119 protein-coding genes and 3 pseudogenes (2 of these 122 cut by a window edge) are annotated in these 115,343 nt (G+C 30.0%); 50 read left to right on the forward strand and 72 right to left on the reverse strand.

The window, feature by feature from the left end:
* Positions 1-83, reverse strand: the 5' end (the start) of a protein-coding gene (locus CLCT_RS06215; RefSeq protein ID WP_149062604.1) for an MFS transporter. 1,219 nt of this gene lie to the left of the window's left edge; the window shows 83 of its 1,302 coding nt (coding positions 1-83); it begins with the start codon at positions 81-83; the stop codon falls past the left edge of the window.
* A 76-nt stretch (positions 84-159) separates the two neighbouring features.
* On the opposite strand from CLCT_RS06215, the gene CLCT_RS06220 reads away from it, so the two are divergent.
* A complete protein-coding gene (locus CLCT_RS06220; RefSeq protein ID WP_039668761.1) occupies positions 160-777 on the forward strand; it encodes a non-canonical purine NTP pyrophosphatase in 618 nt (205 codons plus the stop codon).
* 24 nt (positions 778-801) lie between these two features.
* On the opposite strand, the gene CLCT_RS06225 is transcribed toward CLCT_RS06220, so the two are convergent.
* The 3 genes from CLCT_RS06225 to CLCT_RS06235 are packed head-to-tail and all read right to left on the reverse strand — an operon-like array spanning position 802 to position 4,532.
* Positions 802-3,267, reverse strand: coding sequence for an efflux RND transporter permease subunit (locus tag CLCT_RS06225; RefSeq protein WP_149062605.1), 2,466 nt, complete (start codon positions 3,265-3,267; stop codon positions 802-804).
* Positions 3,267-3,836 carry a Tgt2/MlaC family protein gene (locus CLCT_RS06230; protein WP_149062606.1) on the reverse strand — a complete coding sequence of 190 codons (570 nt, stop codon included), beginning with the start codon at positions 3,834-3,836 and terminating at the stop codon, positions 3,267-3,269. Before CLCT_RS06230 ends, CLCT_RS06225 begins: the two co-directional genes overlap by 1 nt.
* A 9-nt stretch (positions 3,837-3,845) precedes the next feature.
* Positions 3,846-4,532 carry an MlaA family lipoprotein gene (locus CLCT_RS06235; RefSeq protein ID WP_052239471.1) on the reverse strand — a complete coding sequence of 229 codons (687 nt, stop codon included), beginning with the start codon at positions 4,530-4,532 and terminating at the stop codon, positions 3,846-3,848.
* 220 nt (positions 4,533-4,752) lie between these two features.
* Between CLCT_RS06235 and modA the strand changes: the two genes are divergently transcribed.
* The 4 genes from modA to CLCT_RS06255 all read left to right on the forward strand — a co-directional run bounded on the left by modA (position 4,753) and on the right by CLCT_RS06255 (position 7,239).
* Positions 4,753-5,499 (forward strand): molybdate ABC transporter substrate-binding protein, encoded by a 747-nt coding sequence (modA, locus tag CLCT_RS06240; protein ID WP_149062607.1) that lies wholly within the window; start codon positions 4,753-4,755, stop codon positions 5,497-5,499.
* The gene (locus CLCT_RS06245; protein WP_149062608.1) at positions 5,496-5,885 is read left to right on the forward strand and encodes a hypothetical protein; all 390 of its coding nucleotides are present in this window, start codon (positions 5,496-5,498) and stop codon (positions 5,883-5,885) included. Before modA ends, CLCT_RS06245 begins: the two co-directional genes overlap by 4 nt.
* Positions 5,879-6,733: a sulfate/molybdate ABC transporter ATP-binding protein gene (locus tag CLCT_RS06250; RefSeq protein ID WP_149062609.1), complete on the forward strand. Its 855-nt coding sequence runs from the start codon at positions 5,879-5,881 to the stop codon at positions 6,731-6,733. The genes CLCT_RS06245 and CLCT_RS06250 overlap by 7 nt, the downstream gene beginning before the upstream one ends.
* 191 nt (positions 6,734-6,924) lie before the next feature.
* Positions 6,925-7,239, forward strand: coding sequence for a DMT family transporter (locus CLCT_RS06255; RefSeq protein WP_149062610.1), 315 nt, complete (start codon positions 6,925-6,927; stop codon positions 7,237-7,239).
* 10 nt (positions 7,240-7,249) lie between these two features.
* Here CLCT_RS06255 and CLCT_RS06260 read toward each other — a convergent pair whose 3' ends face one another.
* A complete protein-coding gene (locus CLCT_RS06260; protein WP_149062611.1) occupies positions 7,250-8,902 on the reverse strand; it encodes a 4Fe-4S dicluster domain-containing protein in 1,653 nt (550 codons plus the stop codon).
* An 88-nt stretch (positions 8,903-8,990) separates the two neighbouring features.
* On the opposite strand from CLCT_RS06260, the gene selA reads away from it, so the two are divergent.
* Genes selA through CLCT_RS06280 form a run of 4 tightly spaced genes read left to right on the forward strand, consistent with a single transcriptional unit; the run spans position 8,991 to position 13,399 of the window.
* The gene (selA, locus tag CLCT_RS06265; protein WP_149062612.1) at positions 8,991-10,322 is read left to right on the forward strand and encodes an L-seryl-tRNA(Sec) selenium transferase; all 1,332 of its coding nucleotides are present in this window, start codon (positions 8,991-8,993) and stop codon (positions 10,320-10,322) included.
* The gene (selB, locus tag CLCT_RS06270; RefSeq protein ID WP_149062613.1) at positions 10,315-12,120 is read left to right on the forward strand and encodes a selenocysteine-specific translation elongation factor; all 1,806 of its coding nucleotides are present in this window, start codon (positions 10,315-10,317) and stop codon (positions 12,118-12,120) included. Before selA ends, selB begins: the two co-directional genes overlap by 8 nt.
* Before the next feature lie 51 nt (positions 12,121-12,171).
* Positions 12,172-12,885, forward strand: coding sequence for a bifunctional thiol oxidoreductase (locus CLCT_RS06275; RefSeq protein WP_149062614.1), 714 nt, complete (start codon positions 12,172-12,174; stop codon positions 12,883-12,885).
* Positions 12,872-13,399: a hypothetical protein gene (locus CLCT_RS06280; protein ID WP_039668772.1), complete on the forward strand. Its 528-nt coding sequence runs from the start codon at positions 12,872-12,874 to the stop codon at positions 13,397-13,399. Before CLCT_RS06275 ends, CLCT_RS06280 begins: the two co-directional genes overlap by 14 nt.
* 22 nt (positions 13,400-13,421) lie before the next feature.
* Here CLCT_RS06280 and gdhA read toward each other — a convergent pair whose 3' ends face one another.
* The 4 genes from gdhA to gltX form a co-directional block, all read right to left on the reverse strand.
* Complete coding sequence (gene gdhA / locus CLCT_RS06285; RefSeq protein ID WP_149062615.1) at positions 13,422-14,789, reverse strand: NADP-specific glutamate dehydrogenase; 1,368 nt, start codon at positions 14,787-14,789, stop codon at positions 13,422-13,424.
* Positions 14,790-14,801: 12 nt separating this feature from the next.
* A complete protein-coding gene (locus CLCT_RS06290; protein WP_133319772.1) occupies positions 14,802-15,467 on the reverse strand; it encodes an MqnA/MqnD/SBP family protein in 666 nt (221 codons plus the stop codon).
* 249 nt (positions 15,468-15,716) lie between these two features.
* Positions 15,717-16,952: a malate oxidoreductase gene (locus CLCT_RS06295; protein WP_039668775.1), complete on the reverse strand. Its 1,236-nt coding sequence runs from the start codon at positions 16,950-16,952 to the stop codon at positions 15,717-15,719.
* A complete protein-coding gene (gene gltX / locus CLCT_RS06300) occupies positions 16,952-18,343 on the reverse strand; it encodes a glutamate--tRNA ligase (RefSeq protein ID WP_149062616.1) in 1,392 nt (463 codons plus the stop codon). The genes CLCT_RS06295 and gltX overlap by 1 nt, the downstream gene beginning before the upstream one ends.
* A 64-nt stretch (positions 18,344-18,407) precedes the next feature.
* Between gltX and CLCT_RS06305 the strand changes: the two genes are divergently transcribed.
* Complete coding sequence (locus CLCT_RS06305) at positions 18,408-19,235, forward strand: peptidylprolyl isomerase (protein WP_039668777.1); 828 nt, start codon at positions 18,408-18,410, stop codon at positions 19,233-19,235.
* 19 nt (positions 19,236-19,254) lie between these two features.
* On the opposite strand, the gene CLCT_RS06310 is transcribed toward CLCT_RS06305, so the two are convergent.
* The gene (locus CLCT_RS06310) at positions 19,255-20,586 is read right to left on the reverse strand and encodes an acetyl-CoA carboxylase biotin carboxylase subunit (protein WP_039668778.1); all 1,332 of its coding nucleotides are present in this window, start codon (positions 20,584-20,586) and stop codon (positions 19,255-19,257) included.
* A 1-nt stretch (position 20,587) separates the two neighbouring features.
* Entirely contained in the window at positions 20,588-21,037 is a 450-nt protein-coding gene (accB, locus tag CLCT_RS06315; protein WP_039668779.1) for an acetyl-CoA carboxylase biotin carboxyl carrier protein, read from the reverse strand.
* Between the two features lie 131 nt (positions 21,038-21,168).
* Between accB and dcd the strand changes: the two genes are divergently transcribed.
* From dcd to pseH, 19 genes and pseudogenes are all read left to right on the forward strand, one after another.
* The gene (dcd, locus tag CLCT_RS06320; protein ID WP_039668780.1) at positions 21,169-21,729 is read left to right on the forward strand and encodes a dCTP deaminase; all 561 of its coding nucleotides are present in this window, start codon (positions 21,169-21,171) and stop codon (positions 21,727-21,729) included.
* A 50-nt stretch (positions 21,730-21,779) separates the two neighbouring features.
* Positions 21,780-22,784 carry a UDP-N-acetylglucosamine 4,6-dehydratase (inverting) gene (gene pseB / locus CLCT_RS06325; RefSeq protein WP_149062617.1) on the forward strand — a complete coding sequence of 335 codons (1,005 nt, stop codon included), beginning with the start codon at positions 21,780-21,782 and terminating at the stop codon, positions 22,782-22,784.
* A 2-nt stretch (positions 22,785-22,786) separates the two neighbouring features.
* A complete protein-coding gene (gene pseC, locus CLCT_RS06330; protein WP_149062618.1) occupies positions 22,787-23,917 on the forward strand; it encodes a UDP-4-amino-4,6-dideoxy-N-acetyl-beta-L-altrosamine transaminase in 1,131 nt (376 codons plus the stop codon).
* Positions 23,918-23,921: 4 nt separating this feature from the next.
* Positions 23,922-25,214 carry a DUF4910 domain-containing protein gene (locus CLCT_RS06335; protein WP_149062785.1) on the forward strand — a complete coding sequence of 431 codons (1,293 nt, stop codon included), beginning with the start codon at positions 23,922-23,924 and terminating at the stop codon, positions 25,212-25,214.
* Between the two features lie 254 nt (positions 25,215-25,468).
* Positions 25,469-26,401, forward strand: coding sequence for an FkbM family methyltransferase (locus CLCT_RS06340; RefSeq protein WP_149062619.1), 933 nt, complete (start codon positions 25,469-25,471; stop codon positions 26,399-26,401).
* Positions 26,382-27,875 carry an amino acid adenylation domain-containing protein gene (locus tag CLCT_RS06345; protein ID WP_149062620.1) on the forward strand — a complete coding sequence of 498 codons (1,494 nt, stop codon included), beginning with the start codon at positions 26,382-26,384 and terminating at the stop codon, positions 27,873-27,875. Before CLCT_RS06340 ends, CLCT_RS06345 begins: the two co-directional genes overlap by 20 nt.
* Positions 27,862-28,596 (forward strand): GNAT family N-acetyltransferase, encoded by a 735-nt coding sequence (locus CLCT_RS06350; protein ID WP_149062621.1) that lies wholly within the window; start codon positions 27,862-27,864, stop codon positions 28,594-28,596. The genes CLCT_RS06345 and CLCT_RS06350 overlap by 14 nt, the downstream gene beginning before the upstream one ends.
* The gene (locus tag CLCT_RS06355) at positions 28,596-29,354 is read left to right on the forward strand and encodes a formyltransferase family protein (protein ID WP_149062622.1); all 759 of its coding nucleotides are present in this window, start codon (positions 28,596-28,598) and stop codon (positions 29,352-29,354) included. The genes CLCT_RS06350 and CLCT_RS06355 overlap by 1 nt, the downstream gene beginning before the upstream one ends.
* Complete coding sequence (locus CLCT_RS06360; protein WP_149062623.1) at positions 29,329-29,553, forward strand: acyl carrier protein; 225 nt, start codon at positions 29,329-29,331, stop codon at positions 29,551-29,553. Before CLCT_RS06355 ends, CLCT_RS06360 begins: the two co-directional genes overlap by 26 nt.
* Positions 29,553-30,341 (forward strand): AAC(3) family N-acetyltransferase, encoded by a 789-nt coding sequence (locus tag CLCT_RS06365; RefSeq protein WP_149062624.1) that lies wholly within the window; start codon positions 29,553-29,555, stop codon positions 30,339-30,341. Before CLCT_RS06360 ends, CLCT_RS06365 begins: the two co-directional genes overlap by 1 nt.
* 2 nt (positions 30,342-30,343) lie before the next feature.
* The gene (locus CLCT_RS06370) at positions 30,344-31,429 is read left to right on the forward strand and encodes a 3-oxoacyl-[acyl-carrier-protein] synthase III C-terminal domain-containing protein (protein WP_149062625.1); all 1,086 of its coding nucleotides are present in this window, start codon (positions 30,344-30,346) and stop codon (positions 31,427-31,429) included.
* Positions 31,426-31,662, forward strand: a complete 237-nt coding sequence (locus tag CLCT_RS06375; RefSeq protein WP_149062626.1) for an acyl carrier protein — start codon at positions 31,426-31,428, stop codon at positions 31,660-31,662. Before CLCT_RS06370 ends, CLCT_RS06375 begins: the two co-directional genes overlap by 4 nt.
* Entirely contained in the window at positions 31,659-32,417 is a 759-nt protein-coding gene (locus CLCT_RS06380; protein WP_249040750.1) for an SDR family NAD(P)-dependent oxidoreductase, read from the forward strand. The genes CLCT_RS06375 and CLCT_RS06380 overlap by 4 nt, the downstream gene beginning before the upstream one ends.
* Before the next feature lie 4 nt (positions 32,418-32,421).
* Positions 32,422-33,123, forward strand: coding sequence for a pseudaminic acid cytidylyltransferase (pseF, locus tag CLCT_RS06385; protein ID WP_149062627.1), 702 nt, complete (start codon positions 32,422-32,424; stop codon positions 33,121-33,123).
* Positions 33,114-33,794, forward strand: coding sequence for a class I SAM-dependent methyltransferase (locus CLCT_RS06390; protein ID WP_249040751.1), 681 nt, complete (start codon positions 33,114-33,116; stop codon positions 33,792-33,794). The genes pseF and CLCT_RS06390 overlap by 10 nt, the downstream gene beginning before the upstream one ends.
* A 2-nt stretch (positions 33,795-33,796) precedes the next feature.
* Entirely contained in the window at positions 33,797-34,471 is a 675-nt protein-coding gene (locus tag CLCT_RS06395; protein WP_149062628.1) for a class I SAM-dependent methyltransferase, read from the forward strand.
* Positions 34,468-35,193, forward strand: a complete 726-nt coding sequence (locus CLCT_RS06400) for a WbqC family protein (RefSeq protein WP_170230441.1) — start codon at positions 34,468-34,470, stop codon at positions 35,191-35,193. The genes CLCT_RS06395 and CLCT_RS06400 overlap by 4 nt, the downstream gene beginning before the upstream one ends.
* Positions 35,177-36,000: pseudogene (pseG, locus tag CLCT_RS06405) on the forward strand (UDP-2,4-diacetamido-2,4,6-trideoxy-beta-L-altropyranose hydrolase). The gene CLCT_RS06400 and the pseudogene pseG overlap by 17 nt, the downstream one beginning before the upstream one ends.
* Positions 35,997-36,461: a UDP-4-amino-4,6-dideoxy-N-acetyl-beta-L-altrosamine N-acetyltransferase gene (pseH, locus tag CLCT_RS06410; RefSeq protein WP_149062629.1), complete on the forward strand. Its 465-nt coding sequence runs from the start codon at positions 35,997-35,999 to the stop codon at positions 36,459-36,461. Before pseG ends, pseH begins: the two are co-directional and overlap by 4 nt.
* Here the strand turns inward: pseH and CLCT_RS06415 are convergent.
* The 3 genes and pseudogenes from CLCT_RS06415 to pseA all read right to left on the reverse strand — a co-directional run bounded on the left by CLCT_RS06415 (position 36,429) and on the right by pseA (position 38,911).
* Entirely contained in the window at positions 36,429-37,166 is a 738-nt protein-coding gene (locus CLCT_RS06415) for a HisA/HisF-related TIM barrel protein (RefSeq protein ID WP_149062630.1), read from the reverse strand. The genes pseH and CLCT_RS06415 overlap by 33 nt on opposite strands.
* 1 nt (position 37,167) lies before the next feature.
* Positions 37,168-37,779: an imidazole glycerol phosphate synthase subunit HisH gene (gene hisH / locus CLCT_RS06420; RefSeq protein WP_149062631.1), complete on the reverse strand. Its 612-nt coding sequence runs from the start codon at positions 37,777-37,779 to the stop codon at positions 37,168-37,170.
* Positions 37,776-38,911, reverse strand: a pseudogene (gene pseA, locus CLCT_RS06425) (pseudaminic acid biosynthesis protein PseA). The gene hisH and the pseudogene pseA overlap by 4 nt, the downstream one beginning before the upstream one ends.
* 108 nt (positions 38,912-39,019) lie before the next feature.
* Between pseA and CLCT_RS06430 the strand changes: the two are divergent.
* Complete coding sequence (locus CLCT_RS06430; RefSeq protein WP_149062632.1) at positions 39,020-39,799, forward strand: sulfite exporter TauE/SafE family protein; 780 nt, start codon at positions 39,020-39,022, stop codon at positions 39,797-39,799.
* Here the strand turns inward: CLCT_RS06430 and flhB are convergent.
* The 6 genes and pseudogenes from flhB to CLCT_RS06455 all read right to left on the reverse strand — a co-directional run bounded on the left by flhB (position 39,791) and on the right by CLCT_RS06455 (position 46,385).
* The gene (flhB, locus tag CLCT_RS06435) at positions 39,791-40,867 is read right to left on the reverse strand and encodes a flagellar biosynthesis protein FlhB (RefSeq protein WP_149062633.1); all 1,077 of its coding nucleotides are present in this window, start codon (positions 40,865-40,867) and stop codon (positions 39,791-39,793) included. The genes CLCT_RS06430 and flhB overlap by 9 nt on opposite strands.
* Positions 40,868-40,951: 84 nt before the next feature.
* Entirely contained in the window at positions 40,952-43,069 is a 2,118-nt protein-coding gene (locus tag CLCT_RS06440) for a methyl-accepting chemotaxis protein (protein WP_149062634.1), read from the reverse strand.
* Positions 43,070-43,427: 358 nt separating this feature from the next.
* The gene (locus CLCT_RS06445; RefSeq protein ID WP_410689607.1) at positions 43,428-44,783 is read right to left on the reverse strand and encodes a methyl-accepting chemotaxis protein; all 1,356 of its coding nucleotides are present in this window, start codon (positions 44,781-44,783) and stop codon (positions 43,428-43,430) included.
* Between the two features lie 105 nt (positions 44,784-44,888).
* Positions 44,889-45,353: pseudogene (locus CLCT_RS07865) on the reverse strand (PDC sensor domain-containing protein); the annotation flags it as partial.
* On the reverse strand, positions 45,350-45,610 hold the full coding sequence (locus tag CLCT_RS06450) for a hypothetical protein (RefSeq protein ID WP_149062636.1): 261 nt from the start codon (positions 45,608-45,610) through the stop codon (positions 45,350-45,352). The gene CLCT_RS06450 and the pseudogene CLCT_RS07865, both read right to left, overlap by 4 nt.
* A 178-nt stretch (positions 45,611-45,788) precedes the next feature.
* Positions 45,789-46,385 (reverse strand): peroxiredoxin, encoded by a 597-nt coding sequence (locus CLCT_RS06455; protein ID WP_012662030.1) that lies wholly within the window; start codon positions 46,383-46,385, stop codon positions 45,789-45,791.
* Positions 46,386-46,571: 186 nt separating this feature from the next.
* On the opposite strand from CLCT_RS06455, the gene CLCT_RS06460 reads away from it, so the two are divergent.
* From CLCT_RS06460 to CLCT_RS06485, 6 genes are all read left to right on the forward strand, one after another.
* Positions 46,572-46,856: a ferredoxin, 4Fe-4S gene (locus CLCT_RS06460; RefSeq protein ID WP_039668808.1), complete on the forward strand. Its 285-nt coding sequence runs from the start codon at positions 46,572-46,574 to the stop codon at positions 46,854-46,856.
* A 140-nt stretch (positions 46,857-46,996) separates the two neighbouring features.
* Positions 46,997-47,410, forward strand: coding sequence for a nucleoside-diphosphate kinase (gene ndk / locus CLCT_RS06465; RefSeq protein WP_039668809.1), 414 nt, complete (start codon positions 46,997-46,999; stop codon positions 47,408-47,410).
* On the forward strand, positions 47,410-47,763 hold the full coding sequence (locus tag CLCT_RS06470) for a DUF177 domain-containing protein (RefSeq protein ID WP_039668810.1): 354 nt from the start codon (positions 47,410-47,412) through the stop codon (positions 47,761-47,763). The genes ndk and CLCT_RS06470 overlap by 1 nt, the downstream gene beginning before the upstream one ends.
* 14 nt (positions 47,764-47,777) lie before the next feature.
* Positions 47,778-47,924 carry a 50S ribosomal protein L32 gene (rpmF, locus tag CLCT_RS06475; protein WP_012662034.1) on the forward strand — a complete coding sequence of 49 codons (147 nt, stop codon included), beginning with the start codon at positions 47,778-47,780 and terminating at the stop codon, positions 47,922-47,924.
* Positions 47,925-47,929: 5 nt separating this feature from the next.
* Positions 47,930-48,919 carry a phosphate acyltransferase PlsX gene (gene plsX / locus CLCT_RS06480; protein WP_149062637.1) on the forward strand — a complete coding sequence of 330 codons (990 nt, stop codon included), beginning with the start codon at positions 47,930-47,932 and terminating at the stop codon, positions 48,917-48,919.
* Positions 48,906-49,889 carry a beta-ketoacyl-ACP synthase III gene (locus CLCT_RS06485; protein WP_149062638.1) on the forward strand — a complete coding sequence of 328 codons (984 nt, stop codon included), beginning with the start codon at positions 48,906-48,908 and terminating at the stop codon, positions 49,887-49,889. Before plsX ends, CLCT_RS06485 begins: the two co-directional genes overlap by 14 nt.
* Positions 49,890-49,906: 17 nt before the next feature.
* On the opposite strand, the gene motB is transcribed toward CLCT_RS06485, so the two are convergent.
* The 3 genes from motB to polA are packed head-to-tail and all read right to left on the reverse strand — an operon-like array spanning position 49,907 to position 54,077.
* Positions 49,907-50,641 (reverse strand): flagellar motor protein MotB, encoded by a 735-nt coding sequence (motB, locus tag CLCT_RS06490; protein ID WP_149062639.1) that lies wholly within the window; start codon positions 50,639-50,641, stop codon positions 49,907-49,909.
* A 10-nt stretch (positions 50,642-50,651) separates the two neighbouring features.
* Positions 50,652-51,425, reverse strand: coding sequence for a flagellar motor stator protein MotA (gene motA, locus CLCT_RS06495; RefSeq protein WP_039619177.1), 774 nt, complete (start codon positions 51,423-51,425; stop codon positions 50,652-50,654).
* 12 nt (positions 51,426-51,437) lie between these two features.
* Positions 51,438-54,077, reverse strand: a complete 2,640-nt coding sequence (polA, locus tag CLCT_RS06500; protein WP_149062640.1) for a DNA polymerase I — start codon at positions 54,075-54,077, stop codon at positions 51,438-51,440.
* Between the two features lie 130 nt (positions 54,078-54,207).
* On the opposite strand from polA, the gene CLCT_RS06505 reads away from it, so the two are divergent.
* Both CLCT_RS06505 and CLCT_RS06510 read left to right on the forward strand, forming a co-directional pair.
* Positions 54,208-55,563 carry an MFS transporter gene (locus CLCT_RS06505; RefSeq protein WP_149062789.1) on the forward strand — a complete coding sequence of 452 codons (1,356 nt, stop codon included), beginning with the start codon at positions 54,208-54,210 and terminating at the stop codon, positions 55,561-55,563.
* The gene (locus CLCT_RS06510) at positions 55,563-56,567 is read left to right on the forward strand and encodes a nucleoside hydrolase (protein ID WP_170230449.1); all 1,005 of its coding nucleotides are present in this window, start codon (positions 55,563-55,565) and stop codon (positions 56,565-56,567) included. Before CLCT_RS06505 ends, CLCT_RS06510 begins: the two co-directional genes overlap by 1 nt.
* Here the strand turns inward: CLCT_RS06510 and CLCT_RS06515 are convergent.
* Positions 56,523-56,966, reverse strand: coding sequence for a YqaA family protein (locus CLCT_RS06515; RefSeq protein WP_039668816.1), 444 nt, complete (start codon positions 56,964-56,966; stop codon positions 56,523-56,525). The two genes, CLCT_RS06510 and CLCT_RS06515, sit on opposite strands and share 45 nt — an antisense overlap.
* A gap of 275 nt (positions 56,967-57,241) precedes the next feature.
* Here CLCT_RS06515 and trpB point away from each other — a divergent pair, with 275 nt between their 5' ends.
* A complete protein-coding gene (gene trpB, locus CLCT_RS06520) occupies positions 57,242-58,417 on the forward strand; it encodes a tryptophan synthase subunit beta (protein WP_149062642.1) in 1,176 nt (391 codons plus the stop codon).
* An 18-nt stretch (positions 58,418-58,435) separates the two neighbouring features.
* Here the strand turns inward: trpB and uvrA are convergent, their stop codons facing one another.
* Entirely contained in the window at positions 58,436-61,261 is a 2,826-nt protein-coding gene (gene uvrA, locus CLCT_RS06525) for an excinuclease ABC subunit UvrA (protein WP_149062643.1), read from the reverse strand.
* 209 nt (positions 61,262-61,470) lie between these two features.
* On the opposite strand from uvrA, the gene CLCT_RS06530 reads away from it, so the two are divergent.
* Together CLCT_RS06530 and kcuS are read left to right on the forward strand one after the other, a co-directional pair.
* The gene (locus tag CLCT_RS06530) at positions 61,471-63,576 is read left to right on the forward strand and encodes a carbon starvation CstA family protein (RefSeq protein WP_149062644.1); all 2,106 of its coding nucleotides are present in this window, start codon (positions 61,471-61,473) and stop codon (positions 63,574-63,576) included.
* A complete protein-coding gene (kcuS, locus tag CLCT_RS06535) occupies positions 63,573-63,764 on the forward strand; it encodes a KCU-star family selenoprotein (RefSeq protein ID WP_012662047.1) in 192 nt (63 codons plus the stop codon). Before CLCT_RS06530 ends, kcuS begins: the two co-directional genes overlap by 4 nt.
* 63 nt (positions 63,765-63,827) lie before the next feature.
* Here kcuS and serC read toward each other — a convergent pair whose 3' ends face one another.
* From serC to CLCT_RS06680, 29 genes are all read right to left on the reverse strand, one after another.
* Positions 63,828-64,904: a phosphoserine transaminase gene (serC, locus tag CLCT_RS06540; protein ID WP_149062645.1), complete on the reverse strand. Its 1,077-nt coding sequence runs from the start codon at positions 64,902-64,904 to the stop codon at positions 63,828-63,830.
* Positions 64,905-64,916: 12 nt separating this feature from the next.
* Positions 64,917-66,080: an exodeoxyribonuclease VII large subunit gene (gene xseA, locus CLCT_RS06545; RefSeq protein WP_149062646.1), complete on the reverse strand. Its 1,164-nt coding sequence runs from the start codon at positions 66,078-66,080 to the stop codon at positions 64,917-64,919.
* On the reverse strand, positions 66,077-66,778 hold the full coding sequence (ubiE, locus tag CLCT_RS06550) for a bifunctional demethylmenaquinone methyltransferase/2-methoxy-6-polyprenyl-1,4-benzoquinol methylase UbiE (protein WP_149062647.1): 702 nt from the start codon (positions 66,776-66,778) through the stop codon (positions 66,077-66,079). Before ubiE ends, xseA begins: the two co-directional genes overlap by 4 nt.
* A gap of 7 nt (positions 66,779-66,785) precedes the next feature.
* Complete coding sequence (locus CLCT_RS06555) at positions 66,786-67,991, reverse strand: CYTH domain-containing protein (RefSeq protein ID WP_149062648.1); 1,206 nt, start codon at positions 67,989-67,991, stop codon at positions 66,786-66,788.
* A complete protein-coding gene (perR, locus tag CLCT_RS06560) occupies positions 67,969-68,379 on the reverse strand; it encodes a peroxide-responsive transcriptional repressor PerR (protein ID WP_039668824.1) in 411 nt (136 codons plus the stop codon). Before perR ends, CLCT_RS06555 begins: the two co-directional genes overlap by 23 nt.
* Before the next feature lie 83 nt (positions 68,380-68,462).
* Positions 68,463-70,292 carry a 1-deoxy-D-xylulose-5-phosphate synthase gene (gene dxs / locus CLCT_RS06565; protein WP_149062649.1) on the reverse strand — a complete coding sequence of 610 codons (1,830 nt, stop codon included), beginning with the start codon at positions 70,290-70,292 and terminating at the stop codon, positions 68,463-68,465.
* Positions 70,289-71,107, reverse strand: coding sequence for a flagellar assembly protein FliH (gene fliH, locus CLCT_RS06570; protein ID WP_149062650.1), 819 nt, complete (start codon positions 71,105-71,107; stop codon positions 70,289-70,291). The genes dxs and fliH overlap by 4 nt, the downstream gene beginning before the upstream one ends.
* Positions 71,108-71,111: 4 nt before the next feature.
* The gene (gene fliG, locus CLCT_RS06575) at positions 71,112-72,140 is read right to left on the reverse strand and encodes a flagellar motor switch protein FliG (RefSeq protein WP_012662055.1); all 1,029 of its coding nucleotides are present in this window, start codon (positions 72,138-72,140) and stop codon (positions 71,112-71,114) included.
* Entirely contained in the window at positions 72,140-73,825 is a 1,686-nt protein-coding gene (gene fliF, locus CLCT_RS06580) for a flagellar basal-body MS-ring/collar protein FliF (protein WP_039668827.1), read from the reverse strand. The genes fliG and fliF overlap by 1 nt, the downstream gene beginning before the upstream one ends.
* A 14-nt stretch (positions 73,826-73,839) precedes the next feature.
* Entirely contained in the window at positions 73,840-74,931 is a 1,092-nt protein-coding gene (gene hisC / locus CLCT_RS06585; RefSeq protein WP_149062651.1) for a histidinol-phosphate transaminase, read from the reverse strand.
* The gene (locus tag CLCT_RS06590) at positions 74,921-75,994 is read right to left on the reverse strand and encodes a chorismate mutase / prephenate dehydratase (protein WP_039668829.1); all 1,074 of its coding nucleotides are present in this window, start codon (positions 75,992-75,994) and stop codon (positions 74,921-74,923) included. Before CLCT_RS06590 ends, hisC begins: the two co-directional genes overlap by 11 nt.
* The gene (locus CLCT_RS06595) at positions 75,991-76,752 is read right to left on the reverse strand and encodes an HAD-IIA family hydrolase (protein ID WP_149062652.1); all 762 of its coding nucleotides are present in this window, start codon (positions 76,750-76,752) and stop codon (positions 75,991-75,993) included. Before CLCT_RS06595 ends, CLCT_RS06590 begins: the two co-directional genes overlap by 4 nt.
* A gap of 1 nt (position 76,753) precedes the next feature.
* Complete coding sequence (lysA, locus tag CLCT_RS06600) at positions 76,754-77,959, reverse strand: diaminopimelate decarboxylase (protein ID WP_149062653.1); 1,206 nt, start codon at positions 77,957-77,959, stop codon at positions 76,754-76,756.
* Positions 77,960-77,976: 17 nt separating this feature from the next.
* Entirely contained in the window at positions 77,977-79,038 is a 1,062-nt protein-coding gene (locus CLCT_RS06605) for an LptF/LptG family permease (RefSeq protein ID WP_149062654.1), read from the reverse strand.
* Between the two features lie 3 nt (positions 79,039-79,041).
* Positions 79,042-79,581: an aminoacyl-tRNA hydrolase gene (gene pth, locus CLCT_RS06610; protein ID WP_039668833.1), complete on the reverse strand. Its 540-nt coding sequence runs from the start codon at positions 79,579-79,581 to the stop codon at positions 79,042-79,044.
* A 1-nt stretch (position 79,582) separates the two neighbouring features.
* The gene (locus CLCT_RS06615; RefSeq protein ID WP_149062655.1) at positions 79,583-80,119 is read right to left on the reverse strand and encodes a 50S ribosomal protein L25/general stress protein Ctc; all 537 of its coding nucleotides are present in this window, start codon (positions 80,117-80,119) and stop codon (positions 79,583-79,585) included.
* Between the two features lie 46 nt (positions 80,120-80,165).
* Positions 80,166-81,137, reverse strand: coding sequence for a transaldolase (locus CLCT_RS06620; protein WP_149062656.1), 972 nt, complete (start codon positions 81,135-81,137; stop codon positions 80,166-80,168).
* Entirely contained in the window at positions 81,134-81,760 is a 627-nt protein-coding gene (gene serB, locus CLCT_RS06625; RefSeq protein ID WP_039668836.1) for a phosphoserine phosphatase SerB, read from the reverse strand. The genes CLCT_RS06620 and serB overlap by 4 nt, the downstream gene beginning before the upstream one ends.
* Complete coding sequence (locus CLCT_RS06630) at positions 81,760-82,278, reverse strand: chemotaxis protein CheW (RefSeq protein ID WP_039668837.1); 519 nt, start codon at positions 82,276-82,278, stop codon at positions 81,760-81,762. The genes serB and CLCT_RS06630 overlap by 1 nt, the downstream gene beginning before the upstream one ends.
* A 4-nt stretch (positions 82,279-82,282) precedes the next feature.
* On the reverse strand, positions 82,283-84,589 hold the full coding sequence (locus CLCT_RS06635; RefSeq protein ID WP_149062657.1) for a hybrid sensor histidine kinase/response regulator: 2,307 nt from the start codon (positions 84,587-84,589) through the stop codon (positions 82,283-82,285).
* Positions 84,590-84,591: 2 nt separating this feature from the next.
* On the reverse strand, positions 84,592-85,545 hold the full coding sequence (locus tag CLCT_RS06640; RefSeq protein ID WP_039668839.1) for a chemotaxis protein: 954 nt from the start codon (positions 85,543-85,545) through the stop codon (positions 84,592-84,594).
* The gene (locus tag CLCT_RS06645) at positions 85,545-86,273 is read right to left on the reverse strand and encodes a UDP-2,3-diacylglucosamine diphosphatase (RefSeq protein WP_149062658.1); all 729 of its coding nucleotides are present in this window, start codon (positions 86,271-86,273) and stop codon (positions 85,545-85,547) included. Before CLCT_RS06645 ends, CLCT_RS06640 begins: the two co-directional genes overlap by 1 nt.
* Positions 86,274-86,276: 3 nt before the next feature.
* Positions 86,277-86,762, reverse strand: a complete 486-nt coding sequence (greA, locus tag CLCT_RS06650; RefSeq protein WP_039619215.1) for a transcription elongation factor GreA — start codon at positions 86,760-86,762, stop codon at positions 86,277-86,279.
* 9 nt (positions 86,763-86,771) lie between these two features.
* Positions 86,772-87,869, reverse strand: a complete 1,098-nt coding sequence (gene lpxB, locus CLCT_RS06655; protein WP_149062659.1) for a lipid-A-disaccharide synthase — start codon at positions 87,867-87,869, stop codon at positions 86,772-86,774.
* A gap of 8 nt (positions 87,870-87,877) precedes the next feature.
* The gene (locus tag CLCT_RS06660) at positions 87,878-88,447 is read right to left on the reverse strand and encodes a hypothetical protein (protein WP_149062660.1); all 570 of its coding nucleotides are present in this window, start codon (positions 88,445-88,447) and stop codon (positions 87,878-87,880) included.
* 1 nt (position 88,448) lies between these two features.
* Positions 88,449-89,834, reverse strand: coding sequence for an AAA family ATPase (locus tag CLCT_RS06665; protein WP_149062661.1), 1,386 nt, complete (start codon positions 89,832-89,834; stop codon positions 88,449-88,451).
* 125 nt (positions 89,835-89,959) lie between these two features.
* Positions 89,960-90,532 carry an RICIN domain-containing protein gene (locus CLCT_RS06670; protein WP_149062790.1) on the reverse strand — a complete coding sequence of 191 codons (573 nt, stop codon included), beginning with the start codon at positions 90,530-90,532 and terminating at the stop codon, positions 89,960-89,962.
* Between the two features lie 9 nt (positions 90,533-90,541).
* A complete protein-coding gene (locus tag CLCT_RS06675) occupies positions 90,542-91,345 on the reverse strand; it encodes a cytolethal distending toxin subunit B family protein (protein WP_149062662.1) in 804 nt (267 codons plus the stop codon).
* Positions 91,346-91,356: 11 nt separating this feature from the next.
* Positions 91,357-92,157 carry an RICIN domain-containing protein gene (locus tag CLCT_RS06680; RefSeq protein WP_149062663.1) on the reverse strand — a complete coding sequence of 267 codons (801 nt, stop codon included), beginning with the start codon at positions 92,155-92,157 and terminating at the stop codon, positions 91,357-91,359.
* Between the two features lie 135 nt (positions 92,158-92,292).
* On the opposite strand from CLCT_RS06680, the gene surE reads away from it, so the two are divergent.
* From surE to blaOXA, 4 genes are read left to right on the forward strand one after another with little or no spacing between them, the layout of a single operon-like run.
* Entirely contained in the window at positions 92,293-93,066 is a 774-nt protein-coding gene (surE, locus tag CLCT_RS06685) for a 5'/3'-nucleotidase SurE (protein WP_149062664.1), read from the forward strand.
* The gene (locus tag CLCT_RS06690; RefSeq protein ID WP_149062665.1) at positions 93,059-93,712 is read left to right on the forward strand and encodes a ThiF family adenylyltransferase; all 654 of its coding nucleotides are present in this window, start codon (positions 93,059-93,061) and stop codon (positions 93,710-93,712) included. Before surE ends, CLCT_RS06690 begins: the two co-directional genes overlap by 8 nt.
* Positions 93,696-94,145, forward strand: a complete 450-nt coding sequence (locus tag CLCT_RS06695; RefSeq protein WP_149062666.1) for a GNAT family N-acetyltransferase — start codon at positions 93,696-93,698, stop codon at positions 94,143-94,145. Before CLCT_RS06690 ends, CLCT_RS06695 begins: the two co-directional genes overlap by 17 nt.
* A complete protein-coding gene (blaOXA, locus tag CLCT_RS06700) occupies positions 94,142-94,909 on the forward strand; it encodes an OXA-493 family class D beta-lactamase (RefSeq protein WP_149062667.1) in 768 nt (255 codons plus the stop codon). Before CLCT_RS06695 ends, blaOXA begins: the two co-directional genes overlap by 4 nt.
* Here blaOXA and CLCT_RS06705 read toward each other — a convergent pair.
* From CLCT_RS06705 to CLCT_RS06720, 4 genes are read right to left on the reverse strand one after another with little or no spacing between them, the layout of a single operon-like run.
* Positions 94,883-95,581 carry a methyltransferase domain-containing protein gene (locus CLCT_RS06705; RefSeq protein ID WP_149062668.1) on the reverse strand — a complete coding sequence of 233 codons (699 nt, stop codon included), beginning with the start codon at positions 95,579-95,581 and terminating at the stop codon, positions 94,883-94,885. The genes blaOXA and CLCT_RS06705 overlap by 27 nt on opposite strands.
* The gene (locus CLCT_RS06710; protein WP_149062669.1) at positions 95,566-96,192 is read right to left on the reverse strand and encodes a pimeloyl-ACP methyl esterase BioG family protein; all 627 of its coding nucleotides are present in this window, start codon (positions 96,190-96,192) and stop codon (positions 95,566-95,568) included. Before CLCT_RS06710 ends, CLCT_RS06705 begins: the two co-directional genes overlap by 16 nt.
* Entirely contained in the window at positions 96,189-97,313 is a 1,125-nt protein-coding gene (locus CLCT_RS06715) for an aminotransferase class I/II-fold pyridoxal phosphate-dependent enzyme (protein WP_149062670.1), read from the reverse strand. Before CLCT_RS06715 ends, CLCT_RS06710 begins: the two co-directional genes overlap by 4 nt.
* On the reverse strand, positions 97,313-98,041 hold the full coding sequence (locus tag CLCT_RS06720) for a tetratricopeptide repeat protein (RefSeq protein ID WP_149062671.1): 729 nt from the start codon (positions 98,039-98,041) through the stop codon (positions 97,313-97,315). The genes CLCT_RS06715 and CLCT_RS06720 overlap by 1 nt, the downstream gene beginning before the upstream one ends.
* Positions 98,042-98,174: 133 nt before the next feature.
* Here CLCT_RS06720 and CLCT_RS06725 point away from each other — a divergent pair, with 133 nt between their 5' ends.
* Positions 98,175-99,443, forward strand: a complete 1,269-nt coding sequence (locus tag CLCT_RS06725) for an adenosylmethionine--8-amino-7-oxononanoate transaminase (protein WP_149062672.1) — start codon at positions 98,175-98,177, stop codon at positions 99,441-99,443.
* Here CLCT_RS06725 and bioD read toward each other — a convergent pair.
* The 3 genes from bioD to CLCT_RS06740 are packed head-to-tail and all read right to left on the reverse strand — an operon-like array spanning position 99,417 to position 100,658.
* Complete coding sequence (gene bioD, locus CLCT_RS06730; RefSeq protein ID WP_149062673.1) at positions 99,417-99,989, reverse strand: dethiobiotin synthase; 573 nt, start codon at positions 99,987-99,989, stop codon at positions 99,417-99,419. The two genes, CLCT_RS06725 and bioD, sit on opposite strands and share 27 nt — an antisense overlap.
* 7 nt (positions 99,990-99,996) lie before the next feature.
* Positions 99,997-100,311 carry a DMT family transporter gene (locus CLCT_RS06735; RefSeq protein ID WP_039619256.1) on the reverse strand — a complete coding sequence of 105 codons (315 nt, stop codon included), beginning with the start codon at positions 100,309-100,311 and terminating at the stop codon, positions 99,997-99,999.
* Positions 100,311-100,658 carry a DMT family transporter gene (locus tag CLCT_RS06740; RefSeq protein WP_039668853.1) on the reverse strand — a complete coding sequence of 116 codons (348 nt, stop codon included), beginning with the start codon at positions 100,656-100,658 and terminating at the stop codon, positions 100,311-100,313. Before CLCT_RS06740 ends, CLCT_RS06735 begins: the two co-directional genes overlap by 1 nt.
* A gap of 174 nt (positions 100,659-100,832) precedes the next feature.
* Between CLCT_RS06740 and CLCT_RS06745 the strand changes: the two genes are divergently transcribed.
* Positions 100,833-101,867 carry an isoaspartyl peptidase/L-asparaginase family protein gene (locus tag CLCT_RS06745; RefSeq protein ID WP_149062674.1) on the forward strand — a complete coding sequence of 345 codons (1,035 nt, stop codon included), beginning with the start codon at positions 100,833-100,835 and terminating at the stop codon, positions 101,865-101,867.
* Here CLCT_RS06745 and CLCT_RS06750 read toward each other — a convergent pair whose 3' ends face one another.
* The 11 genes from CLCT_RS06750 to CLCT_RS06800 all read right to left on the reverse strand — a co-directional run bounded on the left by CLCT_RS06750 (position 101,868) and on the right by CLCT_RS06800 (position 112,729).
* On the reverse strand, positions 101,868-102,290 hold the full coding sequence (locus CLCT_RS06750) for a Sua5 YciO YrdC YwlC family protein (protein WP_039668855.1): 423 nt from the start codon (positions 102,288-102,290) through the stop codon (positions 101,868-101,870).
* Entirely contained in the window at positions 102,287-105,550 is a 3,264-nt protein-coding gene (carB, locus tag CLCT_RS06755; protein ID WP_149062675.1) for a carbamoyl-phosphate synthase large subunit, read from the reverse strand. The genes CLCT_RS06750 and carB overlap by 4 nt, the downstream gene beginning before the upstream one ends.
* A gap of 96 nt (positions 105,551-105,646) precedes the next feature.
* Positions 105,647-106,618, reverse strand: coding sequence for a catalase (locus tag CLCT_RS06760; protein ID WP_149062676.1), 972 nt, complete (start codon positions 106,616-106,618; stop codon positions 105,647-105,649).
* Between the two features lie 84 nt (positions 106,619-106,702).
* Entirely contained in the window at positions 106,703-107,446 is a 744-nt protein-coding gene (gene mreC, locus CLCT_RS06765; protein WP_149062677.1) for a rod shape-determining protein MreC, read from the reverse strand.
* Positions 107,436-108,473 carry a rod shape-determining protein gene (locus CLCT_RS06770; protein ID WP_039668859.1) on the reverse strand — a complete coding sequence of 346 codons (1,038 nt, stop codon included), beginning with the start codon at positions 108,471-108,473 and terminating at the stop codon, positions 107,436-107,438. The genes mreC and CLCT_RS06770 overlap by 11 nt, the downstream gene beginning before the upstream one ends.
* A gap of 2 nt (positions 108,474-108,475) precedes the next feature.
* Positions 108,476-109,705, reverse strand: a complete 1,230-nt coding sequence (clpX, locus tag CLCT_RS06775) for an ATP-dependent Clp protease ATP-binding subunit ClpX (RefSeq protein WP_039668860.1) — start codon at positions 109,703-109,705, stop codon at positions 108,476-108,478.
* Positions 109,698-110,489, reverse strand: a complete 792-nt coding sequence (lpxA, locus tag CLCT_RS06780; RefSeq protein ID WP_039669086.1) for an acyl-ACP--UDP-N-acetylglucosamine O-acyltransferase — start codon at positions 110,487-110,489, stop codon at positions 109,698-109,700. Before lpxA ends, clpX begins: the two co-directional genes overlap by 8 nt.
* The gene (gene fabZ / locus CLCT_RS06785) at positions 110,489-110,929 is read right to left on the reverse strand and encodes a 3-hydroxyacyl-ACP dehydratase FabZ (protein WP_039619275.1); all 441 of its coding nucleotides are present in this window, start codon (positions 110,927-110,929) and stop codon (positions 110,489-110,491) included. Before fabZ ends, lpxA begins: the two co-directional genes overlap by 1 nt.
* A gap of 68 nt (positions 110,930-110,997) precedes the next feature.
* On the reverse strand, positions 110,998-112,071 hold the full coding sequence (locus CLCT_RS06790) for an epoxyqueuosine reductase QueH (RefSeq protein WP_149062678.1): 1,074 nt from the start codon (positions 112,069-112,071) through the stop codon (positions 110,998-111,000).
* Complete coding sequence (gene bcp, locus CLCT_RS06795; RefSeq protein ID WP_039668862.1) at positions 112,065-112,526, reverse strand: thioredoxin-dependent thiol peroxidase; 462 nt, start codon at positions 112,524-112,526, stop codon at positions 112,065-112,067. Before bcp ends, CLCT_RS06790 begins: the two co-directional genes overlap by 7 nt.
* Entirely contained in the window at positions 112,523-112,729 is a 207-nt protein-coding gene (locus CLCT_RS06800) for a tautomerase family protein (RefSeq protein WP_039668863.1), read from the reverse strand. Before CLCT_RS06800 ends, bcp begins: the two co-directional genes overlap by 4 nt.
* A 98-nt stretch (positions 112,730-112,827) precedes the next feature.
* Here CLCT_RS06800 and ilvE point away from each other — a divergent pair, with 98 nt between their 5' ends.
* The 3 genes in view from ilvE to CLCT_RS06815 are tightly spaced (at most 17 nt apart) and all read left to right on the forward strand, a layout consistent with a single transcriptional unit that may run on beyond the window.
* Positions 112,828-113,742, forward strand: a complete 915-nt coding sequence (gene ilvE / locus CLCT_RS06805) for a branched-chain-amino-acid transaminase (RefSeq protein WP_149062679.1) — start codon at positions 112,828-112,830, stop codon at positions 113,740-113,742.
* Positions 113,743-113,754: 12 nt separating this feature from the next.
* Positions 113,755-114,825: a prohibitin family protein gene (locus CLCT_RS06810; RefSeq protein ID WP_039668865.1), complete on the forward strand. Its 1,071-nt coding sequence runs from the start codon at positions 113,755-113,757 to the stop codon at positions 114,823-114,825.
* Between the two features lie 17 nt (positions 114,826-114,842).
* Positions 114,843-115,343: the 5' portion of a DUF2393 family protein gene (locus CLCT_RS06815; RefSeq protein WP_149062680.1), read on the forward strand. 36 nt of this gene lie beyond the right edge of the window; 501 of the gene's 537 nt are visible here — the first part of the coding sequence; it begins with the start codon at positions 114,843-114,845; the stop codon falls past the right edge of the window.

Raw genomic sequence — 115,343 nt, forward strand, 5'->3', positions numbered from 1 at the left:
AAACTTAAAACCGGCAAAACTATAAACAATCCAAAAAATCTAGTTCCCACAATAAAAGACAAAGGTAAAACAGTTTTTAACATCTTTTCTCCTTATAAAGGATAATTTTACTATGATTTTGATAAACTTTTTTTAAAGTCAAAACAAAAAGAGTATTTTATGAAGAAAAAATTAAAAATCATTCTAGCAACTTCTAACGCACACAAAATAGAAGAAATCAAAAAATTTTTAACTTCTTATGAAATTTATGCCTTAAATGAAATCATCGATCCTTTTGAAATCATCGAAGATGGCACAAGTTTTAAAGAAAATGCTTTAATAAAATCTAAAGCCATTTTTAATGCTTTAGACAAAAAACAAAATGAATTTATCACCTTAAGTGATGATAGCGGTATAAGTGTAGAGGCTTTAGACAATGCACCAGGGATTTTTTCTGCAAGATACTCTCAAGAAGGCACTGATGAAGCCAATAGAAACAAACTCATCCAAGCCTTACATGAAAAAAATCTACATCAAAGCAAAGCTTTTTATACTGCAGCCATAGCTATAAGTTCAAAATATGGACATTTTAGCACGCATGGATATATGCATGGCCTTGCTATTGATACTCCAAAGGGTAATAATGGCTTTGGATATGATCCTTTATTTATCCCAAAAGGTTTTGATAAAACCTTAGGTGAATTAGATGAGCAAGTAAAATTAAAAATTTCACACCGCTCACAAGCACTAATGTTTGCTACTTATATCTTAAGAACATTAGAAAAAATGGAGTATTAATGAAACAATTTATAAAATATATGCTTATTGCTTTTGGGCTTTATGTGATTTGGATGTTGCTTTATTATAATTTTGCTTAAGATAATGATAACTTAAAATAAAACTTGGTAATAAAAAAAGCGAACCAAATAAAAGCAAACTCATAGCCAAAACCGTAAGTAAACCAAAATAAATCGTCGGGATAAAATTACTACTAATCATTACTAAAAAACCTAGAATAATCGTAACGCTAGTATAATAAATCGCACTTCCTATACCCATATGCGAAGCTTTTATAGCCTCTTCTAAGCTTTTATGCTTTAATTCTTCTTTAAAACGATGGATATAATGAATCATATCATCAACCCCTATTCCTATACAAATAGCAGCTATGGTAATACTCATAATATCAAGTGGTATATTTAAAATACCCATTAAACCAAATACTAAAGCCAAAGGTATGAGATTAGCCAAAATCGCCACAAAAGCATAAACAAAACTTCTAAAAATTACCACAAATAAAGCAAAAATCACAAGCACCACAAAAGCCAAAGTGTCAAATTGTGATGAAAAAAGACTTTGAAGCATATTATTATATAAAGGCATAATACCACTGATTTTAACCTCTACATTATTATTTTGCAAAAGTTCTTTTAAATCTTTTTCAAGCTGTTTTAAAAAAGCATCGCGTCTTAAATTTGGATCACTATCTAACATACGCACGCTAAATCGCAGCTCGTTATTTTCTACACTTACAAAAGGGATTAAAACTTGCTTTTTAAAATTCTCATCTAAATTTTCATATAAAAACGCTAGAGCAAAATCATCTAAAGCCTTATCATCATTAATACTTTTTCCAAGCTCTAGCAAACTTTGCAAGCTAAGTACAGAACCTACATATTTTTGCTTGCTTAAAAACTCATGAACCTTAGCAGCTATTCTTGTTTTTTCACTGCTAAAAAAATATCTATCATCTTTGGCTAAATCATCAAATTCTTGCTCAAACTCATCTAAACTTTCATTTTGTTTTGAATCTTGCTTAAACTTGACAATCACATCTAAAGGCATAGTTCCACCTAACTCTTTATCTATAATCAATAAACCTTGTTTAATCCTAGAACTATCTTTAAAATAACTCACAAAGCTATTTTCTACTTTGATTTGTAAAATTCCATACAAAGCAAAAGCCACACAAAATAAACTTATGCCATAGATAACTTTTCTATGTTTTAAACTTGCATTTGCACAAAAACTTAAAAATTTCAACGAATTTTGATTAAGCTCTTTAAAATTTAGACGTGGGATTAATACCAAAATGCTTGCAAAATAAATATAAGCTAAAATCAAACTCACACTGATACCAAGACTCATCATAATACCAAGTTTGATAATAGGCTCAATATCTGAAAAAATAAAACTCAAAAACCCAACAACTGTGGTTAAAATAGCATAAAAACTAGGACTTGCTTTATCAAGTAAGGTTGAGAGTAAAAGCTTATAAACACTAGCTTTTGGGTGTTTATGTAAATTTTCTATAAAATGTACGATCAAATGTATCACAACAGAAACGGTGATAATAAGCACTAAAGCTACATAGTTTGAAGACACTACAGTAATATCAAAGCCCAAAAGTGCGAAAATCCCGCTTGAAGTAAAAAGCGAAACCACGCAAATTCCCAAAGCCAAAAACACCAAGTGCAAAGAGCCAAAAAACCACCAAAGCGCTATAAATAAAAACCCTATTAAGCTAAGACCATAAATTTTTAAATCACTTTTTACATAATTAATCATATCATTGGCGATCATTTCTACACCACCAAGGTGCAAAAAGTCTCCATTTTGACTATACTTAGATACTATTTTAGTAATTTCTTCTAATCTTTTTGCACTAAATTCTCTTGAGTTTTCTTGGTGTTTTTTAATCAAGACCCTGAAATACTCTTTTTCATTTTCATTGTGTGCATTATCCCTTGAATTAATCAAGTCATTATAAACAAGATCAGGCGCTAGATAAATCAAAATTCCCGTTGTTGTTCCATCTTTTGAGATGATATTGTTTTTATAAAAGGGTTGGTTTAAAATTTCTTTTTTAGCCAGATTAATATCCACATCTTGACTAAAAATATTAGGTATATTTTGGATAAGCTCTTTTAACTCTTTACCTTTAGAACTTGCAAGTAAAGGCGCATTGGCGATAGAAAATACCTTTTGCACACCATTGATTTTTTCTAAATCAAGAGTTAAGTTTTTTATAGTTTCTAAATTTTCTTTAGCAAAAATATCTTTATATTTAGGAGCAAAAGCAAGCATTAAAAAATTATCATTACCATAACGTGCTGAAACTTCTCTATATAATTTCAAACCCTCATCATGCTCTAAAAGCAAGCTTTCAGCACTTGCATCAACACTTAAATTTTTAACAAAAAAACTAAAAAATACACAAAAGATTAAAGTAATCCCCAAAGTTAGCTTTGGGAAATTAAGAAAGATTTTTAAAATTTTACTTAGCATTATTTAGAAAAATCAACGCTAGAAAGCTTTTCAAGTAAGGTTTTAAAATCACCATTTTGCAAGACATCTTTAAATTGTGAGCGATAAGTTTGTATGATACTTATACCAAAAATATCCACATCATAAATTTGCCAGTCATTATTTTTATCATAAAATTTAAAAATTACAAAATTTTCTTTGCCATCTACTATCATAGAAGTTTTCAAAAAAGCTCTTTTATTTTTTTCTTCTAAATTAATCACTTTTAATTTTTGAGAATCATACAAAGCAAGCTTATCTGTGAAACTTTTTTTAAGATTTTTTTCAAAGGCTTTGTTAAATTCATTTTTTTCATTTTCACTTAATTTTTCATATCTTGTAGAAAGACTAAGTTTAGCCATAAGTTCATAATCAAAAACACCATTAAATAAAGCAAAGATTTCTTGCGCTGCTTTGGTTTTATCGTTTTTATTTTGATCTAAAATTTTTAAGCTCTCATCAATTTTTTCTTGCATAATTTTAGAAATATCTTGCAAATTTAAAGCAAGTGCAAAGACTACACTAAAAAGCAAAGCTATGATTTTTTTCATTTATTCTCCTTATTTGATGAGTTCTTGGCGTCTTTGTTCATACGCATCACGTATAAAAGTATAATAATCTACACTATTTTGGTAAATATCATCTATTTTTTCATACTCAAAACTTAATTCATTTAATTTTAATGCAGCATTTACACCTACTCCAACCCAAAAATTCTCAATATACCCCTCAGGCACCATAAACCAATTCACAGGTAAAGCTAAAGCATCTCTTACATTATAAGGGCCTAAAAGTGGAAGTACTAAGTGTGGTCCACTGCCTACTCCCCATTTACCCAAAGTCGTCCCAAAATCAGCCTCATAACTTTTTAAAGGAGTTTTACTTGCACTATCTAACAAACCAAATCCAAAAAGCACATTCACACAAAATCTTCCAAATTCCTCACCAGCTTTTCTAAATTCTAAACTTAAAAGGTGATTGATAAATCTAAAAGGCGATCTTGTAGTATCAAAAGCATTTTTTACTCCTGTTCTTATAAAACTTGGAGTAACACTTTTATAAGAAAGTGCAACTGGTCTTAAAAAATAAGTATAAAGATCATAATTAAATTTACTCATAGCTTTATTATAGGTATAAAAGCTATCTTTGATTTCCTTTTTTTGATATTCTTGCTCAAAATCTTCAAAGTCATTGGCTAAAATCAAAGTATTAAAAAATAAACACAAGCTTAGTATGTATTTTAACAAGCTTTTTCCTTTTAAAATTTTATAAATTGAAATCGTAAATTATACAAAAATTAAAATAAATTTTTACATTAAAATGCTTTTAAAATATTCTTTAAAAAGATTAAAAATTTTTATTTACTTATAAAATAAGTCTTAGAAAATATGCAAAAAATACAAATTTATTTTTGCTTTTAAAAATAAGCTATAATTTTTTCAAAATTTGCTATTAAAAGGATTAAAAATGAAAAAAATTTTCACCCTACTTTTTTTGTGTATTTTTGGCTATGGCGCTGATGTAAATATCGCTGCAGCTGCAAATGTAGCTTATGCTTTTAAAGCCTTGCAAAAAGAATTTCAAAAAGAAAACCCTGATATTAGTATCAATGTAAGCTTAGGCGCTAGTGGAAATTTAGTTTCGCAAATCAAAAATGGAGCGCCATTTGATATATTTATGGCTGCAAATATGAAATTTGCACAAAGCTTATATGATGATAATTTTGCTAGTACAAAACCTATTATTTATGCTCAAGGGGCTTTAGCTTTACTCAGTGTTAGAATGGATTTAAGCAAAGGATTAGACATACTTAAAGAAGAAAAAGTAAAAATCATCACCATAGCTAATCCCAAAGCTGCTCCTTATGGTCAAGCTAGTATAGAAACTTTACAAAATGCTAAAATTTATGAGCAAACAAAAACTAAAATCATCGAAGCAAAATCCATAGGAGAAGCACTTACTCAAACACTAAAAGCAGCCGATGTGGGTTTTGTAGCAGCAAGTGCTTTATATGAAGATACACTAAAATCTTATAAACTCCAAGAAGGAAAAAATTATATTTTAATCGATCCAAAGCTTTATGAACCAATCAATCAAGGCATTATCATTACTTCTTATGGTAAAGATAATGCCAAAGCTAAGAAATTTTATGATTTTATTTTAAGCAAAAAGGCTAAGGAAATTTTCAAAGCTTATGGCTATAATGTCCCATGATTAAAGCCAAAATAAATACTATAAAAAATCATGAAAATATAAACTGGGTAGAATTTCTTATAAAAAAACATAAATTATATATGCTTGCTTTAGAACTTGATGAAAAAGCAAGCATTAATCAAGAAGTTTTACTTGCTTTTAAAAGTAGCGAATGTCTGCTTAGTAAAAAAAATTTAGAAAACTCATTTTTAAATACCTTTTATGCAAAAATCATTGATATTTTTCAAGGACAAATCATCACTATCGTAAGATTAGAAAATGAAATTTGCACTTTTGAAGCTCAAATTAGTACCCATGAGTTTTTAGAGCAAGACTATCAAAAAAATGATTTTGTATTTGCTTATGTACATCCTAGCGCTTTATTTATCAAAGAGTATTTATGCTAAAACTTGACTTTGAAAAAATCTTTAAAAATAAAGAAAAAGAATTTAAACTTAAGGTTAAATTTGAAGTTAAAGACGGGGATTTTTGTGCTATTTTTGGAAAAAGTGGTAGTGGTAAAACTACGCTTTTGAGAATTTTAGCAGGTTTTGAAAAAGCGCAAGGAATTTGCATTTTTAATGATATGATATTTTTTGATGATAAAAACTTTCTAAGCCCACAAAAAAGAAAACTTGGTTTTGTTTTTCAAGATTATGCTTTATTTGAAAATATGAATGTAGAGCAAAACTTACTTTTTGCCAAAAAAGATCTAAAATTTGCCAATGAGCTTTTAGAACTTTTAGATTTAAGCAAACACAAAAAAAGTCATATTTTAGAACTAAGTGGAGGACAAAAACAACGCGTAGCTTTAGCAAGAGCCATTATGCAAAAACCCAAACTTTTACTTTTAGATGAGCCATTTAGCGCCCTAGATAATGAGATAAAACTACACTTGCATGATTATCTTTTAAATATACACAAAACTTATAAAATCACTACTATTTTAATCAGCCATGATGTAAGTGAAGTTTATAAACTAGCTAATAAAGTCATCATTTTAGAAAATGGAACCATCATCAAAAAAGGCTCGCCTAATGAAGTTTTTTTAAAAACACAAGGCTCACAAAAATTTGCTATAAAAGCACGCATTTTAAAACTACAAAAGCAAGATAGCATATTTATAGCCATACTTGCCATAGGTAATCAAATCAGCCAAGTAGCACTAAGCCCTTTAGAAGCTAAAGATTTTAAAGAAAATGATGAAGTGCTTTTGAGCCAAAAAGCTTTTGCGCTAAATTTAACTAAGATATAAAAAACAATGCTAAAATAAGATAAATTATTGCAAGGTTATAGATGACTTATGGATTTTTTATCTTAAAATTTTATACTAGCTTATGGACAAAATGGAAGATAAGATTATCTTGTGGTTATTTTATAGCCCCTACTGCACCTCCTTTTATCCTTGTTGTAGTTTCATTTTTAAATTAATTAAAAGGATATAAAATGCATTGGTTAGTATTAGCAATTAGTATAGTTTTTGAAGTAATTGCAACAAGCTCGATGAAGTATGCAAGCATAAGTAAAAATAATCTTTATTTAATCGTTTTTGCGGTGTTTTTTTCATTTTCTTTAGTAGGTTTATTTTATGCTTTGAAAAAAATTGATTTAAGCATAGCTTATGCAACTTGGGCAGGTTGCGGCTTGGCACTTGTTAGCGTGGTTGGGTTTTTAATCTTTAAAGAAGCAATAACCATTAATAAAATCATTTTTATTATTTTAATCATCACTGGAGTGGTGGGATTAAAACTTAGTGCTTAAGCCTTTTGGCTTAAAGCACATTCATACTTTGTATCATTACTTTTGCTTTACATTCAGCACAGCAATATAGTGTTTTTATCTTAGCTTCATCACCCATAAATCTTGGTTTCATAATGCTAGCGATCTTCTCAATAGCTTTTTTAGTAGCAAATTCTTTCCCACACTCTACACATGCAAAAAGTTCATCTTGAGCTAAAACCATAAAAGAAAAATACTCTTTTTCTAAATCTATCCCACTTCTTTGAAGCATTAAAGTATCTTTTTCAGCACAACTTGCCTCACAATATCCACAGGTAGTACATAAGCTTGCATTAAATTTCAAAGAATTATCCTTAGCATCAGCTACTAAAGCTCCTACATTACAAGCTCCCACGCAAGAAAGACATAAGGTACAGGTATCTGTATTGATAGTGATTTTTCCATAGCGTATCCATTCTTTGCTTGGGATATTGCCTAAATTTTCTTCTTTTATAAGCTCTCTTAATCTTATAGCAAAATCTTCTCTTTTTAAAAGCGCAGGATTGTAAGATATAAATTTAAGATTTTCTATAAAATGTGCTTGATTTATAGCCTTTAAAAGTTCTTTTTCATCTTTAGCTAGAAAAATTGCGTTTTGTTTAAATTTTCTTTGAAAAATTTCATTCATCAAAGCTATTACTTCTAAAGCACCTTGCGATAAACTATCGCTATAAAAAATCACACTCGCACCACTTGTTTGAAGCATAGCTAAAAAATGTGCTTGATCAAGATAGTTTTCGCCTTTAATCATAAAAGGCATTACATCTTCTTTTAAAGTGATATTTAAATTTTCTATAGACATTTTCTCTGGGATTATTAAAATGATTTTATCTTCATAAAATTTTAAAATTTCATAAAAGCTATTACGTGGCATAGGTGCATAATCAAGCGCCCCACTAGGACAAATCCCCACACAATCACCACAGCTTAAACAATCCACATGAGAAAATTCTAATTTTCTTTGCTCATCATCTTTTAAAATAGCCACACTAGGACAAATTTCAGCACATTTTCCACAATGAATACTTCTTCTTTCATGATATTGACAAATACTATCATCGTAACTAATATAATTTCTAAATTTATATTTTGGAGAATTAGAATTTAAAAGTTTTATAAGTTCTTCTTGACTCAAAGTAGTTAAATCATAGCAACCACTTTGTTGATCAAAACTTTCTTTTTTTACATCATATAAGAAAAAATCACAATCAATTTCTACTTGCTTATTGTCTTTTAAAGCTATCACACAAAGCTCGCCCACGCAACCTAAAACGCCCAAACATTGTTCATTGTTTAGTTTTAAAACCTTGTATTCTTGTTTTTTTAAGCTTTCTATAAGCTCATTTTGATCCTCATTGCTTACAATAATTACATTTTTACCCACTTCTTTAGTGTATTCTAAATCAAGTCCTAAATCATAAACTTTAGATCTAATCTTATATAAAGACTCAATAGTTTTAGCTTTTTTTAGCACATCATCTTGTGAGTTTTTAAGATAAAAATTAATCTCAGGTGCATAAACTTCAGGGTTTAAAAGCTTTGAATTTCCTATAAAAACTTCTTCCTCATAGGCTTTTTGAACTATACTAATATCATCACTTAGGGGAATTAAATCTTCATTTTCTAAAAATACAAAATCTTTCATAGCACTCTCTTTTAAATTTTTAATCTTAATTATATAAATTTCATTATAAAAAAGTTATAATTTTACTAATTTATTCTTAAGGTTTAAGATGAACAAATTTAGAAATTTTCCACCCATAAACACACTTATAAACGATAAAAACTTGGCTAATTATCCTTTATATTTAAGATCTCATTTTGCAAAAATAGTTGTTTCAAATTGTAAAAAAGAACTGAGTAAAGATGAAAATTTAAATTTTAGCTTGCAAGATTTGCTAAGTAAAATTGCTCAAAGCATTGATGAGTTTTTAAATATGCAAAGTCAAAGTTTGATCAATGCTACTGGAGTTATCATACATACTAATCTTGGTCGTAGCATTATTGATGAGAGTATTTTTGAAAGAACTAAAGAAATCATCTGCTCTTATTCAAATTTAGAGTTTAACATGCAAAGTGGCAAAAGAGGCTCAAGATATGACGCACTTAATGCGAATTTAAAAATATTATTTGATTGTGAGGATTGTTTGGTTGTTAATAACAACGCCTCAGCTGTATTTTTGATTTTAAACACCTTAGCAAAAAATGAAGAAGTTATTACTTCAAGAAGTGAGCTAGTTGAGATTGGGGGAAATTTTAGAATTCCTGAAGTTATGCTAGCAGCTGCTGTTAGGCTAAAAGAAATAGGCACAACTAATAAAACTCATCTATATGATTATGAAAAAGCTATCAATGAAAATACTAAGATGATTTTAAAAACCCATCGTTCTAATTTTGCTTTTAAAGGATTTTTTGAAGAAGTAAGCTTAAGTGAAATTCATACTTTGGCAAAAAAGAAAAAACTCATATCTTATTATGATTTAGGTGCTGGCTGGTGTGAAAAAATTAATAAACAGCTTAGTAAAAACGAGCCAAGTGTGAAAGAGCTTTTAAAACATTGTGATATTTTAAGTTTTAGTGGTGATAAGCTTTTTGGTTCTACTCAAGCAGGCATTATACTTGGAAAGAAAAAATACATTCAACAACTAAAGAAAAATCAACTTCTAAGAATGCTAAGGGTTGATAAAATCACTCTAGCTTTTTTAAATGAAACTACCAAAGCATACTTAGAAAAAGAATATGAAAAAATCCCCACACTAAAACTTTTAAATGATGATTTAAAAATCATAGAAAAAAAGGCTCTTTTTGTCAAAGAAAAAATTCCTACAAAATGTGAGTTAAAAGCTTCTAAAAGTTTAGTAGGTGGTGGCTCTATGCCTGATAAAAGCTTAAATACTTTTGTGTTAAGTTTTGACGAGAAAGCTTTGCTTTTACAAGAAAAATTTAGAAAAAAAGGTGTGATTGGCCGTGTTGAAAATGGGCATTTTACACTAGATTTTAGAAGTATTTTAGAAAAAGATTTAAACCGTTTAATCCACGCTATCAAAGAGATATTTCATGCATAGTATCATCATAGGCACTGCTGGACATATTGATCATGGTAAAACTTCACTTATTAAAGCTTTAAATGGTTTTGAAGGTGATGATTTAAAAGAAGAGCAAGAAAAAGGCATTACGATTAATCTTAGCTTTTCAAATTTGAAAAGTGAAAATTTAAATATTGCTTTTATCGATGTGCCTGGACATGAAAGTTTGATTAAAACTATGATAAGTGGTGCTTTTGGCTTTAGAGTATGTATGTTTGTCATAGATATAAACGAGGGTTTAAAGGCTCAAAGTATAGAGCATTTAAGGGTTTTGGAATTTTTAGGCGTAAAAGATGTAGTGCTTATTTTGAGTAAGGTTGATTTATGCAAGGATTTAGTACAAAAGCAAGCAGAGCTTTTAAAAGAATTAAAAGCCTTTAAAATCAATATCTTAAAAGTTTTTCCAACAAGCATTTATGATGAGCAAAGCATATTAAATTTAAAAAACTATCTACTTAGTTTAAAGCCTAAAAAAAATGATGAAAATTTGATTTTTAGATACTACATTGACAGGGTTTTTTCTCTAAAAGGTATAGGAACAGTAGTAACAGGAAGCTTAAATGAAGGAAAAATAAGCAAAAATGAAAAAATCTTTTGCCTTGAAAATCAAAAAGATATCATTGTAAAAAATATACAAATTCATGAAGAAAATGTTTTAGAAGCAAAAGCTTATAATAGAGTTGCTTTGAGTTTAAATTGTGATTATCATGAGTTAAAAAAAGGCTATGTATTAAGCAAAAAAGGTATTTTTAAAAGTTTTAAAAGTATCGATGGAGTTGTTTTTAATACAGAGATTAAACACGGAAGCATTTTAGAATTTTGCAGCGGCTCAAAAAAGCTTAATGCAAAAATTAGTGTAATCAAAGAATTTAAAGATAAAACTTATATTAGTTTAGAGTTTGATAAAAACTTACCTTTGTGTTTTGATGATAAATTTATCTTGCTTGAAAATGGGCGTATTAAAAGTGGTGGCATGGTGCTAAATGCAGTGAGTGAGCCTTTAAAAAAAGATATAAAAGCTAAATATCTAGCACTTTTAGAACAAAAAGATTTTAAAAAAGTATTTGAGTTTTTAAAACAAACTCACAAACTTGGCTTTGGATTACTTTCAAGCTATCAACGCTTTAAACTCACTCATGAACAAGCTTTAAACTTAGCAAAAAGTTTAGATCATGTTTTTGTCGATGAGCAAGCTTTAAATGTATATGATTTAAATGCTATGCAAACTTTGAAAGAATTTATTGATTTTATTTTCTCTAAAAATCCTTATGCTTTAATCTCGCCTCATTCTATCGCCTTAAGGCTTAGCTGGGCAAGTGAGAGCTTTTGTGCTTATGTACTCAAACAAATGGAAGAAAAATTAGATTTTAAAGATGGCATATGGTTTTTAAAAGGACAAAATTTTGAAAAATTACAAGAAAAGGCTCATTGTGAGCTTTATGAAATTTTAAAAAAAGAAGGTATAAAACCTACTGCACCTTATAATCTTTATGAATATTTAGAGCTTGATAGGAAAAATGGAGATCTTATCTTAAAAAAACTCACCAAAGAAAACAAAGTCAAAAGATTAGCACACAATCTTTTTATAGAAAAAAATGCTCTTGAAAATCTCATGCAAGAGTTTTTAAAACTTTTGCAAAATCATCATTTAGATGTCGCTTTTGTAAAAAATCATTTTCAAATTTCAAGAAAATATGCCATAGCTTATTTAGAATACCTTGATAAAAACTATCCTCAAGTGATAAAAATTGAGGAAAAAAGAATGCTAAAAGTCTAAGTGTTAAAACTTACATTTTATAATGATAAAAATTTAAATTAAAGGAAAAAAATGAAAAAATCTCTAGCTCTTTTAACTCTTGCTAGCTCTTTATTTGCTGCAAGTAATGAAGAAATTATTAATTTTTTTAAGAAAAATCCAAATTTATCAAATGCAAATATTAGTATTTCTAGTAGAGAAAAAATTCCTGATACTAGCTTTGAAGCTGTGATAGTTAATTTTGAAATTAGTGGTAAGAATTTCCAAGAAATCGTTTTTACTCAAGATAACATCATCACAACTGAAGTAATTGATGTAAAAAAAGGTGAGTTTTATTCTCAAGTTTATCAAGCAAAACTCATGGAAAAACAGCAAGCTGAATTTTCAAAAAAAGCTTTAGTAGAACTTAAAAAAGAAAAAATGTTTGTTTCTTTAGGTGATAAAAATAAACCTTTGCTTTATGTTTTTAGTGATCCTGAGTGTCCATACTGTAGAATGCATTTAGATAAAATAGAAGAAACACTAAAAACTCATCAGGTTAAATTTATCTTAACTCCAATCCATGATACAAGCGCATTTGAAAAATCTGCATTAATTTATAAAGAAAGCAAAAACGCTAAAGATGATGCACAAAAAATTGCTATCATGAAAAAATACTATGATAAAAATTTAAAAGATTATAAAAAGCCTAGTGAAGCTGAAGTTAAAGCGGTAAGAGAAACTTTTGCAAAATACTCTAAACTTGGTCTTCGTGCTGTACCAACCATAATCGATGCTCAAAAATAATCTTTTCTTGCTTGTGCTTGCGCTGTTTTTAAGTGCTTGCACAGGCCCTATGCAAACTTTTATCCAAACAAATAATGAGGGTATTTTCCTACATGCTAATAAAAATCAAAGTTTTTCTTTACACATCAATAATCCTTCAAAATTAAACACAAATTTAGAAGCCAAACTCACTCAAAAATTACAAAATTTAGGATTGGTTTTAGATAATACTCAAAGTGATTATAAAATTTATATCAATATAGTAGATTTTAAGAAATTTTCTTACGCACAAAGACTAATTGCTTCTAATGCGAGATTTTTTTATAATGACTTTGATAAAATAGATAATGTTTTTGAAATGGAAGTAGAAAATTACTATCTTTTGCAAGTTAATTTACAAATTAGCTCTAAAAACTCTACTCAAAACACCTCACTTTTGGCAAGAACTGCTTATCTTGGCAATATAGATAGAGCCAAAGAATCTTTGGAAGAAAAAATTGCCAATCAAATAACAAGCTTTTTTTATATGCATTAAAGATGGCATTTAAGCCATCTTTTTAAATATAACCATGATCAATCATCGCATCAGCTACTTTTTTAAAGCCTGCTATGTTTGAACCTACTACTAAATTTCCTTCATGATTATAAGCTTTTGCGCACTCGTATGAATTTTCAAAAATATTTTTCATAATCTTATGCAATTTTGCATCAACTTCCTCAAAATTCCATTGACACATACTTGCGTTTTGTTGCATTTCAAGTTGAGAAGTCGCTACACCGCCTGCATTTGCGGCCTTAGCTGGAGCAAATAAAAAGTCTTTTTGATTTAACATAAAATCAATCGCTTCAAGTGTGCTTGGCATATTAGCTCCCTCTGCTACCATACGACAACCATTATGATATAAGGTTTTAATATCTTCTAAATTTAACTCATTTTGCGTAGCACTTGGAAAAGCTATATCACAAGGTATGCTCCATACCCCATTACAACCTTGTTTATACGTATTTTTTGGAGTAAAAATAGCACCTTTTTTGAGCGCTGCATAATCACTCACCCTAGCTCTTTTTACTTCTTTAATTTCTTTTAATAAATCCAAATCTATTCCATCTTTATCATAAACAAATCCATCGCTATCGCTTATTGTGATTGCTTTTGCACCAAGTTGGTGTAATTTTTCTATGGTATAAATTGCCACATTTCCACTACCTGAAACTACACACTCTTTTCCTTCTAATGCATTGTTATATTTTGCTAACATTTCTTGAGTAAAATACACACAGCCATACCCTGTTGCTTCTGTTCTTGCTAAACTTCCACCCCATGGAATTTTCTTTCCCGTTAAAGTTCCATCAAAATTAGAGCTAATTTTCTTATAAGCTCCAAACATATATCCAATTTCCCTAGCACCAACCCCTATATCACCCGCTGGCACATCAGTGTTTGCTCCTATGATTTTTGAAAGTTCAGCCATAAAAGCTTGACAAAAACGCATAATTTCTGCTTCACTTTTACCCTTAGGATCAAAATTTGCTCCACCTTTAGCACCGCCTATCATCAAACCTGTTAAAGAGTTTTTGAAAATTTGCTCAAAACCTAAAAATTTCAAAACATCTAAATTCACACTAGGGTGAAATCTAAGCCCACCTTTATAAGGTCCTAAACTAGAGTTAAACTGTACTCTATAGCCAAAATGTGTTTGAGCTTTACCTGCATCATCAATATATACTACTCTAAAAATAGTCGTTTTTTCAGGCATAACAATACGCTCTAATATTGCATGATCTTGATAAGTTTTGTTGGATTCAAGTAAAGGTTCTAAAGAATTTAATACCTCAGTTGCTGCTTGAAAAAAGATAGGTTGTCTTGGAGAAATTGTTTGAATTTTTTCTAAAGTTTCATTGATATATTGTTTAGCTATACTCATAAATTGTCCTTTTTATAGTATCTTGCTGTTTGCATTGGCTAAAAATTTTTTTAGCGCCTTTTGCTCCTTTGTTCCTATTTTGTAGTAAATTAGCTTTAAATATGCACTAATTTCTTTTTGAGAAAGATTTCTTGACTTGGAATAATCTAGCAAAATATATTGCGGAATGAAAATTTTACTTTTTGTGAAATTTTTCATCATTTTTTTATAAATAGAAAAATTTTTAATACAAGAAAATCGAGCAAAAACAAAAGGTAGTTTTGTCTTTTCATACCATAATTCGCATAAATCAATATAATCTTTTGGATTTTGCAAATAAAGTTTTAAAGCCTTATCACCGATGATAACCTCCCCTTTTTGCTTTAAAACTTTTGCAAGAGCATTAGAAGTTGCAGAGCTTGCATCTTCTTTGCTTTCAGATTGTTTTTTCACTAAAACGCTTTTTACCTTTTTGCTTGCGCAAATCCCCACATTTAAGGTTTTGTATTTTTTTCTACGACTTTCAACACTTGATATAATCGCTGCATCAATGCGTCTAAAATACAAATGGCGATTTAGCTTACTAGGAACCCCTTTTTTGTATTCTGTAGTTTGCTTAACATAGCTAGGAAAAGCTGATTTTTTAAGATAGATATGCAAAGGGAGTAAATTAAGATAATCTATCTTACCAAAAATCATCTTAGCCTTTCTATTATTAAGTATTAGTATCCTATAAAAAAATATCTTAAATATAAATTAATTTAATTAAAAATATAATCAATACTAAAATTTATATCAAAATTTAACATTTATTGTAAAAAAATTGTTTTGCAATCTTAGATTATTAAGTAAAAAATTAAAATAATAGAAAAGTCAAATTGAAAGATTGAAAATAAAAATTAAGTTTTATTCAAAAAAATATTTTAAATAAAACTTAATCTATAAAAACTATTGTAAGCTTGCTAGATATTTTTGATAGTCAAATTCTTTTACTAAAGCTACTCCATCCTCAACTGCAGCTTTTGCTACAGCAGCACTAACTACAGCTTTTACCCTACTATCAAATGGTTTTGGTATAACATAATCTCTACCAAAGCTAAGCTCTTCTACTCCATAAGCTTGTTTTACCTCATCAGTTACCTCAAGCTTAGCTAAATCAGCCAAAGCTTTAGCAGCAGCTACTTTCATATTTTCAGTGATTTTAGTCGCTTTTACATCTAAGGCTCCTCTAAAAATAAAAGGAAAACCTAAAACATTATTAATTTGATTTGGATAATCACTTCTACCTGTTCCAACTATAGCATCATTTCTAACCCTTTTAACATCTTCAGGCATTACTTCAGGTACAGGATTAGCTAGCGCAAAAATCACAGGATCTTTAGCCATACTTAAAATCATCTCATCATCTAAAATCTTAGGTGCACTCAAACCCAAAAACACATCAGCGCCTTTTAAAGCCTCTCTTAAAGTGCTATCTTTAGTATCGCTTATAAATTCTAGTTTGTATTTATTTAAATCATCTCTTTGAGTATTAATCACACCTTTACTATCTACCAAAACGATATTTTTAACCCCTAAATTTCTATACATTCTAGCACTTGCAATACCTGCTGCACCCGCACCACTTACTACTACTTTAATATCTTCAAATTTTTTACCACTAATTTCCATAGCATTCATTAATCCTGCTGTAGAAATGATCGCGGTTCCGTGTTGATCATCATGCATTACTGGAATTCCAAGATCTTGCAATGCAGCTTCTATTTCAAAGCATTTTGGTGCTGAAATATCTTCTAAATTAATTCCTCCAAAAGTAGGTGCTATAGCTTTACAAAAGGTAACAATCTCATCTACACTATGGGCATTAATCTCTAAATCATAAGCATTAACATTAGCAAATTTTTTAAACAAACAAGCCTTTCCTTCCATCACAGGCTTACTTGCACTTGCTCCTATATTACCAAGTCCCAAAACCGCACTACCATCACTTACTATGGCAACTAAATTAGCTTTATTGGTGTATTTATAAGCTAAAGTTTCATCTTTTGCTATCTCAACGCAAGGTTCAGCAACTCCTGGAGAATAAGCTAAAGATAAATCATGTGCACTATCCATAGGCTTTCTAGCAATAATATCTACTTTACCGCCTAAGTGGTATTCTAAAGCCTCTTCTTTTAAATTCATTATTTCCCCTTCATATAAGTTAGTAAATTTTCTATTCTAAGCTTAGCTTTTTGCACTCCTAAAAATTCTAATACTTCAAATATACTAGGACTTACCGAGCTTCCAGTGAGTGCAATGCGTATGGCTTGAGCTAGATCTTTTAACTTAAGATTATTTTCTTCTAAGAATCGATTAGTTAATTCTTCAAATTCGCAAGCATTTTTTTGCTCATTTAAAACCATAGCGTATTTTTCCAAATAAGTTAAATTTGTTACATTAAGAAATTTATCTACAGCCTTTTGATCATATTCTTTTGGGTCATTTAGTAACACTTTAGCCCCATTAATAATATCATGCAAAGTTTTAGCTCTCTCTCTTAACATATCCAGTAAAAATCCCGCTTTTTCATACTGACTTAAATCAAAACCTAAATCTTTTAATTGTCTATTGATTTCTTCAAAAGGCAAGGTTTTGATATAATGAGCATTAAGCCATTCTAGTTTTTTAAAATTATAACAAGAAGCACTTTTATTAATATGATTTGGATCAAAAAGCTCTTGCATACTTTCTAAAGAAAAAATTTCATCATCGCCATGACTCCAACCAAGACGCACTAAAAAATTTAGCAGGGCTTGAGGTAAAATTCCCATATTTTTATACTCCATCACATCAGTTGCCCCATGACGCTTAGAAAGTTTTTTACCATCTTCGCCATGTATCATAGCCACATGATAAAATTTAGGTATTTTAAAGCCTAGTGCTTCGTAAAGAACGATTTGTTTTGGAGTATTTGATAAATGATCATCCCCTCTTATAACATCACTCACACCCATTAATGCATCATCAATTACAACGGTTAAATTATAAATTGGACTACCATCACTTCTTGCAATTACAAAATCATCTAAAATATCTTCGGCCTTAAAGCTAACCTCACCTTTAATACCATCTATAAATTTAATCTCTCCACTTTGTGGTGCTTTTATGCGCACTACAGGTTCAACATCACTTGGCGGAGTTCCTTTAAAATCTCTATATCTACCATCATATTTTGGGCGTTCTTTAGCTGCTTCTTGCTTAGCTCTTAACTCATCAAGCTCTTCTTTGCTCATATAACAATAATAAGCCTTATCCTCATCTAATAATTTTTGAATATATTTTTTATAAATATCAAATCTTTGAGATTGATACTCAATCGTCCCATCATAATCAAGCCCACACCATTTAAATGCTTCTATAATAGCTTGTGTAGCTTCTTGTGAATTTCTTTTTAAATCCGTATCTTCAATACGCAATAAAAATTTACCCTTATTTTTTCTTGCATAAAGATAATTATATAAAGCCGTTCTAAGCCCCCCTATGTGCAAATATCCTGTTGGAGAAGGAGCAAAACGCGTTGTGATTTCTTGCATATTTTTACCTTTTTTAAATTTTTATTGTTATAATGCTATATTTACACTTAAATAAAGGTTTTATATGAGAAAATTTTTAATATCTTGTTGTTTTGCTGCAAATATTTTATATGCTCAAACTCTTGGTGGCGTAGCAATGATAGTAGAAAATCAACCTATTACTCTTTATGATATAGAACAAACCATGAAAGAATTAAAAACTGACGATAAACAAAAGGCTATAGCATTTTTAGTAGATGATAAAGTTCAACAAAGTGAAGCTAAAAAGTTAGGAATTTATGTAAGTACTTTTGAACTTAATGAAAAATTAGCCCAAATAGCAAAAGGCAATAAAACCGACATTAATGGTTTACAATCAAAGATAGAAAAAGATGGTTTAAGTTTTGAAGTTTTTAAAAATAAAATTAGAAAAGATCTTGAAAGAGAAAAACTTTATAGAAGCATAATGCAAAATGCAAAAATCAATATCGATGATGAAACGCTAAAACATTTTTATGAAAGCAATCTCGATAAATTTAGCACTTTTTCAAATATAGACTTAGTTGTTTATAATTCTACTAATCCTGAACTTTTACAACAACTTGCACAAAATCCTATGTATAAAAATTCTCAAATTAAATCAAAAGCCATTAGTTTAAACGCAGCTAGTTTAGATCCAAGATTACTTGCTTTGTTAAATAATACCAAAATAGGAGAATTTACTCCGGTATTAAATGGTGAAAATGCTTATATAGTATATTTTGTAAAAGAAAAATATGGTAAAAATCCTATCGAATTTGATTTAATCAAAGATCAAGTTAGCAATGTCTATACTCTAACTCAAAAAGAACAAGCCTTAAAAAATCATCTTGATAAAATAAGAGCAAATGCTCATATAGAAGAATTAAGATAGGTTAAAACCTATCTTAAAATTAATGTCTTGAAAGATAATTTGTATCATAATTATTATTGATAAAATCTGCATTATCCATCATTGCTAAATGAAAATCTTTTGTTGTTTTAATCCCACCTACGATAAGCTCTTGCAAGGCTACTTTCATTTTTGCTATAGCTGTGTTTCTATCTTCTCCCCAAACAACTAATTTTCCAATCATAGAATCATAATAAGGAGGCACACTATAATCTTGATAACAATGACTTTCCATTCTTACATTACGTCCTGCTGGAGCTACGTATTTTGTGATTTTACCTGGGCAAGGCAAGAAAGTTTTAGAATCTTCTGCAGTGATTCTACATTCTATAGAATGGCCTTTAAGTTTAATTTCTTCTTGCTTTGGTAAAGGATACCCTTCTGCTACTTTAATCATAAGTTCAATAATATCAACCCCACTTACCATCTCACTCACACAATGCTCAACTTGCAAGCGTGTATTCATTTCAATAAAGTAAAAGTCTAAATTTTTATCCACTAAAAACTCAAAAGTTCCTGCGCCCTCATAATCAATAGCCTTAGCAGCTTTAACTGCTGTTTCATGAAGTCTTGCTCTTGTTTTTTCATCTAGTAAAATTGCAGGAGATTCTTCTATAAGCTTTTGATGGCGCCTTTGCATCGAACAATCTCTCTCACCTAAATGTATCACATTACCAAAGCTATCTCCTATGATTTGCACCTCTATATGACGTGGATTTTGGATATATTTTTCCATATACATAGTGCCATCACCAAAAGCGCTCATAGCTTCACTTTCTGCTGACCAATATGCTTTTTCCAAATCTTTTTCATCTTCAACTACACGCATACCACGGCCGCCGCCGCCTGCCGCTGCTTTTAAAATCACAGGGTAGCCTATTTCTTTGGCAAGCTTTTTAGCTGCTTCAACCCCACCTAAAGCCCCATCGCTTCCTGGGATTACAGGCACACCTGCTCTTTGCATTACTTGTTTAGCTTTGCTTTTATCACTCATTAGTGCCATAGCAGCTACTGAAGGACCTATGAATTTGATATTATGTTTTGCACAAATTTCAACAAAATTTTGATTTTCACTTAAAAATCCATACCCTGGAAAAATCGCATCCGCTTCACTAATTTCAGCCGCACTAATAATAGCTGGGATATTTAAATAGCTTTCTGAGCTTCTAGCATTTCCTATACAAATACTCGCATCAGCATATTTTAAATACAAAGCATCTTTATCTGCGGTAGAATACACACAAATTGCTTTTTTTCCCATTTCTTTTACAGTTCTTAAAGCTCTTAATGCAATTTCTCCACGATTTGCTATTAAAACTTTTTTAATTTCCATTTTATAATTTCTCCACCACAAATAAAGGCATGCCAAATTCTACAGGCTGACCATCTGCAACCAAAACTTCTACTATCCTACAATCATATTCAGCTTCGATTTCATTCATGATTTTCATCGCTTCAATAATTGCTATAGTACTTCCTTTCTTAATAGTTTGTCCTGCTTTAGCAAAAGGTGCTGCACCTGGGCTTGGAGCTTGATAAAAAGTACCTACCATAGGGCTATTGATAGTTGGTTTATTAGAAGAGCTTGGGCTTGCTTTGGTTTCATTAACTACATTTACATTAATTGGTTGTGGAGCTGGGGCAACAGGAGCTGGGGCTGGCAATTCACAACATAAATCTTTTTCAAGTTCTATTTCAAATCCATCTTGTTCTTTTATTTTAATTTTGCTTATACTTGCTTCTGCAAAAAGTTGCATTAGTTCTTTGATTTCTTCTTTTGTCATATATTCTCCTTAATTTATAAGACTTAATTTATAATTATATATAAAAATACTAAAAATAACTTCAATTATTTATTTTTTACTTTTATTTTAAGATATAATTTAAAAATTCACTTTAATTATAAAGGACAAAAATGGGCTTAAAAGCAGATAATTGGATCAAAAAAATGGCATTAGAATACAATATGATAGAGCCATTTTGCGAAGCAAATATAGGTAAAGGTATAGTTAGTTATGGGCTTTCAAGCTACGGATATGATATAAGAGTTGGAAGAGAATTTAAAATTTTTACTAATGTAAATTCGACTGTTGTGGATCCAAAAAATTTTGTAGAAGAAAATGTAGTAGATTTTGTAGGCGATGTATGTATAGTACCTGCAAATTCTTTCGCACTTGCAAGAACGGTTGAATATTTTAAAATGCCAAATGATGTTTTAGCTATTTGCCTTGGTAAAAGTACTTATGCAAGATGTGGCATTATAGTAAATGTAACTCCTTTTGAGCCAGGTTTTGAAGGGCATATTACTATAGAAATTTCAAACACCACTCCACTACCTGCTAAAATTTATGCTAATGAAGGTATAGCTCAAGTTTTATTTCTACAAGGAGATGAGCCTTGTGATGTAACATATGCTGATAAAAAAGGCAAATATCAAGCCCAAACGGGTATAACTTTACCAAGAATTTTAAAATAATTTTATTTTCAGCCGATATAAAAACTTAGTCAAGTAATAGGAAAATAAATATGTTTAATGGAAAAAGCATTTTAATTACCGGTGGTACAGGAAGTTTTGGAAAGACTTATACAAAAACTTTACTTCAAAAATATCAACCTAAAAAAATCATCATCTATTCACGCGATGAACTTAAGCAATTTGAAATGGCAAGAGAATTTAATGATAATTGTATGCGTTATTTCATAGGCGATGTAAGAGATAAAGAAAGATTAAATATAGCAATGAAAGATGTGGATTTTGTCATCCATGCAGCTGCTATGAAACATGTACCAATTGCAGAATATAATCCCATGGAATGTATAAAAACTAACATCCATGGAGCACAAAATGTAATTGATGCATGTTTGGAAAATAATGTAGAAAAATGTATCGCACTTTCAACCGATAAAGCATGCAATCCTATTAATTTATACGGAGCTACAAAGCTTGCGAGTGATAAGCTTTTTGTAGCGGCAAATAACATCGCAGGAAGCTCTCATACTAAATTTAGCGTTACAAGATATGGTAACGTAGTAGGCTCAAGAGGCTCTGTTATACCATTTTTCAAAAAACTAATCAATGAAGGCGCCAAAGAACTTCCTATTACAGATGAGAGAATGACAAGATTTTGGATATCTTTAGAAGATGGAGTTAATTTTGTACTGAATAATTTTGCATACATGCATGGAGGAGAAATTTTTGTACCAAAAATTCCTTCTATGAAAATCGTTGATTTAGCTAAAACCATGGCTCCTAATTTGACTCATAAAATCATAGGCATAAGAGCGGGTGAAAAACTACATGAAATTATGATTTCAAGCGATGATAGTCATTTAACTTATGAATTTAAGGATTATTACGCTATAAGCCCAAGTATTCAGTTTAATAATATTGATATTGATTTTAGCATAAATGCAAAAGGTCAAAAAGGTAAAAAAGTTTCTAATGGTTTTTCTTATAGCTCAGATAATAATCCATCATGGATTAGCCAAGAAGAACTTTTAAATATCATTAATCATACTAAGGTAGATTAATTATGCTTACTTATTCTCATCAAAATATTGACGATCAAGACATACAAATAGTTTGCGAAGCTTTAAAAGATGATTTTTTAACCGGTGGTAAAAAAGTTGAAGAATTTGAACAAGCCCTTTGTGAATATATAGGTGTAAAATATGCTTGCGTATTAAATTCAGCTACTTCTGCCTTGCACCTTGCGTATTTATCTTTAAATGTAAAAGATAAAATCGTTTTAACAACCCCCATAACTTTTGCAGCAACTGCAAATGCAGCTTTAATGGCAGGTGCTAGGGTTGAGTTTATAGATGTAAAAAGTGATGGAAATATTGATGAGAAAAAACTTGCTTTAAGATTAAGCCAAGATAGCTCTAATATAGGAGCAATTTGCACGGTTGATTTTGCTGGAAATAGCGTAGAAATGGATGAAATCTTAACCTTAGCTAAACAATATAACATCCCACTGATTGATGATGCAAGTCACGCCCTAGGTGCTATTTATAAAGATCAAAAAGTAGGATCTATGGCGGATTTAAACATATTTTCCTTTCATCCAGTTAAACCTATCACGACTTTTGAAGGTGGTGCTGTTGTTAGTAATAATAAGGAATTAATTTCAAAAATCAAGCTTTTAAGAAGTCATGGCATAGTCAAAAAAAGACTTTGGGATAGCGATATGATTGAACTAGGTTATAATTATCGTTTGAGTGATGTGGCCTGTGCTTTGGGTATAAATCAACTTAAAAAACTTGATAATATGCTAGAAAAAAGAGAAATAATCACAAGTTTTTATGATAAAGAGTTTGAAAAAAATCCTTATTTTAGCATCATAAAAATCAAAGATTATAAAAAAAGCTCGAGACATTTATATCCTATTTTGCTTTTCCCTGAATTTTATTGCCAAAAAGAAATTATTTTTGAGAAATTATTAAATTTAGGCATAGGCGTGCAAGTGCATTACAAGCCTACTTATGAGTTTAGTTATTATAAAAGTTTATATGGAAATTTATTTTTAGAAAATGCGGATAATTTTTATAAAGCTGAACTTAGCATACCCGCTCATCAAGAAATGAGCTTAAAAGATGCGCAATTTGTTAAAGACAGTTTATTCAAGATTTTAGAAGAAACTAAAAAGGGTTGTTGTGAATAAAAGTATGTATGAGTTAGCTTGCGAGCTTTTTCCTATATGTAGGAGTATCACAGGTGAGGGTTTTAGACAAAGTTTAAAAATACTTGATGAAGCCATGGGGGGGGGTATATTAAAAATTCACTCTATAGCAAGCGGAAGTAAAGTTTTTGACTGGGAAGTACCTGCTGAATGGGAAATAAACGATGCTTTTATCATCACTCCAAATGGAGAAAAAATTTGTGACTTTAAGCAAAATAATTTACATGTGTTAAACTACAGCGAAGGTATAAATGATGAAATCTCACTAGATGAGCTACAAGAGCATTTATACTCTATAGAAGATTATCCAGATGCTATACCTTATGTAACAAGCTATTATAAAAGACGATGGGGTTTTTGTATAAAACACAAAGATAGAGTTAAACTAAAAGAAGGAAAATACAAAGTTTTCATAGATGCAAAACACCATGAAAATGGGGTTTTAAACTATGCTGACTTACTCATACCTAGTACACAAGATGCAAAAGATGAAATTTTAATTTCAAGTTATCTTTGTCACCCATCTATGGCAAATAACGAGCTAAGCAGTCCTATAGTAGCTACATTTTTAGCTAAATGGCTTTTAGGATTAGAAGAGAGAAAATATAATTATCGTTTTATTTTTACCCCTGAAACCATAGGAAGTATAGTTTATCTTAGCAAACATTTAAAGCATTTACAAAAATATACCAAAGCAGGCTTTGCGCTCTCTTGCATAGGTGATGATAATGCTTATTCACTCATTCACACCCCAAGTGAAAATACTCTAGCAGATAAAGTAGCTTTGTATACTTTAAAAGAAAAAAATAATTTTAAAGAATTTAGCTTTTTAGATAGAGGTGGCAATGAAAGACAATTTTGCGCACCTTTAGTAAATTTACCTGTTGTAGGAGTTTGCAGGACTAGATTTGGTGATTATAAAGAATACCATACTAGTAAAGATGACTTAAATTTCATTAGCGAAGAAGGGTTACAAGGTGGATTAAAAGCTATGCAAGAAATCATCATGAATTTAGAAGTCAATGAAATTTATCAAAACACAATTTTTTGCGAACCCAATTTAGGGAAAAGAGACTTATATCATACTATCAATACTTCTTTGACAAATAGTCAAATTCCAACTTCTTGTAACTTTTTAGCTTACTGTGATGGACAAAATGATGTTTTAGATATAGCCTTAAAGATTAATATACAAGCTTATGAATTAAAAGATTTAATAGAAAAATTAAAATTTCATAAACTCATTCAAACTAAAAATATTTATAAAGGAATACAATGAAATACATTTCTTATACTTTTTCTAAAAATAACATTAGTTTTTACATTTTTAATTTTAGTATTTTTGAATATAAAAAGATTTCTAGCTATACTTTGCAAAACACAGTAAAATCTACAAAAATAAAATTAAAATTTTTTAATATTCCGATATATAATGGTAATCATATTACACTATATCCAAGCACCCTTTTGGATACCCTTTTAGATACTCTATATAAAAATTTTATATTCAAACAATGGAATCAATCTTTTCCTATGCAAAAAAATGTTGGTAATACTATCAACAATGATCCTGATATTGATAAAAAAATTTTTAATCTTTGTAAAAACCTAGATATACCAAGTAAACAATGTGTCTGTAAAATTATCAATCGATTAAAAAATATTGATAAAAATCCTAATTATCAAATTAACTATTCTGATGAGGAAAAAAACGAATTAAGTAAAATCACAAATTCATTTTTTACCAATATATTTAAAGTAAAAAATAATATATGGTGCTACAATGGATATTTCTTACCTATTAAACAATTTGAAATATCTGTATTTTGGCATAAACATGGAATGCATATTTTCAATAAAAAAACACTCGATAGAATTAAACATCAAGATATAATTGATGTAGGTGGATTTATAGGCGATAGTGCAATAATTTTCGAACAAGAATTCACTGAAAAATTTGTATATACTTTCGAAGCATCTGAAAAAAATTATAGCTTAATGCTAAAAACACTTGAACTAAATAAAAGCCAAAGAATTAAACCAATAAAAAAAGCTCTTGGTAGTAAAAACGAAACTTTGAGTTTGAATATATCAGGGTATAGTTCAAGTTTCAAATATAATGATCATTCGACAGAAAATGAACAAGTTGAAATTGTCAGTTTGGATTCATATATTCAAAATAACGACATAAACATAGGATTAATTAAAGTTGATATAGAGGGTTTTGAGCAAGAATTTTTAAAGGGTGCTTTACATACAATTAAAAAACATAAACCTGCTATGATTATTAGTATTTATCATAATTATGAAGATTTTTTTGAAATTAAAAATCTTATAGATTCTTGGAATTTAGGATATTCTTTTAAAATTTACAAACCAATTGATTTTTATGTTAGTCTTGAAACATGTCTATATTGTGAAATCATAAAAGATCAAGGTTTTTTCCATGATAACACACATCAATGATTTTTTACAAGAAAGCGTTGCTAAATTTGGCAACAAAAATGCTTTTGTTGAGTTTAATGGTAAAAGTATAAGCTATAAGGAATTTGATGATTTAAGTAAAAAAATAGCGAGTGAAATTCTTTCTAAACTTCCTACAAAAAGCACACAAGAGCCTATATTAATCATACTTCCTAAAGGGATTGATTGCTTGCTTTCTTTTTTTGGTGTGGCAAAAAGTGGAAATTTTTATACACTTTTAGATGAAAAAAGTCCTAAAGAACGTGTAGAAAAGGTTATAGAAGTTTTAAAACCTAAACTTTTAATCACCTCTAAAAGATTAAATTTAGATTTCAATCTTGATACTATTTTTACGGAAGATTTTGAAACTTTTAGTATAGATGAAAAAGCTTTAGAAAAAGCTTTAAATGATCATATAGATACAAATTTACTTTATGTACTTTTTACAAGTGGAAGTACAGGGACTCCAAAAGGGGTAAGTATAAATCATAAAAGTGTTATTGATTATACTTTTTGGGTATGCGAGACTTTTAAACTAAGTCATGAAGATATATTTGCCAATCAAGCACCATTTTACTTTGATAATAGCGTTTTAGATATTTTCTCATCCATAAAAACAGGAATCACTTTGCATTTGCTACCAAATCATCTTTTTGCTTTTCCAAATAAAGTTTTAGAGTATTTAGAGCAAGAAAAAATAACAACAATTTTTTGGGTGCCTTCTGTGCTGATTTATTTTGCAAATACACATGCATTAGAAAACAAAACGCTTTATATTAATAAAATCTTATTTGCTGGTGAAATTATGCCAAACAAACAACTCAACATTTGGCGTAAATATCTTCCTAATGCTTTATTTGCTAATCTTTATGGACCTACTGAAATTACAGTTGATTGCTCTTTTTACATAATTGATAGACAATTTAGTGATGATGAACTTTTGCCTATAGGCAAAGCTTGTAAAAATACTCAGCTTTTAGTCTTTGATGAAAATTTAAATTTAATTACCCCAAATCAAGTAGGAATTAAAGGTGAGCTTTATGTAAGAGGAACTTGCCTTTCTTTAGGGTATTACAACGATAAGGAAAAAACTAAACAAGCTTTTGTACAAAATCCTTTGCATGATAATTATCTAGACTTGCTTTATAAAACAGGTGATGTGGTAGCTTATAATGATTTTGGCGAACTTTTATGCTATGGAAGAATAGATCATCAAATCAAGTATATGGGTCACCGCATAGAACTTGGAGAGATAGAAAGTATTATAAATTCTCATGAGAATGTAAGAAATTGTGCTTGTATTTTTAAAGAAGAAATTATTTGTTTTTATGAAAGCAAGGAAGAGTTGGATTTTAAAAACTTTTTAAAAGATAAACTCCCTGCCTACATGATACCTAAGAAATTTGTTAAAATAGAACAATTTGCTTTAAATGCAAATGGAAAGATTGATAGGAAGGTTTTGAATGGAAGTATTTAAAAACTTTTTACAAACATATAAAAATGGTTTTTTATTGCATAATTGTTATGAAAGTATTGAATATTTTCTAGAAAAGGCAAAAGATGGAAATTTCTTGCTTGAAGAAGAAAATAAAAACTATTTCTTTTATAACAACAAGGCATTATTTTTTTTTCTCAATGAATATAAAAAATTTTTCCTTAAAAATTCCTATATAAGAATTTTAGGAAAAAATGAAAATTATTTCTTAAAATATAAAAATTTTTTACAATTAAATAATTTTAGACCTTATCATTTCTTGCAACAAATGACTTTAAAAAACAAACAACCTACTTTAAATACCTATGATTTTATTCAAAAACCACAAAAACATGATCTAGATGATATTTATAATTTTTTTATTAGTTTTTTTGATAACAAATACTTGTTTTGTTTTTCAAAAAAGGATTTATTAATACATCTAGATAATATCTTAATTTACAAAGAAAATAACACCATATGTGGTGGATTGTTTTATTCGCGGATGTTGAATAATGCTGTATTGGAATTTATTGCTGTAAAACCTAATCTAAAATATAAAAATGTTGCTTATGCTTTGCTATGTCATTTTTTCAAAGAAAATGAAAATGTTAATTTTTATAAACTATTCGCGGATAAAAAAAATTCAAAAGCTATTAATTTTTACACTCGGTCAGGTTTTACTTTTACAGAAACTCAAGCTCGATTTTATAGAAATTTCTGATGAATTTTAACCAAATAATTATAATAGGAAAAGGCAAAGTTGCTATTAATTGCCATAAAATTATCTGCGATATATTTTCATCTAAAAAAATATTTTTTTATAACAGTGATTTTAAAGATGATGAGTTTTTTAATAGAATAAGTAACTCTTTGATTATTAGCGCGAACAACGCATATATATTTAAAGAAAAATGTATACAAAATAATATCATCATCAACTATCATAATTCACTACTTCCAAAATACAAAGGAAGAAATGCACATATATGGGCTATATGGAATCAAGAAAACACAACTGGAATCACTTGGCATAAGGTTGATTGCACTATAGATACAGGAGATATTATCTTGCAAAAAGAGATAACAATAAATAACTCGCTAACAGCTATAAAACTACTCCAAATACAGCAGAATTTAGCCATTAATTCTTTTAAAGAATGTTTGGCAAATATGAAAAAATCTTATCCTCAACCCAAAATTAATTCTATATCTACGGGGGGGGGGATTTATAAAATGAAAGAATTACCCAACAATGGTTTATTAGATATATCTTGGAATATTCCAACCATAGAAAGATTTTTAAAAGCAATGGATAATGGCAATCTAACCCCTAAAGCCAAAATAAAAATAAACGATATAGTGTATAATATTTCATTTTATGAAATAAACCATCTTGAAATAATTCTATTTTTAAGTAATAATATGAAAATAATTTTTCAAAAAAAGGAATACAATGCAACAAATACAAGAATTTTTTAATAAAATAGACAGAAGTGATATAAACAAAACTATGCAAAATTTACTTAGCAATGATATAATAGATAGTATAGACATTATGGCTTTAGTAGCTGAGATAGAAAAACACTATAAAAAACCCCTAAAAGCAGAGTTTATCAAAGCTGAAAATTTTGAAAATTTTGAAAGTATTAAAAAAATGATAGAAGAGGCGATGAAATAATGCAAGCCTTGTTTAAACATAATGACAAAATATTTTACAAACATGACTTAATCCAAGCTCTAAAAAAACTAGGTATAAAAAAGGGTGATATAATATGTATTCACAGTGAAATTTACAACTTAGGTATTCCTTTAGCAGATAACAAAATTTTACTTCAACAAATTTTAGAATCTTTCGAGGAGGTTGTAGGATCTGATGGAACGATTATAATGCCAACTTTTACTTATAGTTTCTGCAATAAAGAAATTTATGACAAAGTTAATTCTATAACGAAAATTGGTATATTAAATGAGTTTTTTAGAAAACAAAAAGATGTTAAACGCACTAATGATCCCATATTTTCCTTTGCTATTAAAGGAGCTAAAGAAGAATTATTTTTAAAAGATACTGAAAGTTGCTTTGGTGTAAATTCTGTTTATGATATACTAACAAAAAATGCAGGTAAACTTATTTTTTTTGGAAACTGGGAACTTGAAGGCATGACATACTTCCACTACCTTGAAGAACTTGCGCAAGTATCATATAGATATTATAAATTATTTTCGGGTAAAATAGCAGATGAAAACGGAATGGTCAAAGAATGGAATATCAACTTTTATTGCAGAAACACTAAAAAAAACTCAATAGCATCGTTAAAAATTGTTCTTAATTTATTAAGTTGTAAGAATAAAATCAATATAATTAAATATGCTGGTGCAACAATAAGTTTGATGAATATAATAGATATTTACAAAGAATGTTTAAAAAAACTAAAAGATGATGAAACTTTTTTTTTAGAAAAGAAATAAAGATGAGAATAAATTTTAAAAATGCAAAAATTTCGGCACTGGTTACCATTATACCTGAAATTCAAATAAATATTGATGATGAATTAAACACCACATACAATGGAGATAAAAAAAAACTTGATCGCATAAAAAATGCTATGGGTTTACAATATAAACACATAGTTAATAATAAAACCTCTGTAAGTGATTTATCTCAGTATGGTGTAAAATTACTATGCGATGAATATGAATTAGACAAAAATACTATTGATGCTATAGTAGTTATAACTCAAACACCAGATTTTTTTATACCAGCTACCGCTTGTTATCTTCACGGTAAGCTTGAATTGCCTCAAACAACCCTGGCTTTTGATATCAATCAATCATGTACGGGTTTTGTATATGGGCTTTATATTCTTTTTTCTATGATTGAAAATGGTGGTTGCAAAAGAATTTTAATGATTTGTGGCGATATTGGAAGTCAATTAGATAATAAAACAAATAATAAAAGTACCAAAATAATAGGTGATGGAGTTAGTGTTAGCTTATTAGAGTTAAGTAATCATTCATGCGAAAGTTTTTTTGAATTAGGAGTCGATGGAAAGAACATGGAATACCTTTTTGTTCCCTATGGTGCGTTTAAAAGACCCACAAAGCATATGTTTAATGACACAGAGTGGTTTAATAAACAGAACAAAGAAATTTACATGAACGGTCTTGAAATTTTTAATTTTGCCACACAAAAAGAACCAGAAGCCTTTAAGTCCATACTTAACTATGCCAACTGTACTAAAAATGAACTTGACTATATTTTTTTCCATCAAGCAAATAAAACCATAGTAGATATAATCACTCAAAGATTACAACTAGATCCCAATAAAACGCCAAATAATATCATTACTAAATATGGAAATTTAAGTGGCGCTTCAATACCTGCTACAATTTGTGATTGGCTAAATACAGCCCAAAAACCTTTAGAAAAATCACTTAAAATTGCTCTTGGTAGTTTTGGCGCTGGACTTAGTTGGGCAAATGCTATATTAGAACTTGATAAAAATTTTTGGTGCAAAAAGACTCAAATTTATAAACAAGGAGAAACTTTACAATGACTAAAAGACAATTTTTAGAGAAATTAGAAGAACTATTACAAATTGATTACTCATTAGAGGAGAATATGATTTTGGAAAAAATTCAAGAATACGATAGTTTGGCGTTATTATCTATAGTTACTCTATTTGATACAGAATTTAATATTTTTATTCAAGGTAAAACTTTAAAAGAGTGTAAAACAGTAAAAGATATTATAGAATTAATACCAATAGAAAAACTAGATTTTCAATGATTTTCAAAGAAAATATATTTTATGGCAATAGTTTTATTGTCACTGGTGCTAGTAGTGGTATAGGAGCTCACGCAGCTTTAATACTTAATAAACTCGGCGCTAAAATTATAGCCATAGGTCGGGATGAAAACAAACTCTTAATCCAGAAAGAGCAAGCTAAAAATCCCGATAACTTTATTACAATTTCAAAAGATCTATCAAATTTTGAAAATCTAGATAAATGGACTTTGGAACTCTCTAAAAAACATGGAGGGGTTAATGGAGCTGTTCTAGCCGCAGGATTTTCCACAACAATAGGTATTAACTCGCCAAATTATATTAAAATAGCTGAAAAAATATTTGCATTAAACTATTTTTCTAATCTACAAATTCTTAAAGCTTTAACTGATAAAAGAATTCACAAAAATAAAAATTCTAGTTTTGTTTGGATTAGTTCTGCTGCTAGCATTAAACCAAATAAAGGTTTAAGTTTATACGGTGCTAGTAAAGCTTCAGCAAATACAACTGTTAAAGCATTGACACTAGAAATATCTCCTCAACATCGGATAAACTCGATACTGTTAGGTTTAATTGATACTCCTATGATATATCAAACAATGGATGAAAATGCAATACAAAAAAATCTACAGAAATCATTACTAGGTATAGGAAAAACAGAATATGTAACTAATTTAATTTGTTTTTTGCTCAGCGATGCATCTAAATGGATGACAGGACAAAGTATTATTTTGGATGGCGGAGCCACTTTAACATAAGTATATGAAAAATCTTTGCATTATCCCTGCTCGTGGTGGCTCTAAACGTATTCCTAGAAAAAATATCGTTGATTTTTTAGGAAAACCTTTAATTACTTATAGTATAGAAAGTGCTTTAAATTCAGATATTTTTGATGATGTGATTATCTCAAGTGATGATGATGAAATCATCAAAGTAGCTTTAAAATATGGTGCAAAAGTTCCTTTTGTACGTAAAAAAGAACTAAGTGATGATTATACAAGCTCAACTACCGTAATACAAGATGCCATCATCAATCTAGAAGAACAAGGCATAAGCTTTGAAAACGTGTGCTGTCTGTATGCTACTGCACCACTTATAGATAAGTTTATCTTACGACAAGCTTTTGAGCAATTTAGTCAAGATGAGTGCAAATTTTTATTTTCAGCTTGTGAGTTTGACTACCCTATACAAAGAAGTTTTTACCTTGATGAGCAAAATAAAGTTTATATGTTTGATGAATCAAATTATAACAAACGCTCACAAGATCTTACCAAAGCCTATCATGATGGCGGTGCATTTTATTTTGGTAAAAAAGAGGCGTGGTTAGAAGAAAGTTTTATGTTTAAATCACACTCTAAGGCGTTTTTATTACCTAGAAATAAAATTTGCGATATCGATACTTTTGAAGACTTGGAATTTGCTAAAACACTATATCAATTTCACAAAGGCAATAAATGTTTATAAATAAAATCAAAGGTTTTAAATACCCTGATATGGAACTTGTAAGATGGTTTTTTAAAAACAAACTTGATACTTTAGAAAATGCTAAAGTTTTAGAATTTGCCTCTCATAATGGCAATAATCTTTCTTTATTTGCAAATTATGATTATGAGTGTATTGGAGTAGAGCTTAGTAAGCAAAATCATGAAAACGCTATTTATAATTTTAAAGAAATCATGCATTATCAGAAAGCAAGTTTTTTTAATGAAAATATGCTTGATTTTGCTAAAAATCATCAAAATATAAATGCAGATGTATTTTTAATTCCCAATGTAATCAATTACATTTCTAAAGAAGATTTTAAAAATTTATTATTAAATTCTAAAAATAATAATTTATATAGCGGAAAAGAATATGCTCACTTTTTCTTACGAGCAAGAAGTACAAAAGATCATCGTTATGGACTTGGAAACAAGCTTTCAAATGGTAGTTTTATACTTACAAATGATGATTTTAGTGGAGAAAAAAATTGCCTTTGTACAGCATATCAAGAACATGAGCTTGTAGAAATTTTAAAAGAAAATTTAAATTTATATGATTTTGAGGTTATCACAAGTGAAAATATTAATATAAAAAATAAAGTTTATATCAAAGATAGCGATATAATAATCTATGGAAAAATTACTAAGGAGTAAAAATGTATTTAAGAGATTTAAAAGGTTTAAAATTTCCAGATTTTGCAGTGATTAAATTCTTTTTTAAACAAGGATTACATCAAAAAAACAATCAAAAAGTTTTAGAATTTGCTTGCTCTAATGGCAATAATCTTTCTTTATTTGCAAATTATGATTATGAGTGTATTGGAGTTGATTTAAACCAAGAAAATATCAACAATGCAAATTATAATTTCAAGGAAGTAATTCAATGCAAAGCCTATCAGTTTTTTCATGATAATATCTTGGAATTTCCTTTAAAAAACCCAAATATTAATGCAGATATTTTTATGATTCCTAACGTAATTAACTATCTTTTGAAAGAAGATTTTTTAAAATTATTAAAAATTTCTAAAGAAAACTCCATGTATAAAGAAAATGCATTGTTTTTCTTAAGAACAAGAAATATAAAAGATTATAGATATGGTTATGGAGAAAAAATAGCTCATAATTGCTTTAAAATCACAGATGATAATACCACAGGAGAACTTGGATGTATAAATACTCTTTACCAAGAATACGAACTTGTCGAAATTTTAAAAGAGTATTTAAATTTATACGATTTTAAAGTTCTAACTTATGAAAACACCAATATCATGGGAGAAGATGAAAGATTGGTTAATGATAGCGATATTGTAATTTATGGAAAAATTAAATGAAAATAGCCATTATGCAGCCAACCTTTAATCCTTGGCTGGGCTACATATATATGATACAAAGTGTTGACACTTTTGTTTTTTTAGATAATGTTCAATTTGAACGCAGATCATGGCAAAACAGAAATAAAATTAAACTACAAGATAAAACTTTTTTACTAGGACTAAACCTACAAAAAGCTTCACAAAAAACATCACTTCAAGATATATTATTTGAAAAAGATAACAAATGGAAAATTAAATTTTTAAAAACAATCTACCATGCATATTCTAAAAGTATCAACTTTGATAAATACTATAACATCCTTGAAAAAACTTTATTTCAACATACACATTTGGTGCAATTTAATATGGAATTAATCAGAATTTACTGTGAACATTTAAACGTCAAAACACCTATTTTGCAAAGCTCTTCTTTAAATTTAAAAAATAAAAAGAAAGAAAAACTGCTACTTGAAATTTGCCAAATACTAAAAGCTGATTATTATCTTTCCCCAGAAGGGTCAAAAAATTATCTTGAAAAAGACACAGCAAAAGAAATTTTTAAAAACGCAAATATAAAAATTGAATATTTTGATTTTATCCATCCAACCTATACGCAATTAGGCACAAATTTTATAGCTTATTTGGGAATTTTAGATTTTTTATTTAACGAAAAAGAGCCTTATACCAAATTTCAAGAATGTGTCAAAATAAACGAGTGTAATAATGAAAGTTCTTTTTAGAAGCGATAGCTCTAGCACTATAGGACATGGACACATTAAAAGAGATCTTTTATTAGCTAAACAATACAAAGATGTATCTTTTGCTTGTTTAGCTTTAGAAGGCTCCTTAATAGACGAAATTCCTTATCCTGTTTATGAGCTAACAAGTGCTAGTATATATGAGCTCATCAATCTTATCAAAAAAGAAAATTTTGATCTTTTAATCATCGATCATTATGAGATCACTGCTAATGATGAAAAACTCATTAAACTGGAGACAGGAATCAAAATTCTAAGTTTTGATGATGAGATAAAAGAACATTTTTGCGACATATTGTTAAATGTCAATGCTTACGCCAAAGAAAGTGATTATGAAAATTTAGTGCCAGAGTATTGTGAGTTAAGATGTGGCTTTTCCTATGCTCTAATACGCAATGAATTTTATGAAGAAAGTAAAATAAAAAGAGAAAAAATTTATGATTATTTTATCTGTATAGGGGGAGTGATCCAAAAAATATTTCTTTTGATATAACAAATAAACTAAATAAAAATAAAACTATCATCATAGCTACCACAAAAGCAAATTCTCATCTAAATTCACTTCAAAAATTAAACCAAAAAAACCCTAATATACAAATTCTCATTGATTATCCTAACCTTGCTAGATTGATGAATGAAAGTAAAAAACTCATCATTAGTGCAAGCTCATTAGTCAATGAAGCTTTGATTTTAAAAGCCAATTTTAAAGCTATAGCTTATGCTAAAAATCAAGAAAAACTTGCAACATGGCTTGCTAAAAAAGGCTATGAAGTGGAGAATTTTATATGATCATTTTAAAAGATTTTATCCACTTAAACCAAGAAGAAATCAAGCTCGTTTTAAAATGGCGAAATAATGAAAGCATTGCTAAATTTATGAAAACACAAAATATCACTTTAAAAGAACATTTAAGCTTTTTATCTAGTTTAAAAACAAACACAACTAAAAAATATTTTTTAGTTTATGATGATAAAATAATCATAGGTGTGATTAATTTTATCAATATAACTAACAATTCATGTGAATTTGGGCTTTATGGCATAAAAAAAGGTGTAGGCAATCTTTTAATGCAAAAAATTAAAAGCTATGCTTTTAGTGTTTTAAAAATTCAAACTTTAAACGCCTGTGTTTTTAAAGAAAATACAAAAGCTTTAAATTTATATTTAAAACATGGTTTTGAAATTATTAAAGAAGATAATAATTTTTATTTTATAAATTTAAATAATCCTCACAAGGATATCGTTTTTTAAAAGCTCATTTTTAATATCATTTGGAGTATATTGACTAAAATGAAATATAAAAGCACCTGCTAATGCATTTGCACCAAGTTGTATGGCTTTTACTCCATCTTGAGGCTTGGAAAGTCCTCCATTAATAATAAGTGGAATTTTTAATTTGCCTTTGAAATACTCTAGCAATTCCCAATCATATCCTAAAGAACTTCCTTCTTTATCAATACTTGTTAAAAGTATTTCCCCTGCTCCTAAAGATTCGTATTTTAACGCAAGTTCCAGTGGATCAATATCCAAAATTTCATTATTGAAAACTTTAAATTTATTTTTGTCTTTTTTTACATCAATCGAGCATACTACGCAAGAACTTCCAAAAGTATTTGCTACTTTTTTGACAAAATCTGGATCTTGTAAAGCCATAGAATTAATGCTAATTTTATCTGCACCTATATCTAACACTTTTCTAATATCTTCTAAAGTTCTAATCCCACCTCCAATAGTTAAAGGCATAAAACACTCATTAGCTATATCTTCCAAGCTTTCAAAATCTATCTTACCATTTTTATTTATATCCAAAACTATAAGTTCATCAACATTTCTAGCATTATATATCCTAGCTGTACTTACCACATGCCCTATAGTTCTAAAAGAAGAAAAATTGATACTTTTTACAAGCTGATGATTTTTTAATAACACACAAGGTATGATTCTTGTTTTAAGCATGTTAAGCCTTTAAATTTGCAAAATTTTCCAAAAGCTTCAAACCTACATTTTGGCTTTTTTCAGGGTGAAATTGCACAGCAAAAATATTATCTTTTTCAAAACTTGCACAAAAAGGTTTTTCATACTCACAAAAAGAAGTTTCCACTCTCTCTAAACACTCTACATAATAAGAATGTACAAAATAAAAATCACTTTTTTCTAAAATTCCATCAAAAAGTTCACTTTTTTTATCACTAAATTGCAAATCATCCCAACCACTGTGCAATAATTTTTCTTTACTTAAATCAAATTTCAAAACCTTTGCTTTTACAAAATCAAGCCCTTTACACTCTCCGCCCTCATATCCCTTACTGGCAAAAAGTTGCATACCAAGACAAATCCCCAAAATAGGTTTTTTATCTTTTAAAACACATTCTTTTAAAAGTTCATCTAAAGCAAGTTTTTTTAAATTTTCCATACCTTGCTTAAAAGATCCAACACCTGGTAAAACTAATTTAGAAGCATTTTTTATATCTTCTTTTTTGGAGCTTATAAGCACTTCTTGATTAAGCTTTTCAAAAGCTTTTAAAACAGATTTGAAATTCCCAAGATGATAATCAACAATACAAATCATTTCAAAATAAACTCATCTTTTTTTATCAATGACCCATCACTATCTCTTAAAAATTTACCGTTTTCATCACGTTTAAATATCTTTTTATTAGTATAAGAATCTACAATTTTCTCAAATTCTTTTTCGCTAAAACCACTAAATTCTAAATATTTTTTAATAGCCTTTTTAGGTGGTTTTCCATCATATTTATTTACAAGTCTCACGCCCTCTTCACGGCTAATATAGCCAAGTCTTATATCCAAGCACGCATTATCCGTAGCTCTTCCAAAACCATATTTGCAGTATTTTAAATAATCATGCACATGGTTTGAATAACAATCTAAATTTTCAAAATTCTCATAAGTAGTTTCAACTGGTTTTGTACTAGTTTTAAAGCCATTTTTTTTAGATATTTTTAAATTATACTTATAATCCCATTTAAAATAATACCCCAAAAACAGCCCTGTAACTCCAACCCTTTGAAGCTCTTCATCACTTGGATAAGTATAAAAATATAAATCCTTTTCTCTAATACCATCAACACCAATCATATCAGAAATTCTATTACCCAAAAGCCCACCAAATTCTTCAAGCCACTCTCTACCTAAAGTGTTTTTTTCTTTAGAACTAGCTGGCCCACCGTATTCAATCTGAGGACTTTCACCCCAAATGATCAAAGGGATACCAAAAGCAACAGCTATTTTTGGAACACAGGTAAAAATTCCCAAGTGGTTTTGCCATTCATTATCCCCTGTTCTTACAAGTGCCTCACGAGATAATTTTTTATATATTAAAGGGTTTCTTTTGATATGGATTAAATCTACTCCAAGTTGATTTAAATTTTTTAGATTTTTTTACCTATCTTAGTAGGGATACTTGGTTCAAAGCAAACACACAAAGGATTAAGTCCAAGCTCAAGACATTTTAAAACTTGAAAAGTAGAATCCTTGCCGCCGCTTACTCCTATCACGCAGTCATATACTGGGTGCGTTTTGTATTTTTTAACAAGATTTAAAAATTCTTCTTCTCTTTTTTTCCAATCTATTTCTTGATTTTTCGCTTCTTGAGAACGGCACGCATCGCAAACCCCCTCATTATCAAAATGCAAATCAGGTTTAGTATCTGGCATTACACATTTTTTACAAAATTTCATTTTTACTCCAAAAATATCATAAACTTTATTAAATCGACTATGATTATATTTTCTAAAGCTAAATAAATTTTATTTTGTTACAATGTTTTTATTTGCAAAAGGCTAATCATGGATTTAACTTTACTTCCTTATTTGATCATAGGAATTTTTTCAGGAATGGCTTCAGGGGTTTTTGGTATAGGCGGTGGGATGATCATTGTCCCTTTTATGCTTACTCTAGGACTTAGCTCTCACCATGCTGTTGCAATTTCTGTTGTACAAATGATTTTTGCTTCTATTTTTGGTTCCTATTTAAATTATAAAAAGAAAAATTTAATCTTAAAAGATGGTCTTATCATAGGCTTTGGAGGCTTTTTAGGTGCGATGTTTAGTGGGCTTTTACTCTCGTATTTTTCAGATATAACCTTAACAAGTATTTTTCTATGCGTGAGTATTGTATTCTTTTTAAAATTTGCTTTTAATCGAAAAAGTACCATTGGAAATACCAACCACTCTAATATCTTGAAAAATTCTATTTTGCTAATTTGTGGTGTATTTACAGGAATTTTTGCTATATCTTTAGGAATTGGTGGTGGACTTTTAATCACTCCTATTTTGGCTTATTTTTTAGGCTATGATACTAAAAAAGTAGTGCCGCTTAGCTTGTTTTTTGTGATTTTTGCTTCCATTTCAGGGATTAGTTCTTTTGTATATAATGACATCATTGATAAAGAAGTCTTACAAAATGGAAGCTTAGTGGGGCTTAGCTCTATGCTAGGGGTTTATCTTGGTATTAAAATCATGGAAAAAATCAATCTCAAATCTCACCGTATAGCACTTTTAGGTATATATACCCTTTCTATAACTATGACTATCATAAGTTTAATGAAAAAAATAAATTTATTTTAATCTATCGGCAAATTTTTGTCTATTAGAAGTATAAACAAAACTTAAAACTTCTGCCACTGCTTTGAAAAGCTCTGGTGGGATTAAATCATTTACCTCGCAAGCTTTATAAAGTTCTCTTGCTAAAGGTGGATTTTCATAAATCATCACATTATATTCATATGCCATATCTTTAATACGTAAAGCTAAAAAGTCCACCCCTTTGGCTAAAACCTTAGGTGCAGCTTCTTTAGAGCTATCATAACGTAAAGCAACCGCATAGTGAGTAGGATTGGTGATCACCACATCAGCGCTCGCAACATCTTGTACCATTCTACGTCTTGCTGCTTCCATTTGTAAACGACGAATTCTTCCTTTTACTAAAGGATCTCCTTCACTTTGTTTGTATTCATCTTTGATTTCTTGTTTACTCATGCGTAAATTTTTAAAATACTGATACCTTACTAAAAGCACATCTAAAAATCCTATAATTAAAAAAGCTATAATCACAATAGTGGCAAGGATAATAGCCTTATCTCTAAGCCATAAAAGTTGAGGATAAATCGTATAAAGCTCTACTCTAGGTAATTCTTTCATAAATTGCAACAAAAAAATAAAAGCTATTCCAAAAACCACTCCAACCTTGAGTGTAATTTTTAAAGCATCAATAATTTTTTTCAATGAGAATAAATTTTTAAGACCATTAATTGGATTAATTTTATTAAAATTTGGAGTGATAGGCTTGGTAGTAAAAATAAAACCAAATTGCATTAAATTTCCAAGTACACCAGCAACCATAATGATTAAAGTAATAGGTAAAACCATAATAAACATTTCTATCATAGTTTTTATGATAATTTTTTGCAATATTTTTAAATCAAGTTCTATGCCTATAAAGCTTTGATAAAACCTATACAAACCACTAATTCTCTCACCTATAAAAGGCAACATAAATAACACCACAACTACAGCTATAATAAGTACAGCTACTGCAGATGCATCTTGGCTTTTTGGGACATTACCTTCTTGACGAGCATCTTCTATTTTTTTGGATGTAGGTTCTTCTGTTTTTTCTTGATCATCAGCAGCCATAAAAAAACCTTATAAAAAATTAAAATAAAATTATAACATTTAATCCAAGTATCTATAAATTAAATACTTGGATTTTATTCTATTTTAAAACTTTTTCTTCCTAGCATCTTCTAAGATATCATTAGCTATTTTATTTACATTATCAGATATAGCTGCACTATCATTAGCTATTTTTAAATTCTCTTGAGTTACATGATCAATTTGTGCTACAGCATCATTAATTTGAGTAATACCTGTAGTTTGTTCTTTAATACTCTCACCCATTTCATTAATAGATTGAACTAAGATATTAGTATTAGCTTCTATTTCACCTAAAGACTTTTGAGTTCTTTCTGCTAGGTTTCTAACTTCATCAGCAACAACAGCAAAGCCACGTCCATGTTCACCTGCACGTGCTGCTTCAATAGCTGCATTTAATGCAAGTAGATTAATTTGATCTGCTATATCTCCAATAATAGAAGTAACATTTTTAATCTCTTCACTTTGAGCAATTACTTCACTAGTTTTATGAGATACATTTTGCATAGAAGAAGTAATCTCTTCTAATGCCGCTGCTGTTTCTTCTAAAGAAGAAGCTTGACTTGAAGAAGAATCTGTTAAGTTCTTAACAGCACTTTGTAATTTACCACTTTCACTAGCAAGTAAGTTAGCAAATTCAGATGATTGTCTTAGCATAGCTACGATTTCTTTACCTAATACATTGGTTGTTACTTCAACTCCACCTTTAGCATTAGCAACTTCTGTTGTAAAGTCTAATGCTTTATAACTATCAAATACTCTATTGATTTCATTCATATTAGAACCTACTTTTTGTTCTAATACATTAAGCATTTCATTTAATACATTTTTTAATTCTATTAATTGAGGATTAGCAGGCATTGCATTAATTCTTGCTGTTAGATTACCACTTTCTATTTCTCTAGCAGTTTCTACTGATTGTTCTACAGCTTTAGTATCTTGTTCTAATGCATTTTTAGTTTTAGTGATGTTTTCGTTGATTATTTTACCCATTCTCCCTAGTTCATCATCAGCTTTAATTTTTATTGTTTGGATTTCATTGGTTTCATGATTTAAAAATTTGAAGAAGTTTTGTAAAGAATGAAGTATGATAGGAATTCTAGAACCTACTATTTTATTCACACAAAGATAAACAATAGCTAAAATTATAATAATTATAATCAATGCTACAGTGATTAAAATAAATTGCAATTTATACAAAGGTTGTAAAACAGATTTTTTTGGTGCAGTGACGATTATACTCCAGTGGCTAGAGTCTCCCAATGTGCTAAAAGGTGTGATACTAGCAAAACTAAGATTTCCATTTGAATCAATATAATTATCAATAATTATATCTTTACGTTCTTTTACTGCTTCAATAATAAATTTTGTAGAAGGATCTTTATTGATTTCAGGTAAAGTTTTTAATATGGCGTCTTTATTTTTATGAATCGTTATAATTCCTTGATCAGTCATCAAAAGTCTTAAATCACCTTCATATGCATCTAATTTTGGATCAAGCATTTCTTGTGATATTTCTAAAAAATCAAAAGTATATCCAACAACACCTATAAATTTACCTTTATTATTAAAAATAGGCATTCCTAGATTGATACCTAAAAAATCGCGTCCATCATAATTTAATTTCGAAGGAGATCCTACAAATAAAGTGTCTAGATCACCGTATTTCGCATCTTTTTCAATTTTCTTTAAAATATCTAATTGTGAAAAATTACTAGGAGTTTTTATAGATCTTATACCGCCAGCTTTTCCTGTGGTTTCATCAAAAAAAATCATAGTAAAAGTTTTATTATTTGAGCTTTTAAAATTTGAATCAAGCGTTTGGGTACCAGATAAAACAGAAGAGTCTTTCAGATAAAGAAATGCATAAGCTGCATAGCCACTGCTATCGAAAGTGTTTTTTAAGAGACTTTCTATTAAAGTAGCATCCACTTGATCGTGTTTTGAAAATATTTCATTAAGTGAAGTAGCCATTCCTTTTGTTAGGACAACTTCTTCATTTATAATGCCTTGCATAAAATTTCCATATCTTTTAGCAGAAAGAAAGATTGAATTTTTAGCTTCATTTTCCATATTAGAAGCAACTTGAAACGAAAGAATAATAACCAAAACAGCTATTCCAATAATTATGCTAATAGCAACGGATAATACTAATTTTAATCCTATATTTAAAGATTTAAACATTAACAACTCCTTGTTTATGATAAAAGATAATTCTATTTTTTTATATAAAATTATTTTTAAACTATTTTAAAATTTATAAAATAGTTTAAAAATATTCTATTAAAAACAAAGTAAAAAATAATATATCAATGAAAAAACATACTTTATAAAATAAAACAATAAAAATATTTTTTTGTAAATATATATTTATGAAATATAGTTATTATGAAAATATTTGTATTAAAGTAAATATAAATTGTTTCGAATGAAAATCTATATCATAATAGAATAAAATTTATAATCATCAGTGTTTTTAATATAATTTCTAGTTTATTTAAACTCCACCTAAACTAAACCCATTAAGGGTTTAGTTAATTATTTAAAACTTTTTCTTCCTAGCATCTTCTAAGATATCATTAGCTATTTTATTTACATTATCAGATATAGCTGCACTATCATTAGCTATTTTTAAATTCTCTTGAGTTACATGATCAATTTGTGCTACAGCATCATTAATTTGAGTAATACCTGTAGTTTGTTCTTTAATACTCTCACCCATTTCATTAATAGATTGAACTAAGATATTAGTATTAGCTTCTATTTCACCTAAAGACTTTTGAGTTCTTTCTGCTAGGTTTCTAACTTCATCAGCAACAACAGCAAAGCCACGTCCATGTTCACCTGCACGTGCTGCTTCAATAGCTGCATTTAATGCAAGTAGATTAATTTGATCTGCTATATCTCCAATAATAGAAGTAACATTTTTAATCTCTTCACTTTGAGCAATTACTTCACTAGTTTTATGAGATACATTTTGCATAGAAGAAGTAATCTCTTCTAATGCCGCTGCTGTTTCTTCTAAAGAAGAAGCTTGACTTGAAGAAGAATCTGTTAAGTTCTTAACAGCACTTTGTAATTTACCACTTTCACTAGCAAGTAAGTTAGCAAATTCAGATGATTGTCTTAGCATAGCTACGATTTCTTTACCTAATACATTGGTTGTTACTTCAACTCCACCTTTAGCATTAGCAACTTCTGTTGTAAAGTCTAATGCTTTATAACTATCAAATACTCTATTGATTTCATTCATATTAGAACCTACTTTTTGTTCTAATACATTAAGCATTTCATTTAATACATTTTTTAATTCTATTAATTGAGGATTAGCAGGCATTGCATTAATTCTTGCTGTTAGATTACCACTTTCTATTTCTCTAGCAGTTTCTACTGATTGTTCTACAGCTTTAGTATCTTGTTCTAATGCATTTTTAGTTTTAGTGATGTTTTCGTTGATAGCTTTTGCCATAGCACCAAGCTCATCATTTGTTTTAACATCTATCATAGCTGAGTCTTTGGTTTTATGATTGATGAAGTCAAAGAAAGAGTTGAGGCCGGTTTGGATAGTTGAAATTGGACCTAATAAATATGAGGCAAAAATTTTAACCAAAATTAAAACAACCACTAATACAATAATTCCAACAATAATTTGTGTTTTTAAAGCCAAATTACTAGCTTTTACATAAGTACTATTTTCTACCATAGCACAAATATTAATATTTGGATTAGGAGTTGCATCACACAATACAGCTTGAAGAACACCCTTATCATCTTTAGCGTAAAATAATGTATCTATATTTTCTGTATCAAGCAATTCAGGATTCTCAGATAGAGCTTGTGCTATATTTTTTCCTAATTCAGTTTTTTTTAATATTGCTTGAGGATCTTGATGTAACATAGTCGTTCCATCTTTTGAATATACAGCAACAAAAGAATTTTCTGTTTTACCGAGTTCTAAAGTATCCGATGAGTATTTATTTAAACTATAAATACCAGCAACTACTCCAACAATCTTATCTTTAATGATAATTGGCATCGAATAAGCTATTCCTTCAAGTTTTGCTGTTTGTGATCTATATGGCTCACTAGTATATATATCTTTATTTTTTTTAGCACCTATATACCATGGTCTAGTTCTTCCATCAAAACCGCTATCAATTGTACGTTTATTTCCATTGCTATCATAAGTAATTCCATTATTTTCAGTTGTTAAAAAAACCAAATCAAAACCAACAAATTCTTTTGTTAATTTTAATGTATCAAAAATTTCTTGCTCATTTTCAAGAATTTTCCCTTTTGCAATAGTTTCTGCTAAAAATTTTATTGATGATTTGTTATCTGCTTCATAAGTATTGAAAATATAGCCTACATCAAATAAAACCTTATTATGATTTTCCCTCAAATACTCAAAACTACTTTTTTTCGACTGAAAATAAGAAACACTACCTATTAATATAATAGCAATCAAAAAAAGTAAACCAATTCAAGAATTTTCCCTTTTGCAATAGTTTCTGCTAAAAATTTTATTGATGATTTGTTATCTGCTTCATAAGTATTGAAAATATAGCCTACATCAAATAAAACCTTATTATGATTTTCCCTCAAATACTCAAAACTACTTTTTTTCGACTGAAAATAAGAAACACTACCTATTAATATAATAGCAATCAAAAAAAGTAAACCAACTAAGATATTTACTTTTGAAACAATACTATTTATCTTCATAAAACAACTCCTTAATATTTATAATAATTAAGGACTAAATATATCTTTAAATACAAAATTTTGATTTAATATTTTTTTAATAAATGAGAGAGAATATTTTCAAATAGAATACATTATTTAAAGAAATCATAAATAAAGAAAAGTCTACTTAACATAGACTTTTCTCAATTATATTTTTTTATAATTTACCTTCATTTTTACTTAGATAATCAGCCACACCTTTAGGATCAGCTTTCATACCTTCATCACCTTTATTCCAACCAGCTGGGCAAACTTCACCATGTTCATTGGTAAACAACATAGTATCAACCATTCTAATCATCTCATCAATATTTCTTCCAAGTGGTAAGTCATTAATTACTGCATGGCGGATTGTTCCATCAGCATCAAGCAAGAAAGAACCTCTTAAAGCAACTGCCTCTCCAAATAAAACATCAAAATTTCTAGCAATTTGTTTAGTTAAATCAGCCACTAAAGGAAATTTAACTTGACCTATACCACCTTGATTTACTGGCATATTTTTCCATGCAAAGTGAGAAAATTCATTATCGCAAGATACACCAATTACTTCAATACCTCTGTCTTTAAAATCTTGATATCTTTTATCAAAAGCAATAATTTCAGATGGACAAACAAAAGTAAAATCTTTTGGATAGAAAAACACTACAGCACCTTTTGGTCCTATATTTTTATAAAGATTAAAATCTTCAACTATTTGGTTATTTCCCAATACAGCTGGTGCTGTAAAATCAATAGCTTTTTTAGTAACTATCATTTTTTATCTCCTAATTAATAAATTTTATTTGTAACAAAATAATATCATTTGTAAATTTAAAAATTTATTAATTGTGTAAAATTATCCACAATTTAATTTTATTATCAAAATTAATAGATTTTAAGAATAAAATTAAGACAATTTTGATAATCTTGATATTCAACTTTAAATATTCAAGGAGTAAAAATGGCAGTTAAAATTACTGATATTTGTATAGCATGTGGTTCTTGTATAGATGAATGCCCAGTAAGTGCAATTGTAGATGATGCAAACAATCCTGAAGGTGAAGACAGATACTATGTTTATGCGGATAAATGTGTTGAGTGTGTAGGACACAACGAACAACCAGCCTGTGCAAGTGCTTGCCCAACTGATGGGTGTATTGTATGGAGTGATGTAGTAGGTGGTCAACCAAGCCGCGATAACATCGGTAGTGATTTAAGAGACGGTTCAACTCCGGTATTTGCTTAATAAATTCAATGTAAGTATCTTGATTTCAAGTTACTTACAAATCCTTCAACAACTCTAAACTTTTATATAAATTTAAAGCTTTTTTGGTATAATTAGCTCTTTTATAAATATAAAACTTATTTAAATTAAAGGGGACGATTTTGGAAAAAACACTTTCTATTATTAAACCTGATGCGGTAGAAAAAGGTGTTATTGGTCAAATTTTAACACGTTTTGAAAATAATGGTCTAAGAATAGCAGCAACAAAAAAAATACAGCTTTCAGAAAAAGAAGCACAAGAATTTTATGCTGTACACAAAGACAGACCTTTTTTTAAAGATTTAGTTGAATTTATGATCAGTGGTCCGGTTGTGGTTTCTGTTTTAGAAGGCGAAAATGCAGTGTTAAAAAACAGAGAATTAATGGGTGCTACAAATCCAAAAGAGGCAGCTCCTGGTACTATTAGAGCAGATTTTGCAGATAGTATTGATGCAAATGCGGTTCATGGAAGCGATAGCTTGGAAAATGCAAAAATTGAAATAGAATTTTTCTTTTCAAAAACTGAAATTTTATAATGAAAATTGCTTTTGCAAAACTTAGCTCTATAGCTTATCCTTTTAAACTAGATCTTGATAATATAGTTTTTGAAGGAACTATTACAAAAGTTAATCCAAAATTAGCAAAAATAAAAGCTAATTTTAAAGGATTTACTTATAGAAATTGTGATCGATGTGGCGATGAAATGGAACTTGAAATTGATCAAAATATAGAGCTTTTTGCAAGTGACGGAATTTTTAAAGATGAAAATAACACTTTAAGTGATACTATGGAGTTTTTTGACTCTCATATAGATTTAATAGAACTTGCCACAAGTGAGTTGCAATCTTATTTAAGTGATTATTTTTATTGTAATAAATGTTTAAATTAATAAAGGAGTAAAAAATGGCAGTACCTAAGAGAAGAGTGAGCAAAACTCGTGCGGCAAAACGCAGAACTCACTATAAAGTTACCCTACCTATGCCTATAAAAGACAAAGATGGTAGCTATAAAATGCCTCACCGTGTAAATCCAGTAACTAAGGAATATTAATAACGATGACAAGCATTGCTATTGATGCAATGGGTGGTGATTTTGGGGAAAAACCTATTATAGAAGGTGTGATTCAAGCTCTAAAAGAGCGCGAATTTAAAGCTATCTTGGTAGGGGATCCTCAAAAGCTAAAAACCTTGATTCCTCAAGAATTAAACTCATACATAGAATACGAAGAAGCTTTTGATGTATTTGCTATGGATGAAAATTCCACAGATGCACTAAAAAGAAAAGATAGCACTATTTACAAAGCTATTGATTTAGTAAGAAATCAAAAAGCAAAAGCTGTTGTTTCTGCTGGGCATAGTGGAGCTACCATGAGTTTAGCTACATTAAGACTTGGAAGACTAGCAAATATTGCTAGACCTGCAATTGCTACTTTAATGCCAAATATCCATTCAAGAACACTAGTACTAGATGTTGGAGCAAATGTTGATTGTAAAAGTGAGCATTTATTTCAATTTGCTATTATGGGTGAAACCTATGCTAAAGAGATTTTAAAAATTACTAAACCTAGAGTTGCTTTACTATCAAATGGCGAAGAAGAATGCAAGGGAAATGAGCTTACCAAGGAAACTCATCAACTCTTAAAACAACTTCCAAATTTTGTCGGAAATGCCGAAGGTAGAGATATCTTTAATGGCACTATAGATGTATTAGTATGTGATGGATTTAATGGGAATATTTTACTTAAAACAGGTGAAGGTGTAGCAAGTGTTATTACAAAGCTTCTAAAACAAGAAATTCAAAAATCTTTTTTAGCAAAACTAGGCTATCTTTTGGCAAAACCAGCTTTTAATGAACTAAAAACTCATATCGACTATGAAGAATATGGCGGAGCTCCACTTTTGGGTGTAAAAGAATGTGTCATTATAAGTCATGGTAAAAGCGGTCCAAAAGCTATAAAAAATGCTATTTTTCAAGCATTAAATTTCATACAGTCAAATATAAATCAAACTATAGAAAAAGAACTTTCTAATTATGAAATCAACTAAAGCTTCCTTAAAAAGTATAGCTTCTTATATCCCTACAAAAACTCTAAGTAATTTTGACTTAGAAAAAATGGTTCAAACTAGCAATGAATGGATATTAAGAAGAACTGGTATAGAACAAAGACATATAGCAAATGATGATGAAAATACAAGTGATCTTGGCACTAAAGCGGCTATTAAAGCCATACAAAGAGCTAATTTAAGTCCTCAAGATATAGATACGATCATCGTAGCTACTTTAAGCCCTGATTATTTTACCATGCCATCAACTGCATGTAAAATCGCTCATAATTTAGGCTTAAAAAATATCACCGCTTTTGATATTTCTGCCGCATGCTCAGGATTTATTTATCTTTTAGAGCTTGCAAAATCTATGGTTGAAAGTGGCACTAAAAAAAATGTATTAATCATAGGAGCTGAAAAAATTAGTTCCATTATGGATTATACTGATAGAAGCATTTGCGTACTATTTGGTGATGGAGCTGGGGCTGGAGTTGTATCATTGGATGATAATTTTCCTATTATAGATACTCATACCGCAAGTGATGGAGAATTTGGAGATTTATTAATGACTCAAAGAGCTCAAAAAAGCAGCATCTGCTCTCCACTTTCCATGCAAATGAAAGGGAATGAAGTATTTAAAATCGCAGTGAATACCCTAAGTAATGATGTTATTGAAATTCTTGCAAAAAATGATATAAAAAGCAAAGAAATTGATCTTTTTATACCTCATCAAGCTAATTTAAGAATTATCAAAGCTGTGCAAGAAAAATTAAACTTCAAAGATGAACAATGTGTAGTTACTGTTCAAAAATATGGTAATACCTCAGCCGCTTCAATTCCTATGGCAATGAATGATGCTTATGAACAAGGCCGTTTAAAACAAGGTTCGTTAATATTACTTGATGCTTTTGGCGGTGGTTTTACTTGGGGTTCAGCATTGCTTCGTTTTGGTGGAGAAAATAACAAATAAGTTTTTTTGCTTATTTGTTATTTAAAAGCTCTAATTTGATCTAATACAGACTTTCTAGTTTGATTATCTGAAGAATCTACGCGGATATAAAATTCAACTCTATTGTTTATTTCATCTTCTTTTTTTGTACTCAAAGGATAGTTTTCACCAAAACTAACCACTATAAGCTGAGCTGGATTAATCCCTCTAGCAATCAAATAATCAGCCACAACTTGAGCTCTTTTACTTGCTAAATCAAAATTTCTTTTAGGATCTTTATCACTTGCATCAGTATAACCTCTAAGTTCTATTTGAGCTTGTTTTGGCATTCTTTTTAAAACTTCACTAATACGTTTTAGAAAATCTTGCACATCAGCTGAATCAATTTGTGTACTACCTCTAGTAAATTCAACTCTTGCAGGCAAATTTAAAACTATATTGTTTTCTCTTTGATCTAATGCTGCTTTTAATTTTTCTATATTTTCTTGTTGAGTGATACTTAATTTTTTAAGCTTTTCAAGCTCTTCAACATTTGCATTAGATGGTGCACTGTATTTATTATGTACTTCACTTTCTTTTTCCAAAGGATTTGAAGCGGTAAATTCAAAAATTTTAACAAATTCAGTTTTTAAAGCTTCGGTTTTAGCGGGGTTACTTTCAGAAATCGCCCAAAGAGCAATAAAAAGAGCCAAAAGCAAACTTAAAAAGTCTGCATATGGCACAGCCCACTTTTCACCTGCTGGACACTCTGGACATTTATGTTTTTTACCCATTTTTTAACTCTTACTTGTCAAATTGAGAAATTCTAGGCTCACCTTGTCCAAGGTAATTAAACAATTTAGCCTCTAAATCTCTAGGGTTAGCTCCCTCTGCAATACTTACTATAGCATGCGAAATAACTATCCTTTCTTTAATGAGCTCATGAGCATTAGCTTTGATTTTATGACCCCAAGGTCCAAATAAAGCATAAGCACCAAAAATCCCAGTTACCGTTGCAGTAAATGCCCCTGCAATACCTGCTGCCATAGCTTGAGGATCATCTAAAAGTTGCAAAGCAAGCATAAGCCCCATAACCGCACCAACAAGTCCCATAGTAGGGCAAGTTTCACCAAAACGGATCCAATATTCTGCCGTTTCTTTGTAATATTCTTCCATTTCCTCTATTTGGATTTCCATGCTTTCTTTAATCTCTTCTACACTCTTACCATCAACCATCATCATCATGGTTTCTTTTAAAAACTCATTATCAATTTCATTAGTTTTTGACTCTAAAGCCAAAAGTCCGTCTCTTCTTGCTATGATAGAGTATTCTACAAGTTCAGCTATCCTTTGACTTAAATTTACCCCTGCACCTTTAAAGGCAAGTTTTAATTCTTTATAAGCTGCTTTAACAAATTTTTTATGAGTTGCTGTCATCGCACAAAAAGCCGCGGTTGGAACCACAATCAAAAATGAACTTAAATGCAAAACATGCAAAGGATTACCACCCTCTAAAATATCCCCCACAGAAATACTAACAACAGCTAATACCATCCCAAGTATGGTTGAAAGATCCATTAATTATTCTCCTTATTTTAATGCGCCCCAATTTTTGGCAATACTTGATGAAGTTTTTAATTTAACTTTTAATTTTACAATATTTTCCATAATATCACTAGCATTTTTTGCAAATTCCTCACAAAGTTCATCTTTTACTTCAAAAATAAGCTCATCATGAATTTGTAAAATCAAACGTTTATTCTCATCTAAATCTTTTGCAATTTCTATCATTGCAAGTTTTATTATATCGGCAGCAGAACCTTGAAGTGTAGAGTTAATGCTCTCTCTTTCATACATTGCCACATGCATAGGCTTTGCATTTTCAAAGTCAAAATAACGCTTACGGCCTAGTAAAGTCTTTATAAAACCATTTTGCTTAGCTTCGTTTTTTACCTTTTCAAAATAAGTTTTAATACTAGTAAAATTCTCAAAATATTTTTCAATATATTCTTTAGCTAATTTTGCTTCTATTTTTAAATTTTGACTCAAAGTCTTATAACCCATACCATAAATAAGACCAAAATTTATGCTTTTAGCAATACTTCTTGTCTCATAATCGCTGCGATTAAAAATCATAATAGCAGTTTTTGCATGAATATCCTCATCATTTAAAAATGCTTCTAGTAATTTCTCATCTTCACTAAAATGAGCAAGCATTCTAAGCTCAATTTGCGAATAATCAAGTGAGATAAAACTAAATCCCTCTTTTGCTACAAAGCAGGATTTATAATCTTTGGCATATTGACCATGCGCAGGGATATTTTGCAAATTTGGATCTTTTGATGAAAGGCGTCCAGTAGCTGTTCCTGTTTGCAAAAAGCTTGAATAAATTCTTGAGTTTTCATCTTTTTTAGCTAATTTTAACAAAGGTTCACAATAAGTAGAAACTAATTTTGCAAGCTCTCTATAAGCTAAAATTTCTTTCACGATCGGATGTTCATCTAAAATAGCATTTAAAACTTTTTCATCAGTAGAATAACCTGTTTTGCTTTTTTTACCACTTGGTAGCTTTAATTTTTCAAATAAAACATCCCCTACTTGTTTAGGAGAGTTAATATTAAATTTTTCACCCGCTAAATCATATATTTTTTCGCTAAGTATTTTTATATCTTGATTAAAACTTTGCATTAAGTTTTCAAGCTTTTGAGTATCAAGTTTAATGCCATTATTTTCCATCATAATAAGCACTTTGATAAATTCAAACTCACTTTTTTGTGCAAGCTCAAATAAAGGCTTTTCTAAATTTTTTAAAAAATACAAATAAAATCTTAAAGTGATATAAGCATCCTCAGCTGCATATTTACAAGCTTTTTCTACATCCACTCCTGCAAAGCTTTCTCCTTTTTTTACTAAATCTTCAAAATGTAAAGTCTCATAATCAAATAATCTTTTTGCTAAATCATCCATATTTACACGTAAACTTGGTTCTTTAAGCCATGCAAGTATCATAGTATCAGCATAATTTTTTGGGGGAAGTAAATTAAAATTATTTTTTATAATCTCAAAATCATATTTAAGATTATGACCTATAACCATGCTTTGATAGATTTTTTCTATACCCCTTTTAGCCACTTGCATAGAAATTTGCTTACAAACACCTAAATAATCATGCGCAAGTGGTACATAAAAGGCTTCACTTTCATGAAAACAAAAACTAAACCCTACTATCTTTGCTTCTTTAGTATCTAAGCCCGTAGTTTCAGTGTCAAAAGCAACAATGCTTTGATTATCAATTTTTTCTAAAATTTCAAATAATTCTTTCTCATCTAAGATTAATCTTGCATTAAATCCTAAATTTTTATCTTTATTAGTAGGATTAGTACGTAGTTTTTTTAACAAAGCATTTAATTCATAATGCTCCAAAATATCCATAATCTTAAGCAAAGGCTCATCTTTTGGATACTCACAATTTAAAAGCATATCTTTTACATCTAAATCCTCATACAAAGAAGCAAGTTTTTTACTCAAAAAGGCATTTTCTTTGCCCTCAAGCAATAAATTACGACTTCTTTCATTACGCACTAGTGTTAAGTTTTCATAAATTCCCTCAATGCTTTCAAACTCATCAAGTAAATTCTTAGCTCCCTTAGCACCAATTCCTTTTACCCCTGGGATATTATCTGAACTATCTCCACATAGAGCTAAAAAATCTCTTATTTGACTAGGTTTTACCCCATATTTTTCCAAACACCCTGCTTCATTATAATCATTTTTTGAAATAGGACTATAAATACTAACTTTATCATCTTTTATAAGTTGATACAAATCTTTATCTTGAGTAATAATTCTTATAAAAATATCCTTATTCTCACACTCTTTAACCAAAGATGCGATGATATCATCAGCCTCATATCCTTCGCAAGAAAAACTTGAAAAACCCATTTTTTCTATCATTTGAATGCAAATTGGAATTTGAGCTAATAAATCAGGTGGAGGTGGAGTACGATTGATTTTATAATTTGGATCAATTTCACTTCTAAAAGTTTTTCCTTTACTATCAAGAGCAAAAATAATCATATCACTAGGATGTTCATTTTTCAAACTATAAATAAAATTAGCAAAACCGCTAATCATATTACTAGGTTCGCCTTTTGAATTTTTCAAACCCTTTAAAGCATAAAAAAGTCTAAAGAAAAAACCAAAAGTATCAATTATAGTTAAAGTTTTCATTTTTTTCCTATATTAAATAATAATAATAATTATCGCCCAAAATTATTTAAAAGTCGGTAAAAAGTATTAAATTTCCATTTTAAGCATTTTAGATAAAATTATCATTTTGAAATTTCAAATTAAAGGTTTAATCTTGCAAACAAAATCAATCGCGGATGAGAATTTTCAAACTCCACAAGGAAAAAAGGCCTTTAAAAAGGCTGTGTTTTCATGTTGGCTAGGAACTGCTATGGAATATGCAGATTTTGCACTTTATGGCTTAGCTGCAGCTACTGTTTTTTCAGAAGTTTTCTTTCCTGAGCAAACTCCTGTTATAGCATTATTGCTTAGTTTTGTTACTTATGGTATAGGTTTTATTGCTAGACCTATTGGAGCTTTATTTTTTGGATATTTAGGAGATAAATACGGAAGAAAAAATGTATTGATGAGCACCATTGCATTAATGGGTATTTCAACTACTTTAATTGGTTTTATACCAAGTTATGCAGTAATTGGAATTTGGGCTCCTATTTGTTTGGTTATTTTGCGTTTTATGCAAGGCTTTGGCGCAGGTGCTGAGCTTTCAGGTGGAACTGTCATGCTTGGAGAATACGCCCCTAGTAAACATAGAGGTTTAATCTCTTCTATCATTGCTCTTGGATCAAACAGCGGAACCTTACTTGCAGCTTTTGTATGGCTTTTAGTTACAAGTATGGATGATGCTAGTTTTAAAGAATGGGGATGGAGAATTCCTTTTATAGGAAGTATATTCATAGCACTTTTTGCTGTTTATATGCGTTTAAATGTAAAAGAAACTCCTGTTTTTGAAAAACAAAAAGAATTAATGCTAAAAATTCGTCATGAAAATGAAGTACATATGAAAAAAGATGAGAGAACTTTTTGGCAAAAAAGTCGTGCATTTTGGACTATGGTGGGCATAAGGATAGGAGAAAATGGACCATCTTATCTTGCACAAGGCTTTATAGTAGGCTATGTAACTAAAATTTTACTTCTTGATAAATCAGTAGCCACAACTGCTGTTGTTATCGCTTCTTTAGTGGGATTTTTAGTTATACCTTTAGCAGGATATTTAAGTGATAAATTTGGAAGACGCATTACTTATAGAACTTTTTGCTTACTTTTAATACTTTATGCCTTCCCTGCTTTTATGCTACTTGATAGTAAAAATGAAATTATCGTGATTTTAACTATCATCGTAGGTATGTCTTTGGCATCTTTAGGAATTTTTGGTGTGCAAGCTGCGTGGGGCGTAGAGCTTTTTGGGGCAAAAAATCGCTATACTAAAATGGCACTAGCAAAAGAATTTGGCTCTATACTTTCAGGAGGAACTGCTCCTATGATAGCTTCAGCTTTGCTTGCTTATTATGGCACTTGGTGGCCAATAGCATTGTATTTTGTTGTCACTGCAGGAATTGGTTTTATCACAACCTTCTTTGCACCAGAAACTAGAGGCAGGGATTTAAATTTAATAGAAGATGCGATATGATACGCCTTATTTTAGATACTGATATAGGCAATGGTATAGTAGGGGCTAATACTGATGATGGTTTAGCCCTTGGGCTTATTTTAGCCTCCAAAGAAATCAAACTTGAAATGATTAGCACTTTAAGTGGTAATGTACAAGCTTTAACCGCTTATAGCGTTGCTAAAGATTTATTAAATAAGCTTAATCTAGATATACCTTTGTATTTAGGTGCTCATGAAGCTTTATATGAAGATAGTCATTTTTGGAGACAAAGACTAGATAAAAGCGTAGAAGAGTTTAAACTTACTCATCTTTGGAATCATATAAAACCTATAAAAATCTTAGACAATATAAACCCAAATGCTTGTATGAAAATGGGTGAGCTTATTATGCAAAATCCAGGTGAAATTTCAATTTGTGCTATAGGACCTTTAACAAATATAGCCATAGCTATGAAGCTTTTTAAAGACTTTGATAAAAATGTAAAAGAAATTTTTATCATGGGTGGAAGTTTTGATATGCCTTATCATATCAAAGATACAAATTTTGGCTTTGATCCTGAAGCTGCTAGTATAGTTTTAAACTCAAGAGCTAAAATCACACTTGTTCCTTATAATGCAACAATGCAAACTATGCTCACACATGAAGATTTAAATGCTTTAGAAAATCAAAATCCTCTTTGTGATTTTTTAGTACAGACTTTAAGAGTTTGGATTGATTATGCAAGCAAAACAAGAGGCACAAATGGCACATGGATACATGATGCATTAACTATTGCTTATATGCTTGATCCCAATTTAGCAAATTTTGATGAGTATTTAGTAGATGTCATTTGTGATAGTACTTTTGCTAGAGGAAGCACGATAAGGTGTTTTAAAGATGCAAAAATGCCTATGAAAAATCATGAATTAAAAAACACCATAAAAGTTTTAAAAGATATTGATAATGCTAGACTTTTAAATCTTTTAAAATCAAAACTTTTAAATGGAATTTGCTATGAAAATTACAAAAGCATAACGACTTAATTTACCCAAGGCTATAAAAATACTTGCTTTTAAAAAAGAATACCTAGCAAATCCAAGCCCTAATGCAAAAAGATCTCCCACTATGGGTAAAAAAGTAAAAAAAGCATATAAGGAACCAAATTTTTTAAAGTTTGCATTGATTTTTTCTAATTTAAGCAAAGAGCCTTTAAAATATTTTTCTAAAATTTGACTCTCTCCAAAATAAGCTAACGCATAAGTACTTAAACTACCCAAAGTATTTCCCAAACTTGCTACAAATAAAACCATATAAGTATTAAAATCTAATTTTACAAAAGCAAGCACAAAAGCCTCACTTGCCATAGGCAAAAGCGTGCTAGAGAGAAAACATACTATAAAAAGTCCTATATAGCTTATGTCATTATATAAAAAATCAAACATTACAAATTTTCTTAGTATTTATTTTCTAAACTATCATTTTAAAGAATTTTTAATAATAATTATCTTAGAATGTAAAGTCATTTGGCAATTTTTTAAAAGGAAAAATTATGGAAAGGAAAAAATTTTCTAAACTAAATTTAGAATACTCATTTAACAAAGCTTCTTTTTCTTGGCGTTAAGCCTGCTACTACATTTTCAATTATTTTTTATTTTACATTTTTAGTTTTAGTTGATCATTTTTGATTTTAAATTATTAATCATTTTAAGGAAATACTATGAAAAAATATTATGGAAAATTTGGTGGGCAATTTGTGCCAAATGAAGTAAAAACAGCATTAGATGAAGTAGAAAAAGCTTTTTTAAAACTCAAAAAAGATAAAGATTTTAACACAGAATTAAAAGAACTCTTAGTTAATTATGTAGGAAGACCTACACCTTTATACCATGCTAAAAATTTAAGCAAGCTTTATAATCACGAAATTTATTTAAAAAGAGAAGACTTAACTCATACAGGAGCTCATAAGATCAACAATGCTATAGCTCAAGCCTTAATGGCAAAGAAAATGAATAAGAAAAAAATTATTGCAGAAACCGGAGCAGGACAACACGGGCTTGCAACAGCTACTGCAGCAGCACTTTTAGGGCTTGAGTGTGAGATATTTATGGGATCTATTGATGTAAAAAGACAAGCCTTAAATGTCTATAAAATGGAGCTTTTAGGAGCAAAAGTTCATGCGGTAGAAAGTGGAAGTAAAACTTTAAGTGATGCGGTAGATGAGGCTTTAAATTTTTGGGTTAAAAATACCAAAGAAGTATTTTATGTAGTAGGAAGTGCAGTGGGGCCTTATCCTTATCCACAAATTGTTACGCATTTTCAAAGTATTATAGGTAAAGAATGCAAAATGCAACTTAGAAAATTAAATAAAAAAGCAGATTACATCATAGCAGCAGCTGGAGGCGGTAGCAATGCTGCTGGAATTTTTCATGCATTTTTAAAAGATGAAAAAGTTAAGCTCATAGGTATTGAGGCAGCAGGTTTAGGAAAAGACACACCTTATCATGCAGCCACACTTACTAAAGGCGAAGAAGGCATTATCCATGGTATGAAAACTAAGGTTTTACAAGATGATAAAGGCAACATTGCTCATACTTTTAGCATCTCTGCTGGGCTTGATTACCCTGGCATAGGGCCTTTGCACGCATATTTGCAAGAAAGTAAAAGAGCAAGTTATCATGCTATTAGCGATGATGAGTGTATTAATGCTTTAAAATTATTATGCAAAGAAGAAGGTATTATACCCGCTATTGAAAGCTCGCATGCATTAGCTTATTTAGAAAAACTTTGTCCAACTTTAAAGAAAAAAAGTGTGATAATTGTAAATCTTTCAGGAAGAGGCGATAAAGATATGCAAAGTATTTATGAGTATAAAAAAGGTGAAATTTATGGTTGAAGTAAAACTTCAACCAATTTATTTTTTTGTGCTTTTTAGCTCTAAATTTAGATAATACCCCGTATAAGAACCACTTTTTTCATGATTTTTAGCAAGCTCTTCAACGCTACCTTTAGCTATAACCTTACCACCTTTAACTCCACCCTCAGGTCCCATATCGATGATATAATCAGCATTTTTAATCACATCTAAATTATGCTCTATCACAAACACACTATTTCCAAGATCAACTAAATGTTGTAAAACCAAAATAAGTTTATTAACATCTTCAAAATGAAGTCCCGTTGTAGGCTCATCTAAAATATAAAGAGTTTTTCCCGTATCACTTCTGCTTAATTCTTTAGCTAGTTTGATACGCTGAGCCTCCCCACCACTTAAAGTAGTTGCATTTTGTCCTAAGGTAAGATAATCAAGTCCAACTTTTACTAAAGTATCAAGTTTTTGTTTTATTTTTGGCACAGAAGTAAAAAACTCACTTGCTTCAATAATACTCATACTTAAAACATCAGCTATGCTTTTACCTTTATATTTAATCTCTAAAGTTGCATCATTATATCTTTTACCATTACAAACATCACAAGTTACCATCACATCAGGCAAAAAGTGCATTTCGATTTTAATCTCACCATCGCCGCTACACTTTTCACATCTTCCACCTTTAACATTAAAAGAAAAACGCCCTGCTTTATAGCCTCGCATTTTAGCTTCTTTGGTAGCTGCAAAAAGATTACGAATTTCATCCATAGCGCCTGTGTAAGTAGCAGGATTTGAACGCGGGGTACGACCTATAGGGCTTTGATCAAGATAAATCACCTTATCAAGTTTTTCTAAACCTTCTATTTTAGCCCCACTTAGTTTTTTAACTTTTTTAGCACGGTTAAGCTCTTCTTTTGCAAATGGAAGTAAAGTTTGTAAAATTAATGAACTCTTACCACTTCCTGAAACGCCTGTAATCGCCACAAGATTACGCAATGGAAAATCTACGCTTAGATTTTGAATATTATTAATACTCACATCTTTTAAGCTGATAAAATCTTTTTGTTCTCTATTTTTTTGATGAGCAATTTGCTTTTTGCCAGTCATATAAAGGGCAGTTTGGCTTTTGCTTTTTGACAATTCTTTATAAGTTCCACTAAATACAACCTCACCGCCAAATTTACCAGCATTTGGACCAATATCTACGATAAAATCTGCTTCTTCTATAGTCATTTTATCATGCTCAACTACGATTAAAGTATTACCCTTTTGCTGAAGATTTCTTAAAGTTTTAATGAGTTTTGCTGTATCTCGCTCATGCAAACCAATGCTAGGCTCATCTAAAACATACATTACCCCGCTTAAGCCACTACCAATTTGAGATGCTATACGAATTCTTTGAGCCTCACCCCCACTAATGGTTCTTGCATCACGCCCTAAAGATAAATATCCAAGTCCTACATCATAAAGAAAAAACAATCTTTCGTTAATTTCTTTAAAAATAGGTTTAGCTATCAATCTTTCTTGTTCACTTAAATACGCAAAATTAGTTTCTTTTGAAAAAAATGCAGTAGTATTTTCTATGCTCATATCTAAAATTTCACCCAAATTTTTTTCAGCAACTTTTACAGCTAAACTCTCAGCTCTTAAACGATGACCATTACAATCTTTGCAAGTTTTTTCGCTCATATACTCGCTTAAATCTTTTTCATCTTTTAACATTTCATAGGCATATTTAACCGCACCTTCAAATTTACGGCTTAAGCGATGTCTTTTCCATAAAAAGTTGATTTCCTTGGCATTACCATAAAGCACTAGACGCTTTTCTTCTTCATTTAACTCATTATATGGAATTTTTACCCTGATATCATTTTGTTCACAAAAGGCCATTAAAAACTTATAATAATAACTTTTATTAAACCCATACAAAAGCTTTATAGCTCCTGCTTCTAAGCTTAATTCTTCATTGATAAGTTTTTTCATATCTAGCGTATATCTTATACCAAGACCATCACAACTTGGACAAGCGCCTTTTGGAGAATTAAAAGAAAAACTCAAAGGTTCAAGCAAAGGAAAAGAAATTTTACAATCAAAACAAGCATTATGCTCGCTATAATGAAAATGCTTAGGTATTTTTAATTCTTCATTATTTAAAACTTCAATTTCCACTTCGCCAAAGCTCTCACTAAGACCTTTTTCTATATCGCTTGCAAGTCTTGCTAGCATATCATCTTGCACTTCAAGCCTATCTATAACAAGTTTTATAGTATGTTTTTTGGTTTTAGCAAGCTCAATATCTTCATCAAGACGCGTTAAAACTCCATCAATTTGCGCTCTAACATAACCTTTTGTAACTAAATTTTCCAAAAGATCTGCAAAAGTTCCCTTTTTTTCTTTGATCAAAGGTGCATAAATGATGATTTTAGCTCCTTTTGGAAGCTTTAAGATTTCACCTACAATATCTGCTGCACTCATAGATGAGATTTTTTGACCACATTGATGACAATGTTGTGAGCCAATCCTTGCATATAAAAGTCTTAGATAATCATAAATTTCAGTAATCGTTCCAACAGTTGATCGAGGATTTTTAGAAGTTGTTTTTTGATCAATAGCAATAGCAGGAGTTAAACCTTCTATTTTATCAACATTTGGCTTACCTACTTTATCTAAAAACTGCCTCGCATAAGCACTTAAACTTTCAATATAGCGACGTTGTCCTTCTGCATAAAGCGTGCCAAAGGCTAAAGTAGATTTACCACTTCCACTAAGTCCTGTAAAAACTATGAGTTTATTTTTAGGAATTTCTAAGTTGATATTTTTAAGATTATTTTCCTTAGCACCAATGATACTTATTTTGTCATTATTCATACTACAACTACCTTATTTTAAAACCAATATTTTACACAAAATAAGTAAAATAAAGCATATTTATATCTACATAATATTTCTTTAATTTGATTAAATATAGCGCCTATTATAGTTACTTTTGGTAATATATTTTTATATTAAGCCGTTCAGATAACTGTAAAATACCAAACTACGCTACACTAAATTTCACAAAGTAAAAAAGGAGTAAGATGAGTACATCAAATAAAATACTATGGTTTATTATTGCCATTGTTGGTGCTGTTTGTTTTGGAATGCTAGCGCTTCAAAATGGTGAAAGTGTTTCAGCGATTTATCTTGTTATTGCTGCTTTATGTATTTATATCATAGGATATAGATTTTATGGTAGATATATTGCCTATAAGGTGCTAGAGCTAGATAAAAACAGAGCAACTCCTGCTGTGGTTAAAAACGACGGATGTGATTTTGTCCCTACAAATAAAATCGTGCTTTTTGGGCATCATTTTGCCGCTATCGCAGGAGCTGGTCCTTTAGTAGGTCCTATACTTGCTGCACAAATGGGTTATTTACCATCTATGCTTTGGATACTAATAGGCGGTGTTTTGGCGGGCGCGGTACATGATTTTGTAGTTTTATTTATATCTACGCGTCGTAATGGAAAATCTTTAGGAGAGATGATAAAAGATGAATTAGGACAATTTGTCGGCGCAGTGGCAATGATCGCTATATTTGGAATTATGCTTATAATTATTGCAATTTTAGCTATGGTTGTTGTAAAAGCTTTAGCAGAGTCTCCATGGGGATTATTTACCATTGCAATGACTATTCCTATTGCTATTTTTATGGGAATTTATATGAGATTTTTAAGACCTGGTAGGGTTGGTGAAGCTTCTATTATAGGTTTTATATTGCTCATATTAGCCATACATTATGGAAGTGAAATAGCTGCTGATCCTTATTGGGCAAAAATCTTTACCTTTGATGCGCCAACCTTAGCACTTATTATGATGGCTTATGGTTTTATAGCTGCAATTTTACCTGTTTGGTTTTTACTTGCTCCAAGAGATTATTTATCGACTTTTTTAAAAATCGGTGTTATTGTGGTTATGGCTTTAGCTATCGTATTTGTAGCACCTGATCTACAAATGCCAAAAATTAATTCTCAATATTTAGATGGAAGCGGACCTGTATTTGCTGGGGCAATTTTTCCATTTTTATTTATTACTATTGCATGCGGAGCTATTAGTGGTTTTCACGCATTAATTTCAAGTGGTACAACCCCTAAAATGCTTGAAAATGAAACCCATGCATTAGCCGTTGGATATGGCTCTATGCTTATGGAAAGTGCTGTGGCTATCATGGCTTTAATTTGTGCTTGTATTTTACACCCTGGTCTTTACTTTGCCATTAATGCACCTGCTGCTACTATAGGTGTAGATGTTGCAAACGCAGCTGCCACTATTTCTAGCTGGGGTTTTAAAATAACTCCTGAGGAAATCACTACTTTAACTACAAATATAGGCGAACAAAGCATACTATCAAGAACTGGTGGAGCACCAACATTTGCCGTAGGAGTTGCTTTGATTTTACATGAATTATTTGGTGGAGTGAATTTAATGGGTTTTTGGTATCACTTTGCTATTTTATTTGAGGCCTTGTTTATTTTAACCGCTGTTGATGCTGGGACAAGAGCTTGTAGATTTATGGCGCAAGATATATTGGGTAATATTTATAAACCTTTAGGAAATATCAATAATACCTTAGCAGGAATTTTTGCAACAGCTTTAAGTGTTGGTGGATGGGGGTATTTTCTCTATCAAGGAGCGATAGATCCAAAAGGCGGAATTTACTCATTATGGCCACTTTTTGGAGTGAGTAATCAAATGCTTGCTGGCATGGCATTACTTTTAGCAAGTGCAATTTTATTTAAAATGGGAAAAGCTAAATATACTTGGGTAACATTACTTCCTGCTGCTTTTGTTTTGGTTGCAACCCTTTATGGAGGAATCCAAAAAGTACTTCCTTATAAAGAAGGTGATAAGATACATAATGCTATAAGTCATGTTGCTGCTGTACAAATAAATGCACAAAAAATACAAGAATTTAATTTAAAACTTTCTCAAACACAAGATGAAGCAATAATCGAGCAAATCAAAAAAGATATAAAATTAGCATCTCAAACTAAAAATTCCAATTTAATAAATGCAATTTTATGTGTGTTTTTCATGATTACCACTTTGCTTGTTATACTTTCTTGCTTTGGAATTTTTATCAAAAAATTAAACATTCCTTTAAAAGAAAGTCCTTATATAGCATTAAAAAAGGAAAAAGCATGATAAAAAAACTTAAATTATGGTATGAAAAATCCGAAAGGTTTTTTCATCCTTTAGTTGGAGTCGCAAGTTATGATAAATATCTTGAACATATGAGAGAAAAACATCCTAAAACACCTTGCAAAAGTAGAAAAGAATTTTTTAAAGATTTTCTTGAAAAAAAATATAATAGTGGCTTAGGAAAATGCTGATAAACATTAAAGAGTAAAGTTTTTACTATACAAAAAATGATTTTTGGTGAAAATCACCAAAAATCAAGCATGTTTTTTAGCAAAATCTTTCATAAATTCACTTAGCTTTTGAACCTTTTCAATGCTGATAGAATTATAAATACTAGCACGAATTCCACCTAAAATTTTATGTCCCTTAAGACCTATCATACCATTTTCTTCAGCTTCTTTTACAAAAACTGGTTCTAAGTTTTTATCATGAGCTATATTAAAACTAACATTCATTAACGATCTATCTTCTTTTTTTGCATGACCTTTATAAAAACCATTACTCTCATCAATCACATCATATAAAATTTTAGCCTTTTGTATGTTTTGCTCATTGATTTTATCTAAGCCACCTTGATTTAAAAGCCATTTCATTTCAAGATTAAACATATATATAGCAAAGGTTGCTGGTGTATTAAATAAAGAGTTATTTTCAGCATAAACGCTATATTTTAACATACTAGGTATATTTTTGTTTTTACTACGCTCTATCATATCTTTACGCACAAATGCACAAGCAAGTCCTGAAATTCCTGCATTTTTTTGCACCCCACCAAAAAGCATAGCAACATTAGAAAAATCTATCTTTTTAGAGAAAAAATCACTAGAAGCATCAATTATCAAAGGACTTTTAGTCTTTGGATAGCATTTATATTGGGTTCCATAAATGGTATTATTAGAGCATATATAAGCATAATCTGGATTATCACTAAATTCAAATTGTGGGATATGGTCAAACTCACTTTCTTGGCTACTTGCTACTATTTTTGTATTTACTCCTAAAATTTCAGCCTCTTTAATAGCCTTTTTAGTCCAAACACCAGTATTAGCAAATTCACAAACTCCACCCATATATAAATTCATAGGTATCATAGCAAATTGCAAACTAGCTCCACCTTGCATTAAAAGTACTTCGTAATCATCATTTACACCATAAAGCTCTTTTGCCATTTTAATAGCTTCAAAATGCACTTCTTCAAAAACCTTTCCACGATGAGAAACTTCCATAATAGAAAAGCCTTTGCCATGATAATCAAACAAATACTCCTGTGCTTCTTTTAAAACCTCATCAGGCAAGTTTGAAGGACCTGCACTAAAATTCATTACTCTCATTCTGTCTCCTTTTTATAGTATTTGAGCTTCTTTACTCTCATTTATTGAGCAAAGTTTTACAATATCTCCCTTTTTTAGTTTTTCAAGAGAAATATTTTTGCCATCTTTTTGTAAATTTATCAAATTTTTACTTTTATCAAAAAAATTTTTATGCTGAGTTAAAAGCTCTTCAAAATTATTAAGTTTGTTTTCATAATTTAATAATTTTAAATTTAAAACGCTCTCTAGTTGACTTTGTAAAAAATCAAGCTTTTGTTTTCTAAGAAAAAAAGTATTTTCTAAAGATTTCGCTTTGGCTAAATTTTGCAAATGATCTATTTTATTTTGATAAAACTTAAGATGATTTAATATTTGGTTTTTAAAACGCATAGCGAGCTCATCAAGTCCTTGCTCTAAACTTAGTTTATTTGGAAAAATCATATCAATAGCCGCACTTGGAGTTGGTGCTCTTAAATCTGCTACAAAATCACTAATAACATAATCAATCTCATGTCCAATAGCAGAAACAATAGGCGTTTTTAAAGAAAAAATACATCTTGCAAGTTCTTCATCATTAAAACAAAATAAATCTTCTCTACTTCCACCACCTCTTGCTAAAATAATCGCATCTAAATTACACTCATCAGCTTTTTTTAAAGCATTTATCAAAGAATTTGGAGCGCTTTGTCCTTGAGTGAGAGCATTAAAAATAGTTATTTTACAAAGATTGTATTCTTTTTGCGAAATTAACTTTAACATATCTTGCAAAGCAGCTGAAGTAAAAGAAGTGATTATACCTATTTTTTTGGGAAATTTAACAATGCTTTTTTTAACATTTGCATCAAATAAACCTTCTTTTTCAAGCTTTTCTTTTAGGGCTAAAAATTTAGCTTCTAAATCCCCAAAGCTTGTTTTCTGCATACTTTTAGCGATAAATTGATATCTACCACTTGCTTCATATAAACTTACATAACCTCTTAGATCAAGCATATCGCCAACCTTAGGTTTAGCTTGAACAAATTGATTAAAACCTTTAAACATCACACAAGCTATGCTTGATTTTTCATCTTTTAAATCAAAATACCAATGCCCTGAACTATGAATGGTAATTTTAGAAATTTCTCCACTAAGCTCTACATCATCAAGATGAAATTCTAATAAACTTTTAGCTTTTAGATTAAGTTCTGAAACTTTCATTTTTTTCTTGCAATAAACATAGAGCAAACACCAAAACTAAAGCTTTTATACTCTAGCATTTCAAAATACCCACTCAATTCTTTAATGAATTCTTCTTTGCTTAAAAAATCTTCTATAGAACTTGGTAAATACTCATAAGCACTATAATTTTTACTGATAAATCCACCTACTTTTGGCAAAATATTTTTTAAGTAAAAATCTCTACAAGCAGCTATAAAACCACCCTGCTCTCTTTTGGTAAATTCAAGCACAAGTAAAATCCCATCCTTTTTTAACACTCTTGCAAATTCTTTTATGGCTTCTTTTCTATCTACCACATTGCGTATACCATAACTTATACTTACGATGTCTGCACTTTCATTTTCAAGTGGAAGTTCTTGTGCTTTTGCTTGCACAAAAGTCGCATCAGGAATTTTTTTCTTAGCCACTTCAAGCATGCCCGCACTTGGATCAACCCCTTTTATGCTAATGATATTTTTATTTGCTCTTAAGGCTTGATTTTGCCATTCTATAATCATATCGCCCGTACCACAAGCTACATCGATAATATCAAGTTCACTATTAGAAAATTTAAAAACATCCAAACAAGCTTTTTTTCTCCAACTCACATCACTTCCAAAGCTTAAAATTCTATTAGCCTTATCATAAGTTGGTGCTATATCATCAAACATTTTAACTATTTTTTCTTGTTTTTGCATGTTTTTCCTAACTATATATTTTTAATTTTTTGATGCTTTTTTCAATTTGTTTTATTATATTTTCATCATAAGAATTTTGATCTAAATGCTTATATTTAAAATAATTTTTCAACTTTTTAATGCTTTTTTCTTCAAACATAGTTGCAAAATAGCATAATAAAAATTTTATTTTTTCTAATTCTTCTTCAAGATTTGTTTGAGATTTTACAATTTTTTTCTTTAAAAAAACTAATTCTTTTCTTAGTTTAAAAGCTATTAAAGACTTTAAAATTTGATTTTTTCCTTGATAAAATTCATAATCATTTTTTAAAATAAAATCCATATCAAGAAAAATATCATTAATTTTTTCATCGCTTAAAATAAAAATATATTTTTCTAATTCAAACTCATGGTATTTTTTCATATTAATTTGATTTATCAAAAATAAGAATTGTTGTTTTAGCTTATTTTGAATATTTTTTTCAAAAAGAGTGTCAAAAACATCAAAACAAAAACAAATTTGTTTAAGACTTATAAAACATTGTTCCAAGTTTTTTTCACTTGAATTTTTTAAAAAATTTAATCTGTCATTTTTTAAGTTTTTTAAAAGAACAAAAAGTAAAATTTTACCGGCATTAAAACTTTGAATTTGATTTGGAAAATGTAAGTTAATATCTTTTTGTTTATCTAAAATTTTAATACATCTAGCACTATCAAAAACTTTAGAAAAATCCCCATATAATGCTAAATTTTTACTATAAAAATTCTCATCATATGTAATTTCTTTATAATTTTTAAAAAAATGAGGTAAAACAAACCGCTTTGCTTCTTCAATAGTGAAAAAAATCACTTTTAAAATGACTAAATTTTTTAAATTGTTTTTAAATTTATAAAGGAAAAATTGAGTATTATCAAGCTCAAAACTAATTCTTGTTTTTTTCACCATATTGGTTATAGCATTTTTACCTTGATGTTTAAATTCTTTTTTAGATATTTTATGAATTTTCTTATCTAAAATATCATGCAATTTATAAAATGTAAATTGATAATAATCTTGATTGATTTTTTTATATTTGATATCACAAAAAGGATTTATACGTGTAAAAAATACACGTATTTTATCCTTAGAATAAGCAAGTTTTTCTTTTTTTAAAATTTTGATAAAATCATCATTTTCAATTAAAAAGCGTTTTTGTACTTCGCAAATCATTTTACTTGCAAGACTTACAACCATTCACATAGGCAAATACACCAAGATAATCAATAATATTACCAATCTTTTTCTCAAGATCTTCTTGGTATTTATTAATCCCACTATCTTCATAGCGCACATCTTCTATATGATTGCATTTACTACAAATTACATGAATATGTGGATATTCATAAATGTCATAACAAGTTTTTTGATTTGGAGTATTAATTTCTACCACCAAACCTTGTTCTTTTAAGGTATTTAAATTTTTATATACCGTAGCTAATGAGATAGAAGGATATTCTTCTTTAATACTTTCATACAAAGATTCTATATTAGGATGCTCATGGCGTTTTAAAATTTTTAAAATACAAAGTCTTTGTGGAGTAGCTTTTAAATCACAATTTTTAAGCATTTGAATAAGTTCCATAGTCTATTCTCCAAATATTTTTACATATAGTATAACTCTTTTTTTATAAAAAAATGATTATATTAAAAGATATTTTTTATCTTTTAATAAATTTTAATTTTTTGACACAATGAATCAATATCAAGCTCTAAAAATTTTTCTACTTCATTTGTTTTGCCATGGGCTATAAATTGATCTTCAAATTCAAAACTTACTAGTTTTATATGATAAAGATTTTCTTGTTGTAAAAAATTTGCAATCAAACTTCCCACTCCGCCTATTTTAGCACTATCTGAAAAAACAAACCAAGTTTTTGTATCTTTTGCCAACTCTTTTAAAAGCTCTTCATCTAAAGGCTTTGCAAAAATCAAATCTATTAAGCTCGCATAATCTAATCCAAATTTATCTAAAGCTAGTTTTGCCTTAGCCACACCTTGACCAAAACCTAAAAATACTTTATCACTTTGTGCTTTAGATAAAATTTGAGCTTTGGCAAGTTTTATCTCGCATGGATTAAAATCATCATTTAATAAAAAATTACCCCTAGGATAACGAAAAGCAAAAACGCCTTGATGAAAATATGCATATTCCATGATCTTTTCCATCATAGCCTCATCTCTTGGAGCCGCTAGGGTAATATTTGGTATAGCACTTAAAAAACTAACATCAAAAACACCCTGATGAGTTTCTCCATCTTCTCCTACAATTCCTGCTCTATCCATAGCTATAACTACATTTAAATTCATAATAGCACAATCATGAATTACTTGATCATAAGCTCTTTGCATAAAAGTACTATAAATTGCTATAAAAGGTTTAAAACCTTCTTTTGCCATAGCCGCCATAGAAGTAACTGCATGTTGTTCTGCAATTGCGACATCCCAAAAACGTTCAGGATATTTCTCTATTAATTTATCAAGTCCAGTACCACTTGGCATAGCAGCGGTCACACCCACTATATTTTCATATTTTTGAGCTAAATTCAGTAGGGTATTTGAAAAAATTTCTGTGGCGCTTTTTTTACTTATATTTGCCTTTAAACTCTCCCCGCTACTTCTATCAAAAGCACCTACTCCATGCCATTTAGCATTTTTTCCCTCGGCTAATGCATAACCCTTGCCTTTGATAGTTTGCGCATGCACAACGCAAGGTTTTTTCATAGCTTTTGCTTGATTGAGCGCATTAATAACCTCATTTAAATTATGTCCATCAATAGGCCCAATATACTCAAGCCCTAATTCTTCAAACAAAAGTCCTGGTGTAATAAGTCTTAAACCCTCTTCAAAACGCTTTGCCATATAAGATGCACCTTGAGGAAAGTATTCTAAAAGATTTTCTATGCGTTTTTTAAACTTTTGATAAAACTGCGTTGCCATTGCTTGAGAAAGATATTTTGAAATAGCTCCAATTGGCCTTGATATACTCATCTCATTATCATTTAAAATAATTACACAAGGATATTCTCTATCGCCAAGCTCATTTAAAGCTTCATAAGCCATACCCGCACTAAGCGCTCCATCGCCTATTAATACAACAGGCAAGCGATCTTCATTTTTTAATCTTATAGCCTTGCAAGCTCCAACTGCTAAAGATATAGAAGTGCTTGAATGTCCTGCTACAAAATAATCTCCCTCATCAGGCTTTGTATAACCACTTAAACCATTAAATTGTCTTAGAGTATGAAAATTACTTATTTTACCACTTAAAAGTTTGTGTGGATAAGATTGGTGTGAAACATCAAAAACAAAAGGATCTTTTTTTACATCAAAAACATAATGCATGGCTATACTAAGTTCCACAACACCTAAATTTGAACTTAAATGTCCACCATTTTTACTCACTGTATCTATAATAACTTCACGCAAATTATTAGCTAAATTTTCTAACTCTTTAATTTGCATATTTTTAATATTTAAGTTATTTAAGTCTATCATTCATTAACCATATTTTTGATTTTTTGCAAACGATTATTAAGGTTTGATTCTATATTGCCTGCATCACTTAATATTAAAATACTCCCCTTATTAATCGCATCATCAAGGCTAAATTTGATATTACTTTGCTCTTGTTCTAAATGTGATTTTACATATTCAAAATCATCAGGGCTAAGTTTTAATTCTATTTTAGTAGCATTTTTAAGCTCATTCATAAGCTCTTTTGCCAAATTTAATGCTATAAGTGAGGAATTTTCCTCAAGTTCTTTTGCAATCACTTCTTTTGCGATAATTACAGCTGTATCGGCTAATTCTTTTTCATTTTTAGATAAAAACTCATTTAAATTTTGCACTGTGTTTTCAAGTTTTTCTACACTTTTTAAGTATTTTTCTTTTAAAGCTTCTAATTCACTTTCAAAATTTTTTTGAGCTTGTTCATAACCTTCTTTGGTAAATTTTTCTTTTGCATGTTCTAATTCTGTATTTAAACGATTGTTAAATTCAGCCTCTTGGCTTTCTATTTGCATTTGTAGCTTAATAATATTTCCTGACATTTCATCAGTTTTTTTAAGCAAATCTTCTACAAAATCAGGTTGGATTTGTGGTTGTGGAGCTTGTGGGGTAGTTTCTACTGTTTGATTTTCCACTGCTTGCTGAGTAGCATTTTGAGCCAGAGAAGTTTGATTTATAGTTTGAGTTTCTTCTTGTTTTTGCTCTTCACTAGAAGACATTTCGCTCATAACCTTAAAATGATATCCCTCAACTACATGAGCAGAAATGTTTTCAGGTGAAATTACATTAGTTAATTTAGCCATAATCTTACTCTATCATCTCATCAGCCTCACCCACTTGGATAAGACCTTGTTCTGCAAGTTTTTGCACCACTTCTACAACTTTTCTTTGAGCCTCTTCAACATCTTTTACACGTACAGCACCCAAAAAGCCCATTTCTTCTACAAAAGCTTCAGCAGCACGCGTTGACATATTTGCCATAAATTTTTGTTTTAAATCCTCGCTTGCACCCTTTAAACCTATCATCAAATCGCGTTTATCAGCAGCTTTTAAAACTTCTCTAATCGCATTAGTACTAAGCTGAGAAATATCATCAAAAGTAAACATTAAATCTTTAATGGTTGTAGCAAGTTTTTCATCACTTTGCTCAATATAAGAAAGTGTTGTTTTGGATGCTTTTTGACCCAAGCGATTAAGCACTTCAGCAACCGCTCTTGGACCACCCACTTCAACTTTATAAGAAGTAAGACTTTCAAGTTTACTTTCAAGCACAGCAGATACTCTTTTGATAATTGAAGGTGAAATATCCCCAAGATTTGCCATTCTTATTACAACCTCAGCTCTTAACTCATCGCTAAAATACTCCAAAGTTTCAGCAGCTTGAGTAGTATCCATATGAGCTAAAATCAAAGCTATGGTTTGAGGGTGTTCTTTAATGATAAAGTCAGCAAGCTGTTGTGGTTTGATTTGAGAAAGATAAGCAAAATTTTGGTTATTTTCCATACTTTTGGTAAGTTTTTCCAAAATTTTATTGGCAATTTCAGGACCAAAAGTTCTAAATAAAATTTCTTTCGCATATTCCAAACCGCCGCTTTTTAGATATTGGTTTGATTGTAATAAAGTATAAAATTCCTCAAGCACCGCAGTAGCAACTGGTTTGTCAACATTTTTTGCTAAAGCAATATAGCGAGAAATTTCAGTGATGACATTAATATCCATATGAGAAAATAAAACCGTCGTTACATCTTCTCCAAGCTGGATTAAAAAAATTGCGACCTTTTCTGGCATAGAAAGGTCATCATAGACCATTTTTTGTTCTTCACTAAGCTTTATCATCAGATATCCTTCTCACCAAATTCAGCTTCATTTTCAACAAGTTTTTGTAACAATAATGCTACTTCTTCACCTTTTTCATTAGCTACTGCTCTTAATTTTTCGAGCAAGACATCATATTGAAGCGCATCTTCATCAAAATTATCTCCAAAGCCAAGTTGTTCTTCAACTTTTCTACGTGCTGCATTGAATTTTTCAATAGCATCTTCAGCCTCATCAATGATTTGCCCGTCTTTGCCTTCCATCTCTTCTTCAAGCTTGATATCTGCAAGCATTTTTTGTGAAAATGGCACAATAACTTTTTTATAAAAGATGAAAAGTAAAATCGCAGCAAAGACATACTTAACAGGTGGGATAAATGGCTCAACAAATCTTGAATAGAAAGTTTGAACCTTATTTTCAACTTTAGCTGTTCTATGAAATTCCAAATTATTTACTTCAACTGCATCACCTCTAGCAAGATTAAAACCTATGGCACCTTTAGTGAGATTTTCAATAGCTTGAATTTCTTTATCACTCAAAGGAATATATTCATTAGTAATATTTCCCTGATCATCAGTAATTACTTTGTATTTTCCATCTACTACAACAGCTGCAGAAATTCTTTTGACAGTTGCAAATTGCTTAGTGGTATTGGTGATTTTTTTAGAAATTTCATTATTAGTTGTAGTTTGGTTTTTAGTGTAAACCTCGCGTGCACCTTTATCATCTAAACCTTCTACAGGACCGATGTTTGAAACAGCACCTGGTACACCTTGAATTTCTTTATCTTTATAGCCTTCTCTATGTTCTTCTAAAGTTTGCTCACTACGCACAACTGTGTTTGGATCATATACTTCACTTTGTGATTCTTCTTTAGAAAAATCATAATCAATACTAACCTTTGCTACTACTCTATCATAACCACCCGCAAATGGAGCAATAGAAGCAACAATTTTTTGCTCTAATTCATATTCTTGATCTCTTTTATATTTAATTTGAGCAGCGATTAAATCACTCTCAAAAGCACCCTCATCATCTAAAGGAATACCTTTTTGATCCATGATTTTTACATTTTCAGGGGTAAGTTTTGTTACTGAAGAAGCAATTAAGTTTTTAATCCCCATAATTTGCTTTTTATTAAGCTTTAAGCCTTCTTTTATCGTCAAAGCTACTGAAGCAGTTGGTGGGACTTGTTGCTGAGTAAAAAGTGTATCTTTAGCAAAAGCAATATGCACCGTGGCACTATGGATAGGCTCTAAACTTTCAATCGTTCTAGCAAGCTCACCTTCTAATGCTCTTTGGTATTTTACCTTTTGCTCAGCTTCTGTTGCACCAAATTCTTGTTTATCAAAAAGCTCAAAACCTACTTTATTATCCTTTGGTAATAACCCTGCAGAAGCAATAGCTAAACGCTGCTTATATACTTGTTCATTAGGTACTAAAATAGTTCCCTCATTACGCAAAATATAAGGAACTCCACTTTTTTCAAGCTGAGTTACTATCATCGCTGAATCACTAGTATTAGCATTTTCAAACAATACTGAATATCCAGCCTCACTAGCTACTGTAGAGCCGCTTCTAAAAAGGGTTAAAAATACTAAAAATCCAACTACAACAACAATAGAAGCAGCAATGATAATACGCTGTCTTAAACTTAAGTTTTGATAAAGTTGACCTACTTGGTGCAGTATAGTTTTATAATCCATTTATTTCCTACAAACTAAAAATTTTTAGAAAACTCTTCAAAAAACCTTGAATTTTCATACTCTGTACCTATACTTATACGCACAGCATTTAAACCATAACTTTGTAAATTTCTTATTATTATACCGTTTTTAAGCAGTTTTTCAGATAAATCTGTGCTATTTTTTTCATCAAAAAAATAGGTAATAAAATTTGTATAGCTTGGAATGTATCGAATTTGATAATTTTTAGCAAAATCTTCATAAAGTTTCATTTGCGAAAAATTATTTTCCAAAGTTTTTTGCACAAACTCATCATCATCTAACGCAGCAACAGCAGCTTTTAAACTCAAATTAGTCACATTAAAAGGTGCTCTTAATTTATAAAATGCATTGATAATTTCCTTGCAAGCTATACCATAACCCACTCTCATACCACCCAAACCATAAAGCTTAGAAAAGGTTCCTAGATATACTGCATTTTGAAATTTATGGATTAATTCCTTAGGATTGATATGTTTTTTGCTATCTTTAAATGAAGCAAATTCATTATAAGCTCCATCAATGGCTACCAAACAATCCTCATCAATTTTTTCTAAAAACTCAAAAACTAAACTTGCGTCCAAACACTCACCTAAAGGATTATTGGGTAAGCATAAAAAAATTACTTTGATTTCATTTTTATGCTTTTGATATAACTCATACAACTCATTTAAATCATGGGTTAAGCTTGGGGTTTTATAAACCTTAACTCCTAGTTGTTTTGCATAAATTTCATACATAGCAAAGCTAACCCCACATTGCAAATAAGCCTTAGAATGATCAAGTTTTGCATGTACTATATATTCTATAATTTGATCACTCCCACTACCTATGATGAGATTTTCTTTTAAAATATCATATTTTTGCGCTAGAGCTTGTTTTAATTCACTCATAGTATCATCAGGATACAAATGAGCTAAATGTGCATTATTTATAATAGCTTCTTTAGCTTTTTTACTTGTGCCATAAGGATTTTCATTACTCGCTAGTTTAATAACTTCTTTTAAACCATATTCTTTAGCAATTAAATCCATATCCTTGCCACTTTCATAAGTTTTAATAGCTTCTAAAAAAGGATTAAATTTCATTACTTTCTCCTGATAAATATGATCCAAGCCATTTTATATGATCAGCTTTTTTTAATACTCTTTGGACATTTTCATCATCAATATGTCCTTCAAAATCTATATAAAAACTATGCACAAATTCTCTTGTTTTTATAGGGCGTGATTCGAGTTTTGTTAAATTTATCCCCTCTTTCTTAAACTCATATAATAAATCACTAAGTCCACCTGGTTTATGTGCAGCAAGCGCCAAGATGGAAGTTTTACAATGGGGCATTTGAGGTATTTTTATATCACTTAAAATCAAAAACCTAGTACGATTTGCCAAATTATCCTCAATCGTTTCAAATAATATAGGTACATTATAAAGTTTTGCTGCAATCTTAGAGCAAATTGCAGCTGAAGTAACATCTTGCGAAGCTAAGTAAGCTGCATGAGCTGTGGATTTACTTGCTACAAATTCAACTTCACTTAAATCATGACTTTCTAAAAAATTTCTACATTGATTATAACCTTGTGGATGAGAATATATACGTTTAATATCTTTTAAATTTTCACTCATACTTACAAAAGAATGATGAATATCCATATAAATTTCAGCAAAAATCTTTACATCTTCGTATTTTCCAAGACAATCAAGCGTCACACCCACTGCACCTGCTGTATTATTTTCTATAGGCACTACTCCATATTTTGCCTCTTTATGAGCTAATTCTTTAAAAACATCTTCTATATTTGCAAGTGGGGTATAACGACTCATAGCACCAAAACGCGTTCTTGCTACTTGATGAGTATAGCTTCCCTCAGGACCTAAATAAGCTATGCTTTGGGGCATTTCTAAATTTCTTGATACGGCAAAGATTTCTTGATAAATTGCTTCGATTGCATTTTGATCTAATAAGCCATGATTATAATTTTTAAGTCTATTTATAATAGCTCTTTCACGCTCAGGTCTATAAATACTTCCACCTAAATTTTGCTTAATAACTCCTATATCTTTAACATGAAGCATTCTTTCATTAAGCAAAGCCAAAATTTTATCATCGATAGTATCGATTTTATTGCGTAATTTTTCTATCTCTTTCATTTAAACCTCGATATATAGTAATCCTTAATACTATCATATACAAAATTAAGTTTAGTTGTATCAAGACCTTGAGTGTTAGAAATTTTACCGCTTAAAACTAAGGCTGTTTGCATGCCAAGCTCACAAGCACCAAGCAAATCACCTTTAAAATCATCACTAATAATCAAAGTCTTTTCAAAACTTACATTGCAATCTTGCTGTTTTAATAAATTTAAAGCACTTTCATAAAAAGCCTTACTAGGTTTTCCTATGACTTTATAATCAAACTCGCATGCATTTTTAAGCATAGACATGATACTTCCAACACCTGGATAAAGCCTTGAGCTTTTCTTGTAAATACTACTTTCATGCATTGCTATAGCTTGCACACCATTTTTAAGATACTCTATCATACTAGCAAAATCTTGAAATTTAAAATCATCATAACTTGCTAGTAAAAATGCTTTTGGATCTTTATAATCAAGCTCATAACCTAACTCTTGAAGTGAATCTAAAAATTCTTTTGCTCCAAAAGCTGCTATTTTACAAGGTTTTAAATGATTTTTTAAAACACAAAAAGGATCAATATAAACTTTTTCATTAATTTCAAAACCCAAATTTTGCAAATAATTTAGAAAATCTAATCTTTTGGTGTTATTAGTGATAATCACATAAGGAATTTTTTCTTTATTTAAAGATTTAATGAGTTCTAAAGCACCATTTATAGGACTTTTATCATAATCTGAAATCAAAGTCCCTTGCACATCTAAAAATAACATTTCAATCCTTTAAAAAATCAAGCTCTAAAGCAATTTGATCCTCATAACTTTCTCTTTTTCTAATCATTCTTACTGTACCATTTTCACAAGCTAGCTCACATACTCTATTGCGAGTATTATAATTACTACTCATACTAAAACCATACGCACCTGTGCTTTTAACTATGATCAAGTCTCCTGCTTTTGTTTTAGCTAATTTTCTATCTTTAGCTAAAAAATCTCCACTCTCACAAACCCCACCAACAATATCACAAAGACTCTCTTCTTTATTTTCGCTCAAAAGCTTGATTTCATGATAAGCACTATATAAACTTGGACGTAATAAATCATTCATCGCCCCATCAACAATCACAAAACGCTTTTTATCATTAAATTTTTCATATAAAACTTTAGTAACAAACTCACCTGCATTTGCCACTAAAAATCTACCAGGCTCCATACCTATACACACATCAAGACCTTGTAAACTTGCTAAAATTCCTTGAGCATAATCGTATAAATTTGGTTCTTGCTCATCTTTATAACAAACCCCTAAGCCACCACCTATATCAAAGAATTTAATATTAATTTTTAAAGCCAAAAGTTCTTTTACTAATTTTGCAACAATCGTAGAAGCTTCATGAATACTACTTACATCAAGAATTTGCGAGCCTATGTGAAAATGCACACCAACTGGCTCTAAAAATTGTGAGTTTTTAGCATAAAGATACATTTTTTTGGCACTTTCTATATCTACACCAAATTTATTTTCATGCAGACCTGTGGAAATATAAGGGTGTGTTTTAGCATCTACATTTGGATTTACTCTTATGCTTATACGAGCTATCTTTTGACTTTCTTTAGCAATTTGTTCCAAAAGAAGCATTTCTTCATAGCTTTCTAAATTTACATAAAGTATGTTTTGCTCTAAAGCATATTTTAACTCATCAGCACTTTTACCTACCCCGCTAAAAATAATTTTATAATTTTTAGCCCCTGCTTTTAAAGCTCTATAAATCTCACCTGCACTAACACAATCAAACCCGCTATCTAAAGAAACTAAAAGTTTTAAAACACTTAAATTAGAATTTGCTTTAACTGCATAAAAAATTTGTGATTTTCTTGCTTTAAAAGCATCTTTTAACATTGTAAAACGCTCTTTAATTTTATCAAAATCATAAATATAAAATGGTGTGCTGTATTCTTTTGCTAGTTTTAAATAATCCATAAAAACCTCACTTGTAGTTATTTGTGTTTAAAATAATAAAAACTTCCTATACTCATTAAAATAAATACTGGTAGCATTATACCAAGCTCTGGAAGTAAAATTTCATTTTCACTCAATCTTGTTAATAAAAACAACAAACCCCAAACCAAAAGTATGCACACAAAAAATACAAAAGCTAAAAGCGCGAGATTAAAAAATCTTGCAGTTAAAGGAAAATAATAATACACAATAAGCATCAAAAATGGTGCAAAAAATGGTGTAAGAACTAAAGAGTATAAACTTGTTCTAAGTGTATTAGTAGAAATATTTTGTTTTGCAAAAATCACCATACTTTCTAGTGCGTCTAAAATAGAATAAGAAGGATTACTCTCTACCAAAGAAATTCTTTCTAAAATTTTTGGAGAAAAGTCTTCTAAACCTTTAATATTTTTAAATTCTTCTATACTTAAACCCTCTTTTGAAACAATCAAATTTTGTGGTACATTAGTAGATTTAGCATCATTTAAATCCCAAGAATCTCCATTAAATTTAGCAGTTTTTGCATGGATTATACTTTGAATGTCTAAATTTTTTACATCAAAGATCTTTACATTATATAGGGTTTGAGAATTTGTTTTTTGTATATAAATAAATTTATCATTATATTTAATCAAAACTTCCCCGCCCTCTCTATCCATAACGCCACGCTTAAGGATATTACTTTTATATTCATCTGCATAAGCAAAAGAGCTAAAATTAAGTCCTACATAAACACAACAAAAAAACATAGCCCATAAAAAAGGATAAAAAATCACTTGATTTTTACTTAAACCCAAAGCATATAAGCTAACAAATTCATTCGAGCGTATCATATTAAAAATACATAAAACCAAAGCAAGGACTATAGCTAAAGGTAGTATATAAGAAGCTGCTGAGCATGTTAAGAAAAATATATACAAAAGCTCTAAATTTGCACTTTTTGGCAGTCTATTGAAATTGAGCAAAAAATCAATCGCTACAAAGAAAAAAGTCAAAGAAAAAAATAAAATAAAAAATGATTTTAAATACAAAGATGAAATATAGCGAAAAAATATACTCATCGTTTAACTTTTTAAAGAATATTTTGAAGCGATTTTTTCTATATCAGAATTTAAAAGCTCAAGTAAGGCTTTTTTGCTATGTTCTAAAACCTTAATTAAGCTTTCTTGCTCTTCTTGTTTAAATTTCCCCAAAACATGAGAAATTACATCTTGTCCTTTTCCTACTCCTATGCGTACTCTCTCATAAGCATTACCACAAAGATTATCTATACTTTTAAGTCCATTATGCCCACCACTTGATCCACCTATTTTAAATTTCAAAGCACCTAAATTTAAATCTATATCATCATGGATTACAATAATTCTATCACATTTATAGTATTCGCTAACAGCTTTTACGCTTTCTCCGGATAAATTCATATAAGTGGAAGGTTTTAAAAAAAGAGTAGAAGAGCTTTTAAAAAGCTCTCCTTTAAATTTAGCATTTGAAAGCATTGTTGTTTGTAAGTCTTTCAAAATTAAGTCAATTAGCATAAACCCTACATTATGACGGGTTTGGGCGTATTGTTCTCCTATATTACCAAGTCCTACGACTAAGGTCATTTTATCTTGCTTTTTCTACGCCAACTACAGCCACTCTATCAGCGTCAACCATAGTTACACCCTCAGGCACAACTACATCGCGGATTAAAAGTGCATCACCAACATCAAGTTTAGTTACATCTAATTCAAAATAATTTGGTAAGTTTTCAGCTGTACATTTTACTTTCAATCTTCTTTTTGATTGGATTAAAACACCTTTATTTTTAAGACCCATAGCTGTTCCTACGATTTTTACAGGAACCATATATTTAGAAATAACACCTTTTTGTGCTACTTTTAAATCTACGTGTTTTAATTCTGCAGTTACAGGATCTTTTTGATAATCAACTACCACAACATTTAATACTTTATCTGCTACTTTTACATCAAAAGCCAAAGTAGTTTTTTTGCGTACTTCTTTAATAAATTCATTTACTTTAAAAGCAGCATTGATGTTTTCTAATCCTTTTCCGTAGATGTTTGCGATTAGATAACCATCTCTTTTTAAAGCTTTAGCAGCTTTTCTACCGATACTCTCTCTAACGATACCTTCTAACATCTGTTTCCTTTCTAAAAAAATAAACGCTAATTATAGCTAAATAAGTTTATAAAGATTTTAAAATATCTTCATAAGCTATGCAAAATTGTTCTAAACCATCATCAAGTAAATCCTTGCAAGCTTTACTTAAAGCATCTTTTGAAATATTTGCATTCAATTTTTTCTCTATACACTCATCTTTTAAAGGCTCTTTAAATACGATTTGCTTACCTTTAAAAGCCCTAATAGCATCTAGCGGTGCAGTATTAATAGCTTTATCATAAAGTAATTCTTTAATATAATAATCTTTTTCTAAATCATCACCTTTAACACCTGTACTTGCAAATAAAGCTCTAATATTTGCTTCATTTTGTTTAATGATATAATTATAAGCCTTAGTTGCAGTGAGAATTCCTATATAATTTTTATCTAAAACTTGATTATTTAACAATCTATCAAAACGACTCACAAAAATACTAATAACAGCTTGAGGCTCTTTTTTGGCTACAATATTATTTTTTCTAAATTCTTTTAAACCTAAATTTAAAGCTTCAAAGCATTGTTTAGTTTGCTCAAAATCAAAAATCAAAGTAGCATTTACACTAATGCCATTTTTCATCAATTCTCGCATTACCTCATAAGAAGCTTCTGTAGCAGGAATTTTCATCATAACATTTTCTTTTGCAATTTGCGTGTATAATCTTTTTGCCTCAGCCAAAGATAAACTAGTATTATCTTTTAATCTTGGATCAATTTCAATACTAATAAAACCATCATTATTTTCATAATAATTAATAGCTAATTTATCTGCGGCTTTAGCTATATCTTCTACCGCAAGATACTCATATAAGGCTTTTTTATCTTTAAGATTTGATTTTTCGATTTTTTCTTTATAAATAGCTGAGTTTAAAATCGCATTTTTAAAAATAGCAGGATTTGAAGTAGCGCCATTGATTGTTTTTGAGTATATTAAATCTAAAAATTCATGATCTAAAAATTCATTTTCTATAAAATCACACCATAGTGAAAATTTTTTCATTGTATTACCTTTATTATTTCTTTTAAATCTTTTTTATCTACACAAATATCTGCATGAGATCTTAAAATTTCTTTGGCACAAAAAGCTATTTTTAATCCACATTCTTTAAACATAGAAATATCATTAGCTCCATCGCCCACACACATAATTTCTTCTGTTTTTAAATTTAAAAATTTCTTAAGTCTTTGCAGTATAATACCTTTTGAGTTGTTAAACATAATTTCTCCACCAACTTTTCCTGTTAAAACACCGTTTTTACTATGTAAAAAGTTAGCAAAACCAAAATCAAAATGAAGTTTATTTTGTATTAAATCAATTCCTTCATGAAATCCACCACTAAAAACAATAATTTTTGTATTTTTATTTTTTAAATACTCGCACAATTCTTTAGCGCCATTCATCAAAGGTAAATTTTCACAGCACCTTCTTACTTGATCAACTGGCATTCCCTCAAGTAAGGCTACTCTAGCACTTAAGCTTTCAAAAAAATCAAGCTCACCATTCATTGCTTTCTCAGTGATGCTTTTAACAGCATCACCGACATTATACTCTTGTGCTAAAATATCGATGGTTTCCCCATCCATAAGCGTAGAGTCAAAGTCAAAGGCGCAAAGCTTTATCATTAAAACTCACGCTTTAACAAAGCTTCAGCTTTTAATATAGTTAAAATATTTTCTTCTCTTTTACCTATACCAAAAATCATACCTTTTTCTTTTAGTAAAGTTTCAGGTGGCGGATCAATTCTGCTTCTGTGAATTTTGATAGCCTCTGTTAATCTATCTATCACAAAACCCGCATTACCTGCAGGAGTTTGATTTCCATTTGCTACACCTTTTAAAACAATGTATCTAGTTTGAGGTGTCATTTTAGAACTACCTTGATTAAATCTTTTTGCAAGATCTATCAAAGGCATAACATTACCCCTCATATTAAACACACCTAAAACATAATCAGGTACACTTGGAACCCTAGTATATTCTATAGGTTTAATAATTTCTTGAATATTAAGAATAGGAATAGCATATTCCTCATCTCCTACCACAAAACCAACAAGCTGAATAATATCCTCTTCTTTATCCACATCTGGTTCTGCAATTTGCGCTTGTTGTTTTTGCAAAACCTGGCTTAATTTATCATTCATCTTCTTATCCTAGTTTTAAATTTTTTCTAACTACATTTTCTAAGTACTCTGGAGAGTAAGGCTTAGTAATATACTCAGTCATTCCTACTTCCACACCTCTTAGACGATCTGATTTACTAGTTCTTGAAGTTACCGCAACAAGTGGAAGGTTTTTGTATTTAGAATATTTTCTAATTTCACCTGCTAAGGTATAACCATCCATTCTTGGCATTTCAATATCAATCAACACTGCATCAATATCATGCTCACCTGATTTAATTGTATTTAATGCCTCAACACCATTAGTTGCTTCTATAATACTCACACCTAGTGGTTCTAATGATTTTTGCATGATATTTCTATCCATCTTAGAATCATCCACTATAAGTACCGTATAATCGCTTGGTTTTTCTTTTACAACTTTTTTAGCTTGTGCTTCAATTTGTGCTTTAATATCTACTTTGATCTCTTTAGCTATATCCATCATAGCAGCAACATCAATAATCAAAGTAACTCTACCATCACCACGAATCGTTGCTCCTGCTATACCTTGGATGTTTTGTAAATATTCACCCATAGACTTAATAACGATTTCTTCTTGACCTACTAAAGTATCTACTATAATACCAAGCTTACTTTCTGCTACACCTATAACAACTACATAAGTTTGATCAGTATTTTCAAGCACTTGTTTTACGCCAAATACATCTGAAAGTCTTACTAAAGATAAAACCTCATCTCTTAAGCGAAGTACGTTTTTACCTTCAATGGTATAAATATCATCAATTGGCACTCTAACTGTCTCAAGAACACTTGCAAGAGGAATAGCATAAAACTCTTCTTGTGTACCTACAAGCAATGATTGAATAATTGCTAAAGTAAGTGGGATTTTAAGCTTCATCACAGTGCCTTTACCAAGTTCACTGTCAATCTCAATCACACCATTTAGTTTTTCAATATTAGTTTTAACAACGTCCATTCCAACGCCACGACCTGAAACGTTAGTAATCTTAGCAGCAGTTGAAAAACCTGGTTTAAAAATCAATGCAAACGCTTCTTTATCACTCATTTGATCAGCTTCGCGCTCTGTGATTAAGTTTTTCTCTATAGCTTTTGATTTTAAAGCATCCGCATCAAGCCCTTTACCATCATCAGCAATCTCCACTACAATATGGTTTCCTTCATTGTATGCTTTAAGATTAACGGTTCCTTTTTCTGGTTTACCATTAGCCACACGTGTTGCTGGATCTTCTATACCATGATCACACGAGTTTCTAATCATATGCATAATAGGATCGCCAATTTCTTCTACAATAGACTTATCAAGTTCAGTTTCTTCCCCTGAAATTTCAAGCTCCATTTGCTTACCAAGTTCACGACCCAAATCACGTACAACTCTTGGGAATTTATTGAAAACTTTTGCAATAGGTTGCATTCTTGTTTTCATAACTGCTAACTGAATATCTGTAGTAACAATGCTAAGTTGCGATACTACTTGGTTTAATTCTTCTAAAAATTTCTCCCCATCATATCTTTCTTCAACATCATCATAAATTTTTAATAAGCGGTTTTTACCAAGAACAAGCTCACCGATTAAATTCATCAAATGATCAAGTCTTTTTACTTCAACCCTAATGGTTTGATCCATATTTGCACCACTACTTCCACCACCTGCTGCAGGAACTTTTTTCTCGGCAGTTGTATTTTGTGCTTGAGCAGCTGGTTTGCTTGGAGCTAGATTAGCTTCTTGTGTTTTTTTCTTTTCAGCACGTCTTGCTTGATCTTCAGCTTTTCTTACTTTTAAAAGTCTTTCAATTTCAGCCTCAACCTCATCATCACTAAGTTTATTTACATCAACTTCAGGTTCTTCAGCCTTTGGCTCTTCTTTTATTTCTTCTTTTGACTCTTCAGTTTTAGCCGGTGCAACAGACTCTAAACTTTCACCCTCTGAAATAGCTGTTAATCTTGTACAAATTGGAGCTATATCAAGTCCTATTGCTGTATCATTTCCATTATCTCTAATAGAATTTAATAAGGTTTTCATCATATCAATAGACTCTAAAACCACATCCATTACTTCAGGAGTAATTTTAAGCTCATTATGTCTTGCTTTATTTAAAACATCTTCCATATGATGAGTAAGTTTTGTTAAAACATCAAAATTTAAAAAGCTTGATGAACCTTTAACAGTATGTGCAACACGGAAAATTCTATTTAATAGTTCTAAGTCTTCAGGATTTGCTTCTAATTCAACCAAATCATGATCAATTTGCTCAACTAGTTCAAAGGCTTCAACTAAAAAATCCTCAAGTATTTCTTGAATATCTTCCATTTTTACTCCTCACCTTTTTCATGTTTTTTAATAACACGAGAAATTTCAGCAAAGAAATCACTTGCGTTAAATTTAACTAAATATCCCTCTCCACCTGCTTCTTTAACACCTTTATCACTCATAAACTCATTTGACAAAGAAGAGTTAAACACGATAGGAATATTTTTAAATCTCTCATCTCCTCTTACTTTAGCTGCAAAGTGGAAACCATCCATTTGAGGCATTTCAACATCACTTACGATAATTTTTAGATGCTTATTTAAATCATCACCGTATGCACCATATAATTCTTGGAGTTTTTGTAAACCTTCAACCCCATCTTTAGCTTCTACAACTTTTAAGCCGATTTTATTAAGCAAATCTTTAACAAGTTTTCTTGCAGTCGAACTATCATCAAGCGCTAAAGCTATGCCTTCAATTTTTTGAATCTTATCATCTTCTATATCAGTTTGCGGGGTATAAATTCCAAGCTCTTGAACTATACTTTCTAAATCCAAAATAAGTAAAACTTCATCGCCTTCAATTTTGGTTACACCTGTTATTTTACTTTTATCTAAACTACCTGCACTTGTAGCAAAATTAGCTGGTTCAATATTTTTCCAATTAATTCTACGAATTCTTTTAGCTTCATGTACAATAAAACCGATTAATACATTACTAAATTCAGTAATGATAACTCTAGGTTTTATATTTGTCATTTCTGGCTCTTGAATTTGCATCCATTTAGCTAGATTAATTACAGGAATCACTACACCACGAAGGTCAAAAATACCTTCAACATACTCAGGTACCCCTGGAATTTCAGTCAAAAAAGGAATTTTTATAATTTCTCTAACCTTAGATACATTTACACCATAAATTCCTTCATAGACTTTATCTTGGCCCTGCTTAAAGATGCGAAAATCAACAAGTTCCATTTCATTTGAACCTGTTTTAACGACATTCTCATCAAACATTATGCCTCCTTAAGTTCTATTTTATGAAATCTGATTTCTGGCTCATATTTTACTATAAAAAAACTTTCCTTATATGCAAAAGTAGGCAAATTTAAATATTTTATACTTTCAAATTCCAAAAATACGTCTTGATGATAATGACCTTCTATTATAAATTTTACATCATAATGCTTTAGGCGCTCTTTCACCATAGAAGAAAAATGAGGAATTTTCATAATAAGCTGTTTTTTATGTTGATTTTTCAGAATTTTTCGAGTAATTTTTTCTTTACTAATAACATTTAAAAAATTTAAAAAAATTAGCAAATAATGACTTCTTAAACTTTTCAAGAAAAATTGTAAAAAAGGTTTTAAAAAAATATCCCCATGAGCTAATTTTACTAAGGTTTTATCTTGAAATTCGCAAAGTAAGGGTTGTTGTTTTATATTAACAACTTTTACTTTTTTAAAAAATTTAGCCAAATTAAAATCATGGTTACCTTCTAAATAAATGATTTCAATCTCACCAGCAAGCTCTTCAAGTAAGTCTATATAAGCTTTTGCAAAATCATGAGTTGCTTTTACCTCATAAATTAAAAGATCAAAAATATCACCCATTAAAAAAAGTTGTGGAGTTTGGAGTTTTTTATTTTTTAAGGCTTGTAAAAAATCCCAAAAACCATGTCTATTTTCATTTTCATGTGCATCAGCAATGAAAATAGCATTTTCTTTTATAATTATTTTTTGCAAAAATTAAAATTCCAAAGCTTTGTATTCTATAGAAATGATTTCAAATTCACTTTCGCCTTTTGGCAAACGCACTTTAAAATCATCGCCTTCTTTTTTACCAAGCATTGCTTTAGCAATAGGTGAACTAATGGAAATATAACCTTTTTCTAAATTTCCCTCGTTTACCCCTACCAAAGTATAAGTGCTTTGTTTCTCACTTTCTAAATCTTCTACCACAACAGTTGAGCCAAATTTCACGCTATCATGCTCATAAGAAGATGGATCGATGATTTGCGCTCTTGAGATCAAATCCCCAAGTTCAGCTATCTTTCCTTCTATAAAAGCTTGCTTTTCTCTAGCTGCGTGATATTCTGCATTTTCTTTTAAATCTCCATGACTTCTTGCTATGTCTATTTCTTCTACTACTTTTGGGCGTTCAACCTTTTTTAAATGTTCTAATTCTTTTTCTAATTTCTCATAGCCGTATTTACTCATAGGTTCTTTTTGCATGATTTATCCTTATTTGATTTCATAAAGTATTTTAGCTAAATTTTTTGCACTTGCAAATTGCAAGTATTCTTTTAAAAAATCTACTTTATCAAAAAACGCCTTATAATCGTATTTAAAATAAGCTTGATATAAATTTTCCACATTTACTTGCTCTTGTAAAAATTCAGGATTAAGCTCGCTTTTTCCTGCAAAATCTAAAAAAATATTTGCAAGGCCTATGTGTTTGAGTTTTACAAAACATTTTGCGATAAATACATCAATAGCTTTAGCTTTATAAGCAAGCACAAAAGGCGTGCCGACCAAAGCTGCTTCAAGTGTAGCTGTACCACTACAAATAAAAGCAAAATCAGCATTTTTTAGCACTTTTGGAGTATTGCTTTGAATTTCAAAACCATTTATATCCCCATAAAGATCTAATCTTTTTAGATTAAACTCAGGCACACAAAGGATTTTTTTACTTCCAAATTTAGCACTTAATTCTCTAAAAATAGGCATTAAACGCTTTATTTCACTTTTTCTTGAACCTGGTAAGAAAGCGATGATTTTTTCATCATCTTTTTTTGAAAGTATAAAATTTATATCTTCTTGATTTTTAAATTCTTTTATCTCATCTAAAAGTGGATGACCTACATAAATGCTTTTGCTAAAAAACTCACTATCAAAAGGCAAGATAGAAGCTAGCACATCAAAATGACTTTCTATGATAGGTATGCGACCTTTTTTCCACGCCCAAACTTGAGGTAAGATATAATAAATTCTTTTTATTTTAGAATTTGCTTTTTTTAAAGCTTTTGCAAAAGGTATATTAAAAGCGGGAGAATCTATACATAAAATCGCATCAATTTTTTGAGTAAGACTTAAATTTACTAGCTCTTTTATAGCTCTTTTGGCTTTTAAAATGAGTGGCAAAACCTCTATAAAACCCATAGCACTAAACTCATGTGAGCTATAAAGTGGCTTGGAATTTAGACTAAATTCTTTACACAAACTCTCATCATAAATTCCCATTAAATCAAATTCTTTATACTCATTTTTATAAGCTTTTAAAACTTCTTTTAAATGTAAATTTGCTGAAGGCTCTAACGCGCAAACTAAAAAGGTTTTCATTTAAATTCCTAAATAAAATTATAAGGATTTACATTAAAATGTTTTTCAGATAAACAACAATCTTGTATTGCTATTTCTTTATATTTTCTTTTATTAACTTTTCCGATAGTTTTTTTTAAATTAACGTTATTTATTCTAGGATATAACATAAAATATTTACTTTCATTTAGAGCTTTAGTAAAGCAATCTGTATCTACTTTATGTACAAAGTTATAGCATTTAAAAAGATATTCAAGCCATAATTTAGAATATAATATTTGACATCTTGCTTTTTCTAAGTCAGTATTACTACTTTTTATTTCACAAAAACTAATTTTTACCTTATTATTTTTAGAATAAACTATTATAAAATCACAAGATAAACTAGTTTTATGTAACCAATCTTCTTCATTAGAATAATTTAGTAAAGAATGTTGGCTTTTATGATGATTTTCTTGTCTAATTATTATAAAATCTTCATTATTTTTAGTAAAATTTACACCTAAAATTTTAGTTCTTCCATCATTTTTTTCTTTAATATTTTCACAAAGTAAATTTTGATTTATGCTCTCTTTAAATGTTTTAAGACTATTATCCATTTTAATCTTCCATAAACATACTAGCCATTTTTTCATCTATATTTATAGTTTGTTCGATAACATCATTAAATGTTTCCATATCTATGCCATTTTCATTGCTTATATCTACCTTTTTTAATGTATTTTTTTTATTTTTTGTATCATAAAATGCGATATAAGCATTTACATCTTTTTTTGATAATTTATAACTATCATTATATTCTTTAAAATTTTCTTTTATCTTTTCATTTGTAAAATTATTTAAAATAATACAATTATTTAACTCTCTAACTATATAATCACTATGAGTAGTAATAAAAATTTTAATACCTGCATTTGTCAAAAGAACAAGAAGCCTTGCTAATAAAATTTGATTTTTAGGATGAAGATTAAGTTCTGGTTCATCTATCATCAAAATATCACCTTTTTGAGCAACATGCAAAATATAAAAATACAACATCAGCAAAGATCTAGCGGAACTTGAAGCTACTTCAATATTAAAAAATTTCTTACTACCTTTTGGCTGATATAAAATGCCATAATCTGTAGCTTTATATTTTCCACCTACTACTTTTCCCAATAAATCTAAAATATTTTTATATTTATCTTTATCTTTTTTAAACATACTTTCTAATTTTGATTTTTGTTTTACATCTCTTATAAAATTTATATTGTCTCTTACAGATTTTGGATAAAGTTGATTTTTTTCTTCTATTTTTTTGTGAAATTCAAACAAATCAACATCTTCTTCTTTTAATATTTTTTGCATAGCTTCTAATTTTGCTATTTTAATAAAATCTAATTCTTCTTGAAAAATAGAAGCACCAGTTCTTTCAACGCTTAAAATAAAATTTTTCATAAAAATATAATTCAATAAATTATCAAAAAATATTTCTAAATACTCTTTAAATTCAAGTTTATTTAAATCAGAAAAACCAATACCATCATCATAAACTATATGTTTAGCTTTTGCTCTATTGTTTAAATTTAATTTTTCTAAATACTGCTTTATAGCTTGTTTAACATTTTCTAAAGAAATTTGCATATCTACATCAAATTCTGCATTTGCAAAATCTTCATTTTTACCTGCTAAAACTTTGACAAGTATGCGATGAGAATATAATTTTGTTTTATTTTTTATATGATCTTCTAATTTGTTTTTAATATCTATATAAGTTAATTTTATTTCTTGTGTATCTTTTATGTCATTACTTAAATTTTCATCATAAAGTTTTCTTTTTCTAACAAAAAAATTTTCTCTGACAATTCTCATAAAATCTAAATAACCATACAAGCTATAAGTAGCATAAGTTTTTCCGGTATTGTTTTCACCGCAAATTAGAGTAATATTTCCTACTTCAAATTCTGCCTCATCAAGCATTCCAATATTTTTTAATTTTACTTTCATAATTTTTCCTTCAATATATCTACTGTGTAAGATTTATATTTTGGCTATTAAAATTATCTGCAAAAATTTCAAAGACATTCTAACAAATTTTAACTTAGAGTTTAAACCCGCGAAGCGGGTTTAGTTTAATAAACTGGAGTTGCCTCAACGATAGCAGGAGCAAAGAAAAATAATTCTTTTAACTCTATCGGCACAGAAGGATTTACAGTGCAATCTTCCAAACCAAAACGTTTTTCTATAGGTATATGTGCATCATAAAAAGTACTCATACATTTTACCCCGCCTCGTGTTAAAGAACGAATTTGTACGGCAGCACTCGTAGTAGGCATAACAGAAAAAACCGTTTGTAGTTGTTTATCTTGTAAATCTTGTTTGCAAGATTTTGTTCCAAAAGTTTTTTCATCCAAAACAGCTAAGCACACATCATCACCCCTAGGGTTTATAAACTGCACATAGCCAAAAGGACGCTGTGTAGCATACCTATCTTTTTGTTTTAATTCATCACTAAGTATTATTTCTTTTAAAAACCAATTTTGCTCTTGAAGTTTTTTAGAAGTATCCCTAAAAGGACTTAGCGAAATTCCTGTTTCTAAAGATCTTATAGCAAACATAGGTGTAAAATCTTCTAACTCATCTAAACCAACTTCAGCTTTTAAAAAACCCAAAACAACAAACAATAAAACACAAATTTTTCTCATCATATCCTCCTAAGGTCTTCTAAAATTCACAGGAAAATGATCTGAAGCTAAAAAAGTTCTAAGTCCTGCTACAGCCAAAAGTGCGATGATTGGTGGTGGGTTATATAAAGTGGCCGTGTTAGAATTTCCTGTGATAGCATAATCAATAGTTCTTCCACTAGTTTGAGTATTAGCAGATGGAGGAATTACACGCGTACGCGCTCTTAAATCAGCATCAAGTAATGAAACTAAAGAACCCGACTCTCTATTAAAATCCCCCATAATCATCCAGTTAATATGAGGCATATTTCTAAAAAATCTATCCACAGCAGCCACAATAGCACCGCCATCATTACCTCCTCTTGCTAAGGCATGTATACTAAAAAATGCATCATTACCTATACGAATTCCTATAATAGGCCTTGAAGCTACAGTTGGAGGTGGTAAAACAAAAACCTCATCAGCCCTTACCCTGCTCACAATAGCCATATTTACCCTATTTGCACCCACATCTACTCTTGAATAATATATAAAAACAGAATTAGGACGGCTTGAAGAACCTAAATTCCATTCATACTCATGGATAGGAATTCCTACTCCAACAGGTTGTACTTGTCTTGGCGTCATCACTGCAGTAGCAGGCAAAACCCCTGCTTCTTGCACTGCTAAAATATCAAAAGGATTATCTCCGGTTACTAGTTGTCTTATGCTGATATTCCATTTACTTTCAGTAGAAGCAGATGAACCTTGTAAATTCCAAGTGCCACTATTATAATTTTCTAAAGCACCAAAGAGTAAATTAAAACTTAAAACTAAAAAAACTATTTTTCTCATAATCATTCTCCTTAAAACGCATAAGGCGATCTCGTTTGAAAGGCTGGTGCACCTATATTCCATTGTCTATCTAAATTTTTTTCGCCCGATTTTAAACAATCTGCTAGATAAATATTAAAATAACTCGCACTAAAGTCTTTCATTACATTATTAACAGGTGTTTGAATACATTTTTGATTGGCAAAATTTTGAATTTGATAAGCCCCATTACTCATTGGATATAATCTCCAAAATTGTGCAAAATTACTTTGATCGCAAGGATAATGCACTATACCATTTCCATACGAATTTAAGCAAGTTAAGGTTTTTGCATTTTTTATCATTACAGTGTTATTTGGAAATTCAATAAGCTGCCAAATTCTTGCATCGCCAAAAGATTTACTATTAAATAAACTATAGCCCCATATCCAATTGCCAGGAGCTAAAGCCCATACCGTCAATGCAGCGCCGTTTGGATTCATAATAATTACAAAATCACTCACAATGCCTGAATTTTCATATAAAGCACTAGAAGTAAATTCGTTATTAGAAGTAAGTCTTGGCAAAGGCCCTTTTATAGGATTATTTCCTTTAAAGGTATTTACTTTTATAATTGGTGGTTCAAGCGGTATAGCAGAAAAGCGTTTACCTTCTACCAAGGCTGGCACTTCTTGTTTTACAGGTGGTGTTGGTTTGTTGCCTATTTTTAAAGGATCTATATCATTTACACTACCTAAAGAACGCCCTAAAGGATTGAGTTGTTCTTTAGAAGAACATCCGATAAAAAAAGCCACAAATACACTAAATATCATTATGAATTTAATTTTTTGCATTTTTCCTCCTTATTAATTTAAAATTAAATATATTATCATAATTATAGATAAACTATAATATAAAATATTACTAATAATTTTTATTGATTTTAAAAATATTTTATCACTTATGATAAAATTTAAAAAAGGAAAAAAATGAAAGAAATTTTAATAACAAACGATGATGGCTACGAAAGTGATGGTTTAAAAAAACTCATCAAAATGCTAAAAAAACATTTTAAAGCCAAAATCACCATAGTAGCACCTGCTAATGAAAAATCAGCATGCTCGCATTCTATAACATTAACCAAACCTTTGAGATTTCACAAGGTTGGTAAAAGATTTTACAAACTTGATGATGGCACGCCTGCAGATTGTGTTTATCTTGCTTTACATGCTTTATATAAAAAGCGTTTGCCTGATCTTGTGATAAGTGGAATCAATAAAGGGGCTAATGTGGGTGAGGATATAACCTACTCAGGAACTTGTGCAGGTGCCATGGAAGCCGTGCTTCATGGAATTCCTGCCATAGCTTTATCACAATTTTATAAAGATAGCCAAAAAGAGCTTGATTATAAACTTGCTTTAAAACTTACTAAAAAAATAGTCAAAAATATCTTTGAAAAGGGCTTTCCTTTAGATAAAAAAGAATTTTTAAATATCAACTTTCCTTCTAGCAAAACAGCCTTTCAAGGCTTAAAAATTTGCAAAGCAGGAAAAAGAATTTATAGCTATGAAGCGCACTCAAATACAAATCCAAGAGGCGTAGAATACTACTGGTTAGCTGCTGCTAATCTTGATCATGAAAATGAAAAAGATTCAGACATAGCACTTTTAAAACAAGGCTATGTCACAATAACCCCTATAATGCTTGATCTAACAGCTTATAAACAAATGAAAAATCTCAAAAAATGGATAAAGAATGGATAGATACACGCGTATAAAATGGCTTGTTAATGAAGAAAATTTTCTTAAATTTCAAAATACCAAAGTTTTAGTTTGTGGTTTAGGCGGAGTTGGTGGAATTTGCGTTGATGCGCTTTTTAGAAGTGGTTTTGGCAATCTAACTTTAATTGATGCAGATAAATTTGAAATTACCAATCAAAACCGCCAACTTCATAGCGAAAATATAGGTGAAGAAAAAGCTAAGGTTTTTGAACGCATTTACAACGCCAAAGGCATAGTTAGTAAAATTGATGATGAGTTTTTAAAAAGTTTTGATTTGAGAGAATTTGATTTAATCATTGATGCGATTGATGATATACCTGCTAAGGTTGCTTTGGCTAATTTGGTTGATTTAAAAAAGCAAATTTTTATCTCATCAACTGGCGGTGCTAGAAAGCTTGATCCAACGCGCATTAAAACAACAAGTATATTTAAAACTCATGGCGATGCCCTAGCTAAAAAATTCCGCTATGAGCTTAGAAAATCAGGCTTTAAAGGGGATTTTGATGTAGTATTTTCAGATGAAGAAGCTCATTGTAAAGATCTTGGCTCATTTATGGGTGTGACAGCCTCTTTTGGACTTGCTTTAGCTTCTTTGGCTTTAAGGAAAGTGATTGATAAGAAAATTTAATATAAAAGACTTAGCTTCTTGTATCAAGCTTTTTAAGCAAAGCGTATCCACTCTTTGTAAAAATGATTACACAAAAGAACAAATTCATGCTTGGATTAATATAGACCAAAAAGCTTGGGAAGAAAAATTCCAAAAGCAACTAAGCTTTGTCTATGAAAAAAAAGGCCAAATCATATCTTTTATAAGTATAAATTTAGAAGAAAAAACACTTGATCTTTGCTTTACTCATGCAAACTATGCTCATCAAGGTTATGGTAAAGCTTTATTAGAATTTGCTCTTAAAAACTACCCTTATAGTGAAATTTATACTTTTGCTAGCCTTAGTTCTAAAAATTTCTTTTTAAAAGCAGGATTTAAAATCATCAAAGAAAACATTACTATAAGAGATCAACAAGAATTGAAAAATTTTTTAATGAAAAAGGAAATAAATTGAAAAAAATACTTTTACTTTTTAGTCTTTTTTGCTCTTTTGCTTTGGCAAATGAAAATTTAAAAGATCTTTTTAAAGATTACAATGAAAGTGGAGTTTTTATAGCTTATGATGGTAAAAAGTATTATAGCAATGATTTTACAAAAGCAAACAAACGCATTCTACCTGCCTCCACTTTTAAAATTTTCAATGCCTTAATCGCACTGAATGAAGGCATTGTGAAAAATACTAATGAGATTTTTTATCATTACAAAGGTGAAAAAGTATTTTTACCATCTTGGAAAAATGACGCAAATTTAGCCCTAGCTATGCAAAGATCTCAGCTACCTGCCTATAAAGAACTAGCTAGAAAAATCGGCTTAGAAAAAATGCAAAAAAATCTAAATAAACTCAACTATGGCAACCAAAAAATAAGCAAAATAGATGAGTTTTGGATAGATGATTCTTTACAAATTAGTCTTAAAGAACAAGCAAGCTTACTTTTTGAACTAGCAAATCTAAAATTAGATTATCCTAAAAATATACAAAAAGAAATTATAAATATAATAAAACTTAATGAAAATAATCATTATGAGTTTTTTGCAAAAACAGGCTGGGGTAAAGAAAAATACGGACAAATCGTAGGTTTTATAAAAGATAAAAAAACTCATCAAATTTATGCTTTTGCTTTATGTATGGATATAAGTGATTTTAATAAACTTTATCTAAGAGAAGAATTAGCAAAAAAATATCTATCATATTTAATAAACTTGACACATAAAAAATAAAGGATGATAAGTCAAGGTGTTTTGAAATTCTTTTTCATAGTTTTTTAAAAATGCCTTGCTTATAAAAAATTTATCACTCAAAGCATTTACTCCGCTTAATTTCAAATGCCTAAAAAGCTCTAAAGTATGATCAAATTTTAACTCTTTTAATTCTTCTTTTGCCTTGATAATCTTAAAATTTTTAGAAAGTTTTTGTGCAATTTGCTCTAAAGTCAAATATTCTAGTGATAAATTGGTACTTTGCTTTATTTGAATGAAATTTTTTTCTCCAAAAGTAGAAAAAAGCAAAATCCCATTTTTATTTAGCATATTTGCAAAATTTTCTAAAAGCTCATCTATCTCTAACCACTGCATGCAAGCATTGGAAGCTATAAGATCAAATTTTTTCGTATAAAAGTGATGATTTTTAAGTTCATTCATATCAAAAACGCCAAATTCTTCAAACTTACAAGGGTTTTCAAAAGGATAAATATCATTTAAAAAATAATGCTTAAATTTAATACACTCTTGCAAAGTCTTGCTAAAAACCCCTACCCCACAGCCAAACTCAAACACCGCTTCAAAATCGCTAAAATCATTCTCGCTAAGCATTTTACAAAGCTCTTTAGCCATATCTTTTTGCACAGGTGTATTTGCACTATAAGTGTCTTTTGCTCTTATGAAAGTTTGCAAAGTGCTTCCCAAGTGTGGTATTTAAAAAATGCAAAATGTGGCTCATCGATAAACATTGCCTTTTCTTTGAAAAAATTTAAAACATGCTTTGGTGGAAAGATTTTATCATCTTTGCTGATTATAGCTTTATCCCAAGTGAAATTTACATTTAAATCCTTAGTGCAAAACTCATATAAGCTTAAAAGTTCTTCTTTTAAATACTCATTTTTTTCAAAGTAAAATTCATCGCTTAAACTCATTCTTTTTTCAAGTAAATTTGATTTAAAATCCTCTAAAGCAAATCTTTTCATCGTAAGTTTAAAAATGGCTTTTTTGATCCCAAATTCATCATCTATAGGTAAATTTGTGCCATTTATGGCTATTTTTTTATCAAATTTTATATCTTTTAAAATTTTACTCGCCACGCAAACTCCCATAGAAAAGCCAACGAGAGTGATTTTTTCAAATTTATGAAGATCAATTTCCCAATCAAAACTCGTATAATCATACACCATTAAAACATTTACATCACTTTTTAAATGCGAAAAATGACTAAAATGTGAACAAAACCCTGAAAAAAATAAAATCAACTCAGATGAATTTGCATTTTCATGTAAAAAATGAGTTTTCAAAGTACCTCCAAAACCTTTTCTAAGTCTTTTTTTACTAAACCAGCATGCAAAGAAAAGCGAATTCTAGCTGTATTTTTAGCTACGGTTGGTTCTTTAATAGCAGGTGCGAAAATACCATTTTCTAAAAGCTTTTGAGAAATTTCACTAGCTAGTGCATTTTGGCCTAAAACAAAAGATATCACATAAGCCTCGCCTAAAACTGCACCTTTACTTGCCAAAGCATTTTTAAACCAAGTGCTTAACTCTAAAAGCTTTTTTCTTTGAACATTAAATTCATGCAAATGCTTAAAAACATGCAAAGTCCAAGCTACATTGATAGGTGCAATAGCAGTTGAGTATATAAAAGCTCTTGCTTTGTTGATGAAAAAATCTTTTTCATCACTTATCATGCAAGCTCCCATGGAAGCTATGGCCTTACCAAAGGTAAAAACTAAAAAATCCACTTCCTTTTCTAAACCCAAAAATTTCACATAACCCAAACCATCATCATTAAAACACCCTATGCTATGAGCTTCATCAATGTAAATTTTGATATTTTTAAACTCTTTTTTTAAATTTATGAATTCTTTTATAGGTGCAAAATCCCCATCCATGCTAAATAAAGCTTCGCTTATGATGATAATATTTTCAAATTCTTTATAATGCTTTTGTACTAAACTTTGTAAATGCTTTATATCATTGTGTTTAAACCTTATAAATTTAGCCCCGCCAAGCCTTAAACCATCGATGATACTTGCATGCACTTGCTTATCTGCTAAAAATAAAGTATTTTTAATGCTTGCTAAAGCTTGCAAACAGCTAACATTTAAGGCATAGCCATTATTAAAATGTAAGACTTTTTTGCCCAACTTAGCTTCTAAAAAGCTTTCAAATTCATCAAAAATCGCATAATTTCCACTCAAGCTTCTTGAACTTGAACTAGAAAATTCAAATTCTTTTAAATGTGTTAAAAAATCTTGCTTTAATGTTTTTTCATTGCTTAAATTTAAATAATCATTGCTCGCTAAATTTAGCAATTTTTGCCCATTATAAACGACATATTTTCCCTCATGTTTTAATGAGCGTAGAATTCTAAAATTATCTTGTTGTTTTAACGCATCTAAAATTTGTGCAATTTGCATTATCGTTTAAGCCTTGCGTAGTTTTCACAACCCTCATCGCTTTTTAAATCACAAGCCTTACCAAAATATTCTAAAGCTTTGGAAATATCTTTTTTAACTCCAATTCCATTTTCATACATAAGACCAAGCGCACCACAACCTTTGCCTTCATTTAAAATACAAGATTTTTTAAACAACTCCACTGCTTTAAAGTTATCTTTTTTAACACCTTTACCTTTGAAATACGCAAGTCCAAGAAAAACACACCCATAACCATCTTTTAAATCACAAGCCTTTTTAAAAAGTTCTACTGCTTTGAAATTATCTTCTTCTAAACCATTGCCATTAAAATACATTGCGCCAATCTTATAACAACCGAAGCTATCATTTAAATTACAAGCTTTTTGATACAATTCAACTGCTTTGAAATTATCTTTTCTTACACCATAACCATTTTCATACATAAAACCTAGCTCGGAACACCCCAAGCCCATATTTAATTTACAAGCTTTACTATAAAACTCCACTGCTTTAAAATTATCTTTTTCTACGCCTAACCCATCTCTATATAAAAGACCAAGAAGAACACAACCTCTAAGATCATCAGAATCGCAAGCCTGTTGCGAATACTTTATAGCATTGGTGTAATCACCACTCTCATAGGCTTTAATTCCTTTTTCAACAAAATCCTCTTGCGAGTATGCAAAATTTAAAAATAAAATTGTTAGAACAATTAATATTTTTTTCATTATTTTCCTTTTGAAATTTTAAAATAAAAAAGCTAATTATATAAATATTTTCTAAATAATCCTTTTTCGTTTTAAAGCATAAATTTGAGTAAAAATTGTAGTATCATTAGTAATAAAAATCAAAGAAGTAAAAATGAATTTAAAAGAACTAGACTTAAAATACATTTGGCACCCTTGCACGCAAATGAGCGATCATGAGTTTTTACCTTTAATACCTATAAAAAATGCCAAGGGGGTGTATTTGTATGATTTTGATGAAAAATCCTACATAGACTGCATTAGCTCTTGGTGGGTAAATATCTTTGGCCATTGTAATGAATATATCAATGAAAAAATCAAAAATCAACTTCAAAATTTAGAGCATGTCTTGCTTGCAGGCTTTTCACATGAGCCTATCATAAAGCTTTCACAAAGACTTTGTAAGCTTTTACCTTTTGATAAATGCTTTTTTGCAGACAATGGTAGCTCGGCCATAGAAGTGGCTTTAAAAATGAGCTTTCAATACCACTTAAACAATGGCTCTAAAAAGGATAAATTCTTATCACTTAGCAATTCTTACCATGGAGAAACCTTAGGTGCATTAAGCGTTGGCGATGTAGCACTTTATAAAAAAACCTATGAGCCTTTACTTTTAAAAAGTATCACAACACCTGTGCCAACTAGCAAGGACTATACAAAAGAACTTGAAATTTTAGAAAGCATTTTAAAAAATCATCATCATGAAATTTGTGCTTTTATACTTGAGCCTTTACTTCAATGTGCGGGCAATATGCACATGTATGAGCTTGGGTATTTAAATGAAGCCATTAAGCTTGCTAAAGATTATGGTGTGCAAGTGATATTTGATGAGATAGCCACGGGTTTTGGGCGCACGGGAGAGATGTTTGCGCTTGATTATTGCTCACAAAGTATTGATTATATATGCCTTTCTAAAGCTATCACGGGTGGATATTTACCACTTTCAGTGGTGCTTACTAAAGATGAAATTTATGAGAAATTTTATGATAGCTATGAGAGCCAAAAGGCCTTTTTACACTCTCACTCTTACACGGGCAATGCCCTAGCTTGCACAGCGGCTAATGCGACTTTGGATATTTTTGAAAAAGAAAATATCATCGCAAAAAATAAAATAAAAAGTACTTTTATAAAAACACAATGGGAGAGTTTAAAAGAATTTGACTTTTTAGGAAATTTTAGAAATTTAGGCATGGTAAGTGCATTTGATATACAAAAAAGCAAATACCAAAGAGCAGGACTTGAAGTCTTTCAAAGAGCCTTAGAAAAAGGCTTACTTTTAAGACCACTTGGCAATACAATCTACTTCATGCCACCATATGTTATAAATGAAAATGAGATTGCTTATGTAGTGGAGTCTTTAAGAGAGATTTTCAAGGATTTTTGAAAGTTTTTTACACACTTTATCATCAAATTCTATGATAGGAATTTTAGCGTATTTGCTTATAAAATCCTTGCTAAAAGTATCTTGGGTTTTTAAGATTAAAGCAAGGATTTTAATATCTCTTTGTTTTAGTGCCTCTATGCTTAAAAGTGTGTGATTAATACTTCCTAGATAGTCTTTTGCTACTAAAATCGTAGGGTACTTAAACACACTCATATAATCAATCATCGTTTTTTCATCATCAAGAGGAGAAAAAAGCCCACCAGCTAGCTCGATGATAAGTTTATCACTTTGTGGAATTTGTATATCAAAGGCTTTATAACTTAAATTCTCTAAAATCCTGCCTTTGTGTGGCGAAGCAGGGGTTTGTAAAAACACACCTTCTTTGAAAATCTTAGTTTTTGGGCTAAACTCAGCTACTACCTCACTATCTTTTGGCGTGCCTGCTTGAATAAGCTTAAAATAATCAAATCCTAATTCCTTGCAAATTCTAGCACTTAAATAAGTTTTGCCAACATCTGTGTCTATACCGCTAATATATATTTTCATTTTTAACCTATGAAAGTATTTTTAAACCCACGGTGCAAGCGATAATAAGTGCAATTAAAAAAAGCTTTAAAAAGCTTTTGCTTTCTTTATAAAAAAGTACTCCTATGATAACCCCACCTGCAGTTCCAGCTCCTGTCCATATAGAATAAGCCACACTCATAGCAATGCTTTGCATACTAAGGCTTAAAAATCCAAATGAAAAACCAAAACACACTATCAAAGCTAGAAGATAAAGCTTATTTTTAGTGCTTACAAGTTGTTTCATGATAATCACACCAAAAATTTCAAAAGCAGTCGCTAAAAATAAAAAGAACCATTCCATTATTTAGCTTCCTTGCTAATGATTTTAAGGCCTATAATACTTAAAAGTAAAATGGCTATTAAAGCAAGTTTGGTAGCAGAGCTTGGCTCATTGAAAATAAACATCTCATTAAGCACCACTCCAACCGTGCCAATACCTACAAAAACACTATAAGCAATACTTACTTCAAGCCTTTCACAAGCTTTTAAAAAACATGTAAAAGATATGCAAACTCCAATGGCTGTTAAAGCATAATGCCAAATTTCAGTAGAGTATTTTAAGCCACTCACCCAAAAACACTCAACCAAACCACCTAAAATTACCATAAACCAACCAAAATTAGAGCTTATTTTTGTTCTTTCTATCATAATCTACCTTTTTTCAAAAGCGCAAATTATAGCTAAAATTACAAAAATAAAACTTTAATCAAAAACTAAACATATAATAATAAAAAATATCATTATTATAAATATTTTTATAATATTAATTTATATTTAATTTTTATTATTATAAAATGAATGGTTAATAAAAAGGAGATAAGAATGAGTTTTTTAGCAAGTGGCAAAAAAACTTTGTTAGTATTAGCTAGCTTAGTACTTTTAACAAACAACAATACTTTTGCAAAAGATTTTGAACCTATTATCGTTATACACGGTGGCACAAGTGGCTTAGGACTTACCAAAGCAGAATTTGCTAAAAGAGAAAAGGTAATGAAAGAATCTTTAAAAGCAGGCCAAAGCATACTTGAAAAAGGTGGAAGTTCTGTTGATGCAGTAATAGCTGCAATTAAAGTAATGGAAGATAGTCCTGAATTTAATGCTGGAAAAGGTGCTGTATTTACTTCTGATGGATTTAATGAACTAGATGCATCAATAATGGATGGAAAAAACTTAAAAGCTGGTGCAATCGCTATGGCTAGAACGATCAAAAACCCTATAGAAGCAGCAAGACTTGTGATGGAAAAAACACCTCATACTTTAATAGCAGGTGAAGGTGCGGATAAATTAGCTAAAAAACATGGTTTAGAAATAGTGGGTCAAAAATATTTCTTTACAGAGCACAGATATAAACAACTTCAAGAAGCTAAAAAAAGCAAAGAAGTATTACTAGATAGTGATAAAGCAAAAGCTCACCTTGGTGTAAGTACTGAACCATATTTAGGTACAGTAGGTGCAATAGCTTTAGATAAAAATGGTAACCTAGCAGCAGGTACAAGTACAGGTGGTACTACAAATAAAATGACAGGACGTATTGGAGATTCTCCTATCATAGGAGCGGGAAATTATGCAAATAATGATTCAGTAGCAGTTTCTTGCACAGGAACAGGTGATATTTACATAAGAGTAGCCACAGCTCACGAAGTTGCATCTTTATATAAATATAAAAAACTTTCGGTGCAAAAAGCAGCTGAAGAAACTATCAAACAAGTAGCTAAACTTGGTGGCACAGGTGGAATCATCTCAATAGATAAAAATGGAAAAGTTGGCTATGCTTGGACTAAAGATAAACTCGGAATGTATCATGGACAAGCAAAAATCGGTGAAGAACCAAAAATATTTTGGCCACTTGAAAAATAATTAACGTAACTTAACTTTTTTAACGCCTCGAAGTTTAAAAATCTTTGAGGCTCCACTTTCAAAAAACTTTTCATCTACCATTTTATCTGCATTTTGCATAGCCCATTGTAGATCAAATTTTTTTCCATGAATATTTGCAGAAGTAGAATAAAGCCAATCAAACTCTTTCAAAAATTCCTCATGAGCGCAACCTTTTACAACGCGTATTGCTTTAGAATTAGGATATAAAAAAGTAGTTTTTTTGGATTTTCTAATAGTGTTTTTAAAATGACTTGGTACTCTTGTAAGTTTTTTAAGCTCACTAAATTTAGCTGTGGTAATCAAACAATCTTGTTTTAAAGGTCTTTTTTTTAAATTATTAAGGGCTTTCAAGTCCTTGCTTAAAAACCCTGCTGTTGTATCAGTTTGAGCAAGATAAATCATGCTTTTAGGTATTCTTGCAAGCTCTTTACTTCAAGGCATGATTTATTTTGTATAGCTTTAATCGCTTTAGCACCTGCATACGCTGCTCTTAAATTGGTAAAATATGGGGTTTTAAAGCGTAAAATATTTGCTCTGATTTTTTTAGTATCACCTTTAAAGCTATGCTCATCGCTTGTATTAATAGCAAGTTGAATTTGAGAATTTTTTAACTTATCCTCTACATTTGGACGCCCTTCAGAAATTTTATGCACAAACTCACACTCCAAACCCGCTTCTTGTAAAATTTTATAAGTACCACTTGTAGCAATGATTTTAAATCCTAACTTAATATATTCATTAGCTAAATCTACTGCGTATTTTTTATCTTGCTCTCTTAGTGATAAAAACACATTACCACTTTCTGGTAAGAAATTTGAGGAAGCAAGTTGGCTTTTTGCATAAGAATTTTCAAAGTCTTTGCTTACACCCATAACTTCGCCGGTTGAGCGCATTTCAGGCCCAAGTTCAAGGTCACTTCCACTAAGTTTAGCAAAAGGAAATACCACTGATTTTACACTAATGTGTTTTGGTTTTTTAGCTCTTAAAATTCCATTTTTTTCCTCTACCACTTTGAAGGTGTCATAAAATTTCAAGCTTTCTCTTAAATTTCCTTGCCACATCACGCGCGTTGCAACCTTAGCTAAAGGAATTCCCGTGGCTTTACTCACAAAAGGCACAGTTCTACTAGCTCTTGGATTTACCTCTATCATATAAAGCTTATTATCATGGATAGCAAATTGTATATTTAAAAGCCCTACTACACCTAAATTTAAAGCAATATCTTTTGTTTTTTGCTCAATCATTTCAAGCATAGCTTCATCAATATTTATAGCAGGTAAAGAACAAGCACTATCACCTGAGTGAATTCCTGCTTCTTCAATATGCTCCATAATACCTGCTACATATACCTCTTTTCCATCACTTATCGCATCTACATCAAGCTCAGTTGCATTGTCTAAGAATTGATCGATTAATACAGGAGATTTATCACTCACATCTACTGCTTCTTGCATATAAAGTCTAAGCTCGCTCTCATCATGCACTACACGCATTGCACGGCCACCCAAAACATAGCTTGGTCTAACAAGCACAGGATAACCTATCTCATTTGCTTTTATGATTGCCTCTTCTACACTTATAGCTGTACCATTTTTAGGTTGATTTATGCCTAGATCTTCAATAAATTTAGCAAATTTCTTTCTATCTTCGGCTAAATCTATCACTCTTGCGCTTGTTCCTATAATCTTTGCTCCAAAAGCACTAAGGCGTTTTGCAAATTTAAGTGGAGTTTGACCACCAAAATGCACTATCACCCCATCTGGTCTTTCTCTATCAATAATCGCTCTTAAATGCTCAAAATCAATTGGCTCAAAGTATAAAATATCACTTGTATCGTAATCTGTTGAAACCGTTTCTGGGTTACAATTATACATTATAGTTTTTACACCCATATCTTTTAGAGCAAAAGAAGCATGCACACAAGCATAATCAAACTCAATACCTTGTCCTATGCGGTTTGGTCCACCACCTATAATCATCACTTTTTTATCTTTTTTATCTTTGCTTTCTTTTACTTGTGTAGCTTCATTTGCATTGATACTTGAGTATAAATACGGAGTTAATGCTTCAAATTCGCCTGCACAAGTATCTACTTCGCTATATTGAGCGATAATTTTATGTTTAATTCTTGCATAATAAATATCATTTTGGCTTAATTCAAGATTATCTTTTTGATTAATCAAGCTAGCGATTTTTTTATCTGAAAAACCTAAGGTTTTGGCTTTTCTTAATAGTTGTTTATTGCTTAAAATATCCATATCTATTTGATTTTCAAATTCCACTATTTCTTTGATTTGATTTAAAAACCAAGGATCTATTTTACAAAGCTCAAAAAGCTCTTGTGTGCTAAAACCTTCTCTAAAAGCTTGTGCTATATAAAGCAAGCGTTTTTCATTAGCTTGGCGAATTTTTGCCAAAAGCTCATTTTTATCACATTCTATAGCATCAAAGCCACTTAAATTTCTCTCAAGTGAGCAAAGTGCTTTTTGAATGCTTTCTTTAAAAGTTCTCCCTATAGCCATAACTTCGCCCACACTTTTCATAGCAGTACCTAGTTCAGTGCTTGCATTTGGAAATTTTTCAAAAGTAAAGCGAGGTATTTTGGTTACGATATAATCAATTACTGGCTCAAATGAAGCAGGAGTTCCTGTGATATCATTTTTAATCTCATCTAAACTAAATCCAACTGCTAAAAGTGTAGCTACCTTAGCTATAGGATAGCCAGTTGCTTTACTAGCTAGAGCTGAAGATCTTGAAACCCTAGGATTCATTTCAATAACTATCATTCTACCATTAGTTGGATTGATAGCAAATTGCACATTTGATCCACCTGTATCTACTCCAATTTCTCTTAAAATTGCAAAAGAGGCATTACGCATTGCTTGATATTCTTTATCAGTAAGCGTCAAAGCAGGAGCTATAGTGATAGAATCACCCGTATGAACCCCCATAGGATCAATATTTTCAATAGAGCAAACGATAATACAATTATCATTTTTATCTCTAATGACCTCCATTTCGTATTCTTTCCAACCAAGTAAGCTTTCTTCAATTAAAATTTCATGAATAGGACTTAATGCTAAAGCAGTATTTGCAAGCTCTACAAACTCATCCATATTATACACCACACCACTTCCTGCACCACCTAAAGTAAAAGAAGCCCTAATCATCAAAGGAAAACCAATCTCATCAACAGCTTTTAAAGCTTCTTCATAATTATATGCATACATAGATTTTGGTAAATCCATGCCTATTTTTTTCATACATTCTTTAAAAGCTTGTCTATCTTCGCCTTTTTTTATTGCCTCAGGATTTGCACCTAAAAATTTTACATCTCCTAGCTCACCACTTTCATAAACCTCCATAGCAACATTAAGTGCTACTTGACCACCCATAGTAGGCAAAATCGCATCAATTTTTTCTTTTTTTATTATACTTAGAATACTTTCTTTGGTGATTGGTTCTATATAAGTTGCATCAGCAAATTCGGGATCTGTCATAATCGTAGCTGGATTAGAATTGATCAAAATTACTCTATAACCTAGCTCTTTTAAAGTTTTTGCTGCTTGAGTTCCTGAGTAATCAAATTCACAAGCTTGACCTATAACAATAGGCCCACTGCCTATTAGTAATATATTTTTTATATCTGTTCTTTTTGGCATATATTTTCCTAAGCTAAATTTTTATCCAAATTATAACAAATATAAGTTTTTTAGAAGTTGAATTTAAAAAGAATTTAGCCCATTAAGAGCTAAATTTTATTGACGCTTGCCAAAAGTTATAGCATAAGCTTCATTTCTTACATCAAACAAAGGATCTTGTGGCGGATTTACTCCTTGAGGTACATCTGAAGGAAAATATACATCAAAATTACAATCTTCATCACTCAAAGCATTAACTTTAAAAGTTCCAACTAAGCTTTCTTTATGCTTACCACTCCATAAAGCTGTTGTTTCATTAGTAATATCATTTTTATTTGCATATACTAAATACATTTTATATTCTACTGGCTTATTAGTCTTTACGCGATCTTTGAAATCTTCTTTTAAAAAATCACTACTTGCGCTTTTCATTTGCGCCTCATTTAAATACGCCACACCTTCACTTGGAACTAATTTCCATCTTGCTGGCAAATAATTTTCTCCATCTGCTTGTTTAAAATAAAAAGTATGAATACTAAAAAATGGAGTATTTGCTACACTTTTACTAATACCAATTTTATCAGTATATGCAGCAAAATTTCTATAAGAATCAACCTCTTGCATCATTTTACTTATTTTTTCTTGATCAACTTTACCATTTACAGGAAGTCTCATTTCAAAAAACTGACCAAATTCTTTAGGATTTTTTGCAAAATTTATCTCTGTATTTAACATAACCATAGTCCAAGAAGCAGAATCTTGAGGATCAGTAATTCTAATAGCCATGCCTCTTGTTTTGCTTTTATCATCTTTAAAAGCTCCACCCAAAGAATACCTTACTTGAATCGGTAAACTTTTGTGTGTTAATAAAGGCACATCAATTTCTTTATTGATAGATTGAGCTGGTTCAAAAGTTCCCATAGCACAAAAACCTTTTGCATGATTAACTTTTGCTTTGGGATTTTTAGGATCCGCATTGAGTTGATAAAAAATATCCGCTATTTTTTGTGCGTCATATTCCACATCGTTGGCATAAATAGCACTACTTAAACAACAAATAGCCAAACAGCTGCTAATATATTTTTTCATTAAAACTCCTAATTTTAAACTTAGACTATTATAATATATAATTACAAATAATAATTTATATTAATTAAAATAAATATTTTTTTGCTATAAATTTTCTACTACATAAAAATAACTTGGTATTTTCATTTTCACATAAGGTTTAACATAAGCATTTTGATAGGCACCTTCTTCTTCTATTTTAAAAATTTCTCCTACTGGAATTCCTGAAAAGAAAATTTCATCCAAACCACTTGTATAGACTTTATCACCTATTTTAAGTTCAAGCCATTTAGGGATATATTTAACCAAAATATAGTCATTTCTTCCATGAGCTATACCTGGAGCTTGTTCTTTACCTATGTATACAGAAAAAATACATTCCTCATCACCTTGCAAAAGTCCCAAAGCTCTACCATTTTTTTCTATAACTATGCCTGCTGCATAACCATTATAAATTAAACCTTTAATTTTTCCCTTATAATCAGTATCAAGCCAAACCTTATGATAATCACCAATCTGCGCATAAGAAGTTGCCTTAACTAAACTCACATTAGGATAATAAAAACTTGAATTTTTATCACTTAAAATATTATTTAATTCATTAGCAAAATTTTTCATATAGATATTATTTTTTTCAAGCTCGGCGTTTCTTTCTCTTAAATTTCTAATTTCTTGAGCTTGATTAAAATGTTCATTAAATTTATTTTTCAAAACATCAATACTTTGAGAAAATTGATTAACAATAGCAATGTTTAAATCTAAAATATTTCGTTTTATTACATCACCATAATAAAACGAAATAAATACTAAAAAAGATAATATTAAAACGCTAAGAATTTTACTCTTCATTCGTTAGCTGATGTAATAATGAAATTTCTTCTAAGGCTTTACCTGTACCCTTTGCAACTGCTAAAAGTGGTTCATCAGCTACATATACTGGAAGTTTTACAATTTCAGATAAATACCTATCAAGCCCGCGTATTAAAGCTCCACCTCCTGTTAAAACAACACCATTTTCAACAATATCTGCTGCAAGATCAGGCGGCATCATTTCAAGAACAATTTTTAAAGCATCAGCAATTTCTTTTAAATGTTCACGCATAGCCTCTCTTACATCTTCACTTGTTAGTTCGATTCTATTTAACAAGCCTGTTACTTGATCACGCCCTTTAACCACCATAGAAAGCTCTTTCGGAAGCTGAACTGCTGAACCAATAGCGATTTTAATTTCCTCACCAGTTCTCTCACCTATGACAAGATTATATTTTTCTTTTACATAATTTACTATACTAGTATCAAGCTTATCACCAGCTGTACGAATTGATTTTGATATTACAAGCCCACCTAAAGAAGTAACACCAATTTCAGTTGTACCACCACCAATATCAACCACCAAGCTCCCTTGAGGCTCTCTAATTGGTAAATTTGCACCAATAGCTGCTGCCATAGGTTCTTCTATCAAAAATACCTCTCTAGCGCCTGCACTCAAAGCACTTTCTCTAACTGCTTTTCTTTCAACTTGAGTTAAACCATAAGGTACTGAAATGATAATTCTAGGTCTTAAAAAAGATTTTCTTCTATGAGTTTTTTCTATAAAATAACGGATCATTTTTTCAGTCATATCAAAATCAGCAATCACACCATCTTTCATAGGGCGAATTGCTTCGATATTACCTGGAGTTTTTCCTACCATTTCCTTAGCTTCTTTTCCAACAGCTAAAATTTTAACCCTACCATATCTTTCGCGCTCTACTGCAACAACTGAAGGTTCATCAATCACTATACCTTTATCTTTTACCAAAACTAAAGTATTTGCAGTGCCTAAGTCAATCCCCATATCACTTGAAAAAAATCCAATTATTTGATCTAAAATCATTCTCAGCCTTTAACTTTTTTATTTTTTATAAATAAAGGTTTTGCACCTTCTTTAATTACCTCTTTATTAATTACTATGCTATATCCATTATACTCTGGCAAATCAAACATCAAATCTACCATCATCTCTTCAATAATACTTCTTAAACCCCTAGCCCCTGTTTTACGCTCTAATGAAAGCTTGGCAATCTCTCTTAGTGCTTCATCTTCAAATTTTAATTCTACATTATCAATAGCAAAAAGCTTTTGATATTGCTTAATAATGGCATTTTTTGGCTCTGTTAAAATACGCACCATGCTTTCCTCATCAAGCTCTTCTAAAGAAGCAAGCACATGTAATCTTCCTATAAGCTCAGGGATAAGTCCAAAATGCACCAAATCGTCAGGCTCTAGCCTTTGAAGTAATGCTTCTTTTTCATCTTTTTTATCATCAGTAAAAAAGCCCATGACATTATCGCCTAGTTTTCTTTTAATAATATCACCAATACCATCAAAAGCTCCGCCACACACAAATAAAATATTAGTCGTATCTATTTGTATGAAATCTTGATTTGGGTGTTTTCTACCGCCTTTTGGTGGGATATTTACTAAAGATCCTTCTATGATTTTAAGTAAAGCTTGTTGCACACCCTCACCACTCACATCTCTTGTAATGGAGCGATTTTCACCCATTCTTGCGATTTTATCTATCTCATCGATAAATATAATCCCTTTTTGTGCTCTTTGTACATCTCCATCAGCAGCTTGCAAAAGACGAGTAAGGATATTTTCAACATCTTCTCCTACATAACCTGCTTCAGTTAAAGAAGTCGCATCACAAATTGCAATAGGCACATCTAAAAATCTAGCTAAAGTTTGTGCTAGCAAAGTTTTTCCACTTCCTGTTGGGCCTACCAATAAAATATTTGATTTTGCTAATTCTGTATCATCATCTTCTAAGTCAGATCTAAAAAGTCTTTTGTAGTGATTATACACCCCCACGCTAAAGATTTTTTTAGCTCTATCTTGTCCGATGACATATTTATCTAAATATGCTTTTAATTCTTTAGGGGTTATATCTTTAAAATTTTCTTTATCAACTTCTTTATTTTTTAGCTCTTTTTCCTCTCCAAAGAAAATATTGCATGCACTTTCAGCACAATACTCACATATAAAGGCATTATTATAATCATTTACTAAAATTCTTCTTTCGCTTGTTTCTATTTCATTGCAAAAACTACATCTTTTAACCATGGTTTTTTTCCTTATATATAGGAATTCCTCTTTTTGTTTCTAAGATAAAATTACACATTTTTTTAACATTTTCATTAGAAGTATTTTCCAATAAACTCAAAGCATTGTCTTTTAGATTTCCTTGTCTAAATAAAAATTTAAAAGCCTTGCTTAAAATATCCACTTCTTCTTTATCAAAACGTCTTCTAATACCTACTAAATTCAAGCTTCTAATACTTGCGCGATTTCCCTCAGCCAAGCAAAATGGCACCACATCTTGAGAAAGCGCACTAGCACCTGCTATCATACATCCTTCTCCTACTTTTACAAATTGATGTATTGGAGTAAGTCCACCTACCACAGTATAATCTCCAAGTTCTACATGGCCTGCTAAAGTAGCATTATTTGCTAAGATAATGTGATCTCCTAAAGTACAATCATGCGCAATATGAGAATAAGCCATGATAAAAGCATTATTACCTATCCTTGTAAACCCATCGCCTTTAGTTGTACCTGAGTTAATAGTAACAAATTCTCTAATAACCGCATTCTTTCCTATAATAACACCTGAATTTATCTCATCTTTATAAGATATATCTTGCGGGATATCTCCAACTATGGCATAAGAAAACACTTTTGAATTCTCACCTATAGTTACATTAGGTAAAATTCTTGCACCTTGTTTGATGATAGTATTTGCACCTATGTTAGCATTTTTACCAACATAAGCATAAGCTTCTACTACAACATCATCTGCTATAATAGCTCCATCTTCTATAACTGCACTTGGATGAATTTTGCTCATCATTTATCTACTATCATAGCTTTAAGTTCAGCTTCTGCAACTAATTGTCCATCTACAAAAGCTTTTCCTTGGAAAATCCACATATTTCCACGATTTTTTACTACACTCATTTCATAATCAAGTCTATCACCTGGACGTACTGGATTTCTAAATTTTGCATTATCAATACCCGTAAAATATACTACTTTGGTGCTTGGATCTACTTTATCATCCATACTTTCAAATGCTAAAACCCCTCCAGTTTGTGCCATGCCTTCTAAAATTAACACACCTGGATAAATTGGATGATCTGGAAAATGTCCCATAAAGACATGATCACTTATACTAATATTTTTATAACCTCTAACAACTTCTTTGTTTTTTAATTCTACGATTTTATCTACAAGTAAAAATGGATACCTATGTGGTAAAATTTTTTGAATTTGCATTACATCTATCATAAATTTAGCCTTAAAATATATTCAAAATTCAGATTTTACAAAAAAAATATTAATAAATTAATTAAGTTTTATAACTTCACAATCTTTTCTTTGCTATCAAAATAAATTTCACTTTTTGCCATAAATTCATAAGCACCTTTAATAATATTTTCAACAATAATCACCGGTGAAAGATCATAAGTACCAAAATGCTTTTGTCTTATTTTAATTTCTTGCTCTATTTTCAAAGGATTTTGTAAAAAATCTTCAAAATTTTTAAATCGCATTTTACATAAGCTATTAAAATAATCAAAACTCCATAAATTAATCTCATCCTTTGCACTTTTATAATGCTTTAAACCCTCATCTAAAATACTAAATTTAGTGTAAGAATTTTTAAAATGTGAGTAAAATAAAACATGAGTTTTTATAGCTTGTTTATTTTGTTTTATCAAAGCTCTTAACAAGCGGTAATTTAAAAATTTCTCTCTTTGAATTTCAAATTTAACGCCCTTTTTTTCTAACTTTTTTACCTGGTTGTAAAATTTAATTTTTTCTTCTATGCTTGAAGGCAATATTTGTTTATTAATAGGACTCATCAGCTCATCTATAAAGGCTTTTTGACCTTTTTGTTTAGAAAGTGCATAAATACATCCGCAATAATTTTGATGATAAAGCATATCTTGCTTTGCTAGGGAAAATTGTCTTTGCGTACCTCCATTTTTTCTAAAATCTGGCGCTAAAAATTCTATGCCAAATTTATCGCATTCTTTTTGTAATGCTAATTTCAGTTGCTCTAAGTCTTTTTTAGGAGAAGTTAAAAGAGTTGTTGTAAGTTTTTTTTCTCCTATTTTTTGGGCAAATTCAACGCTTTTGTGCATTCTAAAATCAAAACAAATTTGACATCTTGCACCTTTTTCAGGCTCATCCTCATAACCCTTTACGCTCTCAAGCCATTTTTCATACTCATATTCACCCTTATAAAGTTTAATGCCTAATTTATCACAACTGCGTTTAACATCTAAAAATCTAAGTTCATGTTCACTATATGGATGAATATTTGGGTCATAAAAATACCCAATGATTTTCTCTTCAGGATAGGCTTTGCTTAATTCTTGTATAAAATAATGACTATCCACACTACAACAAATATGAACTAACATAATTCTTTTAACACCTTAAAAGCATGATCTTTAGCTTTTACATTTTTATAAATTTTTGCGATATTTCCTTCCTCATCAATTACAAAAGTAGATCTTATAAGTCCTTCATACTCTTTTCCATAATTTTTCTTTAAACCCCAAGCACCATAAAGTTTGCAAATTTCTTTTTCACTATCACTTAACAAAGTGTGTTTTAAATCATATTTTTTTATGAAATTTTCATGTGATTTCACACTATCTGGACTAATACCTATAATCACAGCATTTTGTCCTAAAAAATCTTCATAATTTTGACTAAATTCACAAGCTTGTGTAGTGCAACCTGGGGTATTATCTTTTGGATAAAAATACAAAATAATTTTTTTACCCAAAAAATCACTTAGAGAAATTTTAACCCCATCTTGATTTAAAAGTTCAAAAACTGGGGCTTTATCACCAATTTGTAATTCTTTCATTTTTTACCTTTCATTCTCAATTTTTCTACACTTTCACCACCAAAAGCAATATTATATGGTTCAATATCTTCTAGCATTATGATTATATTTTGCTTTGGTTTATTATATTTTGCATGCAAAAGCTCTGTAATATCTGCTATTAACTCTTCTTTTTGTGCTTTGCTAAATTCTGGTTTAGCAAGTTTGATATTAATAATAGGCATTGTTTTTCCTTACTTTAAATGAAAGAATTTTACTATATTCTAGCAATTATTAGTATATTTTTGATAAAATTAGTTTTATTTTTAATAAAGGCTTAGTTATGATTAGGGCAAAAAAAATTTGGATGGATGGAAAAATCATTGATTTTGATGATGCAAAAATTCATGTTTTAACACATTCATTACATTATGCAAATGCAGTTTTTGAAGGAACAAGAGCTTATAAAACACAAAATGGTTTAGCAATTTTTAGATTAAAAGAACATACCAAAAGACTTTTAGAGTCTGCAAAAATCACTTTAATCAACTCACCTTTTTCTCAAGAAGAACTTGAAAATGCGCAAGTTGAACTTTTAAGAGCAAATGATTTTCAAAATAATACTTATTTGCGCCCATTGATCTTTTTGGGTGATGGAACCATGGGAGTTTATCATGCTAAAGCTCCTGTTAGAGTAGCTATTGCTGCTTGGGAATGGGGTGCTTATTTGGGCGAAGAAGGCTTGAAAAAAGGTATTAAGGTTAAAATTTCTTCTTTTGCTAGAAACAGCGTAAAATCTAGCCTAGGTAAAGCCAAAGCAAGTGCAAATTATTTAAATTCTCAAATGGCTAAATATGAAGCTATAGAAGCAGGATATGAAGAAGCTTTAATGCTTGATGAAGAAGGTTTTGTAGCAGAAGGGACAGGCGAGTGCTTTTTTATGGTTAAAGATGGGAAATTAATCACCCCGCCAAATGATTTTTCATTAAAAAGTATTACCCAAGATACTGTTTTAAAAATTGCACATGATTTGGGCATAAGTGTAGTGCGCCAAAGAATTTCAAGAGATGAAGTTTATGTAGCTGATGAGGCATTTTTCACAGGAACTGCAGCAGAAATAACCCCAATAAATAATATTGATACAAGAATTATAGGAAATGGAAAAAGAGGTGAGCTAACAACAAAGCTCCAAAATGCGTATTTTGATATAGTTTATGGACGCAATGAAAAATACGCTTCTATGCTAACTTATATTTAACAAAGGAACTAAATGCCAGCTGATCTGAATGATTATTTTAATAAAAAAAACAATCAAAACAACAATAAGCAAAATTTAAATTTCAAAGCTCCAGAATTTAATTTCAAAGGTTTTGGAAAATTTTCTCCATTAATTTATAGTGCGATTGCAATTGTTTTAGTTTTTGCACTTTTTAAACCTTTTGCAATAGTTAATTCAGGAGAAATGGGGATCAAATCTACCACGGGTAAATACAGCCCTACTCCACTTGAGCCAGGACTTCATTTTTTTATGCCTATACTGCAAAAAATCACTATCGTAGATACTAGAGTAAGACAAATTAACTATGCTTCAATCGAAGGAATAAATGAAAATTTACAAATAGGCTCAGGTGTTGTAAATAAAAACAGTATCTCTGTGCTTGATTCAAGAGGTTTACCTGTATCTATTGATGTAACCGTTCAATATAGATTAAATCCTTTACAGGTTCCTCAAACCATAGCTACTTGGGGACTTAATTGGGAAAATAAAATCATCGACCCAGTAGTAAGAGATGTGGTAAGAAATGTGGTAGGTCAATATACCGCGGAAGAGCTTCCAACAAATCGCAACACCATAGCAGTGCAAATTGATCAAGGTATTAGAAAAACCATAGAAAGCCAACCAAATGAACCTGCTGAGCTTCAAGCAGTTCAACTTAGAGAGATTATCTTGCCTATAAAAGTAAAAGAGCAAATTGAAAGAGTACAAATTGCTAAACAAGAGGCTGAAAGAACCAAATACGAAGTAGAAAGAGCTAATCAAGAAGCACTTAAAAAAGCAGCTTTAGCTGAAGGGGAAGCAAATGCAACCATAATTAGTGCTAAAGGTAGGGCAAGTGCAGTTAAAATAGAAGCTGATGCACAAGCATATTCAAATAGAGAAATAGCAAAAAGTTTAAATAATCCTTTGCTTGATTTAAAACAAATCGAAACTCAAAAGCAGTTTAACGAAGCACTTAAGGTTAATAAAGACGCTAAAATTTTCTTAACACCTGGTGGAGCTGTGCCAAATATTTGGGTTGATAGCAAAGATAGTAAAAGAACAAGCTCAGTAGCAAATTAAAAACTAAAGAAGTGATAATGAATGCCCAACACATTCGAGAGCAAATGATTTTTTATACTACTCATTTGCACTTAGTTGATTTTTTATTAATGGTCTTGGTTGTATTTTTTTTCATTATCACTTTATTTTTAGCTTTAATTATTAGAAACAAGCCTGCTTTTGCTTTTACGGTTATTTTTTTAGGAATTTTATGTTCAGTAGGTATCGCTTATTTAGGATATTTTTTAATTGATACTAAAGTTAGATCAAGAATAACCAGCTTAGATAATGCTCAATTTTTTGTATATGATAACTCACTCAGCGTTGATTACAGCTTAACAAATACTTCTAAAAAAAGCTTTAGATACTGCAAATTAAAAGTAGAAGTTTTTAAGAAAAGTGATAATAATAGTACTTTTAAAAATTTAATACATACTATAAAACCTTTAAGAAGTAAATCAACTATGATAGAAAAAACAATAAATCCACAACAAACTATTAATTTAAAAACTAAATTTTCCGATTTTAAAGAAGATCAA

Origin of the sequence: Campylobacter lari subsp. concheus (assembly GCF_008245025.1) — a bacterium.
In the GTDB taxonomy this organism is placed as follows: domain Bacteria; phylum Campylobacterota; class Campylobacteria; order Campylobacterales; family Campylobacteraceae; genus Campylobacter_D; species Campylobacter_D concheus.

Bases quoted from the DNA above. Each gene is read 5' to 3' on its own strand.
- flhB (WP_149062633.1), bottom strand. From the start codon at position 40,867: ATGGCTGCTGATGATCAAGAAAAAACAGAAGAACCTACATCCAAAAAA.
- CLCT_RS06395 (WP_149062628.1), top strand. From the start codon at position 33,797: ATGTATTTAAGAGATTTAAAAGGTTTAAAATTTCCAGATTTTGCAGTG.
- CLCT_RS06340 (WP_149062619.1), top strand. From the start codon at position 25,469: ATGCAAAAAAATGTTGGTAATACTATCAACAATGATCCTGATATTGAT.
- CLCT_RS06375 (WP_149062626.1), top strand. From the start codon at position 31,426: ATGACTAAAAGACAATTTTTAGAGAAATTAGAAGAACTATTACAAATT.
- CLCT_RS06220 (WP_039668761.1), top strand. From the start codon at position 160: ATGAAGAAAAAATTAAAAATCATTCTAGCAACTTCTAACGCACACAAA.
- CLCT_RS06445 (WP_410689607.1), bottom strand. From the start codon at position 44,783: ATGTTACATCAAGATCCTCAAGCAATATTAAAAAAAACTGAATTAGGA.
- CLCT_RS06280 (WP_039668772.1), top strand. From the start codon at position 12,872: ATGCTCAAAAATAATCTTTTCTTGCTTGTGCTTGCGCTGTTTTTAAGT.
- CLCT_RS06595 (WP_149062652.1), bottom strand. From the start codon at position 76,752: ATGTTATTTTTAGATGTGCAAGGGACTTTGATTTCAGATTATGATAAA.
- CLCT_RS06800 (WP_039668863.1), bottom strand. From the start codon at position 112,729: ATGCCTATTATTAATATCAAACTTGCTAAACCAGAATTTAGCAAAGCA.
- CLCT_RS06415 (WP_149062630.1), bottom strand. From the start codon at position 37,166: ATGCTTAAAACAAGAATCATACCTTGTGTGTTATTAAAAAATCATCAG.
- greA (WP_039619215.1), bottom strand. From the start codon at position 86,762: ATGCAAAAAGAACCTATGAGTAAATACGGCTATGAGAAATTAGAAAAA.
- clpX (WP_039668860.1), bottom strand. From the start codon at position 109,705: ATGGTTAAAAGATGTAGTTTTTGCAATGAAATAGAAACAAGCGAAAGA.
- CLCT_RS06770 (WP_039668859.1), bottom strand. From the start codon at position 108,473: ATGATTTTAGATCAAATAATTGGATTTTTTTCAAGTGATATGGGGATT.
- pseH (WP_149062629.1), top strand. From the start codon at position 35,997: ATGATCATTTTAAAAGATTTTATCCACTTAAACCAAGAAGAAATCAAG.
- CLCT_RS06615 (WP_149062655.1), bottom strand. From the start codon at position 80,119: ATGTTAGAAGGTATCGTTAGAGAGAGTATCGGTAGAAAAGCTGCTAAA.
- bcp (WP_039668862.1), bottom strand. From the start codon at position 112,526: ATGAAAGAATTACAAATTGGTGATAAAGCCCCAGTTTTTGAACTTTTA.
- CLCT_RS06605 (WP_149062654.1), bottom strand. From the start codon at position 79,038: ATGAGTATATTTTTTCGCTATATTTCATCTTTGTATTTAAAATCATTT.
- fabZ (WP_039619275.1), bottom strand. From the start codon at position 110,929: ATGATAGATGTAATGCAAATTCAAAAAATTTTACCACATAGGTATCCA.
- CLCT_RS06665 (WP_149062661.1), bottom strand. From the start codon at position 89,834: ATGAAAGTAAAATTAAAAAATATTGGAATGCTTGATGAGGCAGAATTT.
- hisC (WP_149062651.1), bottom strand. From the start codon at position 74,931: ATGAAATTTAATCCTTTTTTAGAAGCTATTAAAACTTATGAAAGTGGC.
- CLCT_RS06690 (WP_149062665.1), top strand. From the start codon at position 93,059: ATGGATAGATACACGCGTATAAAATGGCTTGTTAATGAAGAAAATTTT.
- rpmF (WP_012662034.1), top strand. From the start codon at position 47,778: ATGGCAGTACCTAAGAGAAGAGTGAGCAAAACTCGTGCGGCAAAACGC.
- CLCT_RS06245 (WP_149062608.1), top strand. From the start codon at position 5,496: ATGATTAAAGCCAAAATAAATACTATAAAAAATCATGAAAATATAAAC.
- CLCT_RS06345 (WP_149062620.1), top strand. From the start codon at position 26,382: ATGATAACACACATCAATGATTTTTTACAAGAAAGCGTTGCTAAATTT.
- CLCT_RS06635 (WP_149062657.1), bottom strand. From the start codon at position 84,589: ATGGAAGATATTCAAGAAATACTTGAGGATTTTTTAGTTGAAGCCTTT.
- CLCT_RS06530 (WP_149062644.1), top strand. From the start codon at position 61,471: ATGAGTACATCAAATAAAATACTATGGTTTATTATTGCCATTGTTGGT.
- gdhA (WP_149062615.1), bottom strand. From the start codon at position 14,789: ATGAGTATAGCTAAACAATATATCAATGAAACTTTAGAAAAAATTCAA.
- CLCT_RS06725 (WP_149062672.1), top strand. From the start codon at position 98,175: ATGAATTTAAAAGAACTAGACTTAAAATACATTTGGCACCCTTGCACG.
- CLCT_RS06640 (WP_039668839.1), bottom strand. From the start codon at position 85,545: ATGTTTGATGAGAATGTCGTTAAAACAGGTTCAAATGAAATGGAACTT.
- CLCT_RS06735 (WP_039619256.1), bottom strand. From the start codon at position 100,311: ATGGAATGGTTCTTTTTATTTTTAGCGACTGCTTTTGAAATTTTTGGT.
- CLCT_RS06680 (WP_149062663.1), bottom strand. From the start codon at position 92,157: ATGCAAAAAATTAAATTCATAATGATATTTAGTGTATTTGTGGCTTTT.
- CLCT_RS06630 (WP_039668837.1), bottom strand. From the start codon at position 82,278: ATGAATGATAAATTAAGCCAGGTTTTGCAAAAACAACAAGCGCAAATT.
- polA (WP_149062640.1), bottom strand. From the start codon at position 54,077: ATGAAAACTTTAACTATAATTGATACTTTTGGTTTTTTCTTTAGACTT.
- CLCT_RS06310 (WP_039668778.1), bottom strand. From the start codon at position 20,586: ATGGAAATTAAAAAAGTTTTAATAGCAAATCGTGGAGAAATTGCATTA.
- CLCT_RS06660 (WP_149062660.1), bottom strand. From the start codon at position 88,447: ATGGATAATAGTCTTAAAACATTTAAAGAGAGCATAAATCAAAATTTA.
- pseC (WP_149062618.1), top strand. From the start codon at position 22,787: ATGCTTACTTATTCTCATCAAAATATTGACGATCAAGACATACAAATA.
- CLCT_RS06390 (WP_249040751.1), top strand. From the start codon at position 33,114: ATGTTTATAAATAAAATCAAAGGTTTTAAATACCCTGATATGGAACTT.
- CLCT_RS06555 (WP_149062648.1), bottom strand. From the start codon at position 67,991: ATGGTTGTAAGTCTTGCAAGTAAAATGATTTGCGAAGTACAAAAACGC.
- mreC (WP_149062677.1), bottom strand. From the start codon at position 107,446: ATGAAGAGTAAAATTCTTAGCGTTTTAATATTATCTTTTTTAGTATTT.
- lysA (WP_149062653.1), bottom strand. From the start codon at position 77,959: ATGGATTATTTAAAACTAGCAAAAGAATACAGCACACCATTTTATATT.
- CLCT_RS06335 (WP_149062785.1), top strand. From the start codon at position 23,922: ATGTATGAGTTAGCTTGCGAGCTTTTTCCTATATGTAGGAGTATCACA.
- CLCT_RS06430 (WP_149062632.1), top strand. From the start codon at position 39,020: ATGGATTTAACTTTACTTCCTTATTTGATCATAGGAATTTTTTCAGGA.
- CLCT_RS06370 (WP_149062625.1), top strand. From the start codon at position 30,344: ATGAGAATAAATTTTAAAAATGCAAAAATTTCGGCACTGGTTACCATT.
- lpxA (WP_039669086.1), bottom strand. From the start codon at position 110,489: ATGAGCAAAATTCATCCAAGTGCAGTTATAGAAGATGGAGCTATTATA.
- CLCT_RS06360 (WP_149062623.1), top strand. From the start codon at position 29,329: ATGCAACAAATACAAGAATTTTTTAATAAAATAGACAGAAGTGATATA.
- CLCT_RS06380 (WP_249040750.1), top strand. From the start codon at position 31,659: ATGATTTTCAAAGAAAATATATTTTATGGCAATAGTTTTATTGTCACT.
- fliF (WP_039668827.1), bottom strand. From the start codon at position 73,825: ATGGATTATAAAACTATACTGCACCAAGTAGGTCAACTTTATCAAAAC.
- fliH (WP_149062650.1), bottom strand. From the start codon at position 71,107: ATGGCTAAATTAACTAATGTAATTTCACCTGAAAACATTTCTGCTCAT.
- pth (WP_039668833.1), bottom strand. From the start codon at position 79,581: ATGACCTTAGTCGTAGGACTTGGTAATATAGGAGAACAATACGCCCAA.
- CLCT_RS06455 (WP_012662030.1), bottom strand. From the start codon at position 46,385: ATGATAGTTACTAAAAAAGCTATTGATTTTACAGCACCAGCTGTATTG.
- trpB (WP_149062642.1), top strand. From the start codon at position 57,242: ATGAAAAAATATTATGGAAAATTTGGTGGGCAATTTGTGCCAAATGAA.
- CLCT_RS06460 (WP_039668808.1), top strand. From the start codon at position 46,572: ATGGCAGTTAAAATTACTGATATTTGTATAGCATGTGGTTCTTGTATA.
- carB (WP_149062675.1), bottom strand. From the start codon at position 105,550: ATGCCAAAAAGAACAGATATAAAAAATATATTACTAATAGGCAGTGGG.
- pseF (WP_149062627.1), top strand. From the start codon at position 32,422: ATGAAAAATCTTTGCATTATCCCTGCTCGTGGTGGCTCTAAACGTATT.
- CLCT_RS06485 (WP_149062638.1), top strand. From the start codon at position 48,906: ATGAAATCAACTAAAGCTTCCTTAAAAAGTATAGCTTCTTATATCCCT.
- CLCT_RS06290 (WP_133319772.1), bottom strand. From the start codon at position 15,467: ATGATTTTTGGTAAGATAGATTATCTTAATTTACTCCCTTTGCATATC.
- CLCT_RS06275 (WP_149062614.1), top strand. From the start codon at position 12,172: ATGAAAAAATCTCTAGCTCTTTTAACTCTTGCTAGCTCTTTATTTGCT.
- serC (WP_149062645.1), bottom strand. From the start codon at position 64,904: ATGAGAGTAATGAATTTTAGTGCAGGTCCTTCAAACTTGCCTGATGAG.
- pseB (WP_149062617.1), top strand. From the start codon at position 21,780: ATGTTTAATGGAAAAAGCATTTTAATTACCGGTGGTACAGGAAGTTTT.
- perR (WP_039668824.1), bottom strand. From the start codon at position 68,379: ATGGAACTTATTCAAATGCTTAAAAATTGTGATTTAAAAGCTACTCCA.
- CLCT_RS06720 (WP_149062671.1), bottom strand. From the start codon at position 98,041: ATGAAAAAAATATTAATTGTTCTAACAATTTTATTTTTAAATTTTGCA.
- CLCT_RS06810 (WP_039668865.1), top strand. From the start codon at position 113,755: ATGCCAGCTGATCTGAATGATTATTTTAATAAAAAAAACAATCAAAAC.
- CLCT_RS06670 (WP_149062790.1), bottom strand. From the start codon at position 90,532: ATGAGAAAAATTTGTGTTTTATTGTTTGTTGTTTTGGGTTTTTTAAAA.
- CLCT_RS06450 (WP_149062636.1), bottom strand. From the start codon at position 45,610: ATGAAGATAAATAGTATTGTTTCAAAAGTAAATATCTTAGTTGGTTTA.
- ilvE (WP_149062679.1), top strand. From the start codon at position 112,828: ATGATTAGGGCAAAAAAAATTTGGATGGATGGAAAAATCATTGATTTT.
- plsX (WP_149062637.1), top strand. From the start codon at position 47,930: ATGACAAGCATTGCTATTGATGCAATGGGTGGTGATTTTGGGGAAAAA.
- dxs (WP_149062649.1), bottom strand. From the start codon at position 70,292: ATGATAGACTTAAATAACTTAAATATTAAAAATATGCAAATTAAAGAG.
- surE (WP_149062664.1), top strand. From the start codon at position 92,293: ATGAAAGAAATTTTAATAACAAACGATGATGGCTACGAAAGTGATGGT.
- CLCT_RS06590 (WP_039668829.1), bottom strand. From the start codon at position 75,994: ATGAAAGAGATAGAAAAATTACGCAATAAAATCGATACTATCGATGAT.
- CLCT_RS06250 (WP_149062609.1), top strand. From the start codon at position 5,879: ATGCTAAAACTTGACTTTGAAAAAATCTTTAAAAATAAAGAAAAAGAA.
- kcuS (WP_012662047.1), top strand. From the start codon at position 63,573: ATGATAAAAAAACTTAAATTATGGTATGAAAAATCCGAAAGGTTTTTT.
- CLCT_RS06255 (WP_149062610.1), top strand. From the start codon at position 6,925: ATGCATTGGTTAGTATTAGCAATTAGTATAGTTTTTGAAGTAATTGCA.
- CLCT_RS06225 (WP_149062605.1), bottom strand. From the start codon at position 3,267: ATGCTAAGTAAAATTTTAAAAATCTTTCTTAATTTCCCAAAGCTAACT.
- bioD (WP_149062673.1), bottom strand. From the start codon at position 99,989: ATGAAAATATATATTAGCGGTATAGACACAGATGTTGGCAAAACTTAT.
- serB (WP_039668836.1), bottom strand. From the start codon at position 81,760: ATGATAAAGCTTTGCGCCTTTGACTTTGACTCTACGCTTATGGATGGG.
- selA (WP_149062612.1), top strand. From the start codon at position 8,991: ATGAACAAATTTAGAAATTTTCCACCCATAAACACACTTATAAACGAT.
- CLCT_RS06350 (WP_149062621.1), top strand. From the start codon at position 27,862: ATGGAAGTATTTAAAAACTTTTTACAAACATATAAAAATGGTTTTTTA.
- CLCT_RS06355 (WP_149062622.1), top strand. From the start codon at position 28,596: ATGAATTTTAACCAAATAATTATAATAGGAAAAGGCAAAGTTGCTATT.
- CLCT_RS06620 (WP_149062656.1), bottom strand. From the start codon at position 81,137: ATGAAAAAATTTTCACTATGGTGTGATTTTATAGAAAATGAATTTTTA.
- CLCT_RS06740 (WP_039668853.1), bottom strand. From the start codon at position 100,658: ATGATAGAAAGAACAAAAATAAGCTCTAATTTTGGTTGGTTTATGGTA.
- CLCT_RS06230 (WP_149062606.1), bottom strand. From the start codon at position 3,836: ATGAAAAAAATCATAGCTTTGCTTTTTAGTGTAGTCTTTGCACTTGCT.
- CLCT_RS06295 (WP_039668775.1), bottom strand. From the start codon at position 16,952: ATGAATTTAAAAGAAGAGGCTTTAGAATACCACTTAGGCGGTAAAGTA.
- CLCT_RS06400 (WP_170230441.1), top strand. From the start codon at position 34,468: ATGAAAATAGCCATTATGCAGCCAACCTTTAATCCTTGGCTGGGCTAC.
- CLCT_RS06760 (WP_149062676.1), bottom strand. From the start codon at position 106,618: ATGAAAAAATATATTAGCAGCTGTTTGGCTATTTGTTGTTTAAGTAGT.
- motA (WP_039619177.1), bottom strand. From the start codon at position 51,425: ATGGATCTTTCAACCATACTTGGGATGGTATTAGCTGTTGTTAGTATT.
- dcd (WP_039668780.1), top strand. From the start codon at position 21,169: ATGGGCTTAAAAGCAGATAATTGGATCAAAAAAATGGCATTAGAATAC.
- modA (WP_149062607.1), top strand. From the start codon at position 4,753: ATGAAAAAAATTTTCACCCTACTTTTTTTGTGTATTTTTGGCTATGGC.
- lpxB (WP_149062659.1), bottom strand. From the start codon at position 87,869: ATGAAAACCTTTTTAGTTTGCGCGTTAGAGCCTTCAGCAAATTTACAT.
- xseA (WP_149062646.1), bottom strand. From the start codon at position 66,080: ATGAAAGTTTCAGAACTTAATCTAAAAGCTAAAAGTTTATTAGAATTT.
- selB (WP_149062613.1), top strand. From the start codon at position 10,315: ATGCATAGTATCATCATAGGCACTGCTGGACATATTGATCATGGTAAA.
- accB (WP_039668779.1), bottom strand. From the start codon at position 21,037: ATGACAAAAGAAGAAATCAAAGAACTAATGCAACTTTTTGCAGAAGCA.
- ubiE (WP_149062647.1), bottom strand. From the start codon at position 66,778: ATGCAAAAACAAGAAAAAATAGTTAAAATGTTTGATGATATAGCACCA.
- CLCT_RS06470 (WP_039668810.1), top strand. From the start codon at position 47,410: ATGAAAATTGCTTTTGCAAAACTTAGCTCTATAGCTTATCCTTTTAAA.
- fliG (WP_012662055.1), bottom strand. From the start codon at position 72,140: ATGATAAAGCTTAGTGAAGAACAAAAAATGGTCTATGATGACCTTTCT.
- hisH (WP_149062631.1), bottom strand. From the start codon at position 37,779: ATGATTTGTATTGTTGATTATCATCTTGGGAATTTCAAATCTGTTTTA.
- uvrA (WP_149062643.1), bottom strand. From the start codon at position 61,261: ATGAATAATGACAAAATAAGTATCATTGGTGCTAAGGAAAATAATCTT.
- CLCT_RS06675 (WP_149062662.1), bottom strand. From the start codon at position 91,345: ATGAGAAAAATAGTTTTTTTAGTTTTAAGTTTTAATTTACTCTTTGGT.
- motB (WP_149062639.1), bottom strand. From the start codon at position 50,641: ATGGGTAAAAAACATAAATGTCCAGAGTGTCCAGCAGGTGAAAAGTGG.
- CLCT_RS06790 (WP_149062678.1), bottom strand. From the start codon at position 112,071: ATGTTAGTTCATATTTGTTGTAGTGTGGATAGTCATTATTTTATACAA.
- CLCT_RS06260 (WP_149062611.1), bottom strand. From the start codon at position 8,902: ATGAAAGATTTTGTATTTTTAGAAAATGAAGATTTAATTCCCCTAAGT.
- CLCT_RS06365 (WP_149062624.1), top strand. From the start codon at position 29,553: ATGCAAGCCTTGTTTAAACATAATGACAAAATATTTTACAAACATGAC.
- CLCT_RS06745 (WP_149062674.1), top strand. From the start codon at position 100,833: ATGAGTTTTTTAGCAAGTGGCAAAAAAACTTTGTTAGTATTAGCTAGC.
- CLCT_RS06715 (WP_149062670.1), bottom strand. From the start codon at position 97,313: ATGCAAATTGCACAAATTTTAGATGCGTTAAAACAACAAGATAATTTT.
- CLCT_RS06440 (WP_149062634.1), bottom strand. From the start codon at position 43,069: ATGTTTAAATCTTTAAATATAGGATTAAAATTAGTATTATCCGTTGCT.
- CLCT_RS06750 (WP_039668855.1), bottom strand. From the start codon at position 102,290: ATGATTTATCTTGCTCAAACTGATACAACAGCAGGGTTTTTAAGCAAG.
- CLCT_RS06305 (WP_039668777.1), top strand. From the start codon at position 18,408: ATGAGAAAATTTTTAATATCTTGTTGTTTTGCTGCAAATATTTTATAT.
- CLCT_RS06515 (WP_039668816.1), bottom strand. From the start codon at position 56,966: ATGTTTGATTTTTTATATAATGACATAAGCTATATAGGACTTTTTATA.
- gltX (WP_149062616.1), bottom strand. From the start codon at position 18,343: ATGCAAGAAATCACAACGCGTTTTGCTCCTTCTCCAACAGGATATTTG.